Consider the following 115343-nt stretch of genomic DNA (forward strand, 5'->3'; position numbering starts at 1 on the left):
AGGCTATGGTTTGTCCGAGACGTCACCGTGCGTGACGTGCAACCCGGCGACCTGCACCGAGTATACAGGCACGATCGGCTTGCCGTTGCCGTCCACCGAAGTGTCGATCCGCGATGACGAGGGTAACGAGTTGCCGCTGGGGCAGCCCGGCGAGATCTGCATTCGCGGCCCGCAGGTCATGGCCGGTTACTGGAACCGCCCAGATGAGACGGCCAACGCGACGACGGCGGATGGTTTCTTCAAGTCCGGCGACGTCGGCGTGATCGATGAATGTGGTTACGTGAAAATCGTCGACCGCAAGAAGGACATGATCCTGGTGTCGGGCTTCAATGTTTATCCGAACGAGGTCGAGGACGTGGTCGCGAAGATGCCGGGTGTCTATGAGGTCGCCGCGGTGGGCGTGGCCAATCCGCATTCCGGCGAGGCGGTGAAGCTGTTCATCGTGAAGAAAGACCCGGCGCTCACCGAGCAGGCTGTTATCGAGTTTTGTAGGGCGCGCCTGGCTGGCTATAAGCGTCCGAAAGCGGTCGAGTTTAGGGCTGAACTGCCGAAGACGAACGTCGGCAAGATCCTGCGGCGCGAGCTGCGCGACGCGCCTCAACATCGAGCTTGCCCTGACGTTGATCTCGCCGGGACGCTGAGCTAGTTGCTACGTCGAACCTGCCGTGATATCAGCGTGGCAGCGCATTAAAAAAGGCGCCCGAAGGCGCCTTTTTAAAGGCTACAACTGTTGCAAAGTGTGTTATTAGAATTTATGGCGGATGCCGACGCGAACCGTGGCTTGGTTGTTCGTCGTCGACGGTGACAGGCCACTGATGTTGGCGGTGGCTGCAACAACCGAATCCACGCCGCTCGACGAAGTCGACACCGTATTGCCCGACGCGTGCTGGTAGACACCGATCAGGTACACGTCAGTACGCTTGGACAGGAAGTAGTCCGCGCCCAGCGCGCCTTGATGGTACTTCGCACCGGACTGGCCGTTAACCGAGCTGCCCTTCGTGAAGTCATACGCTGCGCCGAGCACCAACGCGGGGGTCAACTGATACTTGAAGTTGATTTCGGCGTTGTTGAACGTCGCAGTGCTGCCGGCGAAAGCCGATGCGTACGTGCTGCCCAAGTTGTAGAACTTCGTGTTCGAGTACGTAATACCGACCGTTGCCGGACCGAACGTGTACGCGCCGCCCGCACCGATCACTTGGTACGTGTGGGCCGAGCCGTAGCCGCCGTAGACCGACGAAGTTACGTTCGATACGCCAGCGTTGATCGTGCCCGACGTGCTGTTGCCAAAGAAGCTGACGTTCGGGTTACGCACGTTCAAGTAGCCGACGCCCAGCACCAACGGGCCGTTCGTGTAGCCGGCGCCCAGCGAGAACGCTTGGTTGCGTGAGAAGTCGCCAGCCACGCCGCCCAAGCTGTACAAGCCGCCGAAAGTCAAGCCCGCGAAGTTTGGGCTCGTGTACTTGATCGAGTTGTTGATGCGATAGGCGTTGTTAAAATTGTCCAGGTCGCCCGGGTGAGCGGCGATGTAGCCACCCCATTGGTCACCGGCTTCCAGCGGGCCGACGTAGTCGACCACGGAGTCGTATTGACGACCCAGCGTGACCGTACCGAAGCCGCTCGACGACAAGCCGACGAACGCTTGACGGCCGAACTCGAGGCCGCCTTGGCCAGACTTGCCGGTGTTGACGTCAAAACCGTTTTCCAACGTGAAGATCGCCGTCAAGCCACCGCCCAGGTCTTCGGTGCCACGCAGGCCCCAACGGCTGCCTTGCATCACACCGCTGGACAGGTTCCACAGCGTGTGGCCGCCGCTGTTGCTCGTGTAATTCACGCCTTCGTCAATGATACCGTACAGAGTCACGCTGCTTTGCGCATGGGCAACACCTGAGAAAGCGCCCAATGCCGCGAGAGCGAGAAGCGACTTTTTCATCGAAATGATCTCCAGAGATTGTCTGACTTATAGGCAAAGTCAGTGTGATAATTTCCTTGCTTTGTAACTTCACGAGAAGTTGGACCCTAATGTAGCAAAAGGGTCCGTATCGACCAAGGAAAAGCCCAGTTTTGTCCGGGTTTTACACATCCTTTGTCACTTTTACGCAACAGCCGGCCAAAAGCCATCGCTGATCAGCCATGTCATAAAAAAATGACTCTACGTCAATGACTTGTGGGCATTGATGCGATGGCGAAATCGGTTAAGGCATGCCCGCGCAAACCGTTGCACGACGGTTGCCGGGTGTCGGTGCGTGCAAGTGGTGCCGGGTATCGCGTCCAGTGGTGGTGACGTATGGATAAAGGAGTATTGAAATGTTGCTCGACGAGTTGATCGGGGAGTTTGACCGTGGCTTGCGCTCAATCACAGGGGTAGCCAGAATGAGTCGGCCGGTGCCGCAGCCCGATGTAGTGGCCGACGACAGTGAAATGACGGTGGCCGAGCAAAGTCATGCGGCGGCGCTGATGCGGGTGAACCATGTGGGCGAAGTGTGCGCGCAGGCGCTGTATCAGGCGCAGAAGCTGGCAACCCGCTCCGAGCGGCTGAAGCAAGCGTTCGAGCGGGCTGCGCGCGAGGAGGAGGACCACTTGGCGTGGACCGCGCATCGGTTGCGCGAACTGGACTCGCGGCCGAGCTTGCTCAATCCGCTGTGGTACGCTGGCTCGCTTGCCATCGGCTTTGTCGCCGGCCGGTTTGGCGATCGCGTCAGTCTTGGCTTCATGGCTGAAACGGAGCGCCAGGTTGAGCAGCATCTGGATGGCCATCTGGACCGGCTGCCGGCGGGCGACCACGCGTCACGCGCGATTGTCATGCAGATGCGCACGGATGAGATGGCGCATGCGCGCGCCGCGTCGGACGCCGGCGGCGTGGAGCTTGCCGCCCCGGTGACCGCACTGATGCGCATGGCCGCGCGCGTGATGACCCGTACTGCGTACTATATCTAGCACCATCGCAAGCGCTACCTCGGTCTGCTAGGCGTGGGACCAGCCGCAGGCGTCGCCTCTCCAATGCCGATCGGGTTGACACGGTGCGACTGCCGGCGATCCGATCGCGTCGGCGCTGCGGGCTACCGGGTCAACTCGCCCGACCCGGCGTGGCGCCGCTATCGTGTCGCAAAAATGACCCTCTGCCGACCCGCGAATCCCGCAGTGCAGCGAAAAAATTGCCGAATCCTCACATATTACTTTTAAAAGCGCAGACAATCCCTTCATTTGGTTGAAAAATCCTTATTGGAACCCGCTTTAACGGGGCGCGCTAAGTCTTTGTTCTATCAAATGAATTCGCGTGAACAACCGCAGTTGCGCCCTTGACCCCTGCCGGGCGTTCCTCTAAAGTGGGGGCCAGTGTGAAAAAGTGTATTTTTGTGTGCTATCCACACGGCTAGGGCGATGATGTGGGTTCGGAGGGCATGCGCGGCGCATGCCGGTGACAGGGAGATGGCACGTGTTTCAGGGGGCGTCGGCGCTAACGCTGGATGCGAAGGGCCGGATGTCGGTGCCCTCGCGTTATCGGCAAGTGCTGTTAGGACAGGCGCAGGGCCGGGTAACCATCACCAAGCACCCGGACGGCTGCCTGTTGCTGTTTCCACAGCCCGAGTGGGAGGCGTTCCGTAACAAGATTGCCGCGTTGCCGATGGATGCGCACTGGTGGCGACGGATCTTCCTCGGTAATGCGTCGGACGTCGAGATGGATTCGGCGGGCCGGGTGCTCGTCTCGCCCGAATTGCGCACCGCTGCAAACCTGGAGCGTGAAGTGATGTTGCTCGGCATGGGCAGCCACTTCGAATTGTGGGATGCGCAAACGTATGCCGCGAAGGAGCAGGCCGCGATGGCGCAAGGCATGCCCGACGCACTGAAAAACTTTACTTTCTGATTGCGGAGCATCGAATGGCATCCGCGATGGAAAAGCCGGGACAGCATCGCACGGTGCTGCTGGACGAAGCGGTCGATGCGCTGATTACGCGCGCCGATGGAATCTATGTCGATGGCACATTTGGCCGGGGCGGTCATAGTCGCGCGGTGCTCGCGCGGCTTGCGCCTGCCGCCCGATTAATTGCGTTCGACAAAGACCCACAGGCGATCGAGGTGGCGCGCGGGATCGCCGATCCACGGCTGAATGTTGTGCATGGCAGCTTCGCGCAACTGCGCGACGTGCTGGCTGCGCGTGGCGGTGTGCGCGTATCGGGCGTATTGCTGGATCTGGGCGTGTCGTCGCCGCAAATCGACGATCCGGCGCGAGGTTTCAGCTTTCGCCACGATGGCCCACTGGATATGCGCATGGATCCGACGCGCGGCGAGTCCGCCGCACAATGGCTCGCGCATGTGGACGAGCGGGAATTGATAGAGGTGATACGGGATTATGGGGAAGAACGGTTTGCTGTTCAGATTGCAAAGGCGATTGTTGCTCGCCGGGCAGAATCCGGGCGTCTTGGGCCTATCGTGCGCACACGCGAGCTTGCCGAGATCGTGGCTCGCGCCGTCAAGACCCGCGAGAAGGGCCAGGACCCGGCCACTCGCACCTTTCAAGCTATACGGATTCACATCAATCAAGAGCTTGCGGAGTTGCCGGTAGTTCTTGAAACTGCATTGGAGTCGTTGGAGCAGGGAGGCCGGTTGGTGGTCATCAGCTTTCATTCGCTAGAAGACCGCATCGTCAAGCGATTTTTTCAATCGCACGCGCGCGCGCCGGCCGTAGACCGGCGCCTGCCGATTCGCGCGGCGGACTTGCCCAGTCCGCCGTTGCGCATTCTTGGGCGTGTCTTTGCTGGCGAAGCGGAAGTGGCGGCCAACCCGCGTGCCCGTTCCGCCGTGATGCGCATCGCCGAGCGGGTGCTTGCATGAGCCGGCTCAACATTTTCCTGCTCCTCGTTGTGTTGGGCTGCGCGCTGTCGGTCGTCAATGCGACGAACCGGCAGCGCGAGGTGTTCATCGATCTTCAGCGCGCTCAGTCGCAAGAGCATCAGCTACAGTTGGACTATGCGCAGTTGCAATACCAGCAAGGCGCATTGTCGAAGACCTCGCGCATCGAGCGTATGGCCACTGCCGACCTGAAAATGCAGCCGGTGGTGCCGGGGCGTACCCAGTATCTGAGCGTTGACCCGGCGAGCGTGCCGGCCGATACGCCGCCGGCCAGCGACGCGGGGGCCGGCGCATCTGGCTCCGCGTCGCCGGGCACTACGGCGGGAGCGGCCCGATGAAGCGCTCAACTCATCACCGTCGTCATGTACCGTTCTCATCGAGCCCGGTGCTGTCGGTGCACTTGCCGATGTGGCGCTCCAAGCTCATCGTGTTTTTGCTGTTCGTCGCGTTCGTCGCACTGGCGGCGCGTGCATTCTGGATCCAGGGACCGGGCAACGCGTTTTATCAAAAGCAGGGCGAAAGCCGCTACCAGCGCACCATTGAGTTGCCGGCCACGCGCGGCAAGATTCTAGATCGCAACGGGCTGGTGTTGGCCACCAGCTTGCCAGTGCGCGCGATTTGGGCCATTCCCGAATCGGTGCCCAACGATCTGGGTGCCGGCAAGCTGGCGGAGCTCTCGAAGCTGTTATCGATGGGTGAGAAGGCGCTGCGCGCAAAGTTGTCGCAGGACAAGACGTTCGTCTACGTGAAGCGGCAAGTGCCGCTGGATGTCGCGCAGAAAGTGGCCGCACTGGACATCCCCGGCATCTACGCGCGTCCTGAATACAAGCGTTTTTATCCGGAAGGCGAGATCACCGCGCACATGATCGGCTTCACCAACGTCGAGGACGAGGGGCAGGAAGGCATCGAGCTGGCGGACCAGAAGGCGTTGGCCGGCGTGCCGGGCAGCCGCCGCGTGATCAAGGACCGGATCGGGCACATCGTCGAGGATGTCGACGAGTGGGTCAAGCCGCGCGATGGGCAGGACATTGCGTTGTCGCTGGACAGCAAGATCCAGTACATCGCGTACGCTAACCTGAAGGCGGCGGTCGACCGGTTCAAAGCGAAGGCTGGCGCGGCAATCGTCATCGACGTGAAGACGGGCGAGGTGCTCGCGCTGGTCAACTATCCGACGTACAACCCGAATAACCGTTCGCACCTGACCGGCGAGCAGTTGCGCAATCGTGTGCTGACCGACGTGTTTGAGCCTGGCTCGATTATGAAGCCGTTTACCGTATCGCTCGCGCTGGATCTGCACCGCGTGTTGCCCACGACGTTGGTCGATACCGGCGGGGGCCGCTTCACATTGGATGGCGCGACGATCACAGACGACGCCGGCTTTGGCGTGTTGACCGTTGGCGGCGTTATTCAGAAGTCCAGCAACATCGGCGCGACAAAGATTGCGATGCAGTTGCGGCCCGAGGAAATGTGGAATATGTATACGAGCATCGGACTAGGCCAGGCGCCGAAGGTCGGCTTCCCTGGTGCGGCGGCTGGACGGTTGCGCCCTTGGAAGAGCTGGCGTCGCATCGAGCAGGCGACGATGTCGTATGGCTACGGCTTGTCCGCGTCGCTGTTCCAGCTTGGTCGGGCCTATACCGCGATCGCGCATGATGGCCGCATCATTCCGCTCACGCTGATCAGGGGCAACAACGGCGATGAGCCGCAAGGCACGCAGGTGTTCTCGGCCACCACGGCGCGGCAGGTTCGCGCGATGCTGGAATCCGTCACGCAGCCGGGCGGTACATCGCCCGACGCGGCGGTGCCGGGCTACCGCGTCGGCGGCAAGAGCGGCACCGCATATAAGCACGTGGGACGCGGCTACGATCGCGGTAAGTATCGGGCGTCGTTCGTCGGCATGGCGCCGATGCCGAATCCGCGCATCGTGGTGGCAGTGTCGGTCGATGAGCCGACAGCGGGCAGTCACTTCGGCGGACAGGTCTCCGGTCCGGTCTTCTCGGCGATTGCCGGCGACACGCTGCGCTCGCTGAATGTGCCGCCCGACATGCCGGTCAAGCAGCTCGTGGTCAGCGACGACGCTAAGTCCATCATCAATGTGAGCGCGACGCAGAGGACCGTGCGATGAGTCGCTCGCCACTGACGCCCGAACAAATCGAGCGCGTGCGGGCCGAGGTGCTCGCGTGGCTGCGCGCTCGGCTTGCGCCGCATGCGCAATTGCGGGTGGACAGCCGCGCGGTGTGCGCTGGCGACGCGTTCGTCGCGTATGCGGTGGACAGCGCAGACAGTCGTGCGTATATCGCCGATGCGTTGCAGCGTGGCGCGGCAGCCGTGCTGGTCCAGGCCGGCGGTGAGTTCCCGGGCGGCGGACCGGTGCTCCAGGTCCCTGAACTCGATCAGCTTGCGGGCCACATTGCTAGTGCGTGGTATGGCGAGCCGAGTCGCGACATGCTGATGGTCGGCATCACGGGCACCAATGGCAAGACCACCACCAGCCACTGGGTCGCGGGCGCGTTGAGCGGCAGTGGCACCCGTTGCGCGATCATCGGCACGTTGGGCACCGGACTGCCGGGGCAGCTTTCGCCCACCGGGTTCACGACCCCCGACGCGCCGCAGGTGCACCACAGCCTGGCGGCGCTGCGTGCGCACGGCGCAAGCGCGGTATCGATGGAGGTGTCCTCGCACGCACTGCACCAGGGGCGCGTGAATGGCGTCGCGTTCGACATCGCGGTGTTCACTAACCTGACGCAGGACCATCTCGACTATCACAAGGACCTCGCGTCGTACGAGGCCGCCAAAGCGCGGCTGTTCGACTGGCCGGGCTTGCGCGCGGCAGTCATCAATCGCGACGACGAGGCCGGGCGCAGGCTGATCGGGCATCTGGCCACGCGGGTGCGCACGATTTCGTACGGTATCGCGTCGACTAGGCCGCGCGGCGACGCTTCGCTGCATGCGATGGCGATCCGCGCGACCGCCACCGGCACCGCCTTCACGGTGGTATCCGACTGGGGGCACGCCGAGCTCGAAGTGGGCACGCTCGGCCTGTTCAATGTCGCCAATTTGCTCGCCGTCCTCGGCGTGCTACTGGCCGCCGACGTGCCATTCGATGCGGCGCTGTCTCAGATCACGCGGCTGGAACCGGTCAACGGTCGGATGCAGCAGCTCGGCGGGCGGCCGCAAGTGGACGAGCCGCTGGTGGTTGTCGATTACGCGCATACGCCGGACGCATTGGAAAAAACGCTCGACGCACTGCGGCCGATCGCCACGCAGCGGGGCGGCAAGCTCGTCTGTGTGTTCGGCTGTGGGGGCGAGCGCGATGCGACCAAGCGGCCGCTGATGGGGGCGATTGCCGAGCGGCTCGCCGACAGCGTCATCGTGACGAGTGACAACCCGCGTAGCGAGCCGCCGCTGGCAATCATCGGCCAAATCGTCAGTGCGATGCGTGAGCCGGCACGCGTGCGCACCATCGAGGATCGCGCTGGCGCGATCCTGCAGGCGGTGCGTGGTGCGTCGGCCGCCGACGTCGTGCTGATCGCCGGCAAGGGACATGAGGCAACACAGGAAGTGATGGGTAAGAAGCGGCCGTTTTCGGATCAGGATCATGCACACCTCGCGCTCGCATCGCGCGTCACGCAACCTCGCGGAGAAGCTGAATGACGATGTTGACGCTGCGCGAGGCGGCTGCATTGATCGACGGTGCCACGGTTTTGGGCGACGATACGGTCGCTTTCGATCAAGTCTCGACCGACAGTCGCAGTTGCGGGCCGGCAAGCCTGTTCGTCGCGCTCAAGGGCGAGCGTTTCGACGCGCACGATTTCCTGCCGGATCTCGCGCGGCGCGGCGTGGCTGCTGTATTGGTGTCGCGCAGCCCCGGTGACTGGCGTGTGCCGGCGATCCGCGTGGCCGACACGCGGGCCGCGCTTGGCGCGCTCGCGGCTGGCTGGCGTCGCAGGTTTGCGTTGCCGCTGGTCGCGGTGACCGGTAGTAACGGCAAGACCACGGTCAAGGAAATGATCGCGTCGATCTTTGCCGCCGCCGTCGGTCACGCGCAGCGGCTCTCGACGCAGGGCAACTTAAACAACGTCATCGGCATGCCGCTCACGTTGTTGCAGCTCGCGCCACAGCATCGGCTCGCGGTCGTCGAGCTTGGCATGAACCGTCCTGGCGAAACGCAACAGCTAGCCCGGATTGCCGGACCCACCATTGCGCTGGTGAACAATGCCCAGCGCGAGCATCAGGAATTTATGGCGACAGTCGAGGCCGTGGCGCTGGAGCATGCGAGTGTGATCCATGCGCTGCCGCCGGACGGCACGGCGGTGTTTCCCGCCGACGATCCGTATGCTGGCATCTGGCGGGTGGCGGCCACCGACAACCGGATCGTGGACTTCGCGCTGCGCCGGCCCGGGGCCAATAGCGATGCGGCGGTCCAGGGCACGACCACGGACACCGGCGCATTGCGGATCGAGACGCGCGCCGGCGCACTTGAGGTATCGTTGCGCGCGCCCGGCGAGCACAATGCGCGCAATGCGCTCGCCGCCACCGCGGCCGCGCTTGCCGCCGGCGTCGGACTGGACGCGATACGGCGCGGGCTCGAGACCTTCGAGCCGGTCAATGGACGGTTGCAGGCCAAGCTCGCCCAAGCGATGCCATGGGCCGGCGCGACGGTGATCGACGATACCTATAATGCCAATCCGGATTCGATGCGCGCGGCGATCGACGTATTGACCATGCGTCAGGCGCCGCGCGTGTTGGTGATGGGCGACATGGGAGAGGTTGGCGACAACGGCCCCGCGTTTCATCGCGAAGTCGGCGCCTATGCGCGCGAACGCGGGCTCGATGCACTGTACGCGCTCGGTGACGCGAGTCGCGATGCGTGCACCGCGTTCGGCCCGCATGCCCATCATTTCGATTCAGCCGAGGCACTCATTTGCGCGCTGCTCCGCCAGGACGCCGTCGCATCGGAGCGCGCCGCCGGCGCGACGATCTTGGTCAAGGGTTCGCGTTTCATGCGCATGGAGCGCGTGGTCCAGGCTTTGACCCTCCCCACTGCAACCGATGCGCCGGCCCGGACCGGCGCGCATTGAAAGGACCTCGAATGCTATTGGCGCTGGCGCAATGGCTGCAAAGCGATGCAAGCTATTTGCGCGTGATCAACTATCTGACGTTTCGTGCGGTGATGGCGACCATCACCGCGCTGTTGATCGGCCTTATCTGCGGCCCCGCGGTGATTCACAAGCTCACCGCGCTGAAGATGGGGCAGGCCGTGCGCAAGGACGGACCGCAGACGCATTTGATCAAGTCCGGCACGCCGACGATGGGCGGCGTGCTGATCCTGATTGGCATTGCCGTGTCGACGCTGTTGTGGAGCGATCTGACCAATCGCTTCATCTGGATCGTGATGCTGGTCACCTTCGGTTTCGGCGTGATTGGCTGGGTCGACGATTATCGCAAGGTCGTCTACAAGGACCCGCGCGGCATGTCCTCGCGCGAAAAGTACTTCTGGCAATCGGTGATCGGGTTATTCGCCGCCGTGTACCTCGCGTTCTCGGTATCCGAGGCGAATAACGCGCGTGTGTTCGATCTGTTCATGGCGTGGGTGCGCAGCGGGTTCTCAATCGGTTTGCCGGCGCGTGCTGATCTGGCCCTGCCGTTCCTGAAAGCGATCAGCTATCCGCTCGGCGTCTGGGGATTCATTGCGTTGACCTATTTCGTGATCGTCGGCTCGAGTAACGCGGTGAACTTGACCGACGGGCTGGACGGACTGGTGATCATGCCGGTCGTGCTGGTCGGGGCAGCGCTCGGCGTGTTCGCGTATGTGATGGGCAGCGCTGTCTATTCGAAGTACCTGCTGTTTGCGCATATTCCCGGCGCGGGTGAGTTACTGATCTTCTGCTCGGCGATGGGCGGCGCGGGACTCGCGTTCCTTTGGTACAACACGTACCCCGCGCGGGTATTCATGGGGGATGTTGGCGCGCTCGCGCTTGGTGGCGCGCTGGGCACGATCGCGGTGATCGTGCGGCAGGAAATCGTGCTGTTCATCATGGGCGGCGTGTTTGTCGCCGAGACTGTCTCGGTGATGTTGCAAGTCACGTGGTTCCGCTACACGAAGCGCCGCTATGGTGAGGGCCGGCGCATCTTCAAGATGGCACCGTTGCACCACCATTTTGAGTTGTCCGGATGGAAGGAGACCCAGGTGGTAGTGCGCTTCTGGATCATCACGCTGATGCTGTGCCTATTTGGTCTGTCCACGCTGAAATTACGGTAACTGGAAACTGAGGAAACGAAACGATGTTCGGTGAGAAGTTCGGAGAACGGCAACGCCCGACGACGCTCGTGCTGGGGCTCGGCGAATCGGGGCTGGCGATGGCGCGCTGGTGCGCGCGCCACGGTTGTCGTTTGCGCGTGGCCGATACCCGCGCCGCGCCGCCGAACCTGTCGCAATGGGCGGCGCTGGGCATCGACGCGGAATTCGTCGGCGGTGCGTTCAGTCCCGCGCTGCTCGATGGCGGTATCGAGTTAGTGGCCATCAGTCCCGGTTTGTCGCCGCTTGGTGCGGACCTGGCTGCACTGATTGGCGCGGCCCGCGAGCGCGGCATTGACGTGTGGGGCGAGCTAGAGTTCTTTGCGCAGGCGTTGCGCGCACTGGCTACTGACGGTTACCAGCCCAAGGTGCTGGCGGTCACGGGCACGAACGGCAAGACGACGACCACGGCGCTCACCGGGTTACTGTGCGAGCGGGCCGGCAGGAGCGTCGCGGTGGCCGGCAACATCAGTCCGGCCATGCTGGACAAGCTGGCCGAGGCCATCGACGCGGCGAAGCTGCCTGACGTCTGGGTGTTGGAGCTGTCTAGCTTCCAACTCGAGACATCGCACACGTTCGAACCTGATGCAGCTGTCATCCTCAACATCACGCAGGACCATTTGGACTGGCATGGCGGACTGGACGCCTATGCTGCTGCAAAGGGGCGGATCTTCGGGCTGCGTACGCTGCGCGTATTGAACCGCGATGATGCGCGCGTGATGGCATGCGTGCCGGCCGGCGATGCCATTGCGCCGTATTGGACCTTTGGACTCAACGTGCCGCAGAACGATGGCGACTACGGTATCCAACGCGATGGCGGCATCGCATGGCTGCTCCAGGCACATGAGCGCAACGACGCATCCGAACAACGCGCGATGCATCGCCGTCGCAAGAGTGGTGGGCTCGCGCCCGATATCGCGCTTAAGCGGCTCATGCCTGTCGATGCCCTGCGCATTCGCGGCTTGCATAACGCGACCAATGCGATGGCCGCGCTTGCGCTGGCACAGTCGATTGGCCTGCCGCTCGCCGCGTTGCTGCACGGCTTGCGCGAGTACCGCGGCGAGCCGCATCGCGTCGAGTGGATTGGATCGATCGACGGCGTCGACTATATCGATGACAGCAAAGGTACCAACGTCGGCGCGACCGTGGCCGCGCTCGACGGCCTCGCGCAGCGGATCGTATTAATCGCGGGCGGTGACGGCAAGGGCCAGGATTTTGCGCCGCTTGCGGCGCCAGTGGCGCGCTGGTGCCGGGCTGTGATGCTGATCGGCCGCGATGCGCCGGCGCTGCGCGCGGCACTGGCCGATACCGGCGTCGAATTGGCTCTGCATCCGAGCCTGCAGGCGGCGACGCGTGCCGCGGCAGCCGTCGCCCAGCCCGGGGATGCGGTGCTGCTGTCTCCCGCGTGCGCAAGCCTGGACATGTTTTCCGGATATGCGCAGCGCGCGCAGGTGTTCCGCAGCGAGATCGAGGACATCGCTGCCGATAAGGGAGGGGTGCTATGAGCCGGGCGCAGCGGATCGCAGCAAGGCTCGCTGGGTGCCGCTACGCAGTGCCTAGCGACGGAGTCGGCGCCGCCACCCCGGCACGCGGCGTGGGGCTGGCGAGTGCGGTCAGCGGCATTCGCCCGTTGCGCTCACGCATGCGTGACTATGACCACTCGCTGCTCTGGGTGACGATCGCGCTGTTGTCGCTCGGACTCGTGATGGTGTATTCAGCGTCGATCGCGCTGCCCGACTCGCCCAAGTACTCGGCCTATACGCCATACCATTTCCTCGTGCGGCACGTTGTGTCGCTCGTGACCGGTGTGCTCTGCGCGCTGGTGGCGTTTCGTATTCCGGTCAAGACTTGGGACAAGTACGCGCCGCGTTTCTTTCTTGTCGCGTTGCTGTTGCTGGTGATCGTGCTGATACCTCACCTGGGCAAGGGCGTGAACGGCGCGCGCCGGTGGATCCCACTGGGCATCACGAATATGCAGCCGTCGGAAATTATGAAGTTAGCGGTGACGATCTACGCGGCCAACTATACGGTCCGCAAACAGGAGTACATGCACCAGTTCACAAAGGGCTTCCTGCCGATGGCGCTCGCAGTCGGCGTAGTCGGCGCGCTGCTGCTGCTGGAGCCGGACATGGGCGCGTTCATGGTGATCGCGGCGATCGCGATGGGCGTGTTGTTCTTGGGCGGTGTGAGCGGGCGGCTGTTCGGCGGCCTGGCGCTGACCGCCATTGGCACGTTCGCCATGCTGGTCTGGGCCTCGCCGTGGCGTCGCGAGCGCATCTTTGCGTACCTGAATCCGTGGGACGACCGCTATGCGCAAGGCAAGGCGTACCAGCTCACCCATTCGCTGATCGCATTCGGACGCGGCGAGTGGTTCGGAGTCGGCCTGGGCGGCAGCGTCGAGAAGCTCAACTATTTACCTGAGGCGCACACCGACTTCATTCTTGCGGTGATCGGGGAAGAGCTTGGCTTTGTCGGCGTGGTCTTCGTGATTTTGCTGTTTTATTGGATCGTGCGGCGCGCGTTCGAAATCGGCCGCCAGGCGCTCGCATTGGATCGCACGTTCGCCGGATTGGTCGCGAAAGGCATCGGCCTATGGGTCGGCGCGCAGACGTTCATCAACATGGGGGTGAACCTCGGCCTGCTGCCGACCAAGGGGTTGACGCTGCCGCTAGTCAGCTATGGCGGCTCTGGGATCTTGCTCAACTGCGTGGCGCTGTCGCTGCTGATGCGCGTCGATTACGAGAACCGGGTGCTGATGCGCGGAGGCAAGGTATGAGCGCACGCACGCTGCTTGTGATGGCGGGTGGCACCGGCGGCCATGTGTTTCCCGGGCTGGCGGTCGCGCAGCGGATGCAGGCACAGGGCTGGCGGGTCGTATGGCTTGGCAATCCGAACGCAATGGAAGCGACATTGGTGCCCAAGTACGGCATTGCGGTCGAGTTCGTGCGCTTTGGCGGCGTGCGTGGCAAGGGCATTGCCACGAAGCTGCGCTTGCCGCTGAACCTGCTGCGCGCGTGCCTGCAAAGTCGCGCGGTGCTCGGCCGCGTGCAACCCGACGTCGTGCTCGGCATGGGCGGCTACATCACGTTTCCGGCTGGCGTGATGGCCGTGCTTGCGCGCATTCCATTGGTGCTACACGAGCAAAATTCGATTGCGGGCCTGGCCAACAAGCTGTTGTCCAGGCTCGCGCGCCGCGTGCTGGTCGCCTTTCCCGACGCGCTGCCTGGCGCGCACTGGACTGGTAACCCGATCCGCGCGGAACTGGCCGCCGTGGCCCCGCCCGAGGTGCGCTACGCGGCGCGCACTGGCCCGTTGCGCGTGCTGGTGGTCGGCGGCAGCCTCGGCGCCGCGGCGCTCAACAAAACGGTGCCGTGCGCGTTGGCGTTACTCGATCCGGCGCAGCGTCCACACGTGGTGCACCAGGCCGGTGCCAAGCATATCGAAGCGTTGCGTGCGCATTACGCGGACGCGGGACTGGTGCAGGGCGACGGCATCGAGCTGGTTCCGTTTATCGACGACATGGCGCGCGCCTATGCCGAGGCCGACCTCGTGATTTGTCGCTCCGGGGCGATGACGGTCTCGGAAATCGCCGCTGTGGGCGTGGCGGCGCTGTTCGTGCCGTTCCCGTTTGCCGTCGACGACCATCAGACGAGCAACGCGGCATTTCTCGTCGCGCATCACGCGGCGAGCGTCATGCAACAAAATGAATTGTCCGCGAAGAAACTCGCGGACTGGATTGGCGGTCAGACGCGCGCGTCGCTCGCATGCGTTGCGGCCCGCGCGCGCGAACTGGCTAAGCCCGATGCCGCCGAGCGCGTCGCACAAGTGTGCGCGTCGCTCGTCACGCGCGATGTGGCAGACGCATCGCACGCGTCGCGGCACGGTGCGCAAGGAAAGCAATGAAACACATCGTTAAGCATATTCACTTTGTCGGGATCGGCGGTGCCGGGATGAGCGGTATCGCCGAAGTGCTCGTCAACCTGGGCTACCAGGTCAGCGGCTCGGATCTGAGCCGCTCGGTTGTCACCGACCGGTTGAGCGGGCTCGGCGCCCACATCATGTTCGGTCACGACGCGCGGCATATCGACGGCGCGGATGCGGTCGTCATCTCCACGGCGGTGCACGCCGACAACCCCGAGGTGCTTGAGGCACGCCGCAGACATATTCCGATCGTGCCGCGCGCCGTCATGCTCGCGGAGTTGATGCGACTCAAGCAAGGCATCGCGATTGCCGGCACGCACGGCAAGACCACGACGACCAGTCTCGTGGCCAGCGTGCTGGCGGCCGGCGGGCTGGATCCGACCTTTGTGATCGGCGGGCGGCTCATCAGCGCGGGCGCAAACGCACGGCTTGGCACGGGCGATTTCATCGTGGCCGAGGCCGACGAGTCGGATGCATCGTTCCTCAACCTGTTCCCGGTGATCGAAGTCATCACGAACATCGATGCCGACCACATGGATACGTATGGCCATGACTTCGCCCGGCTCAAGCAGGCGTTTATCGAGTTCACGCATCGGTTGCCGTTCTACGGCATCGCGGTGCTGTGCGTGGACGACCCGAACGTGCGCGAGATTCTGCCGTTCGTGTCCAAGCCGATCATCCGCTATGGGTTCGCGCAGGAGGCGGATGTGCGTGCCACCCATGTGTGCGCCAGGGACGGACGGATGCATTTCACCGTCCATCGCGCCGACGCGGCGCCGCTGGACATCGTGCTGAACTTGCCCGGCACGCACAACGTGCAGAACGCGCTTGCGGCCATTGCAATCGCCACTGAGCTGGAGGTGGCCGATGCCGATATCCAGTCGGCGCTCGCTGAATTCAACGGCGTGGGCCGGCGTTTCCAGCGTTATGGCGAAGTGCCGCTCACGCGCGGCGGTGCGTACTTGTTGATCGACGACTATGGCCACCATCCGGTCGAGATGGCCGCGACGATCGCCGCGGCGCGCGGCGCATTTCCGGACCGGCGGTTGGTTCTCGTGTTCCAGCCGCACCGCTACACGCGCACGCGCGATTGTTTCGAGGACTTTGTCAAGGTGCTCTCGACGGTGGACGCGCTGGTGCTGACCGAGGTCTACGCGGCCGGCGAGGCACCGATCGTGGCCGCGGACGGTCGCGCGCTGGCGCGGGCCATCCGCGTGGCTGGCAGGGTTGAACCGGTGTTTGTCGACACCCTCGACGAGATTCCGGACGCGCTGGCGGCGATGGTCGCCGACGGCGACGTCGTGATGACGATGGGGGCGGGCTCGATCGGCGGCGTGCCGGCGCGGCTCACGCAGGAGCAAAGGGCATGAAGATGCGCGCGATTGATCCAAAGGCATTCGGTAAAGTGGCGGTGCTCTATGGCGGTGAGTCGTCCGAGCGCGACGTGTCGCTCGTGTCCGGTCGGCTGGCGTGCCAGGGACTGCGCGACGCCGGCGTGGACGCGTACTTGTTCGATCCGAAGGAGCGGCCCTTGTCGGCGCTTAAGGACGAAGGGTTCGCGCGCGCGTTCATTGCGTTGCACGGCGGATATGGCGAAAACGGCCAGATCCAGGGCGCACTCGACTTCTACGGGATCCGCTACACCGGCCCGGGCGTGCTCGGCTCGGCACTGGGCATGGACAAGTTCCGCACAAAACTGATTTGGCAGCAGCTCGGGATCCCGACGCCGCCGTTCGACACGGTACTGCGTGGCGAGGACTACGACATGCGGGCGCAGCAGATCGTGGCGAAACTCGGGTTGCCGCTGTTCGTCAAGCCGGCGACCGAAGGCTCAAGCGTCGCGGTGTTCAAGGTCAAGGCGGCCGACAATTTGCCGCATGCACTGGCGCAGGCCGCGCGGCATGATCCGGTCGTGCTGGTGGAGAAGAGCATCGACGGTGGGGGAGAATACACCGCGTGCATCGCCGGCTCGTTGCCGTTGCCGCTGATCCGGATCGTGCCGGCTGGTGAGTTCTACGATTACCATGCGAAATACGTCGCTGACGATACCCAGTACCTGATTCCGTGCGGCTTGAGCGATGCCGACGAGCAGCGACTAACGGCGCTCGCGCGCCGCGCGTTCGAGGTCCTCGCATGCACCGCCTGGGGACGTGCTGACTTCATGCTCGACAGCGATGGCAACCCCTATTTCCTGGAGGTCAACACCTCGCCCGGTATGACCGATCACTCATTGCCACCGAAGGCGGCGCGTGCGGTCGGCATCTCGTATAGCGAACTGCTCGTGAACGTGCTTGCGCTCACGCTGAAGGATTGACGCCCGGCTACCGACATGTGGAACAATCCGCGCCAGCTCAACATGATTACCAGCGCGCTGCATGCCGTGCTGCTGGCAATCGTGCTCGCCGGTGCCGGCCTGTGGCTGCTGCAGCGGCCGGCCTTCGCGCTGCGCACGCTGCTGATCGATGGCGATACCGAGCACATCAATCGGCCGGCAGTGCGCGCGAACGTGCTGGACAAGCTACACGGCAATTTCTTCACGGTGAATCTGGACGGCGCGCGTGCTGCGTTCGAGCAGATCCCATGGGTGCGACACGCAAGCGTGCGTCGCGTGTGGCCAAATGCGCTGGCGGTCACGCTCGAGGAGTACAAGCCCCTGGGTACGTGGGGCAGCGACCAGTTCGTCAGCGTCGATGGCGAGGTCTTCACGGCCAACCAGGCCGAGGCCGATGCCGAGTTGCCGGTGTTTGCCGGCCCAATGGGCTCAGAGCGCGACGTCGTGGCCCGATACCACGATTTCCAGAACTGGTTCGAGCCGTTGGGTGCGAAGCCGGAGGAGGTCACGTTGTCGCCGCGCTACGCCTGGACCATCAAGCTGACCAATGGCATGCGGGTGGAGCTGGGGCGCGAGCGCAACAAGGATACGCTGGCCAGCCGTGCGCGTCGGCTCGTGGTTGCCTGGCCGATGGTCACGCAGCGCTGGGGCAACGACATTGAATATGTGGATTTGCGCTACCCGAACGGGTTCGCGATCCGTGCTGCAGGGATGCGCTTCATTCCTGACGAGCCGAAGGCGAAAAAGCTGCGTCCATGACGCAATGAACGGACAACACTCGCAATTGAGCACGCTATGAGCAAAGACTACAAGGACCTGCTGGTTGCCCTCGACATCGGGACGTCGAAGGTGGTGGCCGTTGTCGCCGAGTTGAAGGGCGAGGGCCGCTATGAAGTGATTGGGCTTGGGCAAAGCGACTCGAAGGGTCTGAAAAAGGGCGTGGTCGTCAATATCGAGGCGACGGTTCAGTCGATCCAGCGCGCGCTGGAGGAGGCCGAACTGATGGCCGACTGTAAGATTACCAACGTGTTCACCGGCATCGCCGGCAGCCACATTCGTAGCTTCAATTCAAGCGGCATGGTGGCGATCAAGGACAAGGAGGTCACGCAGGCGGACGTCGCGCGCGTGATTGAGACCGCGAAGGCGATCAATATTCCGACTGACCAGCAGGTGCTGCACATCCTGACGCAGGAATTCATCATTGACGGCCAAGAAGACGTGCGCGAGCCGATTGGCATGAGCGGCATCCGGCTGGAGGTGAAGGTGCACATCGTGACGGGCGCTGTCTCGGCCGCGCAGAACATCGTCAAATGTGTGCGTCGCTGCGGACTGGAGGTCAACGATTTGATCCTGCAGCCGCTCGCGTCGAGCCTGGCCGTGCTGACCGAGGACGAGAAGGAGCTTGGTGTCGTGCTGGTTGACATCGGCGGCGGGACCACCGACATCGCGATTTTCAGCGAGGGTGCGATCCGCCATACCGCCGTGATCCCGATTGCGGGCGATCAAGTCACCAGCGACATCGCGATGGCGCTGCGCACGCCGACGCCGGACGCGGAGGATATCAAGGTAACCTACGGGATCGCCAAGCAGGCACTGGCCGATCCGGACGAGATGATCGAGGTCCCGGGGCTGGGTGAGCGCGGCCCGCGGGTGCTGTCTCGCCAGGCACTGGCGGCGGTGATTGAGCCGCGCGTGGAGGAGCTGTTTTCGCTTGTCCAGCAAGTCGTGCGCGAGTCCGGCTACGAGGAGTTGCTGAGTTCCGGCGTGGTGTTGACCGGTGGCGCGGCGATGATGGCCGGCATGGTTGAACTGGGCGAGGACATCTTTCTCAAACCGGTGCGCATCGGCGTGCCGGAATATGCCGGCGGCCTGGCGGACGTGGTGCGCAACCCGCGGTATTCGACCGCGATGGGACTGCTGGTGGAGGGACGTTCACAGCGCATGCGTGGGCGCAAGGTCGCCACACAGTCCGGTTCTGCCACGCAGGTGTGGTCCCGAATGAAGGAATGGTTCCTAGGTAATTTTTGAAGTCGTTTCGCAACGCGCTGGCGGCGGCGGCCAGTGCACGGTGACGGAATTGCCCGATTTCGCCACTGCGTAACGCCGAGCGAAGTCGCTTAATACTTGACGGAGGCACTAATGGAATTCGAAATGCTGGAAACCGAAACCAACGGCACGATCATCAAGGTCGTCGGGATCGGTGGCGCTGGCGGCAATGCCGTCCAGCACATGATCAACCGTGGCGTGCAGGGCGTCGATTTCATCGTAATGAATACCGATGCTCAAGCGCTGAACCGCTCCAAGGCACCGTCCGTAATCCAACTGGGTAAAACCGGTCTTGGCGCCGGGGCGAAACCCGACATGGGGCACGCCGCCGCTGAGGAGGCTCGCGAGCGGATTGCCGATGCGCTGCGCGGCGCGCACATGGTGTTCATCACGGCGGGCATGGGCGGCGGCACCGGTACCGGTGCCGCGCCTGTGGTCGCGCAAATTGCCAAGGAGATGGGCATCCTGACGGTAGGTGTCGTGAGCAAGCCGTTTGAGTTTGAGGGCGGCAAGCGCATGCGGGTGGCCGAAGCGGGCTCGCAGGAGCTTGAATCGCATGTTGACTCGCTGATCGTCGTGCTCAATGACAAGCTGTTCGACGTGATGGGCGACGACGCTGAGATGGATAAGTGCTTCCAGTGCGCGGACGACGTGTTGCATAACGCGGTGGCCGGCATTGCCGAGATCATCAACGTCGATGGCCTCGTGAACGTGGACTTTGAGGACGTCAAGACCGTGATGGGCGAGCAGGGCAAGGCGATGATGGGCACCGCGACGGTGGCCGGCGTCGATCGCGCGCGGCTGGCGGCCGAACAAGCCGTGGCTAGCCCGCTGCTCGAGGGCGTGGACCTGTCCGGCGCGCGAGGCGTGCTGGTCAACATCACGTCGAGCCGCTCGCTGCGCCTGTCGGAAACCCGCGAGGTGATGAACACGATCAAGAGCTACGCGGCCGACGATGCGACGGTGATTTTCGGCGCGGTGTATGACGACGCGATGGGCGATGCGATGCGGGTCACCGTAGTGGCGACGGGTCTTGGCCGCGCCGTCAAGAAGCAGCAGGCGGCGCCGATGACGCTGCTGCGCACCGGCACGGATAATCATCCGATCGCTGCGCAGCCGGTTAGCTATGCCGCCGCGCCGGGCGCGACCGATTATGGCGCGCTGGATACGCCGGCGGTGTGGCGCAGCTCGCGGGAAACCGCCGCATCGCACGTGCAGGCTTTGCAAGAAAAGGGTGTGGACACGTACGACATCCCGGCATTCCTGCGCAAGCAAGCTGATTGATCCGAGCGTCCGACGCGGGCGTCGCAGCGACGCGGACCGCGCTGGGCTGGACGCGCAAGGTTGGCATCCCGCCAGATGCCCGGCCCCGCTTGCTGCCCGCTGAAGAAACAGCGGATGCGGCGTTGCGCTCTGGTGGCATGACGGACGCTGATCGCGACTGTCGGCGCTTGGCCGACAAAGAGGTGCAAGTGCAGCAGTGATAGCACGCCCCGGGCAGGGCGTGTGGTTCACCGACGGTGCAGCTGAGGCGCGATAGCGACCGCTGTTGCGTGCTGGCAACGCGCGCGCGAGTGTTTTTCGCACTGCTGTCACACGGCCCGGTGCCTGGGAACCGCCTCCTTCCAGGTATCGGGCCGCTTTATCCTCCGCTCAATGCGGAAACCGTAACAACGGGAAACAGTTTCATACAGGTTGATAAAAGCGGGAGTTTCGCAAGTCGAGTATACTAATAGCTATGGGTTTAAAACCTGCGATTAGAATAACCTATTAAGAGTCAAGACGATGTTGAAGCAGCGGACCATCAAATCGATCGTGAAGACGGTTGGCATCGGCCTGCACTCCGGGCGCAAGGTCGAGTTGACGCTGCGTCCGGCTGCTGCCAATACCGGAATTGTGTTTTGTCGCACCGACTTGGCCGTGCCGGTTGATATTCCGGCCAGCGCGATGTCGATTGGCGATACGCGCCTTGCGTCGGTGCTGGAAAAGGACGGCGCGAGGGTATCGACCGTCGAGCACTTGATGTCGGCCTGCGCGGGGCTCGGGATTGATAATCTGTATGTCGACGTGACGGCTGAGGAAATCCCGATCATGGATGGCAGCGCGGCGTCGTTCGTATTCTTGATCCAGTCGGCCGGGATCGACGAGCAGGCTGCCGCCAAGCAGTTCATCAAGGTCACGCGGCCGGTCGAAGTGCGTGATGCGGACAAGTTCGCCCGGCTGGAGCCATACTTCGGTTTCAAGCTGAAGTTTACGATCGACTTCCGTCACCCGGCGGTGGACAAGACCGGCCAGGAACTGGAGGTCGATTTTGCCGACACGTCTTATGTGCGCGAGATCGCGCGGGCTCGCACATTCGGCTTCGCGCACGAAGTCGAAATGATGCGCGAATTGGGCCTGGCTCGAGGCGGCAGCATGGACAACGCAATCGTGCTAGATGAGTACCGCGTGTTGAATAACGACGGCCTGCGCTATGGCGACGAGTTCGTGAAACATAAGATGCTAGACGCAATCGGCGATCTGTACGTGGTCGGCTATCCATTGCTGGCATCGTACACCGCGTACAAGTCCGGTCACGGCTTGAACAATGCGCTACTGCGCGAATTGCTCGCCCACGAGGACGCGTACGAGATCGTCACGTTTGCCGACCAGAAAGCGGCGCCGCGGGGCTTTGCCTACGATCCGCAGGCGGTGTACGCATGAAGTTGCGCTAAGCGCGGCGGCGGCCTGTATGCCGCTGCGCCATGCGGGCGACGGCTTGCTGCAGCGGCGAAGGCTCCAATGCGTCGGCCAACTCGCGAAGACAATCAGCGCCGGCTACTGAAACCCGGGCTTGCTTGATCTGCGCAGCAGCGGCCGGCGCTTGCGGGCGCACGCGGATCTTGATCGCGCGCAGTGCGAAACCGCGCTGCTGCAACTCGGTCAGCACGGTGGGCTCCAGATGGCGTAACCGAGCGGCCAACGCATTGTGGGCTGCAAAAAGGGTCAATGCCTGATCCTTGATCGGACCGGCATGCACATGGCTGGCCAGATAACCGGGCAGCACGGCTTGCAGCGCCGCTTCCAGCGCCGCTACCTGTCGCACGCCGGCTTGCAGCGCGGCCAACTCGGCGCTGGACGACATCAACTCGGTGAGTGGCCGGGGCGTGAACGGCTTGCGCGGCAACGGATAGGGCGAATAGCGGCTCATGGCACTCGTGCAGGGGACTTGCGGCTCGCGGTCGTCGGGGAGTCGACGTATCTACGCCATTGTAGCCGCTGGTGACCGGCTTCGACGATATCGCGCCGCTGATCGGCCGCACGGGTTGACAACCGCGCGCGAGCGCTCCCTGACGCGGGCAGTACACAGTCGGCGTGATAAAATCGCGCCTTTGAATCCAACTGGACACAGCCGTCGAACCGCCGTTCGCCAACGGGTCGTGCGAGAGTCGCGCCGATCCAGCGTCGCGTGCCGACTCGAGATCCCGATCCGATGACCACCGGTTTTCTGCAAAAGATTTTTGGCAGTCGCAACCAGCGGCTGATCAAACAGTATCAAAAGACTGTCACGACGATCAATGCGCTGGAGGCGCAGATCGAAAAGCTGACGGACGAGCAATTGCGCGCGAAAACCGACGAGTTCAGGCAGCGCGTGGCGGCTGGGGAGTCGCTCGACAAGCTGCTGCCGGAGGCATTCGCGGTGTGTCGGGAAGCGAGCCGCCGCGTGCTGAAGATGCGACACTTCGACGTACAGCTGATCGGTGGCATGGCGCTGCACTACGGCAAAATCGCCGAAATGCGCACCGGCGAGGGCAAGACGCTGGTGGCCACGCTGGCGGCGTACCTGAACGCGCTGTCTGGGCGCGGCGTGCATGTGGTGACGGTCAACGACTATCTCGCGCAGCGCGATGCGGAATGGATGGGCCGGCTTTACAACTTCCTCGGCTTGTCCGTCGGCATCAACCTGTCGCAGATGGAGCACGGCCAGAAGCAGCAAGCTTACGCGTCGGACATCACGTATGGCACGAACAACGAATTCGGCTTCGACTACCTGCGCGACAACATGGTCTACGAGACCGATGCGCGTGTACAGCGCGGGCTGAATTTCGCGATTGTCGATGAGGTCGACTCGATTCTGATCGACGAGGCGCGCACGCCGCTGATTATTTCGGGGCAGGCCGAGGATCACACCGAGCTGTATGTGCGGATGAATGCGTTGCCGCCATTGCTGGAGCGCCAAATTGGCGAGGAAAAGGCCGATGGTAGCGGCGTCGAAAAGCCGGGTGACTACACGCTGGACGAGAAGGCACGCTCGGTATTCCTGACTGAATCGGGTCACGAGAAGGCCGAGCGGCTGTTGGCCGAATGGGGCCTCATTGGCGATGGCGAAAGTCTTTATGCACCGCAGAACATCACGCTGATGCATCACGTGTATGCGGCGCTGCGCGCGCATACGCTGTTCTTCCGCGATCAGCACTATGTCGTGCAGAACGGCGAGGTGATCATCGTCGATGAGTTCACCGGACGTTTGATGCCGGGCCGGCGCTGGTCGGACGGCCTGCACCAGGCTGTCGAGGCGAAGGAGCATGTGAAGATCCAGGCGGAAAATCAGACGCTGGCGTCGATCACGTTCCAGAATTACTTCCGGATGTACGCCAAGCTGGCCGGCATGACCGGTACGGCGGACACCGAGGCGTACGAGTTCAACGAGATCTATGGACTCGAGACGGTCGTGGTCCCGACCAACCGGCCGTCCAAGCGCGCGGATCGCCAGGACCAGATCTACAAGACCGCGAAGGAGCGCTATGACGCGGTGATCCGCGATATCCGCGACTGCTACGAGCGCGCACAGCCGGTGCTGGTTGGCACCACGTCGATCGAGAATTCCGAGCTGCTGTCGCACCTGCTCAAGCAGGCCGGGTTGCCACACGAGGTGCTCAACGCGAAGCAGCACGCGCGTGAGGCGGCGATCGTCGCCGAGGCTGGCCGTCCGAAGCGCATTACGATCGCGACCAATATGGCGGGCCGCGGCACCGACATCGTGCTCGGCGGCAACCCGGACAAGCAGGCGTCGCTGATCGAAGCCGATGCGTCGATCAGCGACGACGAGAAGCGCCGTCGGATCCAGCAGATCCACGACGAATGGCAAACGCTGCACGAGCAGGTCAAGGCGGCCGGTGGGCTGCACATCATCGGCACCGAGCGGCACGAGTCCCGCCGGATCGACAACCAGTTGCGCGGACGGGCGGGCCGCCAGGGCGATCCCGGTTCATCGCGCTTCTACCTGTCGCTCGAGGATCCGTTGCTGCGCATCTTCGCCGGTGACCGTGTGCGCGCGATCATGGACCGGCTGAAGATGCCGGAAGGTGAGGCGATTGAGGCCGGCATCGTGACGCGGTCGATCGAATCGGCGCAACGCAAGGTCGAGGCCCGTAACTTCGATATCCGCAAGCAATTGCTCGAGTATGACGACGTCTCCAATGACCAGCGCAAGGTGATCTACCAGCAGCGCAACGAGTTGTTGGAGGCGCAGGACATCCACGAGACGATTGGCGCGATGCGGCATGGCGTGCTGACTGAGGTGGTGCGCACCTATGTGCCGGCGGGTAGCATCGAGGAGCAGTGGGATGTGCCGGCGCTCGAGGAGGCGTTGCGCAACGAGTGGCAGCTCGATCTCGCGTTGCAGGAGATGGTGAACGAGGCGGACACAATCGAGGCCGACGAGGTACTCGACGCGGTGATCGCGGCGAGTGACGAAGCGTACGAGGCGAAGGTCGCGCAGGTCGGCCGCGACGCGTTCAGCGGCTTCGAGCGCTCGGCGATGCTGCAGACGCTGGACTCGCGTTGGCGCGAGCACCTGGCCGCGCTCGAGCATCTGCGCCAGGGCATTCACCTGCGCGGCTATGCGCAGAAGAATCCGAAGCAGGAATACAAGCGCGAGGCATTCGAGCTGTTTGCCGCAATGCTGGACGCAGTCAAGCACGAGGTCACGCGCATTGTGATGAACGTGCAGATTCAGACACCGGAGCAACTCGAAGCGGCGGCCGAACAATATGAAGAGCAGGCGGGCCATTTGGCGAACGTTGAGTTCCGACACGCCGACTTTGCCCAGGCCACCGGTGCTGAGGCCGCGCTCGCCGATGCGCTGCCACGCGTGTCACCGATGGTGCCCGGGCCCCATGCGACCCCCGGATTGTCACTGGACTTCGCCGCCGGCCAGTCGTCGTTGGCCGCGCGCGACAACCCGTATCCAAAGGTCGGCCGCAACGATCCGTGTCCGTGCGGCAGTGGCAAGAAGTACAAGCAGTGCCACGGTCGGCTCGCGTGATGTGCTCCGCGGGCGGGGTGGTCCCGTTCCTGTCCGATGCTGCCCGCCGCGCCCGCGGGCGGCTTTTTCTCTGACCAGCGCTTGCAATCATGGCCGTCAATTTCCCCTCGATCGATCCCGCGTCGCTTCATCCCGTGCCCGGCGTCACGCTTGGCTGGGCCGAAGCCAATCTGCGCAAACCGAATCGCAAGGATGTACTGGTGATCGCCGTCGATGATGGCGCCACGGTATCCGGCGTGTTCACCACGAACCGCTTTTGCGCTGCGCCGGTCACCGTGTGTCGTGAACATCTCGCGTTGGCGCGTGGCGGCGCCGCGCCGATTCGGGCACTGCTCGTCAATACCGGCAATGCGAACGCCGGGACCGGTGAGCCGGGTTTGGCGCATGCCCGCGACAGTTGTGCGGAATTGGCGCGGCTGCTGCGCATCGACGCGCAGCAGGTGCTGCCGTTCTCCACTGGCGTGATCCTTGAGCCGCTACCGATCGAGCGGCTCAAGGCAGGATTGCCGCAAGCCGTTGCACAACTCGCGCCGGCGCACTGGTACGAAGCCGCGCAGGCGATCATGACGACCGATACGCTGCCCAAGGCCGCCTCGCGGCAACTCGACATCGACGGCCATACGGTCACGCTGACCGGGATTAGCAAGGGCGCCGGAATGATCAAGCCGAACATGGCCACGATGCTAGGGTTCGTCGCGACCGATGCAGCGATTACCCAGCCCGTGCTGGACACACTGGTCAAGGACGTGGCCGACCAATCGTTCAACTGCATTACCGTTGATGGCGATACGTCGACGAATGACTCGTTCATCGTCGTGGCGTCCGCCCGCTCGACGCTGCCGGTGATCACGTCCACGCAAAGCGCCGCCTACCGCGCGTTGCGCGACGCGCTGACGCAGCTCGCGCAGACCCTTGCGCAATTAATCGTGCGCGACGGCGAAGGGGCGACGAAATTCATGACGGTGCGCGTCGAGGCGGGCCGCAGTGTCGACGAGTGCAGGCAAGTGGCCTATGCGATCGGCCACTCGCCGCTGGTCAAGACTGCTTTCTATGCGTGCGACCCCAACCTGGGCCGGCTTCTGGCGGCGATCGGCTACGCCGGCATTGCTGACCTGGATGTGAGCCGCATTGAGCTGTACCTGGACGACGTGCTGGTGGCCAAGGCCGGCGGCCGCCATCCCGACTATCGCGAGGAGGACGGCCAGCGCGTGATGAAGCAAAGCGAAATCACGATTCGCGTGTGCTTGGCGCGCGGCGATGCTCAGGCGACCCTCTGGACCTGCGACCTGTCGCACGACTACGTGTCCATCAATGCCGATTACCGCTCTTGACCCCCACTGAGGGACATGACCGTACCGCTGGAGATCGATTGCGATGGACAAGCTTGAACAATTTTTGACGCGCGCTGAGGCGCTGCTCGAGCGCCTGGAGGCCGTGTTGCCGCCGGCCACGCCGGCTACCGACTGGGACGCGGCCATTGCGTTCCGCTGGCGCTCGCGGCAGGGGCGGGGTTTTTTGCAGCCGGTTGCCCATCCGCCGACGATCCAGTTGTCCGACTTGCAAAACATTGACCGGCAAAAGGCGCTGATCGAGCAGAACACCCGTCAGTTCGTGCGGCGCCTGCCGGCGAACAACGTGCTGCTGACGGGCGCGCGCGGCACCGGCAAGTCGTCGCTGATCAAAGCCTGCTTGAACCGGTTCGCGCCCGAAGGCCTGCGCCTGATCGAAGTCGACAAGGACGATCTGCACGATCTGGGCGACATCGTCGAGCAGATTGCCTCGCGCCCGGAGCGGTTCGTCGTGTTTTGCGATGACCTGTCGTTCGAGGAAGGCGAGTCCGGCTACAAGGCGTTGAAGGTGGCCTTGGACGGCTCGATTGCGGCCCAGTCCGATAACGTGCTGATCTACGCGACGTCGAACCGTCGTCATTTGCTGCCCGAGTACATGCGCGACAACGAGACCTATCGACACACGACGGATGGCGAGATCCATCCGGGCGAAGTGGTCGAGGAGAAGATTTCGCTGTCCGAGCGCTTCGGGCTGTGGGTCAGCTTCTATCCGTTTAAGCAGGACGACTATCTGGCGATCGTCGCGCATTGGCTCAGGCATTTTGCGTGCAGTGATGCGCAGATCGATGCCGCGCGGGGCGACGCGCTGGTCTGGGCGCTGGAGCGCGGCTCGCGTTCGGGTCGGGTGGCGTGGCAGTTTGCTCGGGACTGGTCCGGCCGGCGGCAGCAAGCCCAATGACCTCGGAGCGCCCGACTATGACGCCGGATACGGTCGCACCGCACGATGTGCCGCAGGCGCACGCCGCTACGCATACTGCTGATGGGCGCCGGATCACCGAAGTGGCCGTCGGCGTGATGCTGCACGAGGATGGGCGTTTCCTGCTCGCGCAGCGGCCCGCCGGCAAGCCATACGAGGGCTACTGGGAATTTCCGGGCGGCAAGCTGGAGCCGGGCGAAAGCGTCGAGGACGCATTGGCGCGCGAGTTGCATGAGGAACTCGGCGTGACGATTGCCGACTGCGTGCGCTGGCGGATCCTCGAACATGACTACCCGCACGCTTACGTGCGGTTGTTCTTCTGCAAGGTGACTCGGTGGAGCGGTGAGCCGAGCGGTCGAGAAGGGCAGGCGTTTGTCTGGCAGGCGCCCCCGGTCCAGGTTGCGCCGCTGCTGCCGGCGGCGTTGCCGGTGATCGACTGGCTCGACGCTGAACGGGGTTAAGCCTCAGTTCAGCCCGCCCGGTTTCTGCGGGTCGCCATGCGGCTCATCGGCCGGGCGCTCATCGCCGCCGATCGTGTATTTCCCGGTTGCCCACGCGCCGAGATCGATTTGCTTGCAGCGCATGGAACAAAAAGGACGGAACCGGCTTTCCGGCTTCCATTCGACCTTTTTGCCGCAAGTCGGGCAGTTGACGACGGTCGTCATATCGGCAAGGGTTGGATTATTCGGATTACAGGTTGCACAGCGTCAGTTGGAATGGCACATCGACATCGACAGCGCGCGGCCGCATGTCGCCGTCCTGCGCAGTGAAGCGCACCCACAGCATGTACTTGTTGGCGCTGGCCTCGGGAATGACCCGCAGGTCCGACGCCACACGCACTTGCATCAATTGATAGGTTCGCCCTGACAACATTTGCTGATAGCTGCCCTGCATCGCCATGACCTTCGCAGCTTGCCCCGATTCGCGGGCAAGCCGCAGTACGATCACTGTCGCGTCGCGTAGCGGCAACAACGGTATTGCCCATTTCATGATATCCGCGCGGCGCTGCTCCGCAGCGCTGTGCTGCCATGCGTAATACGACGGCAGATCGAAGCGGCAAGTTCCGCCGGGAATGATGGCCCGACTGCGGATGCTGGCTAGCCATTCATTGTCGGCCAGATGTTGACCCGTTTTTCCTTGCATCTGCGCAAGGCCGGCCAGCGTTTGCTCGATTTCCGCGAGGACGGTCTCGAGCGCGCCTTGTTCGATCCCGGGATTGCCGCGAAACAGTGCCAAGGCCTGGCGCTGGCGCTCAAGCTCCTTCATCAGATCCGACTTCAAGTCGCTGCGGCCCGTCACTTCCGCGATCTCGAACAGCGTGGTCAGTGCGACGTGGTGCTCTCTCGGGTCTTCTTGAGTCAGGAAAAACGTAAAGCGCTCGAACAGATCTTCGAGGCGCAACAGTGTTCGAATGCGCTCATTGAATGGATACTCGTAGAGAATCAAGCGTAGGTGCCTTTCACTTTGAAAATGCCGGACAGGGACGGCAATTTGCGCCCATTCTAATGCGCGCGAATTCCCCTAGCAATCGCCACGAAATGCGCCACGAAAGTCGTGCTGCGTCGCATGCCACCGGTGCACGCCGATTTACGATGGTGCACTATCGCGCGCCAATGACAAATAGCGCTGATGCAGCAATGCGATTTCCGGCAGCAGTGGCTCGATGGTGTCGGCCTCATTGACGATGATATCGTCTGCGGCCGCGAGTCGCGTCTGCCGCGTGGCCTGACGTGCAATGATGGCTTGCACCTGTTCGCGCGTGAAACCATTGCGCCGCATGACGCGCTCGACCTGCGTCTGCACCGCACAATCCACCACCAGCACGCGATTAACACGTTCGCGCCAATTGCCTGCCTCAACCAGCAACGGCACGACACAGATCACGTAGGGACCGCTCGCCGCTTGCATTTCGCGTTCCGTCTCGATGCGGATCAGTGGGTGCACGATCGCTTCGAGCTGTTGCTTCGCTTGCGTGTTGCTGAACACTAACTCGCGCATCCGCGCGCGGTCCAGTGCGCCTTGCGCCGTGATGAAGGTGGCACCGAACTGTGTCCGGATGCCGGGTATCGCCGCGCCGCCTGGCGCGGTGACGCGATGCGCGATCAGATCAGTGTCCACGATCGGCACGCCATAGGCGGCGAAAGCATTGGCGACCGTTGTCTTGCCACTGCCGATCCCGCCCGTGAGTCCCACCTTGAACATCGTCAACCTCCGAGCAGCCGATAGAGCGGTGTGCCGCCGAACAGCGTGAGCACCGCTGCCCCCGCCAAAAACGGACCGAACGGCAACGGCTCCTCCAGGCGCATCCGCTTGGCAAGCGTGGCGCCAAGGCCGACGATCGCGCCACACACCGAGGCAACCAGTATCACTTGCAACAGTGGGCTCCAGCCGAACCAGGCGCCAATGGCGGCAAACAACTTGAAGTCGCCGTAGCCGATACCCTCAGCGCCGCGCACGAGCTTGAACAGCCAGTAGACGGCCCACAGCGACAAATACCCGGCCGCCGCACCGATCACGGCCGCGTCCAGGGGCGCGAATACGGCATGTAGATTGATTAGCAGCCCCGCCCAGAGCAGCGGCAACGTCAGCGAATCGGGCAGCAGCTTGGTTTCCAGATCGATGGCGCTCATCGCGAGCAGTGCGGCGCAGAACGCAAAGGCGATAAGCGCCGTAGGCGTGGGGCCGAACGCCGCGAGCGAGAGCGCCGCGAACAGTGCACAGGCAGATTCGATCAACGGATAGCGCCAACGGATCCGCGTGCTGCATGCCGAGCATCGTCCGCGCAATGTGATAAAGCTGAGCAACGGGATATTCTCGTGCAAGCGCAGCGTATGTCCGCATGCAGTACACGCCGAGCGTGGCACCCACAGGTTATAGCGACGTGGTAAATCGGTCTGCGACAACGGGGCGGGCCTTTGCTCGGGCGCCGGATTGGGCACGGCATCGTGCCCATCGCTTTCTGCGCTCAACGCGTGCTGGGCATTTTGCGGCAGGTAGCCGGCCAGTTCTTGCTGCCATGCGTGTTCAAGCATCTGCGGCACGCGGTGTACGACGACGGTCAGGAAACTGCCGATGACCAATCCGAGCACGCATGCGAAAGCATACTGCCAAGCAACCGGCAGCATCAAGAAGGCGTCGGCGAAGCCGGCGATCCAGTGGCCGGGGCCGTGTGGGGCAATGACAGAAAACGAATGCATGTCGGTGGCCAGCGAGGAACGGTACGCGATGCTACCTGATTGAAATCACATGATGTTGCCCATCTCGATAATGGGCAAATACATGGCGACCACGAGCGCGGCAATCAGCGCACCGGGCCCGACAATGATAAGCGGTTCGGCCAGTTGTGCGAGCAGGCCGATTCGTTCCGCCACGAGCCGGTCATTCCAAGCGCCGATATCGGCCAGCGTCGTGCCGAGCGTGCCGGCTTGTTCGGCAAGCGCGATCGTGGCCACAACGTCGGGCGGAAAGCAGGTGCTGGCACGCATGGCATCGGCCAGGCTTGCGCCGACGCGCACGCGAGCCGCGATGTCGCATGTTGCCGCGTCCATCGCGGCATTGCCGCTGATGCCGTCCACGGCGTCGAACCCGTCGGCCAGGGCGATGCCGGCATCGAGAACCTGGCCCAGCGCATGGCTCCAGCGCGCGATGGCCACGCGCTGTACGATGGGGCCCACGAGCGGCGCACGCAACAGCAGTGCATGCAGGTGCAGGCGAAATCGTGGCGAGCGTTGCCAGGCAAGCATGCCGCACGCGATTCCGAGTCCTCCCGCCGCAACCATTGCCGGGCCGTGCGTCAGCAACTGCCGGGACAGCGCGACCACGATCCGCGTGGGCCTTGGCAACTGCGATCCGAATCCGGCGAACACCCGTTCGAATGTCGGTACCACCCAGGCCAGCAGTAGCGCACACAGGCCCAGTGCCAGCGCGAGGATTAGCGTCGGATACCATAGCGCGTTGCGCAGCCGCGCACGTTGTGCGGCCACGCGATCCCGGGTGTCCGCCAGTTGAGCGAGGATCGTATCGAGCGAGCCGGTGTGTTCCGCAAGCTCGACTAGCCGCCAGTACGCGGCCGGAAACACACGGTCGTGGCGTTGCAGCGCCCTGGACAGCGTACTGCCTTCTGTGATGTCTCGCAGCACTGTTTCGAATAGGGGTTTCAGCGGCATGCCCGCGTGCTGCGCCACCAGCGCCAACGCGGGTTGCAGCGACAGTCCACTGCGCAGCAGCATGGCCAGGTGTCGCGTGGCGCGCGTCAGATCGGCGTGGCGTACGCGTGGGCTCCACCGTGCGCGGACCTCGATAAGCTCGACCGCGACAATCCTGTCGCGCCGAATACGCTCGAGTGCCGAACGCGCGTCGAGCGCCACGAGCGTGCCGCGACGGCGGCGGCCGTCGGCGCCGATGCCTCGCCAATGGAAGCGAGACATCGCCGGCCGACGGGGCGAAGCGGCTTTGATCGGGGGCTGCATCGCGCGCCAGTCCATCACGCGTCGTCCGTCACCGCAAGGGCTTCATGCAGCGATGTCGTTCCATCGCGCACGCGCGCGAGCGCGGATTGCCGCAATGTTTGCAGGCCGGCTGCGCGCATCGCGTCTGCCAGCGCATGGGTCGGCGTCCGTGCTGCGATGCGCTGTTGCAGTGCGGCGGTCACGGGTACTACCTGATGGATGGCGCAGCGACCCGCAAAGCCGGTGCCGCGGCATGCCGTGCAGCCAACCGGTCGATAGGATTGCCAACAGCCCGCCAACGCTTGGTCAACATGCGCGGCCGTCATGCCGGCTGCACGCAGCGCGACGGGGTCGGGCGTATCGGCGAGTCGGCACGCGCTGCATAACCGCCGCACCAGCCGTTGCGCCGTAATCAGCTTGACCGCTGCCGCCACGTTGTACGGTTCCACGCCCAGGTCCGTGAGTCGCGCGAGCGTCGCCGGCGCATCATTGGTGTGCAGCGTAGCAAGCAGCAAATGCCCGGTCTGTGCGGCGTTGATGGCGACCGAGGCGGTTTCCGTATCGCGGATCTCGCCGACCATGATCACGTCCGGGTCTTGTCGCAGCAACGCGCGCAGCACCGCTGCGAAACCCAGGCCTGCCCGGTCGTTGACCGACACCTGGTTGATGCCGGCAAGCTCGATCTCGGACGGGTCCTCGATCGTACAAAGATTGAACGCATCGCGATCGAGTTCGCGCATGAAGGTATAGAGCGTCAGCGTCTTGCCGCTGCCCGTGGGCCCGGTGACCAGCACCATGCCCTGTCGGGCGCGCAACGCATGCTGTACGGCGCACAACTGGGTGGCATCAAAGCCCAGTCCTGTCAGATCCAACCCATCGGGCAGCGCATCAAGGCGGCGCAGCACCACTTTTTCGCCGAATACCGTGGGCAGCGTCGACACGCGGAATTCATCGAATCCGGCGCCGGACACCGCGATGCGCAACCGGCCGTCCTGGGGCGCGCGCCGCTGCGCGATGTCCAGCCGCGCCAACACTTTGATCCGTGTGGTGACGGCGTCACGCAGGTGCGCGGGCGGATTGTCGAGGCGATGTAGCCGGCCGTCGATCCGCAGCCGAATGTGCCATTGGTGTCGGCCTGGCTCGATATGGATATCCGAGGCGCGACACGCACTGGCTTGTGCGAATAGATCGTCCAGCAGGCGTACTGCTGGCGCGTCAGTGTCGTCTGATGGCCGCGCGTGAGCGTTGGCGCGAGCACGTTGCGCGATACGCGGCGTCGGCACGGTGGCAATTGGCGCCGCGGCGCAGCGTACCGGCTCCGTGAAACGGGAAGGTGCGTGCGCATCGGGTCCGCGCGGCACGGCCTGCGCAGCCGAGGGCTGCATAGGGGTGAGATCGGCGCCGTGTGTCGGCGTGGATGGCGGCACGGTCGCAAACAACGTGTGATGGGGCATGCTGGCGATGCGCGGACAGCGCAATACGATGGATACCCGCGTATCGTCGCGCGCTTGTAGCGCCCGCGCCATTCGGCCGAACGGCGAATCGCGTTGGCGTACTGCCGGGTCGGCGTACCGTTTTTGCCGATAGGCTAGCGGGCGTGCTGCCGCGCCGCTGCAGCGTGCGCGGCGTCCAACCGCGCGGGCCGGAATAGTTTCACCGTGCGGATGGCTTGGTTGTCGATCTGCATGACCTCCATGCGCGTGTCGCTGACCACTAGGCTCACGTCGCCTTCCGGAATGGCTTCCAGTCGTTCTAGAATCAGCCCATTCAACGTCTTGGGACCATCGAGCGGCAACCGCAGGCCAAGCCGACGGTTCAGCTCCCGTAACGGGATGCTGCCCGCAACGATGCATTCCCCTTGCGTGTTCCAGCCGCCTGCCGCGCCGCTTGCCGTGCGTGGCAATGTCGTCGTGAACTCGCCGATCAACTCTTCGATGATGTCCTCCGGCGTCACGAGTCCTTGGACTTCGCCATATTCATTGACGACCAGCGCCATCCGGTGCCGGTTCTCCTGGAAGTACTGCAACTGTTGGAAAACCGGCGTGCCGCTGGGTACGAAATAGGGCTGTGTGAGCAACTCGCGCAGCTTTTCGCGCTTAAATTCCTGGTTGTGCAGCGCGGCCAGGGTCTTGCGCACATGAAGCATGCCGAGCACGCGGTCAATGTCGCCCTGATAGACGACCAACTTGTTGTGATAGCAGGTTTCCAACTGCTGGACCAACTGGTCGAACGGCGCATCGAAGTCCAGCGCCTCGATGCGCCGGCGCGGGATCATGACGTCATCGACCGAGATACTCTCCAGGTCGAACAGGTTCAGCAGGATGCTGCGGTGCTTGCTTGGCATGAAGCTGCTCGATTCCAGTACGACGCTGCGCAACTCGTCGTTGGACATGTGCAGGTCCTCCCGTGCGCCTTTCGTATTGATGTGCAGCACGAACAAGATACCGTTAGCCAGCGTATTGACGAACCAGACCAGCGGGCGGGCGAGGGTGATCAGCGGCTTGATAACGAGACTGGCCGGCAGCGCGATCTTTTCGGGATAGGTCGCGCCGACGATCTTCGGCGTGATCTCGGCGAACACGATGATCAAAAATGCGACGATCCCGGTGGTGATCGATAGCACCGCACTGTGGTTGCCGAACGTGTGCAGCGCGATCGATGTCGTGAGCACCGGGATGATGACGTTCATCAGATTGTTGCCGATCAGAATCACGGACAGCAACTGGTCGGTGTGCGCGAGCAAGCCCTGCGTTGTCTTTGCACCCATCACGCCCTTGCCCGCCAAATGCTTGAGCCGATGACGGTTCAACGCCATCATCGCGGTTTCCGAGATCGAAAAAAAGCCCGATATGAGCAGTAGCACGACTACGGCGCTAATTTGCGCCCAAAGAGGGAGAGTTTCCACGCGAAAAAGCCGGATGCCGGCTAATAGACGATGAAGTCAACTATATCAGAGCGCCGATGGCGTCCGTGCTGTAGCCCGGTGGGCAGCATACTGGCGCCGGCGTCCGGTCGGTTGTTTGCATTCCCTTGATGCTTGGCATCCTTTTCAATCCAGCCCGAAAAGTAGGAGAGTGGGCCGAGACCGGCGGGGCACGGTGTCATGGCGTGACCCGCATCGTCCGCATCGACGCCGGCACGCCACGCTTGGGGATCGATCTGCACGCCGATTGTCATCGCATCCCCTTCGCGTGCGGGAGTGGCGCCGGCGCTTGCTGCTGCCAGGCTGTGTGCTGCGCTTTTGTAGGGCAGCCGCGCGGGCGCCGAGCAGCCGGGGGCGGAGGTTCCCGGTTGGCATCGATTCGCGCGAGAACCTCGCGCTCGTACCAACACAGCCGTCGGCTATGAGGCACCTTGAGAGCCGAGGGATCGGGCGGCGGTATTTCGCGTTTGTCACGCAAGTACGAAGGGTGGTTGCTCACTCGATGTTCCCGCGTTATCGCGGCAACCCAGAACGCATCGCGGCAACCCAGAACGTTAGCCGCGAATCCAGCGTTTCTGGCCATGAAGCTTGCAGCCATGAATGCTGACGTGAAGGATAAGAGTAAAAAAGAAAATGTCCCGCCAACTTGACGGGACATCCTTAAGGCAACCTGATGTAGGATTGACTCTATCTCGATAGGCGCATCGAGTGAAAAAAGGACCGATAAATCGTTGATCCTTGTGGAGATATTTTGGTCGGGGTGAGAGGATTCGAACCTCCGGCCTCTACGTCCCGAACGTAGCGCTCTACCAGGCTAAGCTACACCCCGAGTTGGATTACTTCAGCATTTCCGTCTTTTTCAAGACTGGCGTGACGCTGAATAAGAGCATAATTCTAGCAGCGATTCTTTGAATTGGGAATCTGGAAATGAAAAAATGGCGCGTGCCGCAGCCTGTGCCTCTGCTTCGGCGCAACGCAGCGTGTGCTCGAGCGCACCCGACTCGTTGATGGCGGTGAAAATCGTGTCGAATCGGTCGGTGCCGCCGTGCTCGATGGCGTCTCGGGCCAACTGCGCCTGCTCGGCGGTACCGTGCTCGATCAGGTAAATCAGCGGTAGCGTCGGTTTGCCTTCGCGCAGGTCGTCGCCGGCATTCTTCCCCATTGACTCGGGCGTGCCTGTGTAATCGAGCCAGTCGTCCATGATCTGGAAGGCGGTGCCGATCGTGCGGCCAAACTCAGCCGCGGCCGCCTCCAGCGCGGGTGGCGCGCCGGCGATGACCGCGCCCAACTGGGCCGCTGCCTCAAACAGTTTGGCGGTCTTGTAACGGATCACCTGCATGTAGCGCGCTTGATCCACGTCCGGATCATGCATGTTCAGCAACTGCAATACTTCGCCTTCCGCAATCACGTTGGTGGCGTCCGACAGGATCTGCATCACGCGCAGGTTGTCGCACGCGACCATCATCTGGAACGCACGCGAATACAGGAAATCGCCGACCAGCACGCTAGCTGCGTTGCCGAACAGCGCATTGGCGGTTTGCTTGCCGCGCCGCAACTGTGATTCATCGACCACGTCGTCATGGAGCAGCGTCGCCGTGTGGATGAACTCGATGACCGCCGCGAGCTCGTGCCGCTGGCCACTGCGCTCTCCCAGTGCGTTCGCCACCAGCAACAGCAGGGCGGGGCGCAGGCGCTTGCCGCCCGCACCGATGATGTATTCGGCGATCTGGTTGATCAGGACGACGTCCGATGCGAGCCGCGTGCGGATCACGCGATTGACTTGTTGCATGTCGTCGGCGATCGGCGCAAGCGTGGCGGCCGCGGACGGGGTGGTGGTGGCTGTCAACGACGTAAACCGGAAAAAGGGTGGGCGGAGCAAAACAGGCGAATTATAAGGTACTGGAGCGGTCGACCGCACTTTGCCGCCACCTTATAGATCACGGTTGCACAGCGCGCCCGCCCGTGTGCGCTGCGATCCGCAGCAGGTTTTGACTTGCCTAAAAAACCTCTATATAATCAAGCGTTTCTGTGCGTGGTGCGCAGGAATGCACGAAGCGCGCGAAACGCGTGTTCGAAACAAATGAAGGGGTCCGGATCCGGGCCGCTTTTCAAGTGAGGTTCAACAATGTACGCGGTCATAAAAACCGGTGGCAAGCAGTACAAGGTCGCTGCCGGCGAAAAATTGAAAGTAGAACAGATACCGGCAGACATTGGCGCTGAAATCACGCTCGACCAGGTGCTCGCAGTCGGCGAGGGCGAATCGATCAAGTTCGGTACGCCGCTGGTGGGTGGGGCTTCCGTCAAGGCTACCGTGGTATCGCACGGACGGCATGCGAAAGTGACGATCTTCAAGATGCGTCGCCGGAAGCACTACCAGAAGCATGGCGGTCATCGCCAGAATTACACCGAATTGCGCATCGACGCGATCAACGCGTAACGCGCAGGGAGTCCACAGATGGCACACAAAAAGGCAGGCGGCTCGTCCCGGAACGGCCGCGATTCTGAAAGCAAGCGCCTCGGCGTCAAGGTGTTCGGCGGCCAGGCAATCAATGCGGGTGGCATCATTGTGCGTCAACGCGGCACGCGGATGCATGCTGGCGACAACGTCGGGATTGGCAAGGACCATACGCTGTTTGCGCTGACCGACGGTCATGTCCGCTTTGCGGTCAAGGGCGCGGCGAAGAAGCACATCGTCAGCGTGGTCCCGGCTGCCTAATACCCGGTGGTCACCACGCGAACTGGCTGACCCGATTCGGCAGCCCGCCGGGCTCGTGTCGGCGACGCCGCCCCGGGCTGCCGATGCAGGGCAGGCATGACGAATCAAAAGGCCTCGCAATCCGCGGGGCCTTTTTGTTGGTGCTGGCAAAATAGAAGGTAAGCGCTGGCAACGCATGGTGTGAGCGCTAACAAAATCGCGGCGACGGCGGCACGCTCGGCGGCCGGCGGCAGCAGGCAAACGGCGCAAGCCGAACGGAGCAATTGGAATGAAGTTCATTGACGAAGCGAGAATCGAGGTCATCGCCGGTGACGGAGGGGATGGCAGCGCATCGATGCGCCGTGAGAAGTTCGTTCCGTTCGGCGGGCCGGATGGGGGTGACGGCGGGCGCGGTGGCAGTGTTTACGCTGTCGCGGATCGCAACATCAATACGCTAATCGACTATCGGTACGCGAAGAAGCACCAAGCGCGCAACGGCGAGAACGGGCGCGGCTCGGACTGCTACGGCAAGGCAGGCGAAGACATCACGTTGCGGATGCCGGTCGGCACGATGATCACGGATAAGGATACCGGTGAGCTGATCGCCGACTTGACTGAGCACGATCAGCGCGTGCTGCTCGCTAAGGGCGGCGCCGGGGGGCTCGGCAACTTGCACTTCAAGTCGAGCACGAACCGGGCACCACGGCAAAAAACCGAAGGCAAGCCGGGCGAGCGCCGCATGCTAAGGCTTGAGTTGAAGGTGCTGGCCGATGTCGGCCTGTTGGGCATGCCCAACGCGGGCAAGTCGACCTTTATCGCGTCGGTGTCGAATGCCAAACCGAAAATTGCCGACTATCCGTTCACGACGCTTGCGCCGAACCTTGGTGTGGTGCGGGTCGGACCGGCGAAGAGCTTCGTGATCGCTGATATCCCGGGTCTAATCGAGGGTGCCGCCGAAGGTGCCGGGCTGGGGCACCAATTCCTACGGCATCTGCAACGCACCGGGATATTGTTGCATCTGGTCGATCTTGCACCGTTCGACGACGGCGTCGATCCGGTCGCGGAGGCGGGCGCGATCGTCAACGAGCTGCGCAAGTACGACGAGGCGCTTTACCGTAAGCCGAGGTGGCTGGTATTGAACAAGGTCGACATGATTGCAGAGCACGAGCGCGAGGCCCGAGTGGCCGATTTCGTCAAGCGCTTCGGTTGGCAAGGACCGGTATTCCAGATCTCGGCGCTCACCGGCCTGGGCTGTGAGAATATGTGTTATGCGGTCTACGACTACTTGAGCGAGACGGGGCTGGCGGCGCGCGTGCAGCATGCCGAGGACCTGGCGGCCGACGTGCGATTCCGGGACGACGCACAAGCATCCGACGACGCACAGGCGTCCGACGGCGCAACACAACCCGGCGCTGATACACAGTGATTGCCGCCGCCGCGCAATACGATGCCAAACAGGAATATAGGGGCGGCAAAGCGATGCGTTCGATCATTGCTGATGCAAAGCGGCTGGTTGTGAAAGTGGGCTCAAGCCTGGTCACCAATGACGGGCGTGGACTGGATCATGACGCGATCGGGCAGTGGGCCGCGCAAATCGCCGCCTTGCGTCAGCAGGGCAAGGACGTGGTGCTGGTCAGTTCCGGCGCGATCGCCGAGGGGATGCAGCGACTGGGCTGGAGCCGGCGTCCACGCGAGATCGCCGAACTGCAGGCCGCGGCCGCGGTCGGCCAAATGGGGTTGGCGCAGGTCTATGAAAGCCGCTTTGCCGAGTATTCGATCCGCACGGCGCAGATCCTGCTCACGCACGCGGACCTTGCCGATCGCGAGCGATACCTGAATGCACGCTCGACGCTACTCACGTTGCTCAGACTCGGCGTGGTGCCGATCATCAATGAGAATGACACGGTCGTCACGGGTGAGATCAAGTTCGGCGACAACGACACATTGGGCGCGTTGGTAGCGAATCTGATCGAAGGGGACGCGCTGGTGATCCTGACCGACCAGTGTGGCTTGTACACGGCCGATCCGCGCAAGAATCCTGCCGCGACGCTGGTGCAACAGGCCGACGCGGGCGACCCCGCGTTGGAAGCAATGGCCGGTGGCGCTGGCACAAGCATTGGTCGGGGCGGGATGCTGACCAAGATCCTGGCCGCCAAGCGCGCCGCGCACAGCGGCGCGGATACGGTGATCGCAAGTGGTCGTGAGCCGCACGTGTTAGTTAGGCTGGCGGCGGCGGAGCCGATTGGCACGCAACTCATTGCGCGGACCGCCCGCATGGCCGCGCGCAAGCAATGGGTAGCAGACCATCTGCAAGTGCGCGGCCATGTCGTGATCGATGCGGGGGCGCTCGAGAAGCTGACTTCCGAGGGCAAGAGCCTGTTGCCGGTCGGCATCGTCGACGTACAAGGTATTTTTGCCCGCGGCGAGGTGATTGCGTGCCTGGACGAAGCGGGCCGTGAGGTGGCGCGTGGGTTGACGAACTACAGTAGCGCCGAGGTGCGGTTGATTCGCCGCCATCCGAGTGCGCAGATCGAGTCGATTCTCGGTTACATGCTCGAGCCAGAATTGATCCACCGGGACAACCTGGTGATGCTGTAGCGCCGGCGAGGTGCACGCATCGCATACGGACCCGCGATGCGCGAAACCGGTTAGGCTTGGCTTGGGGCGTCGCTATTGATAGCGCGATGCGGCGATCCGTTTATAACGGATATTTTGCACGATCGACGCGGCATTGCCCTGCGGGATCTTGTTCGCGCACATGTAATCTTGGTATAGCGCGGCCTGATACGCGTTCAACTGGCTATTCTCGATGCGCCGCCAGCCGTTTGCCGCGCCCCGGTCCCATTGTTCGCCGCTGTCGTCGGCGGCCGCATAACGGCGCCACTCATAGGTTTCGCAGCGCAAGCCTTCGTAATAGACATTGCGTGCGCCTTGCGGGCTCGTGATCACGATCGTATAGCGTACGACGCCGTCGGTGCCCACCGACACGGACGCCGCGTCGACGGCAAACTGCAGGTCCGTCGTCGCAGAGACCTCGAATGGCAGCAGGTCCGCGGCGCGTGGCATCGGCGCAAGCTTATCAACCTGGTTCTCGACCCAGTTCTGCGTGCGCTCTAGCAGATAGGTAAAGTCCTGGCCGGGCTTGGGCCCCTGGTCCGGCGACGGGGACGAGCACGCGCCGAGCAGCGCGGCGGCGATCGTGCCGATCAGGGCGGCGATGCGGCGTGAACTTGGGCGCGATGGACGGGCAGGCGGGCAGACGCGTTTCAAGAGACGGGTTCCTGGCACAAAAGGTGGTGTATTAAAGCACAAGGGCCGGGATCCGGATGCGAATCTCCGGAGCGCGGCCCTCGGCGGTCTGCCAACGCGGCGATGTGCCGCCAGGCAAACCGATGCGGCAATCATGGTCGTGGCTTGGTGCTGACCGGCTCGACGACCAGCGTCGCGGCGGCCACGTCCAGCACTGCGGTCGCCGCGCGGCCGCAGTCAAGCTCGGCGCCGGGCTCGATGTTCGAACATACCGTCTCGATCGATACCGTTACCACTTTTGCCTTCACCTTTGAAGGGCGGGCACCATGGTGCAAAGCAGAACGTGCATGGCGTCCGGGCTGCCGTCGCACGAAGCGGGAAAGCTCGGTCAGCGCCATCTGGTACACATCTCTCTTGAACTCGATCACGGCGTCCAGCGGCACCCAGTAGCTGTTCCAGCGCCACGCGTCGAACTCCGGATGATCGGTCGCGCGCAGGCAGATATCGCAGTCGCGTCCGATCATGCGCAACAGAAACCAAATCTGCTTTTGTCCTCGATAGTGACCGCGGACCTCGCGCTTGATGTACTTGTCGGGCACCTCGTAACGCAACCAGTCGCGCGTGCGACCGATGACCTTGACATGCTCGGGTCTCAAACCGGTTTCTTCGCGCAGCTCCCGAAACATCGCTTGCAAGGGCGTCTCACCGTACTTGATGCCGCCTTGCGGAAACTGCCAGGAATGCTCACGCAGCCGTTTGCCCCAAAACACCTCGTTGCGCGCGTTCAAGAGGATGATGCCGACGTTCGGGCGAAAGCCTTCACGATCCAGCATACAACCACCTTCGAATCCTTTAAAATTGCTTTGATTATAAACAGTTAATGGGCGCCGTGCGACCCGGCTGGAGTCGGGTATGCCGGCGCCCTCGTTTTGGAACCCCTCAAGAATGAAAGCTTCGCGTTTTTTCATCGGCACGCTGAAGGAAGCGCCGGCCGATGCCGAGATCGTCAGTCATCAGTTGATGGTCAGGGCGGGGATGATTCGCCGCGTCGCCGGCGGTATCTACAACTACATGCCGATCGGGTTGCGCTCGATCCGCAAGGTGGAGGCGATCGTACGCGAGGAGATGAACCGCGCGGGTGCTGTCGAGCTGTTGATGCCAGCGGTGCAGCCGGCTGAGCTATGGCAGGAATCCAGCCGCTGGGAGCAATATGGCCCCGAATTGCTGCGGGTGAAGGACCGCCACGACCGCGACTTCGTCGTCGGACCGACGCATGAGGAAGTGGTCACCGATATCGCGCGCAAGGAGATTAAGAGCTACCGCCAGATGCCGGTGAATTTTTACCAGGTGCAGACCAAGTTCCGCGATGAGATCCGCCCTAGGTTCGGCGTGATGCGGGGGCGCGAGTTCATCATGAAAGATGCGTATTCATTCGATCGCGACCGTGCTGGGCTGCAGCTATCGTACCAGAAGATGTACGACGCGTACGTGAGGATCTTCACGCGCCTGGGGCTCGAGTTCCGTGCGGTGGCAGCCGACAACGGCGCGATCGGTGGCACCGGATCGCACGAATTCCATGTGATTGCCGCGACCGGCGAGGATGCGATCGCGTATTGCCCGGGCTCGGATTATGCGGCCAATGTCGAGGCCGCCGAAGCCGTGTCATTGATCGCGTCACGCGCGGCGCCGAGCGAGCCGCTGACGAAGAAGGCCACGCCGGGTAAGGCGAAATGCGAGCAGGTGGCCGATTATCTGAGTATTGCGTTGGAGCGCACGATCAAGTCGATCGCGCTGGCCGTGGACAACGAGGGCGCCGACCCGACGATTTGGCTGCTGCTGCTGCGCGGCGACCATGAACTGAACGAGATCAAGGCTGGCAAGATACCGGGGCTGGCCGGCTATCGGTTCGCCACCGAGCAGGAGATTGTCGATTGGTTCGGCGCGCCCCCCGGCTATTTGGGGCCGCTGAACACGCGCAAGCCGGTGAGGGTGGTCGCGGATCGTACCGTGGCAAACATGAGCGACTTCGTCGTCGGCTCGAACGAGATGGGCTACCACACGACGGGGGTCAATTGGGGCCGTGACCTGCCGGAGCCGGAAGTGGCGGACTTGCGCAACGTGCGCAAGGGTGACCCATCGCCGGATGGCCGCGGCGAGCTGGACCTATGCCGTGGCATCGAGGTCGGGCATGTGTTCCAGCTTGGCACAAAGTATTCGGAAGCCATGGGCGCGACGTTCCTGGACGAGAACGGCAAGCCGGCACCGATGATGATGGGGTGCTACGGGATCGGCATCACGCGGATCCTCGGCGCGGCGATCGAGCAGAACTTCGACGAGCGCGGCATCATCTGGCCGGAGGCCATCGCGCCATTTCATCTGGTGCTGTGCCCGATGGGCTACGAGCGCAGCGACGCGGTGCGCGAGCAGGCGCACAAGCTCTATGACGAATTACTCGGCGCGGGTATGGACGTGATTCTGGACGACCGGGGCGAGCGTCCCGGCGTGATGTTCGCGGATTGGGAGTTGATCGGCGTGCCCCACCGGCTCGTGATTGGCGAGCGCGGCCTCAAGGAGGGCAAGATCGAGTATCAGGGCCGCCGCGATGTGGAGCCGACGCTATTGCCGCTTGAACAGGCGGCAGCGTGGGTGGTCGAGCGGGTGCGCGCGGCACTGGCACGCTAACGGACTGCAACTGTGCAATATACATTCTTATCCGCGACGGTCCTGCTGATCCTGATCACGGATCCGCTGGGCAATATCCCATTATTTATCAACGTGTTGCGCAAGGTTGAGCGGCAGCGGCGCCCGAAGGTGATCCTGCGCGAAGTGACGATCGCGTTCGTTATCCTCCTGGTATTCATGATCGCCGGCGACGCGTTCCTGCGCATGATGCACCTGACGGATCTGTCGTTGCGGCTGGCGGGCGGGATCGTGCTGTTTCTGATCGCGCTTCGAATGATTTTCCCGCACGCGGAAGGTCCATCCGGCAGCGAGCCGCTCAGCGAGCCGCTGATCGTGCCGCTTGCGATTCCGGCGCTGGCGGGACCGTCAGCCATCGCGACCGTCATGCTGCTGACGTCGCATGCGCCGGGCAAGATGCTTGAATGGATCGGCGCGCTTACGGTGACGATGGCCGTGTGCGCGATCGTGCTGCTGCTGGCCGAGAAGATCCAGCGATGGATCGGCGTGCGCACCGTTGCAGCATTCGAGCGGTTGATGGGGCTTGTGTTGGTCGCGATTTCGGTGGAGATGATCCTCGAGGGTATCCGGATCTTTGCGCGACAGCTTTAAGAGTCGCGGTCCGACGCGAAACAGGCGGGCCGACGCGGTGGCCGGCACCGGGCTTAGGCGTCGCCTTTCAGCGCGCGGATCGCGGACAGGTTGCGCCAATACCCGTTGACGTCCATCCCGCAGCCGAACACATAGCGGTCCGGCACTTGAACACCACAGAAATCGGGGCGCAGCGGCTTGGGCTTTGCAATGAGCTTCTCGCACAGCACCGCGCTGGCGAAGCGACGCGCGCCCTTCTCAATGATCCGGTCTCGGATCGCCGCCATCGTTTCGCCTTCGTCCAGGATGTCGTCGAGCACCAACACAACGCGGTCCTTGACTGATTCGGCGGGTGCCACGCGCCACTGCATATCATGGCCGCGCGTCGTGTTGCGATAGCGGGTCAGATGGATATAGTCGAACTCGAGCGGGAAGTTCAGATGCGGCAGCAGCATGCCGGTGAACACCGCGGCACCGCCCATCACGGACAGCACAAGCGGGAACTCGTCACGCATTGCGTCGTGGATTGCAACGGCCATCTGCTGGATCGACGCCGCCACGTCAGCGGACGATACGATCTCCTCGGAGTGGCGGAAAATGTCTAGGGCTTCTTCGCGGTTCATCGGGATCTTGGCGAGGGGCCTAATAGAGAGTGTGTGAATCAAAAAACGGCGCGGGCTCCGCAGAGAAAACCCGCGATGGTAGCCGCCGTGTCGGCTTGGCTCAGCGCAGCCCGGGCAACATGCCTTTCATGCCGCGCATCATTTTTTGCAGGTTGCCGCCCTTGAGCTTCTTCATCATGCCGCGCATCTGTTCGAACTGATTGAGCATCCGGTTGACCTCCTGCACCTGCACGCCGGCGCCGGTCGCGATGCGTCGCTTGCGGCTTGCTTTGATCAGTTCCGGCTTGGCGCGCTCGGCCGGCGTCATCGAATTGATGATGCCTTCCATGCGGTGCATCTGCTTTTCGGCCTGAGACATGTCGGCGTTGCCAGCGGCCTGCTGGAATTGCGCCGGCAGCTTGTCCATTAGCATCGATAAGCCGCCCATTTTCTTCATTTGCGACAGTTGGGCGCGGAAGTCGTTCAGGTCGAAAGCGCCGCCTTTCTTCACCTTTTCGGCGAGCTTCTGCGCGGCCTGGACGTCCACGCCGCGCTGCGCCTCCTCGACCAGCGCCAGGATGTCTCCCATGCCCAGGATTCGGTTGGCCATCCGTTCCGGGTAGAACGTCTCTAGGCCATCGAGTTTCTCGCCGACGCCGACGAACTTGATCGGCCGGCCCGTCACGTGGCGCACCGACAACGCCGCGCCGCCGCGCGAGTCGCCATCGAGCTTGGTCAGCACGACGCCGGTGAGCGGTAGCGCGTCATTGAAGGCCTTCGCAGTATTGACCGCGTCCTGGCCGAGCATCGCATCGACGACGAACAGCGTCTCGGCCGGCTTGAGTTGCGCGTGCAACGCGGCGATTTCCTGCATCATCGCCTCATCGATGCCGAGCCGACCCGCCGTGTCCACGATCAATACGTCATGGTAGTGTCGCTTGGCCCAGTCCAATGCGTCCCGCGCGATATCCAGCGGCTTTTGGTCAGGTTGGGACGGGAAGAAATCCGCGCCGACTTGCTCGGTGACGGTTTTCAGCTGCGCGATCGCCGCGGGTCGGTAGACGTCGCACGACACGGTGAGGACTTTCTTCTTCTGCATCTCGCGCAGCAGCTTGGCCAACTTGCCGACCGTCGTGGTCTTGCCGGCGCCCTGCAGGCCCGCCATTAAGATCACTGCTGGCGGCGTGACTGCCAGGTTCAACTCGGCCGCTTTGCCTTCGTAGTCGCCGCCGATCACCGCGGTCAGTTCGCGTTGCACGACACCGACCAGCGCCTGGCCGGGGGTCAAGCTGCTGATCACTTCCTCACCGAGCGCCTTTTCTCGAACCTTCGCGATAAACTCGCGCACGACCGGCAGCGCGACGTCTGCCTCGAGCAGGGCCAGGCGCACCTCGCGCAGCATCTCTTGCGTGTTGGCCTCGGTGAGCCGGGCTTCGCCGCGTAGCGTCTTCACGACGCGCGCCATACGTTGTGTGAGATTGTCGAGCATGGAAGTGACGTGCGATTCGCCGCGCCTCGACGCGAGCCCGGGCGGGTGACGCGGTCCGGGTGCATCAAGACGCACGGGGGCAGCGGGATCCGGGCCGGCGGCGGGGCGCTAGTGTAAACTGAATAACTATGCACATTGTACTGTATGCCCTCACTGCGCTTCTGTATGGCGGCCTTGGCGTCGCCGCCTGGCGCTCGTATCGGCACGCGCATCCGCACGGCACGCTGCTGGCTACGGCGCCGGCAGCCGCGTTGGCGGCGGCGCCCGGCCGCGTCGCTGGCACCGGCACGTCACCGGTGGCGCGCGCGATGCTGTTCGCCGCGCTGGTGCTGCACGGGGTGCTGCTGCATATGACGATCTTCCCGGCCGACGCGATGGTGTTCGGCTTCGCATTCGCGTTGTCGGCGATGCTGTGGCTTGGCGCGGGCATCTACTGGATCGAGAGTTTCTTTTTTCGGCTCGACGGGCTGCGACTGTTGTTGATGCCGATTGCCTGCGTGGCTACGCTGCTGCCGCTGCTGTTCGGCGGCGTCCATGTACTGGCCTATGCGGCGGATCCGCTGTTCAAGGTCCACTTTGTGTTGGCTAATGTCGCGTATGGGTTGCTGGCGATCGCCGCGTTGCATGCGATTCTGATGTTGCTGGTCGAGCGCCGGCTGCACGCACTTCGCGGCGTGGCCGGACGGCGCACGCCGGGGCCGCCCGCGCGTGACTGGTTATCGAGTTGGTTTGATACGCTGCCCCCGTTGTTGACGCTGGAAAAGTTGCTGTTCCGCCTGATCGCCGCGGGTTTCGTGCTGCTAACACTGGCGTTGATCAGCGGCGTGTGGTTCAGCGAGCAACTGATCGCCCAGGCCATCAAGCTGGATCACAAGACCGTGTTCGCGTTCGTATCGTGGATCATGTTCGGCGCGTTGCTAGTGGGCCGTCATCGGCGCGGCTGGCGCGGTCGCACCGCGTTGCGTTGGGTGCTGGCATCGTTCGCGGCGCTGCTGCTCGCATATGTCGGCAGTCGCTTCGTGCTGGAAGTGCTGTTGCATCGCGCGGTGGTCTGATTGACGCAGTCGGCTCGCGTCGACATTCGAATCGTTTCCTGTGTGCTTATTCGTTCGTCATGGCCCGCATCCTCTTTTGGCTTTTTGTGATTCTCGCCATCCAGTGGCTGTGGCGCCAGGTCGCGCGTCGTGATCGGGCGCACGTCAGCCACGGATCCGAGGCGGGACGGGAATCCACGCGCCCGCAGGCCAACCGTAGTCGCGCCGATGGCGCGACCGGCACGCGGCGCACCGGCGGTGCCGGTGGCGGCGCGCTGCCAGAGGCCATCGTGCGCTGCGCACAGTGCGGCGTACACGTACCGGTGAGCGAGACGGTGTCGGTAGAGGGCCAGCGCTTTTGTTCCAACGAGCATGCTGCCCGCTACGCGGCTCGGTCAGCCAGGCGCGATAATGCGCGGTGAGCGGGCGATGTGCGCGACGCAGCGATCCGTAAACGACGACGCGGCGGCAACGAGCTGCGCGGTGTGTCCGACGACTGGCTCGATGACTGCCTCGATGACTGGCCTGGCGGCGGGCATGCCGCCGGGCGAGGGCGCCGCAGTGCCGGCGCGCATCGTGGTCGATGGGCTAGGGTGGGCTCGGCCCGCCCAGCACACGCCATGCGCGAATTGCGATGCGCGCCCCACAGGCGTTGAGCCGACGCTCGTGGTGGTGCACAACATTAGTTTGCCGCCGGGACAGTTCGGCGGTGACGCGGTGGCGGCGCTGTTCCTCAACCAACTCGATTGCGACGCGCACCCGTACTACACGCGACTGCGCGGGCTGCGCGTATCGGCGCACTTTTTCGTGCGGCGGGACGGCAAATTGCTGCAATTCGTCTCGTGCAATGAGCGCGCGTGGCATGCTGGCGCGTCGAATTTCGCCGGCCGCGAGCGCTGCAACGATTTTTCGATTGGTATCGAACTAGAGGGCTCGGACGAGCACGTGTTCGAGGCGCCGCAGTACGACACGCTGACGCGCTTGTGCGCTGCACTGTGTGAGCGTTATCCCATCACCGCGCTGGCCGGCCATGCGGACATCGCGCCGGGTCGCAAGACCGACCCGGGGCCGCATTTCGACTGGCATCGGTTGCGCGCGCAGCTTGCGCTGCCGGCGACGTTTTTTCCCTATCTGCGCTGAACGTGTTGCGCGCAGCTGCACACCGCGACGGCAGGGCGTGCGGCGTGTCTGCGCTGGCGTGGCGGCGAGCCCGCAACCGGCGGTGCATGCCGAAAAGTCAAGTCTCCGGATGCAAATTTATTCGTGGAATCTGGGGCAAATTTCCACTATAGTTGGTGTGAGGCGGCAGCGCCGCTACTAGATATTGTGGTTTTCTGCGGCGCTTCATTTCCAGCGACAGCGCCGCATCGCCTTCTCAGACATCGTTTTTCGGGGCGCCGCGGCACGGTGCCAATACGCTGTGCCACGCCCCGCTCGTTTCAAGAACGCGGATTCACCGCACGACACAAGATCAGGAGCTTTGCCCATGCAAACCACCGAGAACGTCACGTCCCAACAGCCCAGTGCCGCAGCCGGCTTGCCGCATGGCGGTGGCGCTGCGCACGGCGCGCGCGCATTGGCGCCGCAGGCGACGCTTGCCGACTACAAGGTCATTCGCCGCAACGGGAGTGTGGTGTCGTTCGAGCCGTCTAAGATCGCGATCGCAGTGACCAAGGCTTTCCTCGCCGTCAATGGCGGTCAGGGCGCCGCGTCGGCACGCGTGCGCGAATCGGTTGAGACGCTGACGCAGGCGGTCGTGCGTGCGCTCGTGCGCAGCCGGCCGAACGGCGGCACGTTCCATATCGAAGACATTCAAGACCAGGTCGAACTCGCACTGATGCGGGCCGGCGAGCACAATGTCGCTCGCGCCTATGTGCTGTATCGTGAGAAACGCGCTGCGGAGCGCGCGCACGAGGTGGCGCAGCAACCGGCACAAGGCGGGTTGAACGTCAATGACAACGGCATCGTGCGCCCGCTGGACCTTGCCGCGTTGCGCAACGTGATCACGGCCGCTTGCGACGGGCTCGGCGAAGCGGTCAGCGCGGAGCCGATCGTTGCCGAAACGGTCAAGAATCTCTACGACGGCGTGCCGTTGTCGCAGGTCTACGACTCGGCAATCCTCGCTGCGCGCACAATGATCGAGAAGGAGCCGGCCTACAGCCAGGTCACCGCGCGGCTGCTGCTGCATACAATCCGCCGCGAGATCCTGGGTGAAGAGGTGCTGCAGTCCGAGATGGGCGCGCGCTATGCAGAGTACTTTCCGCAATTCTTGAAGCGAGGCGTCGAGGCTGAGTTGCTCGACGAGAAGCTGCTGCAATTCGACTTGAAGAAGTTGGGTGACGCGCTGGATGCGTCGCGCGATCTGAAATTCGGCTACCTCGGGCTGCAGACGCTGTACGACCGTTACTTCCTGCACGTGGACGGGCAGCGCATTGAAATGCCGCAGGCCTTTTTCATGCGGGTGGCGATGGGGCTCGCGCTGAACGAAATCGACCGCGAGGCGCGGGCGATCGAGTTCTACAATGTGCTGTCCACGTTCGATTTCATGAGCTCGACGCCGACGCTGTTCAATTCTGGTACGCGCCGCTCGCAACTGTCGTCGTGCTACCTGACGACCGTCGCGGACGACCTGGAGGGCATCTACGAGGCACTGAAGGAAAACGCGCTATTGTCCAAGTTCGCCGGCGGGCTCGGCAACGACTGGACCCGCGTGCGTGCGCTTGGCTCGCACATCAAGGGCACCAACGGCAAGTCGCAGGGCGTGGTGCCGTTCCTGAAGGTCGTCAATGACACGGCAGTCGCGGTCAACCAGGGGGGCAAGCGCAAGGGCGCGGTATGTGCGTACCTCGAAACCTGGCATTTGGACATCGAGGAGTTTCTCGAGCTGCGCAAGAACACCGGCGATGATCGTCGCCGCACGCACGACATGAACACCGCGAACTGGATCCCGGATCTGTTCATGAAGCGAGTGATCGAGGGGGGCGACTGGACGCTGTTCTCGCCATCGAGCTGCCCGGACCTGCATGACAAGTTCGGCGCCGAGTTCGAACAGGCGTATGTCGCGTACGAGGAGAAGGCCGCGCGCGGCGAATTGAAGCTGTTCAAGAAGATTCCGGCCGCGCAACTGTGGCGCAAGATGCTCGGGATGCTGTTCGAGACCGGCCACCCCTGGATTACATTCAAGGATCCGTGCMACGTGCGCTCGCCGCAGCAGCACGTGGGCGTTGTGCATTCGTCGAACCTGTGCACTGAAATCACGTTGAACACGAGCGACAACGAGATCGCGGTCTGCAACCTGGGCTCGGTCAACCTGGTCGCGCATATGAAGCAGGGCGCGGACSGTGGCTATGTGCTGGACCACGATAAGCTCAAGCGCACGATCAGCGTCGCGATGCGCATGCTCGACAATGTGATCGATATTAATTACTACGCGGTTGCCAAGGCGCGCAACTCAAACCTGAAGCACCGGCCGGTCGGCATGGGCATTATGGGGTTCCAGGACTGCCTGCACTTGCTGCGCACGCCGTATGCGTCGCAGCAAGCGGTGGAGTTCGCGGACCGCTCGATGGAAGCTATCTGCTACTACGCGTACTGGGCGTCCACCGAACTGGCGAGCGAACGCGGCCGGTACTCGTCGTACCGCGGCTCGCTGTGGGATCGCGGAATCCTGCCGCAGGACACGCTGAAGCTGCTCGCCGACTCGCGCGGCGGGTATGTCGAGGTCGACTCGTCCGAAACGATGGACTGGGCCGCGCTGCGCGAGCGCATTGCTACGCACGGCATGCGCAACTCGAACTGCGTCGCGATCGCGCCGACCGCAACGATCTCGAACATCATTGGCGTGTCTGCGTGCATCGAGCCGACGTTCCAGAACCTGTATGTGAAATCGAACCTGTCGGGCGAATTCACGGTCGTCAACGAATACCTGGTGCGTGACCTGAAGGCGCGCGGGCTCTGGGACGAGGTGATGGTGGCCGATCTGAAGTACTTCGATGGATCGCTGGCGCGCATTGATCGTATTCCCGCCGATCTGCGCGAGACGTATGCAACCGCGTTCGAAGTGGATCCGAAATGGCTCGTGGAAGCGGCGGCGCGCCGGCAGAAGTGGATCGACCAGGCGCAGTCGTTGAACATCTACATGGCCGGTGCGTCGGGCAAGAAGCTGGACGAAATCTACAAGCTCGCCTGGCTGCGCGGCCTAAAGACGACGTATTACCTGCGCACGATCGCCGCGACGCACGTCGAGAAGTCGACGGTTGCGCACGGCGCGCTCAATGCGGTGCCATCCAGCGATGGTGGGGTGGGTGCGATGCATGGCGCGGGTGGCGTGTCGGGCAGCGCGACGGCGCGCAACGCCGGTGTGCACGCCGCTGCCGATGCGGGATCGCAAGATGAGATCGCGGGACCGGTTTGCATGCTGCGTCCTGGCGATGCAGGCTTTGACGAGTGTGAAGCGTGCCAGTGATGCGTTGGCGTGTGAGCGTGCTCGACCGTTGTTGTCTGCAACCGCCCGCAGTCATACTGCAAGCGGTACACGATAAGGCACGTGATGAGCACTGCTTTGCACGCATCGCGTGTGCATCGTGTGACGCACGATACGCGCGATGAGCGGTGGCCACGCGCATGGCAGGCGCGGCGAGTGCGATGAAATGGATGGTGCACTTGCCGCGCCGATCGATACGAAGCAATGCGTCGATCCGGGTCGTGATGCAACCGATGCGAAGACCTTGACGATCATATCGATCAAAGTGTTGTATGAAGGTCTCAATGCGAGATCAAAAGAGTGTTTTTCATCAGCGAACTCTTTTATCGCTGATGAAAAGATGGTACAAACCGATCTAAATTGATGGTGACATTTATGCTCAACTGGGATGACGAGATTACTGCCGTAACTCCCCCGAGCGTTCCGCAACCGACGGTGCGAGAAACGACGGCGACTGGAGCCGTGGCATCGTCCAGCGGGTATGCAGCGCAAGCTGCGGATACGCCCGCTCCGTTGGCACAGGATAGCTTCACGCGCGATGTTGCTGTCGCGCCGGACCAGCAGTCGAACGCGTCGCCGGCGCCCGCACCCGAGGCCCGCGTGAACGTGGCCGACAAGCGGATCATCAACGGCAAGACCGACGTCAATCAACTCGTGCCGTTCAAGTACAAGTGGGCGTGGGAGAAGTACCTCGCCGGCTGTGCGAACCACTGGATGCCGCAGGAAATCAACATGTCCCGCGACATCGCGCTCTGGAAGGATCCGAACGGGTTGACTGACGACGAGCGCCGCATCGTCAAGCGCAACCTGGGTTTCTTTGTCACAGCCGATTCGTTGGCGGCGAACAATATCGTGCTTGGCACGTATCGCCACATCACTGCGCCCGAATGCCGCCAGTTCCTGCTGCGCCAAGCATTCGAGGAAGCGATTCATACGCACGCGTACCAGTACATCGTCGAGTCGCTCGGCCTGGACGAGGGCGAGATCTTCAATGCGTACCATGAGGTGTCATCGATCCGTGCGAAGGATGAATTTCTGATCCCGTTCATCCATACGTTGACCGATCCGTCGTTCAAGACTGGCACGCTCGAGGCGGACCAGAAGCTGCTGAAGTCGTTAATCGTCTTCGCGTGCGTGATGGAGGGGCTGTTCTTCTACGTCGGGTTCACGCAAATACTGGCGTTGGGTCGGCAGAACAAGATGACCGGTGCTGCTGAGCAGTACCAGTACATCCTGCGCGACGAGTCGATGCACTGCAACTTTGGCATCGACCTGATTAATCAGATCAAGCTTGAGAATCCGCATTTGTGGACGCCGGCATTTCGCGAGGAGATTTGCGGCTTATTCAAGCATGCGGTTGAACTCGAGTACCGGTATGCGGAGGACACGATGCCGCGCGGCGTGCTGGGCTTGAACGCCGGTATGTTCAAGAGCTATCTGCGATTCATTTGCAATCGGCGCTGCCAGCAGATCGGCCTGGAGCCGTTGTTCCCGAACGAGGAAAATCCGTTTCCGTGGATGAGCGAGATGATCGACTTGAAGAAGGAGCGCAACTTCTTCGAGACGCGAGTGATTGAATATCAAACCGGTGGCGCGCTGAGTTGGGAATGACGCGCACCAATGAATAGGTAGGGGTGTGCAGCACGTGATGGCGGCGATGACGCCGCCGCGTGTGCCGCACAAGTTTAGGAGAAGTGCCGCCTGATGCAATATGCGCCTGACCGCCTGGATAGCCGACTGACGACGAACGGCACGGTGCGAACCCTTCAGTGGGATGGGCAAACTACCCCCGGAAAAGCCTTCGGCCGCGGTGTCGTGTGCCGGACTGCTTCAAATCATTCGCCGGCAGCGATGCCGGTCGTGTTTGGGCGCACGGAGCCGCTGGGTCGGTCCCGTGCGCCTTGCCGCATTCATTAGCGTAAGCAGGAGGCAGGTGCGTACGCCGATGAATAATCCGCTTCGCAGCAGCCGCGTTGAAAAAACGCGTTGGCGGGAAGCGGGTTTTGACGAAGGGTGTTTGTAACTCTCATCTGAACCTGAAGGAGAAAAAGATGGTCACTGCAAAGAAAAAACCGGCTGCGAAGAAAGCAGCAGCAAAACCCGCTGTGAAGAAGGTCGCAGCGAAGAAGGCAGCACCGGCCAAGAAAGCGACGCCGGCGAAGAAGGCGGCGCCGGCTAAAAAGGTTGCCGCCAAGAAGGTCGCGGCGAAGAAGGTCGCGGCGAAGAAGGCGGCACCGGCCAAAAAGGTTGCAGCGAAGAAGGTTGCGGCGAAGAAAGCGGCACCGGCCAAAAAGGTCACGGCGAAGAAGGTCGCCGTGAAGAAGGTAGCCGCGAAGAAGGCGGCACCGGCCAAGAAGGCCGCACCGACCAAGAAGGCGGCGGTCAGAAAGGTCGCCGCGAAGAAAGCACCGGCGAAGAAGGCGGCGGCAGCAAAGAAGGCGCCGGCGAAGAAAGCTGCGGCCAAGAAGCCGGCTGCGAAGAAGGCAGCGGCGAAGAAAGCTGCCCCTGCCCCTGCCGCCCCTGCGACGCCGACGCCGGCTGCGCAGGCCAACGCGGTGAAGACCGCGTTGAACCCGGCTGCGGCATGGCCGTTCCCGACTGGCAGCCGTCCGTAATCGACACGTCGAATGGGGCCGGTGCGTTACGACGCGCCGGCGCGCCACCAGTGGTCGAGCGACATGACATCCCACACCAGGCGCGCGCCCGGTGCGGGATGTTTTTCAATGCGTCACGCGCGTGACGCCGCCTGCGGACAGTAGCCGGACGCGATCGCCGGCACGGAATGCCTCGCCGGTGGCCGCCTGCGTGATCGAGCGTAGGTCGCCGTTATCAAGCCGCACCGTGATTTCCAGGCCGTTGGAGGTGCCGGCCTGTTGGGCAACGGTATTGCCTGCCACCGCGCCCGCAATGCCGCCGATGATGCCGGTCAGGATCGAGCCGCGGCCGCCCCCGATCGAACTGCCCGCCACCGCGCCAAGCGCACCCCCGCCGAACGTTCCAAGCGCGGCGCCGCCTTCGTTATCCGCAGCGATGTGCACTGCCCGTACGCTTTCCACGGTTCCCATGCGCACTGTCTGTTCGCGCTGCGCCTGCGATGCGGTGTAGACGTCGGCCGAGCCAGCGGGCGTAAAGCACGCTGCCAGCGAAAGGCTGGCGGACAGCATTACGACGAGCGTAACGTGTCTGTTGATCATCATCGTTGCTCTCCCATAGTTCAAGGCAAGCGGTAGCCGAATGCGACTTCGAAACGAGCGCCGATTTCGGTTCGATTCAATGTATAGGTCTGTGGTCCTTGATGCGCGATCTTGATCGACCCCATCAGGCTCGCGAGGCGTCCGGTGGTGGCCCAGTCCAGGCCTTTTTCGATGCCGTAAAGCAGGCCACTGCGGAAGGCGTCGCCACAACCGGTAGGCTCGACGATCCGCTCTGCCGGCACGACCGGAATGGTTTCAACGCCATTGCGGTGATGAATCGTCGCACCCTGCGCGCCGAGCGTGATGATCAGCGCGTCGACGCGACTCGCGATGTCCGTCACGGACCACCCGGTCTTGTCGCTCAAGAGTTTCGCTTCGTAATCATTGACTGCCACGTAGGTCGCAAGTTCAATCATCCGGCGCAGTTGGGCTCCATCAAGAATCGGTAGCCCTTGGCCCGGATCGAACATGAACGGGATGTTCGCTTGCGCGAATTGCTCTGCATGCTCGCACATGCCTTGTGCACCGTCCGGCGCGACGATGCCGAGTGTGACATCTTGCGCGTCGCTGACGCGGTTCAGGTGGCTCATTAGCATGGCGCCGGGATGAAACGCGGTGATCTGGTTGTTTTCCTGGTCGGTCGTGATCATGGCCTGCGCCGTGTGTGTGTCTGGCAGCACGCGCACGCAATCACGGCGTATGTCCAGCGAGTCGAGCCGCTCCAGATAGCGTTGGGCATCGATTTCGCCGAGCGTCGCCATAATCAGCGGCTCGCCACCCAGTAACTTCAGCCCGTATGCGATATTCCCGGCGCAGCCGCCAAATTCACGGCGCATGGATGGAACGAGGAAGCTGACGTTCAGAATATGGACCTGGTCGGGCAAGATGTGCTCGCGAAAGTGCCCTTCGAACATCATGATGTTGTCGTACGCGAGCGAGCCGCAGATTAGCGTAGCCACAGTGGTGATTCCTTATGATAGGTTGAGTGCTGGATCGCCCCCGCGCGCGTATCGCCGGCGTGCAGGTGCGTGCTTGCACCGGCTGCCGGACGAGATACCCGTGGCGGCAAGGCCGGTATCGAGCCAGTCGCCTGCGCTGGGCGGCGACAGGCAGGGAGTTTATTTCAGTGCAGCAAGGGCCGCGTCGTAATGGGGTTCGTTTTTAATTTCCGACACCCGTTCCACGTGCAGCACCTTGTCGTCCCCATCGAGCACGACGACGGCGCGCGCGGTCAAGCCGGCCAGCGGTCCGGTCTTGATCTCCACCCCGTATTGGCCGGCGAACTCCCGGTTACGGAACGTCGACGCCGTGATCACGTTCTCGATGCCTTCGGTCGTGCAGAACCGCGTCGCCGCAAACGGTAAGTCGGCCGAAATCACGATGACGACGGTGTTCTCCAGCTTGCTTGCCGCTTCATTGAACTTGCGCGTTGATGTTGCGCAGGTGGGCGTATCCAGGCTCGGCACGATGTTCAGGACCTTGCGCTTGCCAGCGAAGTCGTTGAGTTTCACGTCCGCCAGGTCCTTGCCGACCAGTGAGAATGGCGCGGCCTTCTGGCCGACGGCTGGCAGCGTACCGGCGACTTCGATCGGATTACCTCCGAGAGTGACTTGGCTCATGGTTTCTCCTGCGATGGTGGCGTTGGGCGCTCGGGCCGAGCGCTTGCTGCCGGGTTAATGATGGGGTGGCGCGCATGCCGCGCGCCACGACGGGCCGTGTCGCGTCGTGCCGCGATGGTGTGGTGCAGTTTCAATTGACCGGCGACGAGCCGGTAGACGGTACCGCAGCGGGGACAGCGGGTAGCGAGCGTCATGTCAACGGGTTCCCTTGAACCGGCGCACGGCGCGCCGGTCAATCGGTTGAGGTGCCGGTATGCTAATTAATTATCCCGGCGTTGCCCGGCCAGGCACGCCCATCCGTCTTGTTCACGCCAAACGGCAAGCTCGATGTGGCGCGCGTAGGCCGCTGCGACTTCGTCCGCTTGGCGCGCCAGTACCCCGGATAGCGCCAGTCTTCCGCCCGGTTTTACCCTGGAGGCCAGCATCGAAGCCATCAGCTTCAGCGGATTGGATAGGATGTTGGCGATGACTACATCGAACTCGTTTGCGGGGCACTCGTGAGGCAGCCCATATGTGACATCGACGCGATTGCGCTCGCTGTTATGCTGGGCCGAGTCGATCGCCTGCGGGTCGATGTCGATGCCTACGACCGGCGTGGCACCGCACTTGCGCGCGAGTATCGCTAGGATGCCAGAGCCACATCCGTAGTCGAGCAGCGAATCGCCGGCACGCACGTGCTGCTCGATCCATTCCATGCACAGGCGTGTGGTCGGATGGCTGCCGGTGCCAAAGGCGAGCCCCGGGTCGAGTTCCAGCACCACGGCGTCGTGCTGCGGTGCCTCGTGCCATGAGGGCACGACCCAGATCCGCTGGCCGACATGGATGGGCTCGAACTGGGATTGCGTGAGCCGCACCCAGTCCTGCTCCTGGACGTCGCGCGCGGTAAAGGCCGGTAGCGCGGGCAGACCGGCCTCATTCGCAGCGGCCGCTAGCAATACGGCGGGGTCCTGCTGGGCGGCAAGCATTGCAATCACCCGCGAGTGCGTCCAAGCGGCGCGCTCTGGCACGAGGCCGGGCTCACCGAACAGCGCTTGTTCGTGCGGCGTGTCTGCGTCGGCGTCCTCGACGCAGACCGACAACACGCCAAGCTCGAGCAACGCGTCTGACAAGGACTCGGCGCGTTCGCGACTGACTTCGACGACGACTTCGCGATAGCTCATGCCCGTTACGCTTCCTTAGGGGCGACCTGCTGCTTGGCAGCCAGCTTGTCTTCGAGGTAATGGATGCTCGTGCCGCCCTGGACGAACTTGGCGTCCAGCATCAATTCCCGGTGCAACGGGATATTCGTCTGAATACCCTCGACCACCATCTCGGACAACGCGATACGCATCCGGTTGATCGCCTGTTCGCGGGTCGCACCGTACGCGATCAGCTTGCCGATCATCGAATCGTAGTTGGGCGGCACGAAGTAGCCATTGTACGCGTGCGAATCGACGCGGATGCCCGGGCCGCCGGGCGCGTGCCATGACGTGATCCGTCCCGGCGACGGCGTGAACTTAAATGGATCTTCCGCGTTGATCCGGCATTCAATCGCGTGACCGCGGAATGCGATGTCGCGTTGCCGCACCGACAGTTTCTCGCCTGCCGCGATGCGGATCTGCTCCTGGACGATATCCACGCCCGTGATCAGCTCGGTCACCGGATGCTCAACCTGGACCCGGGTGTTCATTTCGATGAAGTAGAATTCGCCGTTCTCGTACAGGAACTCGAACGTGCCGGCACCCAGGTAGCCCATTTTCTTGCACGCTTCGGCGCAGCGATCGCCGATCCGGTCGATCAACCGACGCGCGATGTGAGGCGCCGGCGCTTCTTCGATCACTTTTTGATGGCGCCGCTGCATCGAGCAGTCACGCTCGCCAAGCCAGACCGCGCTCTTGAACGAATCAGCCAGCACCTGGATCTCGATGTGTCGCGGATTCTCCAGGAACTTTTCCATGTAGACCTGCGGGTTGCCGAACGCGCGGCCGGCTTCTTCACGCGTCATGTTGACCGCGTTGACGAGTGCCGCTTCCGTGTGCACGACCCGCATACCGCGCCCGCCGCCGCCGCCGGCGGCCTTGATAATCACCGGATAGCCGACCGAGCGCGCGATCTTGACGATCTCCTTTGGATCGTCCGGCAACGCGCCGTCCGAGCCTGGGACGCACGGCACGCCTGTCTTGATCATCGTTTGCTTGGCGCTGACCTTGTCGCCCATCAGCCGGATGGTCTCTGGGCGCGGGCCGATGAACGTGAAGCCGGATTGCTCGACCCGCTCCGCAAAATCGGCGTTCTCAGACAGGAAGCCGTAGCCCGGATGGATCGCTTCGGCATCAGTGACTTCCGCCGCGCTGATGAGCGCCGGCATGTTTAGGTAGCTCAGGTTCGACGGCGCCGGCCCAATGCAGACTGCTTCGTCGGCAAGGCGTACGTACTTCGCTTCCTTGTCGGCTTCCGAATAGATGACAACCGTCTTGACGCCGAGCTCGCGGCACGCGCGCTGGATGCGCAGTGCGATTTCGCCGCGGTTGGCAATGAGTATTTTCTCGAACATAGGCACAGTGACTCGTTAGCCGATCACAAACAGCGATTGGCCGTATTCGACAGCTTGGCCGTTTTCGACGAGGATTTCCTTGACCACGCCCGTTTTGTCGGCTTCGATCTCATTGAGCAGCTTCATCGCCTCGATAATGCAGATCGTTTGGCCCTCTTTGACCGAGTCGCCAACTTGCACGAACGGATCGGCTCCCGGCGACGGCGCGCGGTAGAACGTGCCAACCATCGGTGAGGTGACCACATGGCCTTGCGGCGTGGCAGCGGCGGGGGTTGCGGGTGCGTTGGACTCAGTCGACGCGGCAGCCGGTGCGCCGGGCACACCGGTGACCTGCGGTGCCGGGGCATATTGTGCCTGGGACGGCAGATAGACAGGTGCCGCGTTCTTGACGATCCGGACTTTGCCTTCGCCTTCGGTGACTTCAAGTTCCGAGATGCCGGACTCGGATACCAGGTCGATCAGGGTTTTGAGTTTGCGTAGATCCATCGGAGGTCCCCAATTTGATGTGGCGCCCGGGCCAGGCCCGGAATAGCGAAAGTGTGGTGTTGCCAGGAAAAGACGTCAATGCGGCCGGCCCAGGCGCTCCAGCGCAAAGTCCAACGCGTACAAGTAGCCTCGCCAGCCGAGCCCGCAGATCACGCCCTCCGCCAAGTCGGAGAGATACGACACATGGCGGAAAGCTTCGCGTCGATGCACATTCGACAAGTGGATCTCGACAAACGGGATCCCGGTTGCCGCGATCGCGTCGCGGATCGCGACGCTGGTGTGCGTGAGGGCCGCGGGGTTAATCAGCACAAAGCCGATCTGCTCGTCGCGCGCCTGGTGCAGGCGCTCGATGATGTCCCCCTCGTGATTGCTCTGGAAGCAAATGAGCGCCGCCCCTGCGGCGTTGGCCTTCTGCGCCAGCGCCTGCTCGATCTGGGCGAGCGTCGTACTGCCGTACGTCTGCGGCTCGCGTGTACCGAGCAGATTCAGGTTGGGGCCGTTGACGACCAGGATGCGAAGACTCATAGGAGCTCGTTTTCTGCGAATTTGCGCGCACTTTACCGCTGATTCAAAAAAATTGTCCAGTTTTCGGCGCATTCGCCGCTAAAAGAACGGACGTTCGGCAAAACGTGGCGGCTGTAAATTAAGCCGATCAAGCGGCAAATGGCAGCCAACAGTGGCAAACGTCTACAATTTATCAATAAATTACCGTGTAATTTGTAATCGACATTTGTGATCAACACGCGCTGCCGATGACTGACACGCGAGTGCCGAGTTGGTGTGCCGCACAGCACTGACTGTTCCGCCTAGGTCATAGCGCGTCCAGTTCCATGCTCAGCCGCGCCACGTCGATTTCACCCAGCTTCGAGTAGCGAACGTGTCCCGCTTTGTCGATGACTACGGTAAACGGCAACCCGCCGGCCTGATTGCCGAACTGGCGAGCCAAGTCCGCGCCGCCGAAACCGGCTACGTAGACTGGGTAGCCAATCGTCACTTTGGATAGAAATTGCGATATGTTCCGGGCCGAATCGACGCCAATGCCGACGAAGCGCACGCCTTTGTCCGCGTAGCGGCGTTGCAACCCGGACAGCGCCGGCATTTCTTTCACGCATGGCGCACACCACGACGCCCAGAAGTTCACCACGGTGACTTTGCCGCGATACTGGGCCAACGGCTGAAGCTGGCCTACCGGATCGGGCAACGAACTAGCAAACAGCGCGCGTACTGCGTCGTCGTGGGCCGCGTAGGGCGGCACGGTGGCGTATGCCGACTGCGCGGTGCCCGCTGGCTGCGCTGCACAGGCAGGCAGCGGCGCGCACAGCAAGCAGGCCACAGCGCGCCACGCGGCACGGGCGCGGCGTGCCGGCGCTGGTGCGGGGCAAGCAGGTGGGAAGCTAGGATATAACGTCGAGTTCATCGCATTTCCATTAAGCAAGGGCGAACTGCTACAGTCCGCGCCGGTTCAGTGCAGTGCAGTGCAGTGCAGTCCGGTGCGGTGCAGGCATGTGGACGTGCGGATGTGCGCAACTGCCGCTGCCATTCAACCCGCATCGAGCAGTGCCCGGACCGACGCCGCGTTGGCGCGCGCCTGTCGTCCGCGCGCATCGGCACGGACCGCGCCACGCAAATCATTTGTGTCGTATAGCGCCACATGGAGGCCGACCGCGTTGCCGTCRCTGTCGCGGGCGATGAAGCTCAATGTCTCAACCGCCCCCCGGCCGGCGAAATGGCGCGTCTCGGATACGTCGTACTGTATGCCGGCGTTCAGTAGGTGGATGGCGACTTCTTTCGGATTGTCACAAAACACTTGCAGGTGGATGTCCGAATGGACGCCGGCCGTGCCGTTAAGCACGGCACCGGTTAAGTAGGGATTGAATTGCGCGAGCCGCGCCATCCAGTCCAGCGCGGTTTTGCGCAGCCGCCGCAGAATGCCGGGCTGCGTGTCGCCATGGAATAACGCCAGATATTCCCGTATTTCTTCTTCGATTCGGTCATTATCTGGCAACCATTCACCGGCAACGCGCGTCTCACCGATGATCTGCCGGGCTGCCTTGCGCTTGGCGCTAGCATAGTCGAGCCCGTCTTCGGCGATTAGGCGCGCGGCCACCATCGCGATTTCATCGCGCACGCGGTCCCGCTCCAGATGCAGTTTCGAAGCCATAGCAGTAATAATACCCGCAGTTCGCACACGCGCCGCGCACTGCCGCCGTGCGGGGCCCGGCTCGCGTGCAGCCCCTCGGTTACAATGTTGTACTTTACTCCACGCCAGTTCCGGACGCAGTTCGACGATGCGGCGCGGGCCGCGCCCGCTCGGTGGACGGACTCCAACGCTATGCACATTCATATTCTCGGGATTTGCGGCACGTTCATGGGTGGCCTGGCCGTACTGGCGCGCGCTGCGGGTCACAAGGTCACGGGCTGCGACACCGGCGTGTACCCACCGATGAGCACCCAGTTGCAAAGCCAAGGCATCGAGTTGATTCAGGGCTATGGTGAAGAACAACTGGCGTTGCAGCCGGACCTGTTTGTCGTTGGCAATGTCGTGATGCGCGGCAACCCGCTCATGGAGGCGATTCTGGATCGCGGCTTGCCCTACGTGTCAGGCCCGCAGTGGTTGGGGGAGCACGTGCTGGCCGGCAAATGGGTGCTAGCCGTCGCCGGCACACACGGCAAGACCAGTACGGCGTCGATGCTCGCGTGGTTGCTCGAGGACGCGGGAATGAACCCTGGCTTCTTAATCGGCGGCGTGCCGTTGAACTTTGGCATCTCCGCCCGGCTGACCGATTCGAGTTTTTTCGTGATCGAGGCAGATGAGTACGACACCGCATTCTTCGACAAACGGTCTAAGTTTGTCCACTACCGGCCCCGCACGGCCATATTGAACAACCTCGAATTCGACCATGCCGATATCTTCGACAACCTGGCGGCGATTGAGACGCAGTTTCACCATCTGGTGCGCACCATTCCAAGGACGGGGCGGCTCGTCGTGAACGGCACCGATGACGCATTGCAGCGTGTGCTGGCCCGCGGCTGCTGGAGCGAGGTCGAGCGCTTCGGCGTCGAGGGCGGATGGCAGGTGCTGCCGGCAGATGAGGCAAGTCCGGCAGACGAGCGTTTCGCGGTGTATTGGCGTGCGCAACGGGTGGGGGTGGTCAACTGGTCGCTGCAAGGCGAGCACAACCGGATGAACGCGCTGGCTGCCATCGCGGCCGCGCACAACGTCGGCGTGCCGGCTGTGCAGGCGGCGACGTCGCTTGGCGGTTTTCGCAATGTAAAGCGTCGCATGGAGGTGCGTGGCAGCATCGATGGCGTTACCATCTACGATGACTTCGCGCACCATCCGAGCGCGATCGGCACGACCATCGCCGGCTTGCGCACCCGCATCGGCGATGCGCCGCACGCCCGAATCCTCGCGGTGCTCGAGCCGCGCTCGAATACAATGAAACTCGGCACGATGAAGGCGCAGCTTCCGGCAAGTCTGGCGGGCGCCGATCTGGTGTTCGGCTACGGTGCGCCTTCGGGCAAGGACGCGCTCGGCTGGGACCTCGGGGCGGCGCTTGCGCCGCTGGGCGACAAGGCGCACGCTTTCGACGACCTCGGCGCACTGGTGCGGGCCGTCGCCGCGGCTGCGCGTGCCGGCGATCATGTGCTCGTGATGAGCAACGGCAGTTTCGGCGGCGTACACCAGAAGCTGTTTGACGCGCTGGCGAACCGGGGCGCGACATGATTCTCTATCTGCACGGATTCCGCTCTTCCCCCCGCTCGTTCAAGGCACGCCTGCTGGCTGAGCGGCTGACGCGGCTCGGTCGAGCCGGCGACTGGCTGTGCCCGCAATTGCCGGTGTCGCCGCGCGACACGATCGCGCTGGCTGAGCGACTCGTCCAACAGACTCAACAGGCGCGTGCAGCGGAGCGCGCCGCGCCGGTCACGCTGATCGGCAGCTCGCTGGGTGGGTTTTTTGCCACCTATCTGGCCGAAAAACATGGCTGGCCGGCGATGCTGCTCAACCCGGCGGTGATGCCGCAGCGCGACTTGTCCGCGTATCTCGGTGAGCAGCCGTTGTGGCACGGTGGCGGCTCGGTCGTTGTCGAGCCACATCACCTTGACGAGTTGCGTGCGCTGCAGGTCGCCGCGATCACGCGGCCCGAGCGGTATCATTTGATTGCCGCGACCGGCGACGAAGTCCTCGACTACCGGGAGATGCTTGCACATTACGCCGGTGTGCGCACCACGCTGATCAATGGCGGCGACCATGCGATCAGCGATTTTGCGACGTACGTGGACGAGGTGCTCGCGTTTTGCGGCATCGACACCGACCGCGGACCCGTCGCGGCGTAGGACTAGACCCCCGGGCGGCGCACGCGGCGCCGTCCCCGGCCGCCGCGCGCGGCCTTCACGTTTCGAGAGTACCGAGTGAACGTTTTTTTTGAGGAATCCGGTAGTTTTAAGGCTGGCACAGTATTGAATCGGCAAGGTGACGCGTTCCAGGTCGAGTTGCCGGGTGGGCGTCGTGCCAAGGTTCGCAGCAAGGACGTGCTGATCGAGTTCGACAGCCCGAGCGCCGCCGACCTGATTCAGCAGGCCGATGCGGCGGCGAAGGAAATCGACTTGGATTTCTTGTGGGAAATCTCTCCACCGGACGAGTTTCGCTTCACCGACCTAGCCAATGACTATTTCGGTGGCACGCCGGATCCCGTGCAAAAGAGCGCGCTGGTACTTTGCATGCACGGCTCGCCGGTCTACTTCCGACGTAAAGGACGGGGGCAGTACCAGCGCGCGCCCGAAGAGCAGTTGAAAATGGCGCTCGCGGCGCTGGAGCGGCGGCGCCAACAGGCGATCGTGCAACAGCAGTACGAGGACGAGCTTAAAGCCGGCAGGCTGCCTGCCGCGTTCGACGGCAAGGTGCTCGGCTTGCTCACGCGTGCGGACAAAAATTCGATTGAATACAAGGCACTGGAAGCGGCTGCGCTCGCATTGGGTAAGTCGGCCGCGCAATTGATGCTGGACGTCGGCGGCATCCCGTCGGCCCGCGCGCTGCACGAAGCGCGGTTTCTGTCTGAGTATTTTCCACACGGTACCGGCTTTCCCACGTTGAACGCGGGTCCGTTGCCGGAGGACCTGGGTGAGGCGATCGGTGTGCAAGCGTTTTCCGTCGATGACGTGACCACCACCGAGATCGACGACGCCTTCTCGGTCCAGCGCCTGCCGCACGGGCGCGCAAGGATCGGTATTCACATCGCGGCGCCGGCGCTGGGCATCGAGCGCGGCGACGCGGTGGACGCGATCGCGCGTGCGCGCTTGTCAACCGTTTACATGCCGGGCGACAAGATCACGATGTTGCCGGACGATTTCGTTGGCACGTTCACGCTGAAGGAGGGCGGATTGCGGCCGGCGTTGTCGCTATACCTGATCATCGACACCGCCACGCAGGACATCGTGATGACTGAGACGGTGGCTGAGCGCGTGCATGTGGTCAGCAACCTGCGGCACAACGTGTTGGACGAGATCATCACCGAGCAGACGCTCGAGGCCGGCGCCGGAGACTACCCGCACAAGGACGAGATCGCGGTGCTGTGGCCCTTCGCCAAGGCGCTGTACGAGCGACGTCAGCAGGCGCGTATCGGCTACGGACTCAGGCGCGAGGTGCAGCGCAACATTGACTACAACTTCTACGTCGACGGCGAGCATGTCAGCATCACGCCGCGCCGTCGCGGTTCACCGTTGGACCTGATCGTGGCGGAACTGGCGATCCTGGCCAATAGCCGCTGGGGCGCGTTCCTGCATGAGCATGGCGTGCCGGGCATCTATCGCGCGCAGCGCGCGTTCGGCCCGAATCGCACGCGGATGCAGACCACGCCGGCGCCGCACGAAGGGCTTGGCGTGGCGCAGTATGCGTGGAGCACTTCGCCGCTGCGCCGGTATGTCGACTTGGTGAATCAGTGGCAGTTGCTGGCGTGTGTCCGGCATGGCGTTACCGCGAAGCTGGCCGCGCCGTTCAAGCCGAAGGACGCGGACCTGTACGCCATCGTGCAAAATTTTGACGAGACCTATACCGCGTATGCCGACCACCAGCGGCGCATGGAATATTTCTGGTGTCTGCGCTGGCTAAAGCAAGAAAAGCGCGACCGGGTGGTGGCCACGATCGTCAAGGACGACGTCGTGCGACTCGAAGAAGTCCCGCTGCTATTGCACGTGCCGGGGTTGGGCGTGCAAGCGCGCGGCACGCGTGTGCTGCTCGAGGTGATGGCGATCGACGAGCTGCGCGTGGAGGCGTCGTGTCGGCTCATCGAAGTGCTGGACGTGACGCGTGTGACGGGCGGCGACGAGACGAACGAGGACGCGGATAGGGCGCTGGACACGAACAGCGGAACGGACATGGAAGCCGCGACGGGTCATGACGTCCAGGTGCTAGGCGACGCGTCCGATGCCTCAGCGAAATCCGGCGATGCACAGCCGGATGCGGGCGCGGCCGTTCACGGCGATGTGACGCACCAGCGCAATGATGGTGAGGTGGCGCAATGAGCGCGCCGCCTGCGCCGGGCGGCCAGGGTCCGGACCGCTATGCGGTGATCGGCAACCCAGTCGCGCATAGCAAGTCACCGGCCATCCATGCAAGCTTTGCCCAGCAGACGGGCGAGCCGGTCGAATACGACCGGATTCTTGCGCCGGTGGACGGCTTTGCGCAGGCCGTGGACGCTTTCGTGTCGGCCGGTGGGTGCGGGCTAAACGTCACGGTGCCGTTCAAGCTGCAGGCTTATGCGCTGGCGACACGGCGTTCCGCGCGGGCGCAGGCGGCCGGGGCGGTTAATACGTTGCGCTTTGACCGCGTGGACGGCGGCCGCATCGAGATTGTCGGCGACAACACCGATGGCGTTGGACTTGTCACTGACGTCGAAGCGCAGCCGCGTGTCGCGCTCAACGGCGCGCGCGTGCTGCTGCTCGGCGCGGGCGGCGCGGCGCGCGGCGTGATCCTGCCATTGCTGGAGCGCCGGCCCCGCGCGCTGACAATCGTCAATCGGACTGCGGCGCGTGCAGCCGAGTTGACCGAGCGCTTTGCAGCGTCCGCCCGGGCGGCGGGCTGTGCATTGGAAGGCGGCGCGCCGGGCGTGGAGCACGGCGTCTATGATATCGTGATCAACGCGACCGCCGGCAGTCTGGATGGGGCCGTACCGGTATTCGCAGCGGCGTGCGTCGGCCCAGGTACGCTCGCGTACGACATGATGTATGCAGCCGGGCCCACGGTGTTCATGCAGCACGCCGCCCGCCTGAGCGCGCGCACGGTCGATGGCCTCGGGATGCTCGTGCGGCAGGCCGCGGAATCGTTCTTTGTCTGGCGTGGCGTGCGTCCCGACCCGGCTCCGGTGCTCGCGGCGCTGCGCGCGTCGCTGTAGGCGCGCGCGAGCATCGCGTGGCCAGGCCGTCCGTATAAGCAAGTAGAATACGGGTCCGCCCGCCGCGTCGTTCGCGGTGCTTCTTGCAGATCCGACCATGTCCTTCATTGCTACCCTGGAGCGCGCCTGGCAGCGCACGCAATCATTGCTGTGCGTCGGGCTCGACCCCGAGCCATCGCGTTTTCCGCCGCATCTGGCCGGGCGCGCCGATGCCATTTTCACGTTCTGCCGCGACATCGTCGATGCCACCGCGCCCTATGCGAGCGCATTCAAGCCGCAGATTGCCTATTTCGCCGCACACCGCGCGGAAGCGCAACTCGAGGCGTTGATCGCGCACATCCACGCGCGGCACCCGGGGCTGCCGGTAGTGCTGGACGCCAAGCGCGGCGATATCGGCAGCACCGCAGAGCAGTACGCGCGCGAAGCGTTCGAGCGATATCGCGCAGACGCGGTGACGGTCAACCCTTATCTGGGGTTCGACTCGATCGAGCCGTATCTTGCGTATCGGGACAAGGGCGTGATCGTGTTGTGCCGCACGTCGAATCAGGGCGGCTCGGACTTGCAATTCCTCGACATCGGAGGGCGGCCTCTGTACCAGCACGTGGCGGCGCTTGCCGCCGAGCAATGGAATACCAGCGGACAGCTCGGGCTGGTGGTGGGCGCGACGTTCCCGAAAGAAATTGATGCGGTGCGCCAGCTCGTTGGTACGATGCCGCTGCTGATTCCGGGAATCGGCGCGCAAGGCGGCGACATCGAGGCGACGGTCCATGCCGGCCGTACAGCTGACGGCACCGGCATGATGATCAACTCGTCGCGCGCGATTCTGTACGCGCGTAGCGGTGAGGACTTTGCAGCGGCCGCAGCCGAGGCTGCGCGCGCGACGCGCGACGCGATCAACGCTTATCGCTAACTGACCGACGGGACGCGCTCGCCGGCAACGGCTCGCTCAGTGTTCCTTTTCGTCCAGTAGCTTGAGTAACCCGCGCAACGCATGCGCAGCTGACTGCTTGCGAATCTGGCCGCGATCCCCGCGCAATAGCTGGACCTCGCTGATCGTATGCAATCGGTTTGTCCACGCAAACACGACGGTGCCCACCGGTTTGGCCTCGCTGCCGCCGTCCGGGCCGGCCAAGCCGGTGATTGACAGCGCGAGTTGCGCGCGGCTGTTGCGCAGTGCGCCTTCGGCCATCGCACGCGCCACAGGCTCGCTGACCGCGCCGTGGCGCTCAATCATGTCGGCCGGCACGCCAATCATCTCGGTCTTGGCCAGGTTCGAATAGGTCACGAAGCCCCGCTCGAACCAGCCGCTGCTGCCCGGAATGTCGGTGATCGCCGTCGCGACCATGCCGCCGGTGCATGATTCTGCGGTGACGAGCATCAGGCGCTCGTCGCGCAAGCGGTTGCCAACGCGAATCGCAAGTTGGTGGACTACCGTGTCAGTTGCCATCGAATTAAATTTGTTGTTGGCTAGCAAGAAGGAAACCACCTGTCATCATCGCGTGCGTGCTGTCGCGACACGTCAAAACGAGCGTACCAGCGCGATGACGAGCAGTGTGAAGAATGCCGCGACGATATCGTCGAACATGATGCCGAAGCCGCCTGACAACCGCCTGTCAAAATAGCGGATCGGCGGCGGCTTGACCATGTCAAAAAAGCGGAATGTCAGGAACGCGCCGAGTTGGCCGGCAAAGTTTGCCGGCGTGACGAACAGCAGCACCAGCCAGATCGCGATGATCTCGTCCCAAACCACCGCGCCCGGATCCGCCACGCCCATGCGTCGCGCCGTGAAGCCGGTGAAGCCGCATCCGGCAACAAAGCCGACCGCGATCAGCATCCACCATTGCACGACGCTTAGGTACGGATTCAGCGCGATGAACGACAGCCAACCGAACAGGGTCCCGACTGTGCCGGGCATCACCGGCGATAGGCCGCTGCCAAAGCCGAACGACAACACGTGCAGCGGATGGGACAACATGAAACGCGCGGTGGCGCGCGAGCGCGGCGCGGCGCGGCGGCCGGGCGGCGTGCCGCCCGGGGTCACCGTCGCGACATGCGGCCGGTGCGCATTGGAGTGGGATGGGTCATTCTGCATGGAAATGGTCAAAACTGCGCCAAGTTGTGCCGATCGGGGCGCCGGACGCATCGTACCAATGCACCGCGTGTGCGTTGACGGCGGTGGTGTCACCCGCGGGCGGATCGGCAAGGGCGTCTATTGTACCTATCCGCGTGAGTGGCACGCCGATGCGTGCGGCGAGCGCGAGCAGCGTGGCGCGTTGGCTGGGCGGCGCGGTGAAGCACAGCTCGTAGTCGTCGCCGCCCTCGATCGCGCAGCGGTGTTGGATCGACAGGGGCTGCGCGCGCAGGGCGGCTGAGCGCGGCAGCGCGTCGACATCCACGCGTGCGGCCACGTGGGAACGCTTGAGAAGGTGCGCTAAGTCCCCGGCCAACCCGTCGGACAGGTCGAGCGCGGCGTGCGCGACGCCCCGTAGCGCGATGCCGAGCGCGATACGGGGTTCGGGCATCTGCAGGGCATGACGTAACGCGGGCAGCTCGTTCGCGGCGAGCGGCCATTCACCGCGCAGCGCGCCCAGCGCCAGGCGTGCGTCACCCAGCACGCCGGATACCCAGATGTCATCGCCGGGCTGGGCGGCGTCGCGGCGCAGTGCCTGGCCACGGGGCACGTCGCCGAACACGGTGATGCAGATGTTCAGCGCTCCCGCGGTGGTGTCGCCGCCGACCAACTCGCAGCCGTGGCGATCGGCCAGCGCAAATAGCCCCTGCGCAAATGCCTCGAGCCAGTCCTGGCGCGCCACGCCCGCATCCGGCAGCGCCAGCGCCAGCGTGAACGCGCGTGGTTCGGCGCCCATTGCGGCCAAGTCCGACAGGTTGACCGCCAGAGCCTTGTGCCCCAATGTCGCCGGCGGGACGTCAGCGAAGAAGTGGCGCCCCTCGATCAGCATGTCGGTGGACACCGCCAATTCGTGCCCGGGCCGCCCGGCAAGCAACGCGCAATCGTCGCCGATCCCCAGCACGGCGTCGCGGCGTGATGGCCTGTGCCGGGCAAAATAACGATCAATGAGATTGAATTCAGATAAGGATGTCGGCATGATGCGTGACGAAGCTTGCATGACAGGGGTGCGCGCCGCGCCGTGCGCGACGCCGCTGCACGGTGTCGCCATCGCGGCGACAGTCGGACAGCGCCGATCCAAGATCCGCCAATGACGCTACAATGCAGCTCGACTACGCATTCTAATCCGCACTGCCAGGCCATTATGTCCACACCGACCCACAGCAAGCTGCGCGAAGCCGCGCTCGATTATCACGAATTCCCGACCCCGGGGAAAATCGCCATCGCGCCCACCAAGCAGATGATCAATCAGCGCGATCTCGCGCTGGCCTATTCGCCGGGTGTGGCGGCGGCGTGCGAGGAAATCGTGGCTAATCCGCTCAACGCGGCGCGCTTCACCGCACGCAGCAATTTGGTAGGCGTGGTGTCGAACGGCACAGCCGTGCTGGGCCTGGGCGATATCGGCCCGCTTGCGGCCAAGCCGGTCATGGAAGGCAAGGCCGTGCTGTTCAAGAAGTTTGCCGGCATCGACGTGTTCGACATCGAACTGAACGAAAAGGATCCGCAAAAGCTGATTGAGGTGATCGCCGCGCTGGAGCCAACCTTCGGGGGGATTAACCTGGAGGACATCAAGGCGCCAGATTGCTTCACGGTCGAGCGTGAGTGTCGCAAGCGGATGAAGATTCCGGTATTCCACGACGACCAGCATGGCACCGCGATTGTGGTGGCCGCGGCGGTAACCAACGGGCTGAAGGTCGTCGGCAAGTCGCTCAGCGAGGTGAAGGTGGTGGCCTGCGGCGCGGGTGCCGCGGCGCTTGCGTGCCTGAACCTGCTGCTCGGCATGGGGCTGAAGCGCCAGAACGTATTTGTCACGGACCTGATCGGCGTCGTCTACGAGGGCCGCACGGAGCTGATGGATCCGGACAAGGCGCTGTTCGCACAGGTCACCGACGCGCGCACGCTGTCCGATGTGATCGGCGGCGCGGACGTGTTCCTCGGTTTGTCCGCCGGCGGCGTGCTCAAGCCGGACATGGTCAAGCAGATGGCGGCCCGGCCGCTGATCTTGGCGCTGGCCAACCCGACGCCCGAAATCCTGCCGGAGGTCGCGCTCCAGGTGCGTCCCGACGCGATCCTGGCCACTGGCCGCACCGATTATCCGAACCAGGTCAATAACGTCCTGTGTTTTCCGTTCATTTTTCGCGGTGCGCTCGATGCCGGCGCGACGACGATTACCAAGGAGATGGAAATCGCCGCGGTCAACGCGATCGCCGAATTGGCGCGCCAGGAGCAAAGCGACATCGTGGCGACGGCGTACGGGATCCAGGACTTGACGTTTGGCCCTGAGTATCTGATTCCGAAGCCGTTCGATCCGCGGCTGATCGTGAAAATCGCGCCGGCGGTCGCGCAGGCCGCCATGGATTGCGGCGTCGCAACGCGGCCGATCGAGGATATGGACGCCTATAGGCAGCATCTGCAGCAGTTCGTGTATCACAGCGGCACGACGATGAAGCCGATTTTCCAGATCGCGCGCAGCATCGATGCGGACAAGAAGCGCATCGTGTTCGCCGAGGGCGAGGAGGAGCGCATCCTGCGCGCGGTACAGATCGTGGTCGACGAACGGCTGGCCAAGCCGATTCTGATAGGACGACCGGCGGTGATCGAGCAGCGCATCGCGCGCTACGGGCTGCGCCTCGTGCCGGGACAGGATTTCACGATCGTCAATACCGACCACGACGAGCGCTACCGTGATTTCTGGCAGACGTACTTTAAGATGATGGCGCGCAAGGGCATCACACAGCAATTGGCGAAAGTCGAGATGCGGCGACGCACCACGCTGATCGGCTCGATGCTGGTGCTCAAGGGCGAAGCCGATGGGATGATCTGCGGCACGATTTCGACCACGCACCGGCATTTGCACTTTATCGATCAAGTCATCGGCAAGCGCGCCGGCTGCTCGGTCTACGCGGCGATGAACTGCCTGGTGTTGCCGGACCGCCAGATCTTCCTAGCCGACACGCACGTGAACGTCGACCCGACACCGGAGGAGTTGGCCGAAATCACGGTGATGGCCGCGGACGAGGTGCGTCGTTTCGGCATCGAACCGAAGATCGCACTGCTATCCCACTCCAATTTCGGTTCGAGCAACGCGCCGAGTGCCAAGAAGATGCGCGACACGCTCGCGTTGCTGCAGCAGCGTGCCCCGCAACTGCAGATCGACGGTGAAATGCATGGCGATGTCGCGCTTGACGCAAACCTGCGCAAGTTTGTGCTGCCGGAGGCGACGCTCGAGGGCGACGCGAACCTGCTGATCCTGCCCAACATTGATGCGGCCAATATTTCATACAATCTGCTCAAGACCGCGGCGGGCAACAACATCGCGATCGGGCCGATCCTGCTGGGCGCGGCAAAGCCCGTGCATGTGCTGACCGCGTCCGCGACTGTGCGACGCATCGTGAACATGACTGCGCTGCTGGTGGCCGATGTGGCCGCGGGTACCAAGGAATCGGGCGGGCGATGAGCCGCGCGGAGGCAGGCAACGGCTCTGCCACCGTGGCATGGCGTGTGCTGTATGAGGCGCACGCATCGAAACCGGATGCACAAAAAAGCGTGCCTCACGAATGAGGCACGCAAGCGAATTTTTGATGACTGCAGCGAGCATCCGAATCTGGATTGCTTCGTAGACACTTTGGTGATGATAGACTCCGAACCCGTGTGCCAGTCATGGAAATTAACCTTGCAATTGTCTAACACCATTGATTATTAAGGCCATTCGGGATAACCTTACGTTTTAATGGTCGTATACGCGTCCTCTTCGCGAAACGAGATACAGGATCGGCAAGTGGCTCCGTTACGCCGTGCTTGCGGTGACCGTGTCCGCCACCAGCGTGCCTGGCTTGGTTTCCACCGCGTGGGCGCGAACTTGCTGCCGTCGGACGCGTCCATTGGCGCCTCGCTCGGCGAGGTGTCGATTGCCGGGCTGCCCGGTGAAGTGCAGTTCACGTTCCAATCGATCCAGGCCGGCGGCCCGTTCCCTTATCCAAAGGATGGCGAGGTGTTCGGTCATGTCGAGCGCCACCTGCCGGTGCGACCCCGTGACTATTCTCACGAGTACACGGTGAAGACGCCGCGCGCGTCATCGCGCAGAACAAAGAATCGTCTGCGCAAGAGTGCCGCGTTATATCGGTGAATGCTATTACACCGGCGACCATGACGCGAGTTTCAAACGAATTGTGGGATGACTACGGTTATGAGCGACAACACTTATTCGCACGGCACCGGGGTCGCGCGCGATATTTTCGCGCTGAACGACAGCAGGTTGTTTCAGCGCGTGCTGCGCCAGCAGGACGCCGAACGTGAGCAGCGCCGTGCCGGCGCGCTGCTGTTCAATGAGGGAAATATGAGCCTTTTCAAGACGGTGCGCTCGAACATCGTGCAATCGATCCGTGCGTTCCGCGTGCCGGAGCTGGCCGATGAGGCAGCCCGGCTGGGCCACCATTTCCTGTATGCAAATTGCGCGGCGGCGCAGACGAAAGCGGAAGTGCTCGAGACGATCTCGACGTCGTTTTTTTTCCCGAAGCACTTCGGCAAGAATTACGATGCGCTGTACGACTGCCTGACCGACGTCGTGCACAAGGCGGGAGCACAACCTGGATTTGTGATCGTGCTCGAGGGCTTGCCCGCGACGCAGAAGTTCGACAAGGAAGCGCGGGAGACACTGCTCGATGTGTTCCGCGAGGCGGCCGAATTCTGGGCAGAGCGGAAGGTGAATTTCCGCGTGTTCTATTCGTTTGCTTGACCCAGTCCGGCTTGCCCGCGTGTGACGTGGGCGGCCCACGCCGGCTTCTCACCATCCGCCCCAGCGCGCCGCTAACGCGGCCAGCACCGCGATGCCGGCCGTCTCGGTGCGCAACACGCGTGGGCCCAGGCCGAGCGGCATGAAGCCGTGGGATATCGCGGCCGCCTCCTCAGTCGCTGATAACCCGCCTTCCGGTCCGATCATCACGATGACCGGCGCGGCAGGCGCGGTGTCGGGCAGTGCCGCGAACGGCCGCTCGGCGCGCGGTGACAGCAACAGACGCAATGCATTATCGCGGGGCAAGGCCACAGATGACTCGAGCCATGCCATGACGTCGGTGGGCGGCGCAACGTCGGGTAGCTGATTACGCCCGCATTGCTCGCATGCAGCTCGCACCAGCGCTTGCCAGTGCGCGTGGCGCCGAGCGGCGCGTTCGCCGGTCAGTCGCACGACGCTGCGCGCGGTCACCAGCGGTATCACGCTGGCCACGCCCAGTTCGATGGCTTTCTCCAGCAGCCAGTCCATTTTGTCGCCCCCGGCGATGCCTTGCGCTAGCACGACGCGATAAGGCGGCTCGACCTCCCGCGCGTCGAAGCGGCCGACTTGCACCGTCGCTGAACGCTTGTCTAACTGAAGTAATTCGGCGTCGAACTGGCCGCCTTCCCCGTTAAACAGGATCGCCTTGTCACCGGCCTGTAGCCGCAGCACGTGCATATGACGCACGACATCATCCGGCAGCGGCATGCTGTGGCCGCTGTGCAGCGGCATGGGGACAAAAAAGCGAGGTGGCGATAGCGTGGTCATTGTCGAGAGGGCGGGGTGTAACGGATGACGTGCGTGTGCGCACCGGCTGGATTGTGTCATAACCGCGGTGGCACACGCGAGCCGTCGCCGGTGGCGCGTCGCGGCGTGGCATCATTGCGGCGCCGTGCCGCGATCCGGTATCCGCTCGATGAAAAAAGTATCGTGACGGGACGGGTCATAGTATTCGAGCCTGGACAATCCCCATTGCGCCGCGCGCTCGACTGCCTGTTGCGCGGGCAGTTGTCCGACATCGAATGTGTCGCTGACCACGGCCATCTGCCACGGCGAGCCGTATAGCGGCACATACGTCTGCATCAGCGCGACATGGCCAAACGCGGCGCGCAGCGTGCCGAGCAGTGCCGCCACCTGGCCGGGCTGGAACAGCGGCGAGCCGAGGTGGATTGACAGCACCGCGTCGTCCACCATGCGTGTGCGCAGCAATGCGTAAAAACTGCGTGTGTAGAGCGTCGAGGCGGGCGAATCGGGCGGTGTCAAGTCGAACACGACCGCGTCAAAGCGCTCCTGCGTGTGCTGCACGAAGTGCAACGCGTCACCCGTGACGATCTGCACGCGCGGATCGTCGAGCGCGCCACGGTGCACGCGCTGCAGGTGGCGCCGCGCCATTGCCACGACCGCGGGATCAAGCTCCGCGATGACGATGTGCTCCAGTGCCTCGTACTTGAGCCACTGCCGAGCCGCACCGCCGTCGCCGCCGCCGAGAACCAGCACGCGCCGCGGAGGCTGCTTGCGCGCCAGCGCGCCGGGATGCACCATGCTTTCGTGATAGAGGTACTCGTCGCGCTCGGATGTCATTGGGCGTTGGTCGAGCACGAATAGCTTGCCGAGCAGTGGCGTATCCCAGACCTCAATATGCTGATACGCCGACTTGATCGTTTGCAGCCGTCGAGCGCCGGTGAACGTGTACGCATAATACGCACACGGGCGCAACGTCAGTGTGCTGCCGTGCGCGTCCGGGCGCTCGGTGTCGTGCGTAGCGTCGGCGGGCCCCACGGCGGGCGGCGTGTGGAATGATGGCGATTGCGGTTTCAATTGGCAGGGCTCCTCGAGGGTGGCATGGCGCCGCTGTGGCGCTGTGGCCAGGCAGTTGGCGATCCCCGCGCGCGTCTGTGGCGCGGCGCAACACGCCCAAGCAGCGGCAGACCTGTCTGTTAGAATAATGTGTTTTGCGACGCTTCGCGCGCGGGTGTGCCCGCATGCGATTCCCATTGCGCCGGCGCGGCCGCGACTCGCGACGCGCGTGGCCCTGCTTTTCCTGAGTCCGGACCCGACATGACGACCCCGCCCGATACCCAGACCACCATGATGGCCAACGCAATCCGTGCGTTGGCCATGGACGCCGTTCAGCAAGCCAATTCCGGTCATCCGGGGATGCCGATGGGCATGGCGGAAATCGCCGTGGCGCTGTGGCAACGTCATCTGCGGCACAATCCGGCCAATCCCCATTGGGCAGATCGGGATCGCTTCGTGCTGTCCAATGGCCATGGGTCGATGCTGCTGTACGCGCTGCTGCACCTGAGCGGCTATGACTTGCCAATGGACGAGTTGAAGCGTTTCCGCCAATTGCATTCGAGGACACCTGGCCATCCAGAGGTCGGGATCACACCAGGTGTCGAGACGACCACCGGACCGCTGGGCCAGGGATTGGCCAACGCGGTGGGCATGGCGCTAGCCGAAGCGCTGCTAGCGGCTGAATTTAACCAGCCTGACGCGAAGATCGTCGACCACTATACGTACGTGTTCGTCGGCGACGGTTGCCTGATGGAAGGTGTGTCGCACGAGGCCTGCTCGTTGGCGGGCACGCTGGGGTTGTCGAAGCTGATCGTGCTGTATGACGACAACGGCATTTCGATTGACGGGGATGTCGAGCACTGGTTCGCCGACGATACGCCGAAGCGTTTCGAGGCCTATGGCTGGAACGTGATCCGCGCGGTCGATGGCCACGATGTGGACGCCGTCGACGCGGCCATCCGCGTCGCGAAGCAGTCGGATAAGCCGACGCTGATCTGCTGCCGTACCGTCATTGGCAGGGGGGCGCCGAACAAGGCCGGCGGCCACGACGTGCACGGCGCGCCGCTGGGCGCGACGGAGATTGCCGCGACGCGCGCAGCGATCGGCTGGGGCGCCGAGCCTTTCGTAATCCCGCAGGACGTCTATGCGTTGTGGGATGCGAAGCAGACGGGCGCCCAGGCCGAGCGCGAGTGGCATGAGGCATTTGCCGCGTATCGCGCAAAGTATCCGCAGCAGGCGGCCGAGTTCGAGCGCCGCATCGCCGGCCGGCTGCCGGCGCATTGGGCCGATGCTGCGCAGCGGCTGATCGCTGCCGCCAACGAGCGCGCTGAGACGGTCGCGACCCGTAAGGCGTCGCAGCAGGCGATCGAGGCGCTGGCTGCGGCGTTGCCGGAGCTGCTGGGTGGCTCGGCCGACCTCACCGGCTCGAACTTGACCAACTGGAAGGCCAGCAAGCCGGTACGCGCGGGCCGTGAAAGCGGCGCGCCGATACTGCAATGGGGTAATCACGTCAACTACGGGGTACGCGAATTCGGCATGAGCGCGGCGCTCAACGGCGTGGCGCTGCATGGCGGCTACTTGCCGTTCGGCGGCACGTTCTTGACCTTCTCGGACTACAGCCGCAACGCATTGCGGATGGCCGCACTGATGAAGACCCGTTCGATCTTCGTGTTCACGCACGACTCGATTGGGCTGGGTGAGGACGGCCCGACACACCAATCAATCGAGCACGTGTCGAGCCTGCGCCTGATTCCGAACATGGACGTATGGCGCCCGGCCGACACGGTCGAGACCGCGGTGGCCTGGACTCAGGCGGTCGAGCGCCATGGGCCATCGTCGTTGATCTTCAGCCGGCAGAATCTGGCGTTCTGTGCGCGGACCGACGCGCAGATTGCGGCGATCGCCCGAGGCGGGTACGTGCTGCGCGACTGGAATGACGACATCCCGGCCCGCAAGGTGATCCTGATCGCGACGGGCTCCGAGGTCGAGCTCGCGCTGAACGCTGTTGAGCCGCTTGCGCGCGTGGGCATCGGCGCCCGTGTCGTATCGATGCCCTCGACCACGGTGTTCGATCGGCAGGATGCCGAGTGGCGCGAGCGCGTCCTGCCACGCGGCGTGGCGCGGGTGGCGATCGAGGCCGGCGTCACGGCGTTTTGGCACAAGTATGTGGGGATCGACGGCGGCGTGGTCGGGATCGACACGTTCGGCGAATCGGCGCCCGCCGGCGTGTTGTTCAAGCATTTTGGCTTCATGATCGACCACGTCGTCGACACTGTGAAGTCGGTATTGGGTTAAGCCGAGGGTGTGTGATGTGCTGACCGCGCGTCGCACACCTTCAGTCGGAGCGTTGCCATTTACCCATCAGGAGATAGACATGACGATTCGCGTCGCAATCAACGGTTATGGCCGTATTGGCCGCAATACGCTGCGGGCCCATTATGAGGGTGGCAAGAAGCACGACATCGAGATCGTGGCGATCAACGACCTCGGCAATGCCCAGACCAACGCGCATCTGACCCAGTATGACACCGCGCATGGCAAGTTCCCGGGCACCGTCTCGGTTGACGGCGATTACATGATCGTCAACGGCGATAAGATCCGCGTGCTCGCGAACCGCAACCCAGCCGAGCTGCCGTGGGACGATCTCGGTGTGGACGTCGTACTGGAGTGCACCGGTTTCTTCACGTCGAAGGAGAAGGCGAGCGCGCACTTGAAGGGTGGCGCGAAGAAGGTCGTGATCTCGGCGCCGGGCGGCAAGGATGTGGATGCGACGATCGTCTATGGCGTGAACCACCAGGTGCTGAAGGCGTCGGATACGGTCATCTCGAACGCCTCGTGCACGACGAACTGCCTTGCGCCGCTGGTCAAGCCGCTGCACGACAAAATCGGCGTCGAGAACGGCCTGATGACGACGATTCACGCGTACACGAACGACCAGGTGCTGACCGACGTGTACCCATGAGGACCTGCGCCGCGCCCGTTCGGCCACGCACAGCATGATCCCGACCAAGACCGGCGCGGCAGCAGCCGTCGGCCTAGTGCTGCCGGAGCTGAACGGTAAGTTGGATGGCTACGCGGTGCGCGTGCCGACGATTAACGTGTCGATCGTTGACCTGTCGTTCATCGCGTCGCGCGACACGAGCGTGGACGAAGTAAATAAGATCTTGAAGGAAGCGTCGGAAGGCGCGCTCAAGGGCATTCTCGCCTACAGCGACGCGCCGCTGGTATCGGTTGACTTCAATCATAACCCGGCGTCCTCGACATTCGATGCGACGCTCACGAAAGTGTCGGGCCGTCTCGTGAAGGTGTCGAGTTGGTACGACAATGAGTGGGGCTTCTCGAACCGGATGCTCGATACGACGGTGGCGCTGGCCAACGCGAAGTAACGTGCACGCAGCATCTCGTATGCGGTAAGAAAGCTGCCCAGTTGGGCAAGCCACGCTGAAATCGAGGTCAGGCAAGCCGCTCTGGCATTGAGTTGATTTTTTCGGCCGAATTCAGAGGCGGCCCGAGGCAAAGAAGGGAACTGATTTGTAAGGTCAGTTCCCTTTTTTATGGAGTTGGAATCCCGTCGGATGTAGGCTGCCGGCTTTGATCCGAAGCTGTCACATAAGGAACCTCGCATGCTCCTTCCCGTGTGCTCCTTTCCGCATCTAAACCTTGCCGACCGAGACTCCACCCATATTTTTGAAGCAAGGTCTTTGCGGGTTTATCGGCTGCTTTAGCCGGGATGTCAGAGCCATTCGCTTTAGTCATTTTTTCTCCCGTTGCGGGCGTCCACGTGGCATTGGTGAAATTGTCACCCCCGAATGGGTTACCGGGAGTTCGGTGTCCGCTCCGGTGACCCGGCGGGCGGGGCCACAAGGCCTGTCCTCTATCCCGATCACAGCGTGTGTTTACGGCTTGCGGTGCGGGCAGTTTTCCTTCGTGCAGGAGCCGTACATCGCAAGCGCGTGCTCCTGTAGCTTGAAGCCCCGTTCTTGTGCAATCAACTGCTGACGGTGCTCGATCTCGTGATCGTAGAATTCTTCAACCCGGCCGCAGTCCAGGCAGACCAGATGGTCATGGTGCGTACCCTCATTGAGTTCAAACACCGCTTTGCCCGACTCGAAGTTGCTGCGCGTGAGCAGGCCGGCCTGCTCGAACTGCGTCAGCACGCGATAAACAGTTGCCAGGCCAATATCTAGCTCCTCATTAAGCAAGTTGCGGTAGACGTCTTCCGCGGTCAAGTGGCGCACGGAACTGTGTTGAAAAATCTCCAGAATCTTTAGGCGCGGCAAGGTTGCCTTGAGCCCCATGTTCTTGAGGTCAGCGGGATTGGTCATCGCTAGGCATCCCTAGAGTACAATGCAAGGTTCTAATAGTAATGGGTTTTTGGGTATTCTGGTCGGCGCAGGCGCGTCCCGGGCCCAAATCGATCAAAGCGTCAGACGCGTTTTATGGGTGAAATGAGTTCAATGTTCTTCTCCGGAGCGCGCATGGGCGCCACGGTCTTTGCGGTAACGGCCCGCGTCGTCGTGCTGGCCGCCGTGGCTTCGCTCGGTGCATGCAAGACATACGACAGTCTGACGCAACGCATCGCGCGTTCGATCACTCCATACCGGATCACGGTCGTGCAGGGCAACTTCGTATCAGCTGAGGCTGCATCGAAGCTACGCGTCGGCATGTCTCGCGATGAAGTGCGTAGCGTGCTGGGCACACCGCTGCTCACCGACCTGTTCCATACCGATCGCTGGGACTATGTGTTCTATTTCAAGCGCGGCTCGACTTCTGTTGTCCAGCAGCGCGACCTGGTCGTGAATTTTGTCGGCGATCGCGTAGCAAGCTGGACAGGGGCCGACGATCTGCCGTCCGAGTACGAGCTGATCGCCGAAATCGATGGCGACCGCAAAGGTTTGAAGAAAGTGGCAGCCGAGGCCGCGGCGAGCGGCGTTAGCGATGTCAGCGCGTTGCCATCGTCGCATGCCGCCAATGAAGAAGCCGCGGCCGCGGCGAACCACGCGACTGCTCAGGTTACACCGCCGTCCAAGGGTGCGACGCCATCGGTGCGCGCAAACACGCCGGTAGCGAATGCGCAGCCGCCGAACACGGGGATGCCGGCACAGCCGCAATTGCAGTATCAGCGTGCCACGCAGCCACCACTGCCGCCTGGCGTCGCGCCGCAGCACATCGCGTTGCCGCCGACCGGCGTTGCACCGTCGCCGGACCCGTCAACTGGTCTGGCGCCGGCCAATGCCGCAAACCTGCAGAACCAGCCGGTGCTGGAGCCCAGCGACGCACAAGGGACGCAATGATGAAGATTGCTATCGCAGGGGCATCGGGCCGCATGGGGCAAATGCTGGTCGAAACGGTGCTGAATACGCCGGAAGTCACGTTGTCGGGCGCGCTGGACCGCGCGGGCGCTGCCGCGCTAGGGCAGGACGCCGGCGCGTTTGCCGGGCGGCAGACCGGTATCGCGATCACCGACGACGTGGAGCGCGTGCTCGCGCATGCAGACGTACTGATCGATTTCACGCGGCCGGAGGGTACGCTCGAGCACCTAAAGGCGGCGCGCCGGCACGGCACCCGCATGGTGATCGGCACGACGGGTTTTGCCGAGTCGCAAAAGGCCGAGTTGGCCGCTGCCGCGCAGACGCTTGGGATCGTGTTCGCACCGAACATGAGCGTGGGCGTGAACGTGACGTTGAAGCTGCTGCAAGTGGCCGCCGCGCATTTCGCCACCGGCTACGATATCGAGATCATCGAGGCGCATCACCGGCATAAGGTGGATGCGCCGTCCGGCACGGCATTGCAAATGGGTGAAGTGATCGCGACGGCGTTGGGTCGTGATTTGGCATCCTGTGCCGTGTATGGGCGCCATGGCGTGACCGGCGAGCGCGACCCGTCAACGATCGGGTTCTCGGCCATCCGCGGCGGCGACATCGTTGGCGACCACACGGTGATGTTCGCCGGCACCGGCGAGCGGATCGAGATTACGCATAAGTCGGCCAACCGGCTCGCGTATGCGCAGGGCGCCGTACGGGCCGCCCGTTTCCTGGCTGGCCGACCGGCGGGGCTGTACGATATGTGGGACGTGCTGGGCCTGCGCTAGCCGTCGTGCGCACGCGAGCGGCGCATCGACCGCAGCGCCGGTGCGTGCCGTGCAATGGGTGGCGCGTGCCACTGGACAATGTCGCCGGTCCGGGTCCGGTCGGCGAGGCGCTGATTATGACCGCGTTCGGCCTGGTGGTCGCGATTCCGGCAGCCATCGCGTAAACGTGCTCGGCCGCGTCATCCGGCTGCTTATAGAAGATCTGGACGGGTTCGCGCACGATCTGCATGCCTACGTCAGTGCACCGGCCGACGCCGACCGGCGCGCGCCGGCGCAGGCTCATGGCGGCGACGCGCACTGACGCAAGCAAGCGCGTGCCGCCCGCGAGCGCGCAGACGCTATAATCGGCGTTTCCCTGGCTTTCCCGAGGCACGGTACTGCACGTGCGCCCCCTGCGCGGTATGCCGCAAGCCGACTGTCCCCGACGACCATCATGCAAGATAAATACGTTCCCGCCGATGTCGAATCCGCCGCGCAGCAAGCATGGCGAGACAACGATGTCTATCGTAGTACCGAGCGCGCCGACAAAAAGAAATTCTATTGCGTGTCGATGCTGCCGTACCCGTCGGGCAAGCTGCATATGGGGCACGTGCGTAACTACACGATCAACGACGTGATGTATCGTCACCGGCGCATGAACGGGTACAACGTGCTGATGCCGATGGGCTGGGATGCGTTTGGGATGCCGGCGGAAAACGCGGCGATCGCCAACGGCGTGCCACCGGCCAAGTGGACATACGACAACATCGCCTACATGAAGAAGCAGATGCAGGCGATGGGATTGGCGATCGATTGGTCGCGTGAGATTGCGACATGCAAGCCGGACTACTACAAGTGGAACCAGTGGTTGTTCCTGAAGATGCTCGAAAAGGGCATCGCGTACAAGAAGACGGGGACGGTGAATTGGGATCCAGTTGACCAGACTGTGCTGGCCAACGAGCAGGTCGTCGACGGGCGCGGCTGGCGTTCCGGCGCGGTGGTCCAAAAGCGCGAGATCCCGATGTATTACTTGCGGATCACGGACTACGCGGAGCAGTTGCTGCAGGACCTTCACGCGCTGGGGTGGCCCGAGCGCGTGAAGGTGATGCAGCACAACTGGATCGGCAAGAGCCATGGCGTGAACTTCGGCTTCCCGTATGAGATCGATGGACAGCAGCAATTGCTGCGCGTGTTCACGACCCGCGCGGACACGATCATGGGCGTCACGTTCGCAGCCATCGCCGCCGAGCACCCGCTCGCCACACGGTTGGCACGGGACCAACCCGCGTTGCAGGCGTTCATCGACGAGTGCAAGCGTGGCGGGGTGGCCGAGGCGGACATGGCGGCAATGGAGAAGAAAGGCGTGTCCACCGGCTTCTTCGTCAAGCATCCGCTGACTGGCGCCGACATCGAAGTCTGGATCGGCAACTACGTGCTGATGAGCTATGGCGAAGGCGCGGTGATGGGCGTGCCGGCCCACGACGAGCGCGACTTCGCGTTCGCGACGAAGTACCGCCTGCCGATCAAGCAGGTCATCGCGGTACAGGAAAAGGTGTATTCGACCGAAGCGTGGCAGGACTGGTACGGTGACAAGGACGCCGGCGTTTGCGTGAACAGTGGCAAATATGACGGCATGCGCTACGAGCAGGCGGTGGAGGTGATCGCGGCGGACCTTGCCGCGAAGGGGCTCGGCGGCAAGCAGGTCACGTACCGGTTGCGCGACTGGGGCATTTCGCGCCAGCGCTATTGGGGCACGCCAATCCCGATCATCCATTGCCCGCGCTGTGGCGATGTTCCGGTGCCGGAACAGGACTTGCCGGTATTGCTGCCCGAGGACCTGGTGCCGGATGGCAGCGGCAATCCGCTGGCCAAGTCCGAGGCGTTCATGCACTGCACGTGCCCGCGCTGTGGCGCCGACGCGAGGCGTGAGACGGACACGATGGACACGTTCGTCGATTCCGCCTGGTATTTCTCGCGCTATGCGTGCCCGGACGCGCCGACGATGGTAGATGCGCGTACCGACTATTGGATGCCGATGGACCAGTACATCGGCGGCATCGAGCATGCGATTTTGCACCTGCTGTATTCGCGCTTCTGGGCCAAGGTGATGCGCGACCTCGGGTTGACCGACTTTTCCGAGCCGGCGACCAATCTGCTCACGCAGGGCATGGTGCTCGACCAGACGTACTATCGCGAGGACGCGGCCGGCAAGAAGACGTGGTTCAACCCCACCGACGTGACATTGTCATACGATGACAAAGGGCGTGCAGTCAGCGCGGTGCTGCACGCCGATGGCGAGCCGGTCGAGATGGGCGGCGTCGAAAAAATGTCGAAGTCGAAGAACAATGGCGTCGATCCGCAGCATCTGATCGATTCGCACGGTGCTGATACCGCGCGACTATTCACGATGTTCGCGGCGCCACCCGAGCAGTCGCTCGAATGGTCCAGTGCCGGTGTTGAAGGCGCGAGCCGTTTCCTGAGACGGCTGTGGGCGTTCGGCTACGCGCATCGTGCAACGTTCGCCGAGCGTCCGGCGCTGGATACCGCGACGCTGAACGACACGAGCAAGACGCTGCGCCGCGAGATTCACTCGGTGCTCAAGCAGGCCGACTTCGACTATCAGCGGCTGCAGTACAACACGGTCGTGTCCGCGGCGATGAAAATGCTCAACGCGCTGGAGTCGGCCAAAGACGTCGGCGCCGCGGTCCTCTATGAAGGATATGGCATCTTGCTGCGCGTGCTGTATCCGGTGGTGCCGCATGTCACGTATACGTTGTGGCGCGAACTGGGGTACGCGACGCAATTCGGCACGCTGTTGGACGCGCCGTGGCCGAAGGTGGACGAGCAGGCGCTGGAGCAAAGCGAAGTCGAACTGGTGCTGCAGATCAACGGTAAGGTGCGCGGCGCGCTGAAGGTGGCCAACGACGCGCCACGCGAGACGATCGAGCAGGCGGCACTCGCGCACGAGATGTTCGACAAGTTCGGCGAAGGCAAGACGCCGAAGAAGGTGGTGATCGTGCCGGGACGGCTCGTGAACGTGGTCGTTTGAGGGCCTACATGACTGACTCGAAACTGTCGCGCCGATCCTGCATCGCGCTTGTCGCGGTGGCGTTGCTGCTGTCCGGATGTGGCTTCCAGCTGCGCGGCGACTATGGCTTCCCGTTCAAGCGGCTCGCACTGGTCGGCCCGGGTCCGGAGCTGGGCGCACGGATCCAGCGAATGGTTGAGGGCGGCAGCCAGACGCGGATCGTCAAGCGCACCGACGGCGCGGACGCGATCCTGTCGATTTCCGAGGGGCGCGGCACTGGAGCGCTGACGCTCAATGCTGCCGGACAGGTCAACGAGTACGAACTCGACTACACGATGTCGTACCAACTGGTCGGCGCGGACGGCACAGTGCTGTTGCCCCCCAGCGTGATCCGCATCAACCGGGCGATGACCTATTCCGACCAGTACGCGCTGGCTAAGTCGCAGGAGTTCGAGTTACTGTATCGCGACATGCAGAACGACGCGGTTGACCAGCTATTGCGGCGCATGAGCGCAGTGCGCGAGTTGCACCCGACTCACGGCGGGGTTCGCGCGGTGGCGCCGCGCGCGCCGCTGCCCACGCCGCCGCTGTAACGGACACGACAAGATGCAACTGCGCGCAGACGCCCTGGAGTCACACCTGGCCAAGACGTTGGGTCGCTTGTACGTCGTGTACGGCGACGAGCCGCTGCTCGCGCAGGAAGCCTTGGCGCGCATCCGCGCCGCGGCGCGTGCGGCCGGTTTCACCGAGCGCAACGTATTCTCTGTCGAGCGCGGTTTTGATTGGAGCCTGCTGCTTGGCGCCACGCAATCGATGTCGTTGTTCGGCGAGCGGCAGCTGATCGAATTGCGCATTCCGACCGGCAAGCCGGGCAAGGATGGCGGCGACGCATTGAAGGCGCTGGCGGCGTCGGACAATCCCGACTTGCTGACGTTGATCGCATTGCCGCGGCTGGACGCGGCGACGCAAAAGACTGCATGGTTCACCGCATTGGTCCAGGCCGGTGTGGCGATACGCATCGACACGATTGAGCGTGCGCAGCTGCCGAACTGGATTGCGCAACGGCTCGCGGCGCAGCAGCAACGCCTCGTCGCCGGCGACGCAGGGCGGCGCGCGCTGCAGTTCATCGCCGAGCGGGTCGAGGGCAACCTGCTCGCCGCGCATCAGGAAATCCAAAAGCTCGGCCTACTGTATCCTGCCGGCGAATTGACGCTCGAGCAGGTGCAGGACGCGGTACTCAACGTCGCCCGCTACGACGTGTTCAAGCTCAACGAGGCCATGCTCGCCGGCGATGTTGCGCGCTTGGCGCGGATGCTCGATGGATTGCGCGGCGAAGGCGAGGCGACGGTGCTGGTGCTGTGGGCCGTCGTAGAGGAAATCCGTGCGCTGGCGCGAATCAAGCGGGGGCTGACTGCCGGCAAGCCGTTGGCGAGCCTGATGCGCGAGAATCGCGTGTGGGGGCCGCGTGAACGGCTGATGGGCCCCGCATTGCAGCGCGTTGATGAACGTTCGCTCGAACGGGCGCTGGCGCTCGCAGCGCGGCTGGATCGGCAGGTCAAGGGACTCTGCGGTGGGGTGCCGGCGCGTGTGGGCGTCGCGCCCGCTCGCGCATCGCTGCCGCCGGCCGATCCGTGGGATGGCTTGTTCGATCTCGCGATGACGATTGCGCGGCCCGGCGGCAGCGATGGCGGGTGCCGGACGGAGGGCGGTGCGCCGCGCGGTGCCACCGCTACTGCCACCGCCATGCGGGCGATACGACCGTAGCCATTACAATGGAAGCCGTCGTGTCGTCGTGTCGTGCAGCGGGTCACGCGCGACGGCTTCGATCTATGCGGACTAGGCGTGCACGAACCAACCGCATTCACGCATTACGGGAATACGAAGATGGACATTGACCGCTACATGACCGATCTGGGTCGCCGCGCGCGCGCGGCGTCAAGGGCGATCGCCCGGGCGCCGGGGGCCGCGAAGAACGCGGCGCTCGAACAGATCGCGCTGGCGATCCAGGGGCAGACCGACGCGCTCCAGCGCGCGAACGCGCGCGATGTCGAGCGGGCACGGGCCAACGGGCACGATGCGGCCTTCATCGACCGGCTAACGCTGTCGGACAAGGCGCTGACGACGATGGTCGAGGGGCTGCGGCAGGTTGCGGCGCTGCCTGACCCGATTGGCGAGATCACCGGCATGAGGACGCGGCCGACCGGCATTCAGGTGGGCCAGATGCGGGTGCCGCTCGGTGTGATTGGCATCATTTACGAGTCACGGCCGAATGTCACGATCGATGCTGCCGCGCTGTGCCTGAAATCGGGCAACGCGACGATCCTGCGCGGCGGCTCGGAGGCGATCGAATCCAATACCACGCTCGCCGCGCTAATCGCTGAGGCGCTGCGCACGAGCGGCCTGCCTGAGGATGGGGTGCAAGTAGTCAGTACGCCGGATCGGGCGGCGGTCGGCAAGCTGATCACCATGACCGACTACGTCGATGTGATCGTGCCGCGCGGGGGCAAGCGCTTGATTCAACGGTTAGTCGATGAGGCGCGGGTGCCGATGATCAAGCACCTGGACGGCGTGTGCCATGTCTACGTGGATGACGGCGCCGATGTTGGCAAGGCGCTGGCGATATGCGATAACGCGAAGACGCATCGGTACGGCACCTGCAACACGATGGAGACACTGCTTGTCGCACGGGGCATCGCGCCGACCGTGTTGCCGTTGCTGGGCAAGCTGTACCGGGACAAGGCTGTCGAACTGCGCGTGGACCCGGCTGCGCGCGCGATCCTTGCCGATGCCGGTGTCGCGCCGCTCGTAGACGCGACTGAGGCCGATTGGCGCACTGAATACCTGGCGCCGGTGCTCGCGATCAGGGTGGTGGACAGCGTCGACGCGGCGATCGAGCACATCAATACGTATGGCTCCGCGCATACCGATGCGATCGTGACTGAGCACTACGAGCGCGCGATGCAGTTCCTGCGCGAGGTCGATTCGGCCAGCGTGATGGTCAATGCGTCGACGCGCTTCGCGGACGGCTTCGAATACGGGCTAGGTGCTGAAATCGGCATCTCGAACGACAAGCTGCATGCGCGTGGGCCGGTCGGCCTCGAGGGGCTGACATCATTGAAATACGTCGTGCTGGGCCACGGCGAAGTGCGACAGTAAAGGGACTCGAGTATGTTGTGGATCAAGACTTTTCATATTGTGTTAATCGCCTCCTGGTTCGCGGGACTGTTCTATCTGCCCCGCATCTTCGTGAACCTGGCGATGGAGACCGAGCCCGCCGTGTCGCGACGCCTGCTGGTGATGGCGCGCAAGCTGTATCGCTTCATGAGCTTGATCGCCGTGCCGGCGCTCGCGTGCGGCCTCTGGCTATGGCTGATGGTGGGCATCGGGCGTGGGCAGGGGTGGATGCACGCGAAACTGGCGATCGTCATGCTGCTGATCGTCTATCACGCGATGTGTGGCAGGTTGCTCGCCACATTCGAGCGGGAGGCGAACCGCCGCTCCGATCGGTGGTATCGGATGTTCAACGAATTGCCGGTGCTCGGCTTGCTCGGCGCCGTCGCGCTGGTAGTCTTCAAGCCCTTTTGAGCGGTCCGCCGTCAGTCGCGCACGGCCACGCGGCGTTGTGCGAGGACTTTTTGGGCGTCATTTAGCCGGTCGACCAGCGCTGATCCTCTGCGTAGCGCGACACCGACCGCGAGGATGTCGCCAATCACCAAGTGCGACATGCGTGAGGTCATCGGCGAGAATACGTCGGTTTCCTCGGTGAGGTTGGCGAGCAGACTAATTGTGGCGAGCCGCGCCAGCGGTGAGTTGCCGTGTGTGATCGCAATGACCTTGGCGTCACGTTGCAACGCTGAGTGGACGGCACCGATGATATCCCGCGTGCGGCCAGTGTTCGACACGGCCACCACCACGTCGCGCGGGCCGAGCAGCGCCGCCGACATGGCATAGGTATGGGGGTCGGTGTATGCGACGCTGGGCATGCCAAGCCGGAAGAACTTGTGCTGGATATCCTGCGCGGCGATGCCGGAGCCGCCGGCGCCATAGAATTCGACGCGGGCCGCGTCGGCGAGCAACTCAATCGCCGTCTCGACACTGTGCGCTGACAGGCTGTTGCGCACTTCGAGCAGTGCGCCAATGGTACGGTCAAACACCTTCGAGACGATACCCGGTGCTGGCTCATCCAGCCGCACGTCCCGATAGACGGTGGGCAGCCTTTGTGCCACGCCTTGCGCAAGTCTGATTTTGAACTCTCGAAATCCGCTGCAGCCCAGCGCGTGGCAAAAGCGCGCGATGGTGGGCTGGCTTACGCCCGCGCGGCTGGCCAGCTCGGTCATGGACAGGTCGAGCACTTCGCGTGGCGCGTCACAGACGTAGCCGGCAAGCTTGCGCTCGGACGGCCGCAATTGTGCACGCATGGCTTCGATTCTGGCGAGCATCGTGAAGGTCGCAGCGACGGGCAAAATAAAACGGCTGCAGTATCGCGCAAAACAGGTAGAAAATCTACGTGCCGGGGTGTATCGGCATCGTCGCGCGTAACCGGGCGTGCGCGCCCATGCGATCGCGCGAGTTCGCGCAGACTTCACGCAATTACAGCCCTTATTTCGACGCAAGCGGCGTGAGCCGGTCTAGAGTGGGCGGTTCAGGGTAGGGAAGCCCGGATCAACCTGATTGAGTCTATGTAGCATTTCTACTAAACTGACCGACACCGGTCGAACTGATGACCCCTCCGGCGATTCCAATTTTTTAGCGCACCTGCGCGTGCCGCCCGTTTCCAGGAGCGATTTTCATGGCTTCGTTGCACCCCCGGCTGACGGCAGTGACCGATCGCATCATCGAACGCAGTAAGGCAACGCGGCGCGCCTATCTCGCCCGGATCGAGCATGCACAAGGACAGTTTCCCGCGCGCGGCGTGCTGTCTTGCGCGAATCTGGCCCACGGCTTTGCCGGGCTCGAAGGGCAGGACAAGATCGCGATTCGTGCGATGCGGCAGCCGAACATCGCCATTGTGTCGGCCTACAACGAGATGTTGTCCGCACATGCGCCGTACCGCGACTTCCCCGACATCATCAAACAAGCCGCGCGCGAAGCGGGTGGCATCGCGCAATTTGCCGGTGGCGTGCCCGCGATGTGCGACGGCATCACGCAGGGCAACGCCGGCATGGAATTGTCGCTGTTTTCCCGCGAGACGATCGCGATGTCAACGGCGATTGCGTTGACGCACAACATGTTCGACGCGGCATTGTGCCTGGGCATTTGCGACAAGATTGTGCCGGGCCTGTTGATCGGCGCATTGCAATTTGGCCACTTACCGACGATCTTCGTGCCCGCCGGGCCGATGACCAGTGGCCTGTCCAATGATGAGAAAGCCAAGATCCGCCAGCAGTTCGCCACCGGCGCCGTGGGACGCGACGTGCTGCTCGACAGCGAGGCGCGCGCGTATCACGGCCACGGCACTTGCACGTTCTATGGCACGGCGAACTCGAACCAGCTGCTGATGGAAATCATGGGTCTGCACTTGCCCGGTGCCGCGTTCGTCCATCCGCATACGCCGCTGCGCGATGCGCTTACCGCCGAAGCGGCACGCCGTGTGCTGCAATTGACCGCACAAGGCGCGCACTACACGCCGATCGGCCGTGTAGTCGATGAAAAGGCGATTGTCAACGGCATCGTCGCGTTGCTGGCCACCGGCGGCTCTACCAACCATACGCTGCACCTGGTGGCGATCGCTCGCGCGGCCGGCATCGTGATCGACTGGAACGACTTCGATGACCTGTCGCGTGCGGTGCCGCTGCTCGCGAAGATCTATCCGAATGGCAAGGCGGACATTAACCACTATCACGCGGCGGGCGGCATGGCGTTTCTCACGCGCACGCTGCTCGAAGCAGGCTTGCTGCACGACGATGTGACGACCGTTGCCGGCCCCGGCTTGTCGGACCATTACACGCGCGAGCCCAGACTAGTCGATGGCAAGCTGGCCTGGGTCGATGGCCCGCGCGAGAGCCACGACAAGGCCGTGCTGCGTGGTGCCACGGAACCGTTCCAGCCGGATGGTGGGCTGCGACTGGTACAGGGCCGGTTGGGCCGAGGGGTGATCAAGATTTCCGCGGTCGCGCCGCAACATCGCAGGGTCACGGCGCCGGCAATCGTCTTCGATTCGCAGGAAGGCGTACAGGCTGCCTTCGATCGCGGTGAGCTGGAGCGCGATTGCGTTGCTGTGGTGCGATTTCAGGGGGCAAGAGCCAATGGCATGCCCGAGCTGCACCCGGCTCACGCCGCTGCTAGGTGTTTTGCAGGATAAGGGATTTCGTGTGGCGCTGGTGACCGATGGCCGGATGTCGGGTGCCTCGGGCAAGGTGCCGGCGGTGATCCACCTGTCGCCTGAGGCGCTGCTGGACGGCCTGCTCGGCAAGGTGCGCAGCGGCGACGTCATCACGCTCGATGCAGAAGCCGGGCGACTGGACGTGGACGTGGATGAGGCTGAATGGGCGTGCCGCGCGAACGAAAAGCCCGTGCATCGCCACGAGCACGAATTGGGCTTTGGTCGCGAGTTGTTCGGCGTTTTCCGTGCCGCTGCGCTGCCGGCCGAGCAAGGGGCGTCGGTGTTCGGCGCGATGACCGAATGAGGGCGTCGTTCTATTCTGAACTACAGGAGAGCTGCAGATGAAACCCGTGAGCGAAATCGTGCGGATCGGCCCGGTCATTCCGGTGCTGACATTTGAGTCGGTGGAGCAGGGCGAGCACGTCGCGCGCGCGCTGTACGAGGGCGGGGTGACGGTGCTCGAGATCACACTGCGGACCGCGGCCGGACTGCAGGCGATCGGGCGCGCATCGCAGCTTGCCCCGGATATTGTTGTCGGCGTTGGCACGCTGACTACCGCCACCCAGGTCGAGCAGGCCAAGCGCGCCGGCGCGACATTCGGCGTGTCGCCGGGGCTCACACGCGAGATCCATCGGGCGGCGCAGGACGTCGGCTTGCCGTTGCTGCCCGGCGTGATGACGCCGTCCGACATCTTGCTCGCGCTCGAGCTTGGCTACGACATTGTGAAGTTTTTCCCGGCGCAGCAGGCCGGCGGCTTGGACATGCTGCAAGCGTTTAGCGGTCCGTTCCCGGCGTTGCGATTCTGTCCGACCGGCGGTATCACGCAAGAGTTGGCGACAAGCTTTCTCGCGCTGCCCAACGTGGTCTGCGTCGGCGGCTCATGGCTCACGCCCCGGGCGGTGCTGGCCGCGCAAAACTGGGCCGAGGTGACACGTCTGGCGCGCGCGGCGAGCCAATTGGCGCGGCCCAATACCTAAGCCTGAGCCAAGCCAAGCCAAGCCAAGCCAAGCCAAGCCAAGCCAAGCCAAGCCAAGCCAAGCCAAGCCAAGCCAAGCCAAGCCAAGCCAAGCCAAGCCAAGCCAAGCTAAGCTAAGCTAAGCTAAGCTAAGCTAAGCTAAGCTAAGCCCTGGGCCCGTCCGCTTCGGCGGCCGCCGTGCCGTCGCCGTGGGCGGCGGTGCCGCGCCGTGCCGGGTACCGCCCGACCGGGTAGCGGCGCCGTCTCGGTTGGCGCGCCGGCGTACAAAGCAATAAAGCCATCGGAGGAGTCGACATGGCAGCAGCCCACGGCACCATGCTCCTGATCTATGCGGTCATCGCGATCGCTGCGCTGGTCTTGTTGATCACGCGCTTCAAGGTTTATCCGTTCCTGGTTCTGATCATTGTCTCGCTGCTGCTCGGCCTGGCTGCGGGCATGCCGCCCGAGACCATCGTCAAGTCGTTCGAGGCCGGCAACGGCAACACGCTCGGCCACATTGCGGTCGTTGTTGGCCTGGGCACGATGCTGGGCAAGATGATGGCCGAGTCTGGCGGCGCGGAGCGCATCGCGATGACGCTGATCGGCTGGTTCGGCGAAAAAAACATCCATTGGGCAATGATGTTTGTCGCTGTCATCGTCGGGCTGCCGGTGTTCTTCGAGGTGGGCTTCGTGCTGCTGATCCCGATCGCCTTCAACGTCGCCAAGCGCACCGGCAAGTCTCTGCTACTGGTCGGCTTGCCGATGGTCGCTGGGCTATCGGTGGTGCATGGCCTGATTCCGCCGCATCCGGCAGCGATGCTCGCGCTCCAGCAGTATCACGCCGACATTGGCCGCACGATCGCATACGGGCTGATCGTCGGCGTGCCGACCGCGATCATCGCCGGTCCGCTGTTCGCGCTGCTCATCCACCGCGCGATCAAGCTACCGGCGGACAATCCGCTCGCCGCCCAATTCATCCAGTCCGCGCCGGCGACGCAACAGCGTGAACTGCCTGGCTTCGGCATCACGCTGATGACGATTCTGCTGCCGGTGATCTTGATGTTGGCCGGCAGCTGGGCGGACCTGGTGCTCCCAACGAACACGCGCGCGAACGACGTGCTGCGCTTTCTCGGCAACTCTGATGTGGCCTTGCTGATTGCAGTGCTGGTCAGCTTCTGGACCTTCGGCGCGCGCCGCGGCTTCACGCGCGAGCAGATTCAGCGCTTCTGCGGCGACTGCCTCGCGCCGATTGCCGGCATCACGCTGATCGTCGGCGCGGGCGGTGGCTTTGGCCGCATCTTGATGGACAGCGGCATCTCAAAGGAAATCATCGGCGCGGCCACCCAGCACAACCTGTCGCCGCTGGTGCTTGGATGGCTGGTTGCCGCGCTGATCCGACTGGCCACGGGTTCCGCCACCGTGGCGATGACCACCGCGTGTGGCATCGTCGCGCCAATCGCAGCGGCCGGCACGGTTCAGGCCACGCCGGAACTGCTGGTGCTCGCGACTGGTTCGGGCTCACTGATTTTCTCGCACGTCAATGATGGCGGCTTCTGGCTGATCAAGGAATATTTCGGCATGACCGTCACGCAGACGTTCAAGACGTGGTCGCTGTGCGAGACGATCATCTCGGTGGTCGGCCTGCTGTTGGCCTTGACACTGGGGATGGTGCTGTAAGTGTGACCTGCCCCCTTGGTTAGGGCCAGCCGGCTTCTAGCAAAGTCCTTTTAATGAGGCTACCCCCAAATCAGTGCCGTTCTAAAGTGGAAATTTCCGGCTCTTGAGGCTACCCCCAAATCAGTGCCGTTCTAAAGTGGAAATTTCCGGCTCTTCGGGGTGGGCCGAATCGGCCCGGGGCCTGCACTGGCAGGCGAACTCGGCAGGCGTCATCCACTGCAGTGCAGAGTGGGGACGCGCCTCATTATAGTACTGGCGCCAGGCCTCGATTTTGCGCTTGGCATCCTCGAGCGACAAGAACCAATGCTCGTTTAGGCATTCCTCACGCAAGCGCCCGTTAAACGACTCGTTCTTGGCGTTATCGGTTGGCTTGCCAGGACGAGAGAAGTCAATCTCAACGCCCCTCTCATACGCCCACTTGTCGAGCACCTTGGAGATGAATTCGCTGCCATTGTCTGCCTTGATGAAGCGCGGTAACGGCCGGCTCACAGCAATGCGATCTAGCGCCGCCACAACGTCCTCACCACGTAGCGTGGCGCCTACCTCGATGGCCAAGCATTCGCGCGTATAATTGTCCACAATTGTCAGCGTGCGCAAACGCCGACCATCAAACAGTGCGTCAGCAACAAAGTCCATACTCCAAATCTCGTTGATCGCGGTCACGAGCTGCTTGGGCTGCCGCAGCCGCGCCGCCTTGTTTCGCCGCGGCCTCTTATGCCGCAATGACAGCCCCTGCTCACGATAGAGCCGGTAAACTCTTTTATGATTGTCGCGCCAGCCTTCCCGACGCAGCATCACATGCACCCGGCGATAGCCGTAGTGCACGCGTGTTTGCGTGATCTGCTTGATGCGCAGGGCGATCGCGTTCGAATCTCGTGCGATTGACTGATAGCTGTACACCGAACGCGACAACTTCAGTACCCTGCAGGCCTGGCGCTGGCTCACGCCAAAGCGTTGCATCAAATCCGTCGTGAGTTCACGCAGCCGGGAAGGCTTCAAAGCTTTTTTGATAGCACATCCTGCAACATGGATTTGTCCAGCGACAGCTCCGCCACCAGCCGCTTGAGCTTCGTGTTCTCCTCTTCGAGCTGCTTCAGGCGACGCAGCTCCGACGGGCCCAGGCCCCCATACTTCTGGCGCCAGTTATAGAACGTCGCATCGCTGATGCCCATCTTGCGGCACACCTCAGCTGCCGGCGTGCCCAGCTCTGCCTGTTTCAACGCAAATGTAATCTGTTCTTCAGTGTATCTGCTCTTCTTCACGACATGACCTTCTGCTTGTTAAGGTTGCATCATGCCGGATTTTTTCTACTTTTGAATGGCCCAGTTTTTTGGGGTAGCCTCAAGTGATGGCCGCGTGTGCGATGCGGGCCCGTGGAGCGTGTGATGATTTTGATTGTGATGGGGGTATCGGGCGCCGGCAAGACGCGGGTCGGGGAGTTGCTGGCCGAGCGGCTCGGATGCCCGTTTACCGACGGTGACGCGCTCCATAGCGACGCGAACAAGGATAAGATGAGCCGCGGTATTGCGCTGACCGACGCGGACCGCTGGCCGTGGCTGCGCACCTTGCGTGCGGCGATCGAGCAGCAGCAGCGGGCGGGCGAAACCGCCGTCTTCACCTGCTCGTCGCTCAAGCGCTCGTACCGGGACGTACTGCGCCATGGCGACAGCGACGTCGTATTCGTCTACCTGAAAGGCACGTTCCAGGTGCTGCGCGCGCGGCTCGGTCACCGCACTGGCCACTTCTTTGACCCGTCGTTGCTGCAAAGCCAATTAGACACGCTTGAGGAGCCGGGGCTTGACGAGGCGATCACGGTGAGCATCGACGAGCCGCCGGAGCGGATCGTCGATCGGGTGCTCGAGCGGCTGGCCGCGCGCACCCGTTGATCCGCGTGGCCGGGGCGGCTGCCTCGGCATGCGCGCCCGCAGCGGCGCCGCGCACCAGTGTTAGCCGATGCGTTGTGCGAGCTCGACCGCCTTGCCGACGTAGGAGGCCGGCGTCATCGCCAGCAGTCGCGTCTTGACCTCGTCCGGGATCGCCAGCGTGCCGATGAAGGCGTGCAGTCCATCGCGGGTGATGCCCTTGCCACGCGTAAGTTCCTTCAATTGCTCATAGGGATTTTCGATTCCATAGCGGCGCATGACGGTCTGCACCGGTTCGGCCAGCACTTCCCAGCAGCCATCCAGGTCCTCATCAAGTCGTTGCGGATTCACTTCGAGCTTGTCGAGCCCGCGGATCAGGGCATCGTATGCGAGCAGCGCGTAGCCGAATGCGACTCCGATGTTGCGCAGGACCGTCGAGTCGGTCAGGTCGCGCTGCCAGCGCGACACGGGCAGCTTGTCCGCCAGATGGCGCAGCGTGGCGTTGGCCAGGCCCAGGTTGCCTTCGGAGTTTTCGAAATCGATCGGATTAACCTTGTGCGGCATCGTCGACGAGCCGATTTCCCCCGCCTTCGTCTTTTGCTTGAAATAGCCCAGCGAGATGTAGCCCCACACGTCGCGGTCCAGGTCCAGCAGGATCGTGTTCGCCCGCGCAATCGCGTCGAACAGTTCCGCCATGTAGTCGTGCGGCTCGATCTGGATTGTATAGGGGTTGAACGTCAGCCCGAGCCGCGTCTGTACGACATCCCGCGCGAAGGCTTCCCAGTCGAAATCCGGGTAGGCAGATAGATGGGCGTTAAAATTGCCGACCGCGCCGTTCATCTTGCCCAACAGCGTGACGGTGGCGATCCGGTCGATGGCGCGCGACAGACGCGCGGCCACATTGGCGATTTCCTTGCCCAGCGTCGTCGGGCTGGCCGGCTGTCCGTGCGTGCGTGAGAGCATCGGTTGCGCGGCGTGCGCGTGCGCGAGCGCGACCAGCCGCTGGTGCACGGTGCGCAGCGCCGGCAATATCACATGCTCACGCGCGCCCTTGAGCATCAACCCGTGCGACGTGTTGTTGATGTCCTCGGACGTGCAGGCGAAATGGATGAACTCGCTCGCACGCTCCAGTTCCGCCTGGCCCTTGACCGACTCCTTCAGCCAGTACTCGACCGCCTTCACGTCGTGGTTCGTCACGCGCTCGATGTCCTTAATCCGGGCGGCATCATGCGGGGAAAAGCGCTCGACCAGTTGCAGCAGGAACTGTTCGGATGGCGCGGAGAACGCCGGGATTCCCGGCAACCCGGCCTGCGACAGCGCGATTAGCCAGTGGACTTCGACGGTGACGCGGTGGCGCATGAACGCGGCTTCGGACAGCCAGTCGCGCAGGGCTTCGGTTTTGGCCGCATAGCGGCCGTCCAGCGGCGATAGCGCGGTCAGCGCAAAGAGTGTATCGGGACGAGTGTCGGACATGGCACGGGACGCCGCAGCGGCGCCGGAAAAACGTAGAGAACCGCATATTTTACCATCGGCTGCGTCCCGGCGAGGCCCACCGTGCGCCGCGTCGCCGGTACGTCGCGCTGCCGCTACATCGCGTCGCCGGTGCGCCGTGGTGCCGGTATGCCGTGCTGCCGGGCCGCGAGTGCGCCGCGGTGCGTTGCTTTCGCATGCCGGAGTTCGCGTGGCGCGATGCCTACCCGGATCTGGACAAGCCCTTCATGAATCTGTCGCAGCGTCAGTCGTTCGTCGATACGCGGCCGCAGGCGTGGACGGCGCCGACGTGGCGCCGATGATGCCGCCACCCAGGCACACGTCGCCGTCGTACAGCACAGCGGATTGCCCCGGCGTCACTGCCCATTGCGACTGCGCGAAGTGCAACGCAAAGTGCCTGTCTGGTGCATGCTGGAATGTGCAGGCCGCGTCCTGCTGGCGATAGCGCGTCTTGGCCGTACACGAGTGCCCGTCCTGCGGTGCCGCGCCTGCAATCCAACTGGCGTTCTCCGCCTGCAGCGTCGAGCTGAGTAACCACGGGTGATCGTGCCCCTGCACGACGTACAGTGTGTTGCCCGCCATGTCCTTGCCGGCGACGAACCATGGCTCGCCGCTGCCGTCGCGACTGCCGCCCAGGCCGATCCCTTTGCGCTGTCCCAATGTGTAAAACGCGAGCCCGATGTGTTCGCCAACGACCTTGCCGTCTGGGGTCCTCATCGGGCCAGGGCGGGTCGGCAGATAGCGGTTCAGGAACGTGCGAAACGGCCGCTCGCCAATGAAGCAGATGCCGGTCGAGTCCTTCTTTGCCGCGTTGGGCAACCCGATTTGCGCGGCAATCTCACGAACTCGCGTCTTGGGCAATTCGCCAAGCGGAAACAGTGTGCGGCTCAACTGCGATTGGTTCAGGCGATGCAGGAAGTACGATTGGTCCTTGGACGAGTCGAGTGCCTTGAGCAGTTCAAACCGCTCGCCGATCCGGCGCACGCGGGCGTAGTGGCCGGTCGCGATGGTTTGTGCACCCAGCGCCATTGCGTGGTCCAGGAATGCCTTGAATTTGATCTCCGCATTGCACAGTACATCCGGATTCGGCGTGCGGCCCGCCGAATATTCGCGCAAGAACTCGGCAAAGACCCTGTCCTTATACTGCGCGGCGAAGTTCACCGCCTCGACGTCGATACCGATGAGGTCCGCAACCGATACGACGTCGATCCAGTCTTGCCGGCTCGAGCAATATTCGCTGTCGTCGTCGTCTTCCCAGTTTTTCATGAATAGGCCAACCACCTCGTAGCCTTGCTGCTTGAGCAGCCACGCGGCGACCGACGAATCCACGCCGCCGGACATGCCGATGACCACGCGTTGCTTTGCCATGATGCGTTACCGTTGCCAGTTTGGGCGCCGCGGGCGCCACGCGGCGCGAGCGCCGGTTGGGTTGCTCAAGGCCGGTCGCGACACGCCGTTTAACGCAGCACGGCCGGGTGGGATTGTACGAACTCGAGCGGATAGCGGCGTCCCGCCAGGTAGTCCTCGACACAGCGCAACACGAGCGGCGTGCGGTGGCGCGACGCTTGTGCGCGCAACGCGTCGGCGCTCAACCAGACCGTGCGCAGAATATCGGGGTCAAGCTCGCGCGGGATCGGATCGTGTGTGGCGGTGCCGCAGTACGTAAAGCGAACATAGGTGGCCGGCACACCGTGTTCCCGCTCGAACTGCGCGACGTACACGCCAACCAACGCCTGCGGCGTAAACACGTGTCCGGTCTCCTCGAGCGTTTCGCGCACGACCGCCTCGAGCAGCGTTTCGCTCGGCTCCAGGTGACCGGCCGGTTGGTTCAACCGTAGCCCGTTCGGTGTGTGCTCCTCGACCAGCAGAAATCGCTGCTCGTGCTCGATGATGGCGGCCACCGTCACGTGCGGCGCCCACAGTTGCGTATCCATAAGGTCCAACATTGTACCGCTGTCTGGCGCGGCGGGCGGGCGCATGCGCGTTGCCAGCGCCGCCGGGCCGCTCAATCGGGTGAGCCCGTCTGCGGGCGCGCCGCCGAGCGTTGCCGCATCGCGCCGGCGACCAGATCGAAGCGGAACAGCCGGCATTCAAGCGCGCCGTTGTACAACGGCGTCTTCGTCGATTCGCGCAGCCGCATCTGGCCGGGCAGCGTACGATCGGCGCTGAGCACGAACGCGTGCCAGCCGGGGAACCGCTGCTTGAGCACGTCGCCGAACGAGCGGAAGAACGCGCTGTCCGCATCGTCCGGACGGGCGCGCTGGAATCCCGTGCCGTCGCCATCGACCGTGCGGGCGCCGCGGCCGCGCGTGGCGATTCGCTCGCCGTAGGGCGGATTGGCCACCAGCACGCCCGGTGTGTCGCATGGTGCCACGATGTCGCGCGCATCGAGTTGCTTGAGCGGGACCATTGGTGCGCCTGCGCGCTGCAGGTTTGCGGCGGCCTTGGCGAGCATGTCGCCGGACACGTCGCTGCCGTAGATCGACAGTGCATCGCCCGGCGCGGCGCGCGCGCCAGCCTCGCGCTTGGCGTCCAGCGCTTGCGCCTTCAGGCGCTGCCACGCGCCGACATCGTAGTGCGTGAGATTTTCGAAGCCGAAACGCCGGTCCACGCCCGGCGCGATGCCTAGTGCGATCTGCGCGGCCTCGGCGATGAACGTGCCGCTGCCGCACATTGGATCGACCAGCGGCGTGCCTGGTGTCCAGCCGGTCAGCCGCAGGATGCCTGCGGCCAGATTCTCGCGCAATGGCGCGGCGCCTTTGTCCAGTCGCCATCCGCGCTTGAACAACGGCTCGCCGGAGGTGTCCAGGTACAGCGTGCAGTCCGTGGCGGTCACGAACGCCTGCACCCGCACGTCGGGTTCGGCGGTGTCGATGCTGGGCCGTGCCCCGGTCTGCTCGCGCAGTCGGTCGCAGATCGCGTCCTTGATGCGCAGCGTCGTGAATTCCAGACTGCGCAGCGGCGACTTGATCGCGGTCACGTCTACCCGCAACGTGCGGCTGGCGTCGAACCATTGCTCCCACGACTGCTCGCGCGCCAGCGCGTAGATATCATGCTCGTCGCGATAGGGCCGCGTGGCGATCTTTAACAGGATCCGGCTAGCAATCCGCGAATGCAGATTGGCCGCGATGGCGGCAGCCCATGCACCGCTGAACGGCACGCCGCCGGGCGCCGGCGCTTGCACGGCGAACGTCGGATCGGCAGCGAGCGCGGACAACTCGCCGAGTTCGACGGCGAGCGCGCCCTCCAGGCCGCGGGGGCAGGGGGCGAAGAATTCGAGGCGGGTGGCGAAGGACATGGAGGATGAGTCGGGCGCAAAACGGACCAGTGCGTATTGTACGTGGCCACGCGACGGGTGGGGCAGCCCCGGATCCCGAGGCGCCTGGCTGTGGGCGCCGCCGCGTCCGCCGCATCGGCCCGTACAGCCGCCAGAGGGTGCTTTGCCGTCCCGGGGCAGATGGTAGAATGCCCGGCTATTTCGACCTTCTACCACGGAGAGACCCACGTGTTCATTTCCAATGCGTACGCCCAGGCTGCACCCGCCGCAGGCGGTGCCGCCGGCTTCATCCAGACGTACGGCTTCTTCATCCTGATGATCGCGGTGCTGTACTTCTTCATGATTCGTCCTCAGATGAAGCGGCAAAAGGAGCACCGGAACATGCTTGCCGCGATGACCAAGGGCGACGAAGTGCTCACCTCCGGCGGCATTGTGGGCAAAGTCACGAAGGTCGGCGAGGCCTATGTTGGCGTCGAGTTGTCCGACGGCGTCGAGGTCACCGTGCAAAAGAGCGCGGTCTCGGCGATCCTGCCCAAGGGCACGATCAAGTCGCTCTGATCGCCGGCGTGTGTCCGGTCCGCGCGGCACGGCGCCTGGTGCGCCGAGCGCGCGTCGAAGCGGACACGGCCCGGCGAGCGTCGCGCAGAACTCCTCCTGTCCAGTCATTCCATGAATCGCTATCCCCTCTGGAAATACGTCGTGATGTTGGTGGCGCTTGCCATCGGCTTGCTGTACACGCTACCCAACTTCTTCGGCGAGGCGCCGGCGGTGCAGGTGTCCAGCGGCAAGGCGACGGTCAAGCTGGACTCGTCGGTGCTCAATACCGTCGAGTCGACGCTCGCCGCGAACGGCGTGCAGGCGGACGACGTGACGTTCGACAACGCGAGTCAAAACGCGAATATCCGCGTGCGCCTGAAGGACACCGACACGCAACTGCGCGTGAAGGACCTACTGCAAAAGGCGCTCAATGCCGATCCGGCGGATCCGACTTATATCGTCGCGCTGAACCTGCAATCGGCGTCGCCGCGCTGGCTAGCGTCGCTGCACGCGCTGCCGATGTACCTGGGGCTGGACCTGCGTGGCGGCGTGCACTTCCTGCTGCAGGTGGATTTGGCCGGTGCGCTGAATAAGAAACTCGATGCGGACGCAGCTGATGCGCGTACGCTACTGCGCGACAAGTCGATCCGCGCTGGCGGCGTGAACCGCGTGGGCCAGACAGTGGTGGTCAACTTCGTTGATCAGGACGTCGCGAACCGCGCGCGCCAGTTGCTGTCGGACAACGTCACTGAGTTGACCTGGCAAGTACAGCCGGCCGCCGGCGGCTATCAGGTGGTGGGCGCATTTACACCAGCCGCGCAAAAAACGGTGCAGGACAGCGCGCTGAAGCAAAACATCACAACGCTGCACAACCGAGTCAACGAGCTTGGCGTCGCCGAGCCGATCGTGCAGCAACAGGGCGCGGACCGGATCGTTGTTGAACTGCCCGGTGTGCAGGACACCGCAAAGGCCAAGGACATCATCGGGCGGACCGCGACGCTCGAGGCTCGCATGGCCGATTATCAGAATCCGGTGCGCAACATCAACGACCCGGTGCCGGTCGGTGATGACCTGTTCACGCAGGGCAACGGCGCGCCGGTGTACCTGAAGAAACAAGTGATCTTCACCGGTGACCGGATCACCGACGCGTCGGCCGGTTTCGACGAGCACCAGCGTCCGGCCGTGAAGATCCGCCTCGATGCGCGCGGCGGACGGGTGCTGCGCGACGTGTCGCGCGACAACATCGGCAAGCCGATGGCGATCGTGCTGTTCGAGAAGAACAAGGGCGAGTTGCTGACGGTGGCGACGATCCAGTCCGAGCTGGGCGAAAACTTCCAAATCACCGGCCAGCCGACGCCCCAGGCGGCGACCGATCTCGCGCTGTTGCTGCGCGCCGGTTCGCTGGCCGCGCCGATGGAGATCATCGAGGAGCGCACGATTGGACCGAGCCTGGGCGCGGACAACATTAGAAAGGGTTTCGACTCGGTGCAGTACGGGTTCGCTGCGATTGCGGTGTTCATGATCGCGTACTACATGCTGTTCGGACTGATCTCGGTGATTGCGTTGTCGGTGAACCTGCTGCTGCTCGTCGCGGTGCTGTCGATGATGCAGGCGACGCTGACATTGCCCGGCATCGCGGCGATCGCGCTGGCACTGGGCATGGCGATCGACGCGAACGTGCTGATCAACGAGCGCATTCGCGAGGAGCTGCGTCGCGGCGCGCCTGCGCAACTGGCGATCCAGAATGGCTTCTCGCATGCATGGGCGACGATCCTGGATTCGAATGTCACGACGCTGATTGCCGGGCTGGCGCTACTTGCGTTCGGCTCCGGGCCGGTGCGCGGCTTTGCGGTCGTGCACTGCATCGGCATCCTGACATCGATGTTCTCCGCCGTGTTCTTCGCACGGGGGCTGGTGAACCTGTGGTACGGCGGCAAGAAGAAGCTCAAGTCGTTGGCCATTGGCCAGGTATGGCGTCCGGAAGGCACGCTGGCCGCGTACGCCGAATCTGCTCAGCAGGGGGCGGGCGGCGCGGCGCAGGCGCTGCCGCGTACTTCGGACGCCAAGCGCCCGGGTCCGAAGCGCGCGGTACGGCGCAATGCGCCAGCGGCGCCGCGGCCCGGCGATGCGCCCCCATCGGAGCGCACACCGCAACGTGATGCGCCGACCAAGCCGGGCCAGTCCCGCTGACCACGCTCGGAGACCCTCATGGAATTTTTCCGGATTCGCAAAGACATTCCGTTCATGCAGCGGGCGTTGATCTTCAACGTGATCTCGCTCGTGACGTTCCTTCTCGCGGTGTTCTTTCTGCTGCATCGTGGTTTACATTTGTCCGTCGAATTTACCGGCGGCACGGTGCTAGAAATCCACACGCCGCAAGCCGCGCAAGTCGACCCAATCCGCGGCGCGCTGGACAAGATCGGCTATGCCGATGCGCAGGTACAGACCTTTGGCACGTCGCGTGACGTGCTGATTCGTCTGCCGTTGAAGGGAGGGCTGTCGTCGGCGCAGCAAAGCGATCAGGTGATGGCCGCGCTGAACGAGCTTGACGCGCAGATCAAGCTGCAACGCGTGGAGTTCGTCGGGCCGCAGGTGGGCAAGGAGCTTGCGACTGACGGGTTGCTTGCGCTCGCGTGCGTGGTCGTGGGCATCGTGATCTACCTGTCGTTTCGCTTCGAATGGAAATATGCGATCGCCGGGATCATCGCGAACCTGCACGACGTCGTGATCATCCTGGGTTTTTTTGCGTTCTTCCAGTGGGAGTTCTCGCTATCGGTGCTGGCCGCGGTGCTCGCGGTGCTTGGCTATTCGGTCAACGAGTCCGTGGTCATTTTCGATCGGATTCGCGAGACGTTTCGGCGTGAGCGCAAGATGACGGTCACCGAGGTCATCAATCATGCGATCACGAGCACGATGTCGCGCACGATCATCACGCACGGCTCGACGCAGATGATGGTGTTGTCGATGCTCTTGTTTGGCGGCCTGACGCTGCACTATTTCGCGCTGGCGCTGACCATCGGTATCCTGTTCGGCATCTATTCGTCGGTGTTCGTCGCTGCGGCGCTGGCGATGTGGCTTGGCGTCAAGCGCGAAGACCTGATCAAGGAAAAGAAGACGGGCTACGACCCCAACGATCCGAACGCCGGCGCGCAGGTGTAGCCGCGCTCGCCGCCCTGCGCGGCGTGTTGGCTGGTCCGTGACAGCTCGGACTGGCCAACCGCTACAACTGCTGCAACCGCTGCAACCGGCTCGCGCGTTCAGCGCACCGCGAGTCGCAAGCGCACCGCAAACAGCGCGACGATGCTGATCGCGGCCGCAAAGATCATGTAGAAGCCGGGCGCCACTTTGGTGCCAGTCGATGCGATCAACCACGAGATGATGAACGGTGCAAAGCCGCCGAAGATTGTCACGGCGATGTTGTACGACAGCGACAGCCCGGTCGTACGAGTACTGACCGGGAAAATCTCCGACAGCAACCCAGGCAGCGTTGCGAAATAGCCGCTCATCAAAAAGCCGAAGATGATTTGCACGACCAGCAGCGTCGCCAAGGTCGGATGCGAGACCAGCGTCGCAAACGCAGGGTAGATCAGCACGAGAATCGCGATCGCCGAGGCGAGCATGATGCCGGTGCGGCCATGCTGGTCGGACCAGTGGCCCACCAGTGGCGACACGACCAACTGGATCATGCCGGTCAACAGGATCGCGGCGAACGACGCCGACGCCGGTAGGCCGAGTTGCTTCACCGCGAAGGTCGGCATGAACAGCACGACATACGTCGACACGGTGGCCAGAATCACCACGCCGATGGCGATCAGCAAACGCTCCTTCTGCGTCGCGAGGGTATCGCGCACGGGTGTCAACGTGGTCTTGCTCGACATCTCGGCCGCGACGAACTCGGGCGTCTCATCGACGTGCTTGCGGATATACCATGCCACCGGCCCAATCAACAGCCCGAAGAAAAATGGGATCCGCCAACCCCATGCATCCATTTGCGCGGATGACAGGTTGCCATTGAGTATGACGCCGAAGCTGGCTGCGAGCAGCGTCGTGAGCCCTTGGCTGGCGACTTGCCAGCTGGAGAAAAAGCCACGGCGCTGCGGCATATGCTCAGCCAGGAACGCAGTGGCGCTGCCGAACTCGCCGCCGGCGGAAAAGCCTTGCAGCAATCGCGCGATGACTAGGATCAGCGGCGCGGCCAGGCCGATGGTCGCGTAGTTGGGCAGCACCGCGATGATTAGCGTGCCGGCCATCATTAGCAAGATCGTCAGCGATAGCGCGGCCCGGCGGCCGGCGCGGTCCGCATAAGCGCCGAGCACGATGGCGCCCAGCGGTCGCATGAAGAACGATACGCCGAACGTGCCCAAGGTGAGCAGCAACGATATCGTGTCGTTGCCGGCCGGGAAGAATTGCCGGGAGATGACAACGGCAAAGAAGCCGTAGGCGACCAGATCGAACCATTCGAGTGCGTTGCCGATCGAGGCAGCGGCCACTGCGCGCCACACCTTCGGCTGCACGGTCGGGGTAACGGACGACAATGAGACAGATGCACCCATGCGAGTCCCTTATTCTATGAACTGCGTTGACGAATGCCGTCGCCTGGTCGTTGTACTCACAATGATTTTTTGGCGCCGGTGCCTGCGTGCGCCTCACCTTAGCGGTAACGCCGTCAGATTTCAACCGTTAAAAAGGGCCAAACGGGGTTTGCCTTGCCGCATCGGTTGCACGCGACGCGGCTCAAGCCGCTCGCCCGGTCGCGTTCACTATTGCTTGATGCCTTCGACTTGGATCTGGAGCGTGGTCTGCATGTTGAAGCCGTAGGACTGACCATAGTCCAGCCCGAAGTCAGCGCGGTTGAAGCTAGCCTTGGCATCGGCGCCGCACCACCAGCGTTTGAGCATCGGATGCTGCTTACATTGGAACGAGTCCAGCGTCAGCTTCAGCTTCAGCGGTTTGGTAATGCCGTGCAACGTTAGCGGACGGCATGAAAGTCAGTCTCTCCTCGTAGGAAACAATGCAGTAGTATTGGCTCGAATCCATCCTCACGCTAAACGAGGCAACGCCGGCGCTATGCTTTGCTAAGATGGACCGCCGCATGGCGCTTACCGGAACCGTCGAACCCGTATGGACCCTACCGAGCTGATTGCGTGTCACCAGTGCGACGCGCTGCATTACAAGCGCGCACTGCATCCGGGCACAGTCGCGCGCTGCGCTCGTTGTGGCGCGGTGTTGTATCGTGGCCTGTCCGGGCGGCTGGACCGAGTGAGCGCGATGACGCTTGCCGCGTTGATCACGTTCGTGATTGCGCAGGCCGCGCCGATCGTTCAGTTGGAGACCAACGGGATCGTCACGCAGACTACGCTGGCCGCCGCCATTGCCGCGCTGTGGGCTGAAAACAGCCAGGTGATCGCGGTGCTCGTGCTGTGCTCCACGACGCTGTTTCCGCTCGCCGAATTGTGTGCGCTGCTTTACTTGCTGTTCTCGTTGCGCGCTGGCATTCGCCCGTATGCGTTCGACGAGTTGTTGCGGATGATCCAGTGGATCCGGCCGTGGGGCATGATCGAGGTGTTCATGCTCGGCATTCTCGTCGCACTGGTCAAGCTGTCGAGTCTGGCGGACATGCGCCCGGAAGCGGCGCTGTTCGCGTTTGGCGCGCTGACGCTGATGATCGCATCGGTGGTGACGTTCGATCCCCGCGTGCTATGGGAGGTCGCGGACCGACTCGACGAAGGCGTCACCACGTGCAGCCGCGCGGCGAGGCATTCATGAGCACGCCGCGCACGACCTACCCGAGCGCGCGGCGCGCTGGCCTGGTGACGTGCCATGCGTGCGGGCTGGTGTCGCCGTTGGTGCGCACCGGCCAGAGGCAGTGCTGTGCGCGTTGCGGCGCGACGCTGCACGTGCGCAAGCCGGATTCGATTGCGCGCACGTACGCGTTCTTAATTGCTGCGGCGATCATGTACGTGCCGGCGAATCTGCTGCCGGTGATGCATACGTCGTCGTTGCTTGGCTCGCAGGACGATACGATCATGTCTGGCGTTGTCTATTTCTGGACCTCTGGCGACTGGCCGCTGGCCGTGATCGTATTCGTGGCGAGCATCCTCGTGCCGATGCTCAAGCTCGCTGTGCTGACGCTGCTGACCGTCACGGCCCAAATCGGTTCGAGATGGCGGCCGTTGCAGCGCACGCGGCTGTATCGCGGCGTCGAAGCGATCGGCCGCTGGTCGATGCTGGATATTTTCGTCATCACGCTGACCGTCGCGCTGGTGCGCTTCCACTCGCTCGCGGAAATTACCGCTGGACCCGGTGCGGTTGCGTTCGGCGTGGTCGTCGTACTCACGATGATCGCCTCGATGCAGTTCGATCCCCGCCTGATCTGGGACAACATCGAATCGTCAGGAAAGGAACATGAATAACAAAAACAACGCCACCGGGACCGGCTCGCCGGAGGCGGGGCCGGGCGACCCGCTTGGGGCGGCTGACGGTGGCGTGCCGCCGCATTTGCCTGAGCCGGTTGTGCAGCGCACGAGCCGCTGGCTGCCGTCGCTGGTCTGGGTGATTCCGCTGATCGCCGCGCTGGTCGGCGTGTCGCTGTTTGTGAAGACGGTGCTGGAGCGCGGGCCAACGATCACCATCACGTTCAGGACGGCCGAAGGGCTCGAGCCGGGCAAGACGCAGGTTAAATACAAAGACGTGGTGATCGGCGCGGTGAAGACCATCACGCTGTCCAAGGACCTGGCCACCGTGCTCGTGACCGTCGAGTTGACCAAGCAGGCCGAGGGCTTCGCCGTTGACGACACGCGCTTCTGGGTCGTACGGCCGCGCGTGGCAGCCAGCGGCGTATCAGGACTGAATACGCTGCTCTCGGGCGCCTATATTGGCGTGGACGCTGGCCGTTCTCGGGAAACGCGCAAGCAATTCCTCGGACTCGAACAGCCGCCGCCAATTACGCGTGATCAGAGCGGGCACCAATTCGTGCTGCACGGCGACAGCCTGGGGTCGGTGGATATCGGCTCGCCGGTATTCTATCGGCGCGTGCAGGTCGGGCAGGTGGTGGGCTACAGTCTCGACCCGAATGGCACCGGCGTGACGATGCAAGTATTTGTCAATGCGCCCTATGATCAGTACGTCGGTGAGAACACGCGCTGGTGGCATGCGAGCGGCGTCGACCTGCGGCTCGATTCAGGCGGTTTTAAGCTCAATACGCAATCGCTGGCAGCCATGGTGATTGGTGGCATCGCGTTCCAATCGCCGCCAAGCGAGCCGGTGGGTGCACAAGCGCGCAATGACGCTCATTTCCGCCTGGCGAGCGATGAAGCCGATGCAATGCGGGCGTCGGACGGCGAGGCGGTGCCGTTCGTGCTGAACTTCAACCAGTCGCTGCGCGGCCTGTCGGTCGGCGCGCCAGTTGATTTCCGCGGCATCGTACTGGGCCGGGTGCGCTCAATTGGTATCGATTACGATCCGGTGAGGCACGCGTTTTTGATGCCGGTAACCGTCGAGCTGTATCCGGACCGGCTCGGGCCGCGCGTGCGCGAAGCGGCGCGCACTGGCGGCGTGCGAGCGCGCGCGACGATGATCGAGAGCTTGGTGAAATCGGGGCTGCGGGCCCAGTTGCGCACTGGCAACCTGATCACCAGCCAGTTATACGTCGCGCTGGACCTGTTCCCGAATGCACCGCCGGCCAAGGTGAACATGAGCCGCTCGCCGATCGAGTTGCCGACCGTGCCCAATACGCTGGACGAACTGCAACTGCAAGTGGCCGACATTGCGAAGAAGCTTGACAAGGTGCCGTTCGACGAGATCGGCGTGCGCTTGAACAGCACGCTGAAGCGTGCCAACAGCCTGTTCAAGCAACTCGATACCCAACTTGCGCCGCAGGCCAAGGACACGTTGAGTACGGCGCAGCGAACGTTCCATGCTGCACAGTCGTCGCTGCAACAGGATTCGCCGCTGCAGACCGATGTGCGGCAGGCGCTGCAACAGTTGACGCGTACGCTGCAGTCGCTCAATGCGCTGTCGGACTATCTCGAACGTCATCCTGAATCGCTGCTACGCGGTAAGGGGAGGGATCAACCATGAAGTCGTGTCGATCTCCGCGGCGCTGCATCGCACACATCGCGCCGCTTGCCGTCCTGTGCGCGGCGGCGTTGCTCGCGAGTGCGTGTGGCAGTGTGGTGCCCGATCGCTTCTATACGCTGGCGGGGCCGGCACGCGGGGCGCCGCGTGCGGCGCCAGCGCAGTTCTATATCGAGTTGATGCCGGTTGACGTGCCGCAGCAAGTGGCTCGCTCCCAATTCGTCGTCACGACCGGACCGGGCCAGGTAGCGTTGCTCGAGCACGAGCGGTGGAGCGCGCCGTTGTCTGACGAGATGGGCCGCGCGCTGTCCGACGAGGTGAGTCGCGCGCTCGGCGCGATCGATGTCTATCGCACGCCGCATCCGGCCACTTCACCGGTGTTCCGGATTCACGTCAACGTGCAGCGCTTCGAATCGGCGCCCGGTGCGCACGCCGGCCTGGAGGCGACGTGGAGCGTGCGCGCGTTGCCCGACGGGGTGCCCGTGACATGCCACAGCACGATCGAGGAGCCCGTTGCGGCCGGCTATGAGGCGCTAGTGGCCGGTCATCGGCGGGCGTTGCAACGCTTGTCGGCCGACATCGCCGACGTGGTGCGCGAGCTTGTGCAGCATCGCTGTGCGACCTCTGCCTGCGCCGCGCCGCCAAGTGGGCGCACCGGCACCCGCATCGCGCCCACGGGGCCAGCGCCGGATTCGGCGCTGCGATGCCCGGCGTCTACTTAAGCGCGCGAGCGAGCCGCTATTCGACGCCGCGTGCGCGGTCCGCGTGAAAGCGCGTCACGAACGCGTTGAACGTTCCCGCCTCGATGGCATCGCGGATCTCCTGCATTAGGTTCAGGTAGTAATGCAGATTGTGGATCGTGTTCAGTTGCGCGCCGAGGATTTCACCAACGCGATGCAGGTGATGCAGGTACGCGCGCGAAAAGTGGCGGCACGTATGGCAGACGCAGCTTTCGTCCAGCGGCCGCGTGTCGTTGCGGTGCATCGCATTGCGGATCTTCAGGTCGCCGAACCGCGTGAATAGCCAGCCGTTGCGCGCGTTGCGTGTGGGCATCACGCAGTCGAACATGTCGATGCCGGCGGCCACGCCGGCCACCAGGTCCTCCGGCGTGCCCACCCCCATCAAATAGTGCGGCTTGTCGAGCGGCAGCCTGGGGCCGATGTGTTGTAGCACGCGCAGCATGTCCTCCTTCGGTTCGCCAACTGACAGGCCGCCAATCGCGTAGCCATCAAAGCCGAGGTCCGATAGCCCCGCGAGCGATTCGTCGCGCAGTGCTTCGTACATGCCGCCCTGCACGATGCCGAACAGCGCGTTTGGATTGGCAAGGCGCCTGAATTCGTCGAGCGAGCGTTTGGCCCAGCGCAGCGACATCTGCATCGAGCGTGCCGTGGCATCATGCGAGGTGGGTACGCCATCGGTCGCGTACGGGGTGCACTCGTCGAATTGCATCACGATGTCGGAGTTCAGCACCTTTTGCACCTGCATCGACACCTCGGGCGACAGGAACAGCCGGTCGCCGTTGATCGGCGACGCGAACGTCACGCCATCCTCGGTGATTGTGCGCAGCTCGCCAAGTGAGAACACCTGGAAGCCGCCGGAGTCGGTCAGGATCGGCCGTTGCCAGCCCATGAAGCGGTGCAAGCCGCCATGCGCGGTGATCGTGTCGAGCCCTGGGCGCAGCCATAGATGAAACGTGTTGCCTAGGATGATTTGCGCGCGGATGTCCTCGAGTTCGCGTGGTGCCATGGCCTTGACCGTGCCATAGGTGCCGACCGGCATAAAGATCGGCGTGTCGATCGTGCCGTGGTTCAGCGTCAGTCGGCCGCGTCGTGCGAGGCCATCGGTGCGCAAGAGGTCAAATTTCAACATGATGGGTTTAGGGCGGGCTCGTGGGCGGTGCGCGATGATGGCGAGCGCGGGTGGCGATGTCGGGTCATCGCTGTGCGACGGATGCGGCCCGCGTGAGCAGCATCGCGTCGCCGTAGCTGAAAAAACGGTAGCGTTGCGCGATCGCGTGGCGGTACGCGCGGCGGATCGGCTCGACACCGGCGAACGCGGACACCAGCATCAGCAGCGTCGACTTGGGCAAATGAAAGTTCGTCACGAGCCGGTCGATGACGCGGAACGGGTAACCGGGCGTAATGAAGATATCCGTTTCAGCACGGACCGCATGCAGTTCACGGCCATCGCGCTCGGCATCGCGGGCTGCCGCCTCCAGTGCGCGCATCGACGTCGTGCCAACCGCGATCACCGAGCGTTTCGCAGCCCGCGTGGCCTCGATGGCCTCGACGAGCGCCGGCGGGATGTTGTACCACTCGCTGTGCATCTTGTGCTGCGCAATGTCGTCGGTGCGCACCGGCTGGAACGTGCCGGCACCCACGTGCAGCGTCAACGTCGCGCGGCGCACGCCGCGCGCGTCCAGCGCGGCCAGTGTTGGCGCATCAAAATGCAGGCCGGCGGTGGGCGCCGCGACCGCGCCTGGCGTCGTCGCGAACACGGTTTGATAGCGTGCCTCGTCATACGTGTCGGGCGTGTGCTCGATGTAGGGCGGTAGCGGCAACCGGCCATGCTGGTCAATCAATTCGATGCAATCGTGCGGGAAATGCAGCGTATGAAATGGCTCGACGCGCTCGCCGACGGTCACGTCGAAGGCGTCTGCGAGCCGGATTGTCGAACCCGGCGCGGGGCGCTTGCTCGCACGGATTTGCGCGAGCGCGGTACGCGGACCGGTCACGCGCTCGATCAGTACCTCGACGCGTCCGCCGCTCGCCTTGATCCCGTCAAAGCGGGCCTTGAGCACTTTCGTGTCGTTGAACACCAGCAGGTCGCCGGGCTCGAGGCAAGCCGGCAGCTCACCGAAATGGCGGTCCAGCAGTGCACCGCTTGGCGTGACTTCGAGCAGGCGGCTCGCGCTGCGCTCGGGCAACGCATGTTGTGCGATCAGCTCCGGGGGCAGATCGAAATCGAAATCGGACAGCGTGTACATGAAATGGGACGGGTAGCGCAACGGCACGCTCGCGCAACTGCGCTACCCTGATGCACAATGCAGGGCCGTGCCAATAAAATCGATATTGTACTTGCGATAGCCCGATGTCTTTGTCCCGTCATCCGCAGCTGGTGTTACCGCGATCAGGTGAACCCGACGCCGTGCCTGGCGATGCCAGCGCAGGCGGCGCCGCGGCGCCTGCGCGCCGCGGCGCCGGGCCGTCGGCACGCAAGCGCCTCCCGGCGGCCATGGTCGGCGACAAGGCTGCGGTCCAAGCCGCGGATGACACGGCGGCCCAAGCTGCCGACAGTCCCGCCGTTAAACCTGCTGGCAAGGCTTCGACCCAGCCCGCCGGCAAGTCGGGTGCCAAGCCGAGCGACAAACTGGCTCGGCTGGGGCTGGTGCGCGACATCGACCTGGTGCTGCATTTGCCGATGCGCTATGAGGACGAGACGACGCTGACGCCGATTGGCCAACTGCTGCCAGGCATGACCGCGCAGGTCCAGGGCGAAGTGGTGGACAACGAAATCGCCTACCGGCCACGCCGCCAGATGTTGGTACGGCTGCGCGACGAGCACGGCGATGTGCTGATGCTGCGGTTTCTGAACTTTTGGGGCTCCCAGGCCCGGCAACTGGCGTCTGGCGCGCGCTTGCGCGTGCGTGGCGACGTGCGAGGGGGCTTCTTCGGGATGGAAATGGTCCATCCGGCATACCGCGTGGTTGAAGACGACACGCCGTTGCCCGACGCGTTGACGCCTGTGTACTCGAGCACAGCTGGCGTGTCGCAGGCGTATTTGCGCCGCGCGATCGACAGCGCGCTGCAACGCACGCCATTGCCGGAGTTGCTGCCGCCGCAGATCGCCGACGCGTTCCTGGCCCCGCTTGGGGTGCCGTCGTTGGCCGATGCGGTGCGCACGCTGCATCACCCGCGTGCGGATGCGGATGAGGCCGCCCTGATGGAGCGGACCCATCCGGCATGGTTGCGGATCAAATTCGAGGAGTTGCTCGCGCAGCAATTGTCGCTCAAACGCGCGCATGACGAGCGGCGTTTGCGCGCCGCACCGGCGATGGCACGCCGTCCCGCCGCCGATCGCGACGCGCTCGTCACGCGGTTGCATGCCGCGCTGCCGTTCCAGTTGACCGGCGCGCAGCAGCGGGCCAGCGAGCAAATTGCGGCGGACCTGGCCGCGGCGCATCCGATGCAGCGACTGCTGCAGGGGGACGTGGGCAGCGGCAAGACAGTGGTCGCCGCGCTGGCGGCGGCGCAGGCGATCGATGCCGGCTACCAGGCGGCGCTGATGGCCCCCACCGAGTTGCTGGCCGAACAACATGCGCGCAAACTGCGCGGCTGGCTCGAGCCGCTTGGTGTGCGCACGGCGTGGCTGGCCGGCAGCCTGAAGGCGCGCGATAAGCGCGCCGCATTGGAGGCGGTGGCCAGCGGCGACGCGCCGCTGGTGATCGGCACGCATGCGATGATTCAGGAGGCGGTGAAATTTGCTCGGCTTGGTTTGGTGATCGTGGACGAGCAGCACCGCTTTGGCGTCGAACAGCGGCTTGCCTTGCGCGCGAAGGCGCAGGCCGAAGCCGCGGTGTCGGGGTTCCAGCCGCATCAATTGATGATGTCCGCGACGCCGATTCCGCGCACGCTCGCGATGACGTACTACGCGGACCTGGACGTGTCCACGATCGACGAGTTACCACCAGGGCGCACGCCGGTGCTCACCAAGCTGGTATCGGATGCGCGTCGCGATGAAGTGATTGCCCGCGTGCGCGAGGCCGCCCTGGCTGGACGTCAGGTGTACTGGGTGTGCCCATTGATCGAGGAGAGCGAGGCGTTGCAATTGCAGACTGCCGTGGACACTTATGAGACGCTCGTTGCCGCGCTGCCGCAGTTGCAGGTGGGACTGGTGCATGGTCGCCTGGCGGCAGCCGACAAGGCCGACGTGATGGCGCGCTTTACCCGCAATGAGATCCATTTGCTGGTAGCGACCACGGTGATTGAGGTCGGCGTCGATGTGCCCAATGCGTCGTTGATGGTAGTCGAGCACGCGGAGCGCTTCGGCCTCGCGCAATTGCACCAATTACGCGGCCGGGTCGGCCGGGGCAGCCAGTCGTCGGTGTGCCTGCTGATGTACGCCAGCCCGCTGTCGTTGGCGGCGCGCGAACGACTGCGTACGATGCGCGAGACCACGGACGGTTTCGAGATCGCGCGTCGGGACCTGGAGATCCGCGGCCCCGGCGAATTCCTCGGCGCGCGGCAATCCGGCGCAGCGATGCTGCGCTTTGCAGACATCGAGCAGGATGCTTGGCTGATCGAGCCGGCACGGCGCGCGGCCGAGCGGCTGCTGGGCGAGTATCCGCAGGCCGCCGCCGCGCACTTGACACGTTGGCTCGGCAGCCGCGAGCAGTACTTGAAGGCGTGAAGGGGTGAAGGGGTGAGCGCGGGCAGCGGATGCGGGTGGTATGAAGGCAATGAAGCCGGCGACGGCGTGCCCGGGTTTCGCGCGTGGCGTCTGCCTGCGCGCTGCCGGCCATCCCGATGAGGGTGGGGAAATGGGGGCAGGTAAAGGCCCCCTTGGCAAACGGGCCGGCAACGCGTATAAGAGAAAATCTATCGAAAGTATCGCCTCGATTAGTCGATAATGACGCTCACCGAACTCAAGTACATCGTTGCCGTTGCCCGGGAACGCCATTTTGGCCGGGCCGCGGAGGCATGTTTCGTCAGCCAGCCGACGTTGTCGGTCGCGATCAAGAAGCTCGAGGACGAACTGAACGTTCAGATCTTCGAGCGCGGTACCAGCGAGGTCAGCGTCACGCCGATCGGTGAGCAGATCGTCACCCAGGCGCAGCGTGTGCTTGAGCAGACGCTCGCGATCAAGGAAATCGCCAAGCAGGGCAAGGATCCGCTGGTCGGGCCGCTGCGGCTCGGCGTG

104 protein-coding genes, 1 tRNA gene and 4 pseudogenes (2 of these 109 running past the window's edge) are annotated in these 115343 nt (G+C 63.5%); 67 read left to right on the plus strand and 42 right to left on the minus strand.

Annotated elements, in window-relative coordinates:
- A protein-coding gene (locus RBRH_RS01230) for a long-chain fatty acid--CoA ligase (RefSeq protein ID WP_049786331.1) crosses the window boundary here: on the plus strand, positions 1-646 show its end. It extends 1070 nt beyond the left edge of the window; only the last 646 of its 1716 coding nucleotides appear in the window; the start codon falls outside the window, past its left edge; it ends in the stop codon at positions 644-646.
- 99 nt (positions 647-745) lie between these two features.
- On the opposite strand, the gene RBRH_RS01235 is transcribed toward RBRH_RS01230, so the two are convergent.
- Positions 746-1930 (minus strand): porin, encoded by a 1185-nt coding sequence (locus RBRH_RS01235; RefSeq protein ID WP_013434064.1) that lies wholly within the window; start codon positions 1928-1930, stop codon positions 746-748.
- A 374-nt stretch (positions 1931-2304) separates the two neighbouring features.
- Between RBRH_RS01235 and coq7 the strand changes: the two genes are divergently transcribed.
- The 18 genes from coq7 (at position 2305) to lpxC (ending at position 22148) form a co-directional block, all read left to right on the plus strand.
- On the plus strand, positions 2305-2934 hold the full coding sequence (gene coq7, locus RBRH_RS01240) for a 2-polyprenyl-3-methyl-6-methoxy-1,4-benzoquinone monooxygenase (protein ID WP_013434065.1): 630 nt from the start codon (positions 2305-2307) through the stop codon (positions 2932-2934).
- Positions 2935-3433: 499 nt separating this feature from the next.
- Positions 3434-3862, plus strand: a complete 429-nt coding sequence (gene mraZ, locus RBRH_RS01245; RefSeq protein WP_041753994.1) for a division/cell wall cluster transcriptional repressor MraZ — start codon at positions 3434-3436, stop codon at positions 3860-3862.
- A 14-nt stretch (positions 3863-3876) separates the two neighbouring features.
- Complete coding sequence (gene rsmH / locus RBRH_RS01250) at positions 3877-4830, plus strand: 16S rRNA (cytosine(1402)-N(4))-methyltransferase RsmH (protein WP_013434067.1); 954 nt, start codon at positions 3877-3879, stop codon at positions 4828-4830.
- Entirely contained in the window at positions 4827-5186 is a 360-nt protein-coding gene (gene ftsL, locus RBRH_RS01255; protein ID WP_013434068.1) for a cell division protein FtsL, read from the plus strand. Before rsmH ends, ftsL begins: the two co-directional genes overlap by 4 nt.
- Positions 5183-6973 carry a peptidoglycan D,D-transpeptidase FtsI family protein gene (locus tag RBRH_RS01260; RefSeq protein WP_013434069.1) on the plus strand — a complete coding sequence of 597 codons (1791 nt, stop codon included), beginning with the start codon at positions 5183-5185 and terminating at the stop codon, positions 6971-6973. The genes ftsL and RBRH_RS01260 overlap by 4 nt, the downstream gene beginning before the upstream one ends.
- A complete protein-coding gene (locus RBRH_RS01265) occupies positions 6970-8502 on the plus strand; it encodes a UDP-N-acetylmuramoyl-L-alanyl-D-glutamate--2,6-diaminopimelate ligase (protein ID WP_013434070.1) in 1533 nt (510 codons plus the stop codon). The genes RBRH_RS01260 and RBRH_RS01265 overlap by 4 nt, the downstream gene beginning before the upstream one ends.
- Positions 8499-9929 (plus strand): UDP-N-acetylmuramoyl-tripeptide--D-alanyl-D-alanine ligase, encoded by a 1431-nt coding sequence (locus tag RBRH_RS01270; RefSeq protein ID WP_013434071.1) that lies wholly within the window; start codon positions 8499-8501, stop codon positions 9927-9929. The genes RBRH_RS01265 and RBRH_RS01270 overlap by 4 nt, the downstream gene beginning before the upstream one ends.
- A gap of 11 nt (positions 9930-9940) precedes the next feature.
- Complete coding sequence (gene mraY, locus RBRH_RS01275) at positions 9941-11110, plus strand: phospho-N-acetylmuramoyl-pentapeptide-transferase (RefSeq protein WP_041752985.1); 1170 nt, start codon at positions 9941-9943, stop codon at positions 11108-11110.
- Between the two features lie 23 nt (positions 11111-11133).
- A complete protein-coding gene (murD, locus tag RBRH_RS01280) occupies positions 11134-12651 on the plus strand; it encodes a UDP-N-acetylmuramoyl-L-alanine--D-glutamate ligase (protein WP_013434073.1) in 1518 nt (505 codons plus the stop codon).
- Positions 12648-13922, plus strand: coding sequence for a putative lipid II flippase FtsW (ftsW, locus tag RBRH_RS01285; protein ID WP_013434074.1), 1275 nt, complete (start codon positions 12648-12650; stop codon positions 13920-13922). Before murD ends, ftsW begins: the two co-directional genes overlap by 4 nt.
- Entirely contained in the window at positions 13919-15049 is a 1131-nt protein-coding gene (gene murG / locus RBRH_RS01290) for an undecaprenyldiphospho-muramoylpentapeptide beta-N-acetylglucosaminyltransferase (protein WP_013434075.1), read from the plus strand. Before ftsW ends, murG begins: the two co-directional genes overlap by 4 nt.
- Entirely contained in the window at positions 15046-16437 is a 1392-nt protein-coding gene (murC, locus tag RBRH_RS01295) for a UDP-N-acetylmuramate--L-alanine ligase (RefSeq protein ID WP_041752987.1), read from the plus strand. The genes murG and murC overlap by 4 nt, the downstream gene beginning before the upstream one ends.
- Positions 16438-16439: 2 nt before the next feature.
- Positions 16440-17381 (plus strand): D-alanine--D-alanine ligase, encoded by a 942-nt coding sequence (locus RBRH_RS01300; RefSeq protein ID WP_041753997.1) that lies wholly within the window; start codon positions 16440-16442, stop codon positions 17379-17381.
- A gap of 15 nt (positions 17382-17396) precedes the next feature.
- The gene (locus RBRH_RS01305) at positions 17397-18158 is read left to right on the plus strand and encodes a cell division protein FtsQ/DivIB (protein ID WP_013434078.1); all 762 of its coding nucleotides are present in this window, start codon (positions 17397-17399) and stop codon (positions 18156-18158) included.
- 36 nt (positions 18159-18194) lie between these two features.
- Complete coding sequence (gene ftsA / locus RBRH_RS01310; RefSeq protein WP_013434079.1) at positions 18195-19427, plus strand: cell division protein FtsA; 1233 nt, start codon at positions 18195-18197, stop codon at positions 19425-19427.
- A 111-nt stretch (positions 19428-19538) separates the two neighbouring features.
- Complete coding sequence (gene ftsZ / locus RBRH_RS01315; protein WP_041752989.1) at positions 19539-20729, plus strand: cell division protein FtsZ; 1191 nt, start codon at positions 19539-19541, stop codon at positions 20727-20729.
- On the plus strand, positions 20726-20929 hold the full coding sequence (locus RBRH_RS01320; protein WP_013434081.1) for a hypothetical protein: 204 nt from the start codon (positions 20726-20728) through the stop codon (positions 20927-20929). The genes ftsZ and RBRH_RS01320 overlap by 4 nt, the downstream gene beginning before the upstream one ends.
- A gap of 301 nt (positions 20930-21230) precedes the next feature.
- Complete coding sequence (gene lpxC, locus RBRH_RS01325; protein WP_013434082.1) at positions 21231-22148, plus strand: UDP-3-O-acyl-N-acetylglucosamine deacetylase; 918 nt, start codon at positions 21231-21233, stop codon at positions 22146-22148.
- Between the two features lie 7 nt (positions 22149-22155).
- On the opposite strand, the gene RBRH_RS01330 is transcribed toward lpxC, so the two are convergent.
- The gene (locus RBRH_RS01330) at positions 22156-22635 is read right to left on the minus strand and encodes a DciA family protein (protein WP_013434083.1); all 480 of its coding nucleotides are present in this window, start codon (positions 22633-22635) and stop codon (positions 22156-22158) included.
- A 282-nt stretch (positions 22636-22917) separates the two neighbouring features.
- Here RBRH_RS01330 and secA point away from each other — a divergent pair, with 282 nt between their 5' ends.
- The 4 genes from secA (at position 22918) to RBRH_RS01350 (ending at position 28478) form a co-directional block, all read left to right on the plus strand.
- Positions 22918-25752: a preprotein translocase subunit SecA gene (secA, locus tag RBRH_RS01335; protein ID WP_041752990.1), complete on the plus strand. Its 2835-nt coding sequence runs from the start codon at positions 22918-22920 to the stop codon at positions 25750-25752.
- Positions 25753-25841: 89 nt separating this feature from the next.
- Positions 25842-27083 carry a bifunctional glutamate N-acetyltransferase/amino-acid acetyltransferase ArgJ gene (argJ, locus tag RBRH_RS01340; RefSeq protein WP_013434085.1) on the plus strand — a complete coding sequence of 414 codons (1242 nt, stop codon included), beginning with the start codon at positions 25842-25844 and terminating at the stop codon, positions 27081-27083.
- Between the two features lie 43 nt (positions 27084-27126).
- A complete protein-coding gene (locus RBRH_RS01345; protein WP_013434086.1) occupies positions 27127-27999 on the plus strand; it encodes an ATP-binding protein in 873 nt (290 codons plus the stop codon).
- Between the two features lie 17 nt (positions 28000-28016).
- Positions 28017-28478, plus strand: coding sequence for an NUDIX domain-containing protein (locus RBRH_RS01350; RefSeq protein ID WP_049786332.1), 462 nt, complete (start codon positions 28017-28019; stop codon positions 28476-28478).
- A 3-nt stretch (positions 28479-28481) separates the two neighbouring features.
- On the opposite strand, the gene RBRH_RS01355 is transcribed toward RBRH_RS01350, so the two are convergent.
- The 10 genes from RBRH_RS01355 to RBRH_RS01400 form a co-directional block, all read right to left on the minus strand.
- Positions 28482-28682, minus strand: coding sequence for a DNA gyrase inhibitor YacG (locus RBRH_RS01355; protein WP_013434088.1), 201 nt, complete (start codon positions 28680-28682; stop codon positions 28482-28484).
- A 25-nt stretch (positions 28683-28707) separates the two neighbouring features.
- Positions 28708-29463 carry a cell division protein ZapD gene (gene zapD / locus RBRH_RS01360; RefSeq protein ID WP_013434089.1) on the minus strand — a complete coding sequence of 252 codons (756 nt, stop codon included), beginning with the start codon at positions 29461-29463 and terminating at the stop codon, positions 28708-28710.
- 141 nt (positions 29464-29604) lie between these two features.
- Positions 29605-30219: a dephospho-CoA kinase gene (gene coaE, locus RBRH_RS01365; RefSeq protein WP_041752992.1), complete on the minus strand. Its 615-nt coding sequence runs from the start codon at positions 30217-30219 to the stop codon at positions 29605-29607.
- Between the two features lie 2 nt (positions 30220-30221).
- Positions 30222-31214, minus strand: coding sequence for a prepilin peptidase (locus tag RBRH_RS01370; RefSeq protein WP_013434091.1), 993 nt, complete (start codon positions 31212-31214; stop codon positions 30222-30224).
- 45 nt (positions 31215-31259) lie between these two features.
- Entirely contained in the window at positions 31260-32486 is a 1227-nt protein-coding gene (locus RBRH_RS01375) for a type II secretion system F family protein (RefSeq protein WP_041753999.1), read from the minus strand.
- A 14-nt stretch (positions 32487-32500) separates the two neighbouring features.
- Positions 32501-33991: a GspE/PulE family protein gene (locus RBRH_RS01380; RefSeq protein ID WP_013434093.1), complete on the minus strand. Its 1491-nt coding sequence runs from the start codon at positions 33989-33991 to the stop codon at positions 32501-32503.
- Between the two features lie 62 nt (positions 33992-34053).
- The gene (locus RBRH_RS01385; protein ID WP_013434094.1) at positions 34054-35370 is read right to left on the minus strand and encodes an HlyC/CorC family transporter; all 1317 of its coding nucleotides are present in this window, start codon (positions 35368-35370) and stop codon (positions 34054-34056) included.
- Positions 35371-35390: 20 nt separating this feature from the next.
- On the minus strand, positions 35391-35642 hold the full coding sequence (locus RBRH_RS01390; protein WP_041752994.1) for a hypothetical protein: 252 nt from the start codon (positions 35640-35642) through the stop codon (positions 35391-35393).
- A 498-nt stretch (positions 35643-36140) separates the two neighbouring features.
- Positions 36141-36217 (minus strand) — tRNA-Pro (locus RBRH_RS01395).
- Between the two features lie 30 nt (positions 36218-36247).
- Positions 36248-37267: a polyprenyl synthetase family protein gene (locus RBRH_RS01400; RefSeq protein WP_041752995.1), complete on the minus strand. Its 1020-nt coding sequence runs from the start codon at positions 37265-37267 to the stop codon at positions 36248-36250.
- A 246-nt stretch (positions 37268-37513) separates the two neighbouring features.
- Between RBRH_RS01400 and rplU the strand changes: the two genes are divergently transcribed.
- The 4 genes from rplU to proB all read left to right on the plus strand — a co-directional run bounded on the left by rplU (position 37514) and on the right by proB (position 40681).
- Positions 37514-37825 (plus strand): 50S ribosomal protein L21, encoded by a 312-nt coding sequence (rplU, locus tag RBRH_RS01405; protein WP_013434098.1) that lies wholly within the window; start codon positions 37514-37516, stop codon positions 37823-37825.
- Between the two features lie 18 nt (positions 37826-37843).
- Complete coding sequence (gene rpmA / locus RBRH_RS01410; protein WP_013434099.1) at positions 37844-38104, plus strand: 50S ribosomal protein L27; 261 nt, start codon at positions 37844-37846, stop codon at positions 38102-38104.
- A gap of 268 nt (positions 38105-38372) precedes the next feature.
- Positions 38373-39509, plus strand: a complete 1137-nt coding sequence (cgtA, locus tag RBRH_RS01415) for an Obg family GTPase CgtA (protein WP_013434101.1) — start codon at positions 38373-38375, stop codon at positions 39507-39509.
- 53 nt (positions 39510-39562) lie between these two features.
- Positions 39563-40681, plus strand: coding sequence for a glutamate 5-kinase (gene proB / locus RBRH_RS01420; RefSeq protein ID WP_041754002.1), 1119 nt, complete (start codon positions 39563-39565; stop codon positions 40679-40681).
- Between the two features lie 72 nt (positions 40682-40753).
- Here the strand turns inward: proB and RBRH_RS01425 are convergent, their stop codons facing one another.
- Positions 40754-41353: a CNP1-like family protein gene (locus tag RBRH_RS01425; protein WP_049786334.1), complete on the minus strand. Its 600-nt coding sequence runs from the start codon at positions 41351-41353 to the stop codon at positions 40754-40756.
- Positions 41354-41484: 131 nt separating this feature from the next.
- A complete protein-coding gene (locus RBRH_RS01430) occupies positions 41485-42165 on the minus strand; it encodes an RNA pyrophosphohydrolase (RefSeq protein WP_041752996.1) in 681 nt (226 codons plus the stop codon).
- Between the two features lie 112 nt (positions 42166-42277).
- On the opposite strand from RBRH_RS01430, the gene RBRH_RS01435 reads away from it, so the two are divergent.
- Together RBRH_RS01435 and RBRH_RS01440 are read left to right on the plus strand one after the other, a co-directional pair.
- Positions 42278-44014 (plus strand): proline--tRNA ligase, encoded by a 1737-nt coding sequence (locus tag RBRH_RS01435; RefSeq protein ID WP_041752998.1) that lies wholly within the window; start codon positions 42278-42280, stop codon positions 44012-44014.
- 12 nt (positions 44015-44026) lie between these two features.
- Positions 44027-44623, plus strand: a complete 597-nt coding sequence (locus RBRH_RS01440; RefSeq protein ID WP_013434106.1) for a MarC family protein — start codon at positions 44027-44029, stop codon at positions 44621-44623.
- Positions 44624-44676: 53 nt separating this feature from the next.
- On the opposite strand, the gene RBRH_RS01445 is transcribed toward RBRH_RS01440, so the two are convergent.
- Both RBRH_RS01445 and ffh read right to left on the minus strand, forming a co-directional pair.
- A complete protein-coding gene (locus tag RBRH_RS01445) occupies positions 44677-45225 on the minus strand; it encodes a hypoxanthine-guanine phosphoribosyltransferase (RefSeq protein WP_041752999.1) in 549 nt (182 codons plus the stop codon).
- Between the two features lie 100 nt (positions 45226-45325).
- Positions 45326-46693 (minus strand): signal recognition particle protein, encoded by a 1368-nt coding sequence (ffh, locus tag RBRH_RS01450; protein ID WP_041753000.1) that lies wholly within the window; start codon positions 46691-46693, stop codon positions 45326-45328.
- A gap of 128 nt (positions 46694-46821) precedes the next feature.
- Between ffh and RBRH_RS01455 the strand changes: the two genes are divergently transcribed.
- The 7 genes from RBRH_RS01455 (at position 46822) to RBRH_RS21240 (ending at position 54825) form a co-directional block, all read left to right on the plus strand.
- Positions 46822-47748, plus strand: coding sequence for a cytochrome C assembly family protein (locus tag RBRH_RS01455; protein ID WP_013434109.1), 927 nt, complete (start codon positions 46822-46824; stop codon positions 47746-47748).
- A 59-nt stretch (positions 47749-47807) separates the two neighbouring features.
- Positions 47808-48149 carry a PP0621 family protein gene (locus tag RBRH_RS01460; protein WP_013434110.1) on the plus strand — a complete coding sequence of 114 codons (342 nt, stop codon included), beginning with the start codon at positions 47808-47810 and terminating at the stop codon, positions 48147-48149.
- A gap of 115 nt (positions 48150-48264) precedes the next feature.
- Positions 48265-48867, plus strand: a complete 603-nt coding sequence (gene ampD / locus RBRH_RS01465) for a 1,6-anhydro-N-acetylmuramyl-L-alanine amidase AmpD (RefSeq protein ID WP_157864454.1) — start codon at positions 48265-48267, stop codon at positions 48865-48867.
- 346 nt (positions 48868-49213) lie between these two features.
- Positions 49214-52192 (plus strand): ribonucleoside-diphosphate reductase subunit alpha, encoded by a 2979-nt coding sequence (locus RBRH_RS01470; protein ID WP_041753002.1) that lies wholly within the window; start codon positions 49214-49216, stop codon positions 52190-52192.
- A gap of 139 nt (positions 52193-52331) precedes the next feature.
- Complete coding sequence (locus RBRH_RS01475; RefSeq protein WP_013434113.1) at positions 52332-52574, plus strand: hypothetical protein; 243 nt, start codon at positions 52332-52334, stop codon at positions 52572-52574.
- An 11-nt stretch (positions 52575-52585) separates the two neighbouring features.
- The gene (locus RBRH_RS01480; RefSeq protein WP_041754005.1) at positions 52586-53821 is read left to right on the plus strand and encodes a ribonucleotide-diphosphate reductase subunit beta; all 1236 of its coding nucleotides are present in this window, start codon (positions 52586-52588) and stop codon (positions 53819-53821) included.
- 440 nt (positions 53822-54261) lie between these two features.
- Entirely contained in the window at positions 54262-54825 is a 564-nt protein-coding gene (locus tag RBRH_RS21240; RefSeq protein ID WP_041753003.1) for a histone H1-like DNA-binding protein, read from the plus strand.
- Positions 54826-54930: 105 nt separating this feature from the next.
- On the opposite strand, the gene RBRH_RS01490 is transcribed toward RBRH_RS21240, so the two are convergent.
- From RBRH_RS01490 to RBRH_RS01530, 10 genes are all read right to left on the minus strand, one after another.
- Positions 54931-55374 carry an outer membrane lipoprotein gene (locus tag RBRH_RS01490; protein ID WP_370645055.1) on the minus strand — a complete coding sequence of 148 codons (444 nt, stop codon included), beginning with the start codon at positions 55372-55374 and terminating at the stop codon, positions 54931-54933.
- Between the two features lie 50 nt (positions 55375-55424).
- On the minus strand, positions 55425-56363 hold the full coding sequence (locus tag RBRH_RS01495; protein WP_013434118.1) for a carbohydrate kinase family protein: 939 nt from the start codon (positions 56361-56363) through the stop codon (positions 55425-55427).
- A gap of 159 nt (positions 56364-56522) precedes the next feature.
- Positions 56523-57023, minus strand: coding sequence for a thiol peroxidase (gene tpx / locus RBRH_RS01500; RefSeq protein WP_013434119.1), 501 nt, complete (start codon positions 57021-57023; stop codon positions 56523-56525).
- Positions 57020-57217 (minus strand): hypothetical protein, encoded by a 198-nt coding sequence (locus RBRH_RS18535; RefSeq protein WP_157864313.1) that lies wholly within the window; start codon positions 57215-57217, stop codon positions 57020-57022. Before RBRH_RS18535 ends, tpx begins: the two co-directional genes overlap by 4 nt.
- A gap of 66 nt (positions 57218-57283) precedes the next feature.
- Positions 57284-58183 (minus strand): 50S ribosomal protein L11 methyltransferase, encoded by a 900-nt coding sequence (gene prmA, locus RBRH_RS01505; RefSeq protein ID WP_013434121.1) that lies wholly within the window; start codon positions 58181-58183, stop codon positions 57284-57286.
- A gap of 5 nt (positions 58184-58188) precedes the next feature.
- A complete protein-coding gene (accC, locus tag RBRH_RS01510) occupies positions 58189-59556 on the minus strand; it encodes an acetyl-CoA carboxylase biotin carboxylase subunit (protein ID WP_041753006.1) in 1368 nt (455 codons plus the stop codon).
- 15 nt (positions 59557-59571) lie between these two features.
- The gene (gene accB, locus RBRH_RS01515; protein WP_013434123.1) at positions 59572-60042 is read right to left on the minus strand and encodes an acetyl-CoA carboxylase biotin carboxyl carrier protein; all 471 of its coding nucleotides are present in this window, start codon (positions 60040-60042) and stop codon (positions 59572-59574) included.
- 75 nt (positions 60043-60117) lie between these two features.
- The gene (gene aroQ, locus RBRH_RS01520; RefSeq protein ID WP_041753008.1) at positions 60118-60567 is read right to left on the minus strand and encodes a type II 3-dehydroquinate dehydratase; all 450 of its coding nucleotides are present in this window, start codon (positions 60565-60567) and stop codon (positions 60118-60120) included.
- Between the two features lie 286 nt (positions 60568-60853).
- Positions 60854-61459: a TlpA family protein disulfide reductase gene (locus tag RBRH_RS01525; protein ID WP_049786335.1), complete on the minus strand. Its 606-nt coding sequence runs from the start codon at positions 61457-61459 to the stop codon at positions 60854-60856.
- A 123-nt stretch (positions 61460-61582) separates the two neighbouring features.
- A complete protein-coding gene (locus RBRH_RS01530; RefSeq protein ID WP_013434127.1) occupies positions 61583-62203 on the minus strand; it encodes a hypothetical protein in 621 nt (206 codons plus the stop codon).
- A 171-nt stretch (positions 62204-62374) separates the two neighbouring features.
- Between RBRH_RS01530 and mpl the strand changes: the two genes are divergently transcribed.
- The 5 genes from mpl (at position 62375) to pyrF (ending at position 68343) form a co-directional block, all read left to right on the plus strand.
- On the plus strand, positions 62375-63769 hold the full coding sequence (gene mpl / locus RBRH_RS01535; protein ID WP_013434128.1) for a UDP-N-acetylmuramate:L-alanyl-gamma-D-glutamyl-meso-diaminopimelate ligase: 1395 nt from the start codon (positions 62375-62377) through the stop codon (positions 63767-63769).
- The gene (locus RBRH_RS01540) at positions 63766-64380 is read left to right on the plus strand and encodes a YqiA/YcfP family alpha/beta fold hydrolase (RefSeq protein ID WP_013434129.1); all 615 of its coding nucleotides are present in this window, start codon (positions 63766-63768) and stop codon (positions 64378-64380) included. The genes mpl and RBRH_RS01540 overlap by 4 nt, the downstream gene beginning before the upstream one ends.
- A gap of 75 nt (positions 64381-64455) precedes the next feature.
- The gene (locus tag RBRH_RS01545) at positions 64456-66564 is read left to right on the plus strand and encodes a ribonuclease catalytic domain-containing protein (protein ID WP_013434130.1); all 2109 of its coding nucleotides are present in this window, start codon (positions 64456-64458) and stop codon (positions 66562-66564) included.
- On the plus strand, positions 66561-67433 hold the full coding sequence (gene aroE, locus RBRH_RS01550; RefSeq protein ID WP_013434131.1) for a shikimate dehydrogenase: 873 nt from the start codon (positions 66561-66563) through the stop codon (positions 67431-67433). The genes RBRH_RS01545 and aroE overlap by 4 nt, the downstream gene beginning before the upstream one ends.
- Before the next feature lie 97 nt (positions 67434-67530).
- On the plus strand, positions 67531-68343 hold the full coding sequence (gene pyrF / locus RBRH_RS01555; protein WP_041753010.1) for an orotidine-5'-phosphate decarboxylase: 813 nt from the start codon (positions 67531-67533) through the stop codon (positions 68341-68343).
- Positions 68344-68379: 36 nt separating this feature from the next.
- On the opposite strand, the gene RBRH_RS01560 is transcribed toward pyrF, so the two are convergent.
- The 3 genes from RBRH_RS01560 to thiL form a co-directional block, all read right to left on the minus strand.
- Complete coding sequence (locus RBRH_RS01560; protein WP_041754007.1) at positions 68380-68880, minus strand: CinA family protein; 501 nt, start codon at positions 68878-68880, stop codon at positions 68380-68382.
- Positions 68881-68952: 72 nt separating this feature from the next.
- Positions 68953-69525, minus strand: a complete 573-nt coding sequence (locus RBRH_RS01565; RefSeq protein WP_041753011.1) for a phosphatidylglycerophosphatase A family protein — start codon at positions 69523-69525, stop codon at positions 68953-68955.
- Entirely contained in the window at positions 69515-70540 is a 1026-nt protein-coding gene (gene thiL / locus RBRH_RS01570; protein ID WP_041754008.1) for a thiamine-phosphate kinase, read from the minus strand. Before thiL ends, RBRH_RS01565 begins: the two co-directional genes overlap by 11 nt.
- A gap of 165 nt (positions 70541-70705) precedes the next feature.
- Here thiL and RBRH_RS01575 point away from each other — a divergent pair, with 165 nt between their 5' ends.
- The 3 genes from RBRH_RS01575 to RBRH_RS01585 all read left to right on the plus strand — a co-directional run bounded on the left by RBRH_RS01575 (position 70706) and on the right by RBRH_RS01585 (position 74296).
- Positions 70706-73018 (plus strand): NADP-dependent malic enzyme, encoded by a 2313-nt coding sequence (locus RBRH_RS01575; RefSeq protein ID WP_041753013.1) that lies wholly within the window; start codon positions 70706-70708, stop codon positions 73016-73018.
- A 321-nt stretch (positions 73019-73339) separates the two neighbouring features.
- Complete coding sequence (locus RBRH_RS16130; RefSeq protein WP_338911011.1) at positions 73340-73687, plus strand: ribonuclease domain-containing protein; 348 nt, start codon at positions 73340-73342, stop codon at positions 73685-73687.
- A 60-nt stretch (positions 73688-73747) separates the two neighbouring features.
- Positions 73748-74296: a barstar family protein gene (locus RBRH_RS01585; protein ID WP_041753014.1), complete on the plus strand. Its 549-nt coding sequence runs from the start codon at positions 73748-73750 to the stop codon at positions 74294-74296.
- 48 nt (positions 74297-74344) lie between these two features.
- Here RBRH_RS01585 and RBRH_RS01590 read toward each other — a convergent pair whose 3' ends face one another.
- Both RBRH_RS01590 and speE read right to left on the minus strand, forming a co-directional pair.
- Entirely contained in the window at positions 74345-75100 is a 756-nt protein-coding gene (locus RBRH_RS01590; protein WP_041753015.1) for a 16S rRNA (uracil(1498)-N(3))-methyltransferase, read from the minus strand.
- 111 nt (positions 75101-75211) lie between these two features.
- Positions 75212-76111, minus strand: coding sequence for a polyamine aminopropyltransferase (speE, locus tag RBRH_RS01595; RefSeq protein WP_370645056.1), 900 nt, complete (start codon positions 76109-76111; stop codon positions 75212-75214).
- A gap of 279 nt (positions 76112-76390) precedes the next feature.
- Here speE and tkt point away from each other — a divergent pair, with 279 nt between their 5' ends.
- Together tkt and gap are read left to right on the plus strand one after the other, a co-directional pair.
- Positions 76391-78424 carry a transketolase gene (tkt, locus tag RBRH_RS01600; RefSeq protein ID WP_013434145.1) on the plus strand — a complete coding sequence of 678 codons (2034 nt, stop codon included), beginning with the start codon at positions 76391-76393 and terminating at the stop codon, positions 78422-78424.
- A 79-nt stretch (positions 78425-78503) separates the two neighbouring features.
- A pseudogene (gene gap, locus RBRH_RS01605) lies at positions 78504-79515 on the plus strand (type I glyceraldehyde-3-phosphate dehydrogenase).
- Positions 79516-80025: 510 nt separating this feature from the next.
- Here gap and fur read toward each other — a convergent pair.
- Positions 80026-80454, minus strand: a complete 429-nt coding sequence (gene fur / locus RBRH_RS01610) for a ferric iron uptake transcriptional regulator (RefSeq protein ID WP_013434148.1) — start codon at positions 80452-80454, stop codon at positions 80026-80028.
- 132 nt (positions 80455-80586) lie between these two features.
- Between fur and RBRH_RS01615 the strand changes: the two genes are divergently transcribed.
- The 8 genes and pseudogenes from RBRH_RS01615 (at position 80587) to RBRH_RS01650 (ending at position 88812) form a co-directional block, all read left to right on the plus strand.
- Entirely contained in the window at positions 80587-81423 is an 837-nt protein-coding gene (locus tag RBRH_RS01615) for an outer membrane protein assembly factor BamE (protein ID WP_232509344.1), read from the plus strand.
- Positions 81423-82220, plus strand: coding sequence for a 4-hydroxy-tetrahydrodipicolinate reductase (gene dapB / locus RBRH_RS01620; protein ID WP_041753017.1), 798 nt, complete (start codon positions 81423-81425; stop codon positions 82218-82220). Before RBRH_RS01615 ends, dapB begins: the two co-directional genes overlap by 1 nt.
- Positions 82221-82291: 71 nt before the next feature.
- Positions 82292-82521, plus strand: a pseudogene (locus RBRH_RS16910) (MotA/TolQ/ExbB proton channel family protein); the annotation flags it as partial.
- A gap of 132 nt (positions 82522-82653) precedes the next feature.
- The gene (gene leuS / locus RBRH_RS01630) at positions 82654-85248 is read left to right on the plus strand and encodes a leucine--tRNA ligase (RefSeq protein WP_013434152.1); all 2595 of its coding nucleotides are present in this window, start codon (positions 82654-82656) and stop codon (positions 85246-85248) included.
- Between the two features lie 23 nt (positions 85249-85271).
- Entirely contained in the window at positions 85272-85820 is a 549-nt protein-coding gene (locus RBRH_RS01635) for an LPS-assembly lipoprotein LptE (protein ID WP_041754010.1), read from the plus strand.
- Between the two features lie 13 nt (positions 85821-85833).
- Positions 85834-86991: a DNA polymerase III subunit delta gene (gene holA / locus RBRH_RS01640; protein ID WP_013434154.1), complete on the plus strand. Its 1158-nt coding sequence runs from the start codon at positions 85834-85836 to the stop codon at positions 86989-86991.
- Positions 86992-87111: 120 nt separating this feature from the next.
- Entirely contained in the window at positions 87112-88383 is a 1272-nt protein-coding gene (locus RBRH_RS01645; RefSeq protein ID WP_041754012.1) for a glutamate-5-semialdehyde dehydrogenase, read from the plus strand.
- A 12-nt stretch (positions 88384-88395) separates the two neighbouring features.
- Positions 88396-88812, plus strand: a complete 417-nt coding sequence (locus RBRH_RS01650; protein WP_013434156.1) for a CopD family protein — start codon at positions 88396-88398, stop codon at positions 88810-88812.
- Between the two features lie 11 nt (positions 88813-88823).
- Here RBRH_RS01650 and RBRH_RS01655 read toward each other — a convergent pair whose 3' ends face one another.
- Positions 88824-89666 carry a MurR/RpiR family transcriptional regulator gene (locus tag RBRH_RS01655; protein ID WP_041753019.1) on the minus strand — a complete coding sequence of 281 codons (843 nt, stop codon included), beginning with the start codon at positions 89664-89666 and terminating at the stop codon, positions 88824-88826.
- Positions 89667-90016: 350 nt separating this feature from the next.
- On the opposite strand from RBRH_RS01655, the pseudogene edd reads away from it, so the two are divergent.
- The 3 genes and pseudogenes from edd to RBRH_RS01670 all read left to right on the plus strand — a co-directional run bounded on the left by edd (position 90017) and on the right by RBRH_RS01670 (position 94181).
- Positions 90017-91853, plus strand: a pseudogene (gene edd, locus RBRH_RS01660) (phosphogluconate dehydratase).
- Positions 91854-91890: 37 nt separating this feature from the next.
- A complete protein-coding gene (gene eda / locus RBRH_RS01665; RefSeq protein ID WP_013434160.1) occupies positions 91891-92526 on the plus strand; it encodes a bifunctional 4-hydroxy-2-oxoglutarate aldolase/2-dehydro-3-deoxy-phosphogluconate aldolase in 636 nt (211 codons plus the stop codon).
- A gap of 293 nt (positions 92527-92819) precedes the next feature.
- Positions 92820-94181 carry a GntP family permease gene (locus RBRH_RS01670; RefSeq protein WP_013434161.1) on the plus strand — a complete coding sequence of 454 codons (1362 nt, stop codon included), beginning with the start codon at positions 92820-92822 and terminating at the stop codon, positions 94179-94181.
- A gap of 120 nt (positions 94182-94301) precedes the next feature.
- Here RBRH_RS01670 and RBRH_RS01675 read toward each other — a convergent pair.
- A protein-coding gene (locus tag RBRH_RS01675) for an IS3 family transposase (RefSeq protein ID WP_157864307.1) occupies positions 94302-95443 on the minus strand; the annotation gives its coding sequence in 2 pieces (ribosomal slippage) (positions 94302-95191 and positions 95191-95443; 1143 coding nt in all).
- Positions 95444-95566: 123 nt separating this feature from the next.
- Between RBRH_RS01675 and RBRH_RS01685 the strand changes: the two genes are divergently transcribed.
- A complete protein-coding gene (locus tag RBRH_RS01685; protein ID WP_041753021.1) occupies positions 95567-96067 on the plus strand; it encodes a gluconokinase in 501 nt (166 codons plus the stop codon).
- Between the two features lie 60 nt (positions 96068-96127).
- Here the strand turns inward: RBRH_RS01685 and purB are convergent, their stop codons facing one another.
- The 4 genes from purB to RBRH_RS01710 all read right to left on the minus strand — a co-directional run bounded on the left by purB (position 96128) and on the right by RBRH_RS01710 (position 100832).
- Positions 96128-97516, minus strand: a complete 1389-nt coding sequence (gene purB, locus RBRH_RS01690) for an adenylosuccinate lyase (RefSeq protein WP_013434163.1) — start codon at positions 97514-97516, stop codon at positions 96128-96130.
- A gap of 243 nt (positions 97517-97759) precedes the next feature.
- Entirely contained in the window at positions 97760-98902 is a 1143-nt protein-coding gene (gene mnmA / locus RBRH_RS01700; RefSeq protein ID WP_013434164.1) for a tRNA 2-thiouridine(34) synthase MnmA, read from the minus strand.
- A gap of 89 nt (positions 98903-98991) precedes the next feature.
- Positions 98992-99468 (minus strand): NUDIX hydrolase, encoded by a 477-nt coding sequence (locus RBRH_RS01705; protein WP_041754014.1) that lies wholly within the window; start codon positions 99466-99468, stop codon positions 98992-98994.
- A 71-nt stretch (positions 99469-99539) separates the two neighbouring features.
- Positions 99540-100832 (minus strand): THUMP domain-containing class I SAM-dependent RNA methyltransferase, encoded by a 1293-nt coding sequence (locus tag RBRH_RS01710; protein ID WP_041753024.1) that lies wholly within the window; start codon positions 100830-100832, stop codon positions 99540-99542.
- Positions 100833-100991: 159 nt separating this feature from the next.
- Between RBRH_RS01710 and yajC the strand changes: the two genes are divergently transcribed.
- The 3 genes from yajC to secF all read left to right on the plus strand — a co-directional run bounded on the left by yajC (position 100992) and on the right by secF (position 104507).
- Positions 100992-101369 carry a preprotein translocase subunit YajC gene (gene yajC, locus RBRH_RS01715; RefSeq protein ID WP_049786336.1) on the plus strand — a complete coding sequence of 126 codons (378 nt, stop codon included), beginning with the start codon at positions 100992-100994 and terminating at the stop codon, positions 101367-101369.
- A gap of 111 nt (positions 101370-101480) precedes the next feature.
- Positions 101481-103538, plus strand: coding sequence for a protein translocase subunit SecD (gene secD, locus RBRH_RS01720; RefSeq protein WP_013434169.1), 2058 nt, complete (start codon positions 101481-101483; stop codon positions 103536-103538).
- An 18-nt stretch (positions 103539-103556) separates the two neighbouring features.
- Positions 103557-104507, plus strand: a complete 951-nt coding sequence (gene secF / locus RBRH_RS01725) for a protein translocase subunit SecF (RefSeq protein WP_013434170.1) — start codon at positions 103557-103559, stop codon at positions 104505-104507.
- A gap of 98 nt (positions 104508-104605) precedes the next feature.
- On the opposite strand, the gene RBRH_RS01730 is transcribed toward secF, so the two are convergent.
- Entirely contained in the window at positions 104606-105901 is a 1296-nt protein-coding gene (locus RBRH_RS01730) for an MFS transporter (protein WP_013434171.1), read from the minus strand.
- A gap of 207 nt (positions 105902-106108) precedes the next feature.
- Positions 106109-106321, minus strand: a pseudogene (locus tag RBRH_RS01735) (YceI family protein); the annotation flags it as partial.
- A gap of 148 nt (positions 106322-106469) precedes the next feature.
- Here RBRH_RS01735 and RBRH_RS01740 point away from each other — a divergent pair.
- From RBRH_RS01740 to RBRH_RS01755, 4 genes are read left to right on the plus strand one after another with little or no spacing between them, the layout of a single operon-like run.
- A complete protein-coding gene (locus tag RBRH_RS01740; RefSeq protein ID WP_041753027.1) occupies positions 106470-107114 on the plus strand; it encodes a paraquat-inducible protein A in 645 nt (214 codons plus the stop codon).
- A complete protein-coding gene (locus tag RBRH_RS01745) occupies positions 107111-107761 on the plus strand; it encodes a paraquat-inducible protein A (RefSeq protein ID WP_041753029.1) in 651 nt (216 codons plus the stop codon). The genes RBRH_RS01740 and RBRH_RS01745 overlap by 4 nt, the downstream gene beginning before the upstream one ends.
- Entirely contained in the window at positions 107754-109427 is a 1674-nt protein-coding gene (locus RBRH_RS01750; protein WP_013434175.1) for a PqiB family protein, read from the plus strand. Before RBRH_RS01745 ends, RBRH_RS01750 begins: the two co-directional genes overlap by 8 nt.
- Complete coding sequence (locus RBRH_RS01755) at positions 109424-110146, plus strand: PqiC family protein (RefSeq protein ID WP_013434176.1); 723 nt, start codon at positions 109424-109426, stop codon at positions 110144-110146. Before RBRH_RS01750 ends, RBRH_RS01755 begins: the two co-directional genes overlap by 4 nt.
- A 16-nt stretch (positions 110147-110162) precedes the next feature.
- On the opposite strand, the gene tgt is transcribed toward RBRH_RS01755, so the two are convergent.
- Both tgt and queA read right to left on the minus strand, forming a co-directional pair.
- Positions 110163-111293, minus strand: a complete 1131-nt coding sequence (tgt, locus tag RBRH_RS01760; protein WP_013434177.1) for a tRNA guanosine(34) transglycosylase Tgt — start codon at positions 111291-111293, stop codon at positions 110163-110165.
- Between the two features lie 64 nt (positions 111294-111357).
- On the minus strand, positions 111358-112410 hold the full coding sequence (gene queA, locus RBRH_RS01765) for a tRNA preQ1(34) S-adenosylmethionine ribosyltransferase-isomerase QueA (protein WP_041754019.1): 1053 nt from the start codon (positions 112408-112410) through the stop codon (positions 111358-111360).
- Positions 112411-112514: 104 nt separating this feature from the next.
- Here queA and recG point away from each other — a divergent pair, with 104 nt between their 5' ends.
- Together recG and RBRH_RS01775 are read left to right on the plus strand one after the other, a co-directional pair.
- Positions 112515-114833, plus strand: coding sequence for an ATP-dependent DNA helicase RecG (gene recG, locus RBRH_RS01770; protein WP_083813416.1), 2319 nt, complete (start codon positions 112515-112517; stop codon positions 114831-114833).
- Positions 114834-115052: 219 nt separating this feature from the next.
- A protein-coding gene (locus RBRH_RS01775) for a LysR substrate-binding domain-containing protein (RefSeq protein ID WP_013434181.1) crosses the window boundary here: on the plus strand, positions 115053-115343 show its 5' end (the start). It continues 669 nt past the right edge of the window; only the first 291 of its 960 coding nucleotides appear in the window; the start codon lies at positions 115053-115055; the stop codon falls past the right edge of the window.

Source organism: Mycetohabitans rhizoxinica HKI 454, from assembly GCF_000198775.1.
Taxonomy (GTDB): Bacteria; Pseudomonadota; Gammaproteobacteria; order Burkholderiales; family Burkholderiaceae; genus Mycetohabitans; species Mycetohabitans rhizoxinica.

What these genes read in the sequence shown, in the direction of transcription:
- RBRH_RS01235 (WP_013434064.1), bottom strand. Translation starts at nt 1,930, where the DNA reads ATGAAAAAGTCGCTTCTCGCTCTCGCGGCATTGGGCGCTTTCTCAGGT.
- coq7 (WP_013434065.1), top strand. Translation starts at nt 2,305, where the DNA reads ATGTTGCTCGACGAGTTGATCGGGGAGTTTGACCGTGGCTTGCGCTCA.
- rsmH (WP_013434067.1), top strand. Translation starts at nt 3,877, where the DNA reads ATGGCATCCGCGATGGAAAAGCCGGGACAGCATCGCACGGTGCTGCTG.
- ftsL (WP_013434068.1), top strand. Translation starts at nt 4,827, where the DNA reads ATGAGCCGGCTCAACATTTTCCTGCTCCTCGTTGTGTTGGGCTGCGCG.
- RBRH_RS01260 (WP_013434069.1), top strand. Translation starts at nt 5,183, where the DNA reads ATGAAGCGCTCAACTCATCACCGTCGTCATGTACCGTTCTCATCGAGC.
- RBRH_RS01265 (WP_013434070.1), top strand. Translation starts at nt 6,970, where the DNA reads ATGAGTCGCTCGCCACTGACGCCCGAACAAATCGAGCGCGTGCGGGCC.
- RBRH_RS01270 (WP_013434071.1), top strand. Translation starts at nt 8,499, where the DNA reads ATGACGATGTTGACGCTGCGCGAGGCGGCTGCATTGATCGACGGTGCC.
- mraY (WP_041752985.1), top strand. Translation starts at nt 9,941, where the DNA reads ATGCTATTGGCGCTGGCGCAATGGCTGCAAAGCGATGCAAGCTATTTG.
- murD (WP_013434073.1), top strand. Translation starts at nt 11,134, where the DNA reads ATGTTCGGTGAGAAGTTCGGAGAACGGCAACGCCCGACGACGCTCGTG.
- ftsW (WP_013434074.1), top strand. Translation starts at nt 12,648, where the DNA reads ATGAGCCGGGCGCAGCGGATCGCAGCAAGGCTCGCTGGGTGCCGCTAC.
- murG (WP_013434075.1), top strand. Translation starts at nt 13,919, where the DNA reads ATGAGCGCACGCACGCTGCTTGTGATGGCGGGTGGCACCGGCGGCCAT.
- murC (WP_041752987.1), top strand. Translation starts at nt 15,046, where the DNA reads ATGAAACACATCGTTAAGCATATTCACTTTGTCGGGATCGGCGGTGCC.
- RBRH_RS01300 (WP_041753997.1), top strand. Translation starts at nt 16,440, where the DNA reads ATGCGCGCGATTGATCCAAAGGCATTCGGTAAAGTGGCGGTGCTCTAT.
- RBRH_RS01305 (WP_013434078.1), top strand. Translation starts at nt 17,397, where the DNA reads ATGTGGAACAATCCGCGCCAGCTCAACATGATTACCAGCGCGCTGCAT.
- ftsA (WP_013434079.1), top strand. Translation starts at nt 18,195, where the DNA reads ATGAGCAAAGACTACAAGGACCTGCTGGTTGCCCTCGACATCGGGACG.
- ftsZ (WP_041752989.1), top strand. Translation starts at nt 19,539, where the DNA reads ATGGAATTCGAAATGCTGGAAACCGAAACCAACGGCACGATCATCAAG.
- lpxC (WP_013434082.1), top strand. Translation starts at nt 21,231, where the DNA reads ATGTTGAAGCAGCGGACCATCAAATCGATCGTGAAGACGGTTGGCATC.
- RBRH_RS01330 (WP_013434083.1), bottom strand. Translation starts at nt 22,635, where the DNA reads ATGAGCCGCTATTCGCCCTATCCGTTGCCGCGCAAGCCGTTCACGCCC.
- secA (WP_041752990.1), top strand. Translation starts at nt 22,918, where the DNA reads ATGACCACCGGTTTTCTGCAAAAGATTTTTGGCAGTCGCAACCAGCGG.
- argJ (WP_013434085.1), top strand. Translation starts at nt 25,842, where the DNA reads ATGGCCGTCAATTTCCCCTCGATCGATCCCGCGTCGCTTCATCCCGTG.
- RBRH_RS01345 (WP_013434086.1), top strand. Translation starts at nt 27,127, where the DNA reads ATGGACAAGCTTGAACAATTTTTGACGCGCGCTGAGGCGCTGCTCGAG.
- RBRH_RS01350 (WP_049786332.1), top strand. Translation starts at nt 28,017, where the DNA reads ATGACGCCGGATACGGTCGCACCGCACGATGTGCCGCAGGCGCACGCC.
- RBRH_RS01355 (WP_013434088.1), bottom strand. Translation starts at nt 28,682, where the DNA reads ATGACGACCGTCGTCAACTGCCCGACTTGCGGCAAAAAGGTCGAATGG.
- coaE (WP_041752992.1), bottom strand. Translation starts at nt 30,219, where the DNA reads ATGTTCAAGGTGGGACTCACGGGCGGGATCGGCAGTGGCAAGACAACG.
- RBRH_RS01370 (WP_013434091.1), bottom strand. Translation starts at nt 31,214, where the DNA reads ATGCATTCGTTTTCTGTCATTGCCCCACACGGCCCCGGCCACTGGATC.
- RBRH_RS01375 (WP_041753999.1), bottom strand. Translation starts at nt 32,486, where the DNA reads ATGCAGCCCCCGATCAAAGCCGCTTCGCCCCGTCGGCCGGCGATGTCT.
- RBRH_RS01380 (WP_013434093.1), bottom strand. Translation starts at nt 33,991, where the DNA reads ATGGCGCGGGCGCTACAAGCGCGCGACGATACGCGGGTATCCATCGTA.
- RBRH_RS01390 (WP_041752994.1), bottom strand. Translation starts at nt 35,642, where the DNA reads ATGACAATCGGCGTGCAGATCGATCCCCAAGCGTGGCGTGCCGGCGTC.
- rplU (WP_013434098.1), top strand. Translation starts at nt 37,514, where the DNA reads ATGTACGCGGTCATAAAAACCGGTGGCAAGCAGTACAAGGTCGCTGCC.
- rpmA (WP_013434099.1), top strand. Translation starts at nt 37,844, where the DNA reads ATGGCACACAAAAAGGCAGGCGGCTCGTCCCGGAACGGCCGCGATTCT.
- cgtA (WP_013434101.1), top strand. Translation starts at nt 38,373, where the DNA reads ATGAAGTTCATTGACGAAGCGAGAATCGAGGTCATCGCCGGTGACGGA.
- proB (WP_041754002.1), top strand. Translation starts at nt 39,563, where the DNA reads ATGCGTTCGATCATTGCTGATGCAAAGCGGCTGGTTGTGAAAGTGGGC.
- RBRH_RS01430 (WP_041752996.1), bottom strand. Translation starts at nt 42,165, where the DNA reads ATGCTGGATCGTGAAGGCTTTCGCCCGAACGTCGGCATCATCCTCTTG.
- RBRH_RS01435 (WP_041752998.1), top strand. Translation starts at nt 42,278, where the DNA reads ATGAAAGCTTCGCGTTTTTTCATCGGCACGCTGAAGGAAGCGCCGGCC.
- RBRH_RS01445 (WP_041752999.1), bottom strand. Translation starts at nt 45,225, where the DNA reads ATGAACCGCGAAGAAGCCCTAGACATTTTCCGCCACTCCGAGGAGATC.
- ffh (WP_041753000.1), bottom strand. Translation starts at nt 46,693, where the DNA reads ATGCTCGACAATCTCACACAACGTATGGCGCGCGTCGTGAAGACGCTA.
- RBRH_RS01455 (WP_013434109.1), top strand. Translation starts at nt 46,822, where the DNA reads ATGCACATTGTACTGTATGCCCTCACTGCGCTTCTGTATGGCGGCCTT.
- RBRH_RS01460 (WP_013434110.1), top strand. Translation starts at nt 47,808, where the DNA reads ATGGCCCGCATCCTCTTTTGGCTTTTTGTGATTCTCGCCATCCAGTGG.
- ampD (WP_157864454.1), top strand. Translation starts at nt 48,265, where the DNA reads ATGCCGCCGGGCGAGGGCGCCGCAGTGCCGGCGCGCATCGTGGTCGAT.
- RBRH_RS01475 (WP_013434113.1), top strand. Translation starts at nt 52,332, where the DNA reads ATGAGCGGTGGCCACGCGCATGGCAGGCGCGGCGAGTGCGATGAAATG.
- RBRH_RS01480 (WP_041754005.1), top strand. Translation starts at nt 52,586, where the DNA reads ATGCTCAACTGGGATGACGAGATTACTGCCGTAACTCCCCCGAGCGTT.
- RBRH_RS21240 (WP_041753003.1), top strand. Translation starts at nt 54,262, where the DNA reads ATGGTCACTGCAAAGAAAAAACCGGCTGCGAAGAAAGCAGCAGCAAAA.
- RBRH_RS01490 (WP_370645055.1), bottom strand. Translation starts at nt 55,374, where the DNA reads ATGCTGTCCGCCAGCCTTTCGCTGGCAGCGTGCTTTACGCCCGCTGGC.
- tpx (WP_013434119.1), bottom strand. Translation starts at nt 57,023, where the DNA reads ATGAGCCAAGTCACTCTCGGAGGTAATCCGATCGAAGTCGCCGGTACG.
- RBRH_RS18535 (WP_157864313.1), bottom strand. Translation starts at nt 57,217, where the DNA reads ATGACGCTCGCTACCCGCTGTCCCCGCTGCGGTACCGTCTACCGGCTC.
- prmA (WP_013434121.1), bottom strand. Translation starts at nt 58,183, where the DNA reads ATGAGCTATCGCGAAGTCGTCGTCGAAGTCAGTCGCGAACGCGCCGAG.
- accC (WP_041753006.1), bottom strand. Translation starts at nt 59,556, where the DNA reads ATGTTCGAGAAAATACTCATTGCCAACCGCGGCGAAATCGCACTGCGC.
- accB (WP_013434123.1), bottom strand. Translation starts at nt 60,042, where the DNA reads ATGGATCTACGCAAACTCAAAACCCTGATCGACCTGGTATCCGAGTCC.
- aroQ (WP_041753008.1), bottom strand. Translation starts at nt 60,567, where the DNA reads ATGAGTCTTCGCATCCTGGTCGTCAACGGCCCCAACCTGAATCTGCTC.
- RBRH_RS01525 (WP_049786335.1), bottom strand. Translation starts at nt 61,459, where the DNA reads ATGAACTCGACGTTATATCCTAGCTTCCCACCTGCTTGCCCCGCACCA.
- mpl (WP_013434128.1), top strand. Translation starts at nt 62,375, where the DNA reads ATGCACATTCATATTCTCGGGATTTGCGGCACGTTCATGGGTGGCCTG.
- RBRH_RS01540 (WP_013434129.1), top strand. Translation starts at nt 63,766, where the DNA reads ATGATTCTCTATCTGCACGGATTCCGCTCTTCCCCCCGCTCGTTCAAG.
- aroE (WP_013434131.1), top strand. Translation starts at nt 66,561, where the DNA reads ATGAGCGCGCCGCCTGCGCCGGGCGGCCAGGGTCCGGACCGCTATGCG.
- pyrF (WP_041753010.1), top strand. Translation starts at nt 67,531, where the DNA reads ATGTCCTTCATTGCTACCCTGGAGCGCGCCTGGCAGCGCACGCAATCA.
- RBRH_RS01560 (WP_041754007.1), bottom strand. Translation starts at nt 68,880, where the DNA reads ATGGCAACTGACACGGTAGTCCACCAACTTGCGATTCGCGTTGGCAAC.
- RBRH_RS01565 (WP_041753011.1), bottom strand. Translation starts at nt 69,525, where the DNA reads ATGCAGAATGACCCATCCCACTCCAATGCGCACCGGCCGCATGTCGCG.
- thiL (WP_041754008.1), bottom strand. Translation starts at nt 70,540, where the DNA reads ATGCCGACATCCTTATCTGAATTCAATCTCATTGATCGTTATTTTGCC.
- RBRH_RS01575 (WP_041753013.1), top strand. Translation starts at nt 70,706, where the DNA reads ATGTCCACACCGACCCACAGCAAGCTGCGCGAAGCCGCGCTCGATTAT.
- RBRH_RS01585 (WP_041753014.1), top strand. Translation starts at nt 73,748, where the DNA reads ATGAGCGACAACACTTATTCGCACGGCACCGGGGTCGCGCGCGATATT.
- RBRH_RS01590 (WP_041753015.1), bottom strand. Translation starts at nt 75,100, where the DNA reads ATGACCACGCTATCGCCACCTCGCTTTTTTGTCCCCATGCCGCTGCAC.
- tkt (WP_013434145.1), top strand. Translation starts at nt 76,391, where the DNA reads ATGACGACCCCGCCCGATACCCAGACCACCATGATGGCCAACGCAATC.
- fur (WP_013434148.1), bottom strand. Translation starts at nt 80,454, where the DNA reads ATGACCAATCCCGCTGACCTCAAGAACATGGGGCTCAAGGCAACCTTG.
- RBRH_RS01615 (WP_232509344.1), top strand. Translation starts at nt 80,587, where the DNA reads ATGTTCTTCTCCGGAGCGCGCATGGGCGCCACGGTCTTTGCGGTAACG.
- dapB (WP_041753017.1), top strand. Translation starts at nt 81,423, where the DNA reads ATGAAGATTGCTATCGCAGGGGCATCGGGCCGCATGGGGCAAATGCTG.
- leuS (WP_013434152.1), top strand. Translation starts at nt 82,654, where the DNA reads ATGCAAGATAAATACGTTCCCGCCGATGTCGAATCCGCCGCGCAGCAA.
- holA (WP_013434154.1), top strand. Translation starts at nt 85,834, where the DNA reads ATGCAACTGCGCGCAGACGCCCTGGAGTCACACCTGGCCAAGACGTTG.
- RBRH_RS01645 (WP_041754012.1), top strand. Translation starts at nt 87,112, where the DNA reads ATGGACATTGACCGCTACATGACCGATCTGGGTCGCCGCGCGCGCGCG.
- RBRH_RS01650 (WP_013434156.1), top strand. Translation starts at nt 88,396, where the DNA reads ATGTTGTGGATCAAGACTTTTCATATTGTGTTAATCGCCTCCTGGTTC.
- RBRH_RS01655 (WP_041753019.1), bottom strand. Translation starts at nt 89,666, where the DNA reads ATGCTCGCCAGAATCGAAGCCATGCGTGCACAATTGCGGCCGTCCGAG.
- eda (WP_013434160.1), top strand. Translation starts at nt 91,891, where the DNA reads ATGAAACCCGTGAGCGAAATCGTGCGGATCGGCCCGGTCATTCCGGTG.
- RBRH_RS01670 (WP_013434161.1), top strand. Translation starts at nt 92,820, where the DNA reads ATGGCAGCAGCCCACGGCACCATGCTCCTGATCTATGCGGTCATCGCG.
- RBRH_RS01685 (WP_041753021.1), top strand. Translation starts at nt 95,567, where the DNA reads ATGATTTTGATTGTGATGGGGGTATCGGGCGCCGGCAAGACGCGGGTC.
- purB (WP_013434163.1), bottom strand. Translation starts at nt 97,516, where the DNA reads ATGTCCGACACTCGTCCCGATACACTCTTTGCGCTGACCGCGCTATCG.
- mnmA (WP_013434164.1), bottom strand. Translation starts at nt 98,902, where the DNA reads ATGGCAAAGCAACGCGTGGTCATCGGCATGTCCGGCGGCGTGGATTCG.
- RBRH_RS01705 (WP_041754014.1), bottom strand. Translation starts at nt 99,468, where the DNA reads ATGGATACGCAACTGTGGGCGCCGCACGTGACGGTGGCCGCCATCATC.
- RBRH_RS01710 (WP_041753024.1), bottom strand. Translation starts at nt 100,832, where the DNA reads ATGTCCTTCGCCACCCGCCTCGAATTCTTCGCCCCCTGCCCCCGCGGC.
- yajC (WP_049786336.1), top strand. Translation starts at nt 100,992, where the DNA reads ATGGTAGAATGCCCGGCTATTTCGACCTTCTACCACGGAGAGACCCAC.
- secD (WP_013434169.1), top strand. Translation starts at nt 101,481, where the DNA reads ATGAATCGCTATCCCCTCTGGAAATACGTCGTGATGTTGGTGGCGCTT.
- secF (WP_013434170.1), top strand. Translation starts at nt 103,557, where the DNA reads ATGGAATTTTTCCGGATTCGCAAAGACATTCCGTTCATGCAGCGGGCG.
- RBRH_RS01730 (WP_013434171.1), bottom strand. Translation starts at nt 105,901, where the DNA reads ATGGGTGCATCTGTCTCATTGTCGTCCGTTACCCCGACCGTGCAGCCG.
- RBRH_RS01740 (WP_041753027.1), top strand. Translation starts at nt 106,470, where the DNA reads ATGGACCCTACCGAGCTGATTGCGTGTCACCAGTGCGACGCGCTGCAT.
- RBRH_RS01745 (WP_041753029.1), top strand. Translation starts at nt 107,111, where the DNA reads ATGAGCACGCCGCGCACGACCTACCCGAGCGCGCGGCGCGCTGGCCTG.
- RBRH_RS01750 (WP_013434175.1), top strand. Translation starts at nt 107,754, where the DNA reads ATGAATAACAAAAACAACGCCACCGGGACCGGCTCGCCGGAGGCGGGG.
- RBRH_RS01755 (WP_013434176.1), top strand. Translation starts at nt 109,424, where the DNA reads ATGAAGTCGTGTCGATCTCCGCGGCGCTGCATCGCACACATCGCGCCG.
- tgt (WP_013434177.1), bottom strand. Translation starts at nt 111,293, where the DNA reads ATGTTGAAATTTGACCTCTTGCGCACCGATGGCCTCGCACGACGCGGC.
- queA (WP_041754019.1), bottom strand. Translation starts at nt 112,410, where the DNA reads ATGTACACGCTGTCCGATTTCGATTTCGATCTGCCCCCGGAGCTGATC.
- recG (WP_083813416.1), top strand. Translation starts at nt 112,515, where the DNA reads ATGTCTTTGTCCCGTCATCCGCAGCTGGTGTTACCGCGATCAGGTGAA.